The 113,051-nt window shown below is 69.3% G+C and carries 104 protein-coding genes and 1 tRNA gene; 54 read left to right on the top strand and 51 right to left on the bottom strand.

The window, feature by feature from the left end; translation table 11 throughout:
• Positions 1-80: 80 nt before the first annotated feature.
• Positions 81-926: an alpha/beta hydrolase gene (locus tag ACGFJ2_RS12825; protein WP_357956162.1), complete on the top strand. Its 846-nt coding sequence runs from the start codon at positions 81-83 to the stop codon at positions 924-926.
• Positions 927-1,041: 115 nt separating this feature from the next.
• On the opposite strand, the gene ACGFJ2_RS12820 is transcribed toward ACGFJ2_RS12825, so the two are convergent.
• From ACGFJ2_RS12820 to ACGFJ2_RS12805, 4 genes are read right to left on the bottom strand one after another with little or no spacing between them, the layout of a single operon-like run.
• Positions 1,042-1,413 carry a hypothetical protein gene (locus tag ACGFJ2_RS12820; RefSeq protein WP_357956160.1) on the bottom strand — a complete coding sequence of 124 codons (372 nt, stop codon included), beginning with the start codon at positions 1,411-1,413 and terminating at the stop codon, positions 1,042-1,044.
• Between the two features lie 18 nt (positions 1,414-1,431).
• Positions 1,432-1,806 (bottom strand): roadblock/LC7 domain-containing protein, encoded by a 375-nt coding sequence (locus ACGFJ2_RS12815; RefSeq protein WP_357956157.1) that lies wholly within the window; start codon positions 1,804-1,806, stop codon positions 1,432-1,434.
• 29 nt (positions 1,807-1,835) lie between these two features.
• The gene (locus ACGFJ2_RS12810) at positions 1,836-2,717 is read right to left on the bottom strand and encodes a hypothetical protein (protein WP_357956155.1); all 882 of its coding nucleotides are present in this window, start codon (positions 2,715-2,717) and stop codon (positions 1,836-1,838) included.
• Between the two features lie 3 nt (positions 2,718-2,720).
• Positions 2,721-3,098, bottom strand: a complete 378-nt coding sequence (locus ACGFJ2_RS12805; protein WP_357956153.1) for a roadblock/LC7 domain-containing protein — start codon at positions 3,096-3,098, stop codon at positions 2,721-2,723.
• Between the two features lie 234 nt (positions 3,099-3,332).
• Between ACGFJ2_RS12805 and ACGFJ2_RS12800 the strand changes: the two genes are divergently transcribed.
• Entirely contained in the window at positions 3,333-3,935 is a 603-nt protein-coding gene (locus ACGFJ2_RS12800; protein WP_357956151.1) for an NAD(P)H-binding protein, read from the top strand.
• A 59-nt stretch (positions 3,936-3,994) separates the two neighbouring features.
• Here the strand turns inward: ACGFJ2_RS12800 and ACGFJ2_RS12795 are convergent, their stop codons facing one another.
• Entirely contained in the window at positions 3,995-5,245 is a 1,251-nt protein-coding gene (locus tag ACGFJ2_RS12795) for a DUF4032 domain-containing protein (RefSeq protein WP_393467586.1), read from the bottom strand.
• A gap of 22 nt (positions 5,246-5,267) precedes the next feature.
• Between ACGFJ2_RS12795 and ACGFJ2_RS12790 the strand changes: the two genes are divergently transcribed.
• Positions 5,268-6,836 carry a DUF885 domain-containing protein gene (locus ACGFJ2_RS12790; protein WP_393467584.1) on the top strand — a complete coding sequence of 523 codons (1,569 nt, stop codon included), beginning with the start codon at positions 5,268-5,270 and terminating at the stop codon, positions 6,834-6,836.
• Positions 6,837-6,840: 4 nt separating this feature from the next.
• On the opposite strand, the gene ACGFJ2_RS12785 is transcribed toward ACGFJ2_RS12790, so the two are convergent.
• Both ACGFJ2_RS12785 and ACGFJ2_RS12780 read right to left on the bottom strand, forming a co-directional pair.
• Positions 6,841-7,479, bottom strand: a complete 639-nt coding sequence (locus ACGFJ2_RS12785; protein WP_393467582.1) for a class II aldolase/adducin family protein — start codon at positions 7,477-7,479, stop codon at positions 6,841-6,843.
• A 57-nt stretch (positions 7,480-7,536) separates the two neighbouring features.
• Positions 7,537-8,121, bottom strand: coding sequence for a TetR/AcrR family transcriptional regulator (locus tag ACGFJ2_RS12780; protein ID WP_393467580.1), 585 nt, complete (start codon positions 8,119-8,121; stop codon positions 7,537-7,539).
• Between the two features lie 72 nt (positions 8,122-8,193).
• On the opposite strand from ACGFJ2_RS12780, the gene ACGFJ2_RS12775 reads away from it, so the two are divergent.
• The 7 genes from ACGFJ2_RS12775 to ACGFJ2_RS12745 all read left to right on the top strand — a co-directional run bounded on the left by ACGFJ2_RS12775 (position 8,194) and on the right by ACGFJ2_RS12745 (position 15,022).
• Positions 8,194-9,156, top strand: coding sequence for a carbohydrate kinase family protein (locus ACGFJ2_RS12775; RefSeq protein ID WP_393467577.1), 963 nt, complete (start codon positions 8,194-8,196; stop codon positions 9,154-9,156).
• A gap of 52 nt (positions 9,157-9,208) precedes the next feature.
• Positions 9,209-10,423: an aminotransferase class III-fold pyridoxal phosphate-dependent enzyme gene (locus tag ACGFJ2_RS12770; RefSeq protein WP_357956127.1), complete on the top strand. Its 1,215-nt coding sequence runs from the start codon at positions 9,209-9,211 to the stop codon at positions 10,421-10,423.
• Positions 10,424-10,615: 192 nt separating this feature from the next.
• Positions 10,616-12,061: an N-acetylglucosamine/diacetylchitobiose ABC transporter substrate-binding protein gene (gene ngcE / locus ACGFJ2_RS12765; protein WP_393467574.1), complete on the top strand. Its 1,446-nt coding sequence runs from the start codon at positions 10,616-10,618 to the stop codon at positions 12,059-12,061.
• Between the two features lie 3 nt (positions 12,062-12,064).
• A complete protein-coding gene (locus tag ACGFJ2_RS12760; RefSeq protein ID WP_357956123.1) occupies positions 12,065-12,979 on the top strand; it encodes a sugar ABC transporter permease in 915 nt (304 codons plus the stop codon).
• Position 12,980: 1 nt separating this feature from the next.
• Complete coding sequence (locus ACGFJ2_RS12755) at positions 12,981-13,856, top strand: carbohydrate ABC transporter permease (protein WP_358178238.1); 876 nt, start codon at positions 12,981-12,983, stop codon at positions 13,854-13,856.
• Between the two features lie 9 nt (positions 13,857-13,865).
• Positions 13,866-14,141 (top strand): 4a-hydroxytetrahydrobiopterin dehydratase, encoded by a 276-nt coding sequence (locus ACGFJ2_RS12750; RefSeq protein WP_358178236.1) that lies wholly within the window; start codon positions 13,866-13,868, stop codon positions 14,139-14,141.
• Between the two features lie 71 nt (positions 14,142-14,212).
• The gene (locus ACGFJ2_RS12745) at positions 14,213-15,022 is read left to right on the top strand and encodes a hypothetical protein (protein WP_393467569.1); all 810 of its coding nucleotides are present in this window, start codon (positions 14,213-14,215) and stop codon (positions 15,020-15,022) included.
• Between the two features lie 322 nt (positions 15,023-15,344).
• On the opposite strand, the gene ACGFJ2_RS12740 is transcribed toward ACGFJ2_RS12745, so the two are convergent.
• Positions 15,345-16,742, bottom strand: coding sequence for a M6 family metalloprotease domain-containing protein (locus tag ACGFJ2_RS12740; RefSeq protein ID WP_357956114.1), 1,398 nt, complete (start codon positions 16,740-16,742; stop codon positions 15,345-15,347).
• A gap of 138 nt (positions 16,743-16,880) precedes the next feature.
• Between ACGFJ2_RS12740 and ACGFJ2_RS12735 the strand changes: the two genes are divergently transcribed.
• Both ACGFJ2_RS12735 and ACGFJ2_RS12730 read left to right on the top strand, forming a co-directional pair.
• Positions 16,881-17,981, top strand: coding sequence for a low temperature requirement protein A (locus tag ACGFJ2_RS12735; protein ID WP_358178230.1), 1,101 nt, complete (start codon positions 16,881-16,883; stop codon positions 17,979-17,981).
• Entirely contained in the window at positions 17,978-18,307 is a 330-nt protein-coding gene (locus ACGFJ2_RS12730; protein WP_358178228.1) for a nuclear transport factor 2 family protein, read from the top strand. The genes ACGFJ2_RS12735 and ACGFJ2_RS12730 overlap by 4 nt, the downstream gene beginning before the upstream one ends.
• Positions 18,308-18,371: 64 nt before the next feature.
• Here ACGFJ2_RS12730 and ACGFJ2_RS12725 read toward each other — a convergent pair whose 3' ends face one another.
• A complete protein-coding gene (locus ACGFJ2_RS12725) occupies positions 18,372-18,743 on the bottom strand; it encodes a hypothetical protein (protein ID WP_358178226.1) in 372 nt (123 codons plus the stop codon).
• Positions 18,740-19,219 (bottom strand): MarR family winged helix-turn-helix transcriptional regulator, encoded by a 480-nt coding sequence (locus ACGFJ2_RS12720; RefSeq protein WP_393467566.1) that lies wholly within the window; start codon positions 19,217-19,219, stop codon positions 18,740-18,742. The genes ACGFJ2_RS12725 and ACGFJ2_RS12720 overlap by 4 nt, the downstream gene beginning before the upstream one ends.
• Before the next feature lie 287 nt (positions 19,220-19,506).
• On the opposite strand from ACGFJ2_RS12720, the gene ACGFJ2_RS12715 reads away from it, so the two are divergent.
• Positions 19,507-19,890, top strand: a complete 384-nt coding sequence (locus ACGFJ2_RS12715; RefSeq protein ID WP_358178222.1) for a hypothetical protein — start codon at positions 19,507-19,509, stop codon at positions 19,888-19,890.
• Positions 19,891-20,042: 152 nt separating this feature from the next.
• Here the strand turns inward: ACGFJ2_RS12715 and ACGFJ2_RS12710 are convergent, their stop codons facing one another.
• The gene (locus ACGFJ2_RS12710; protein ID WP_358178220.1) at positions 20,043-21,002 is read right to left on the bottom strand and encodes a pirin family protein; all 960 of its coding nucleotides are present in this window, start codon (positions 21,000-21,002) and stop codon (positions 20,043-20,045) included.
• Between the two features lie 123 nt (positions 21,003-21,125).
• Positions 21,126-22,667, bottom strand: a complete 1,542-nt coding sequence (locus tag ACGFJ2_RS12705) for a serine hydrolase (protein WP_393467562.1) — start codon at positions 22,665-22,667, stop codon at positions 21,126-21,128.
• Positions 22,668-22,859: 192 nt separating this feature from the next.
• Here ACGFJ2_RS12705 and ACGFJ2_RS12700 point away from each other — a divergent pair, with 192 nt between their 5' ends.
• Both ACGFJ2_RS12700 and ACGFJ2_RS12695 read left to right on the top strand, forming a co-directional pair.
• Positions 22,860-24,602, top strand: a complete 1,743-nt coding sequence (locus tag ACGFJ2_RS12700; RefSeq protein ID WP_393467560.1) for a sensor histidine kinase — start codon at positions 22,860-22,862, stop codon at positions 24,600-24,602.
• Positions 24,595-25,263, top strand: a complete 669-nt coding sequence (locus ACGFJ2_RS12695) for a response regulator transcription factor (protein WP_357956092.1) — start codon at positions 24,595-24,597, stop codon at positions 25,261-25,263. The genes ACGFJ2_RS12700 and ACGFJ2_RS12695 overlap by 8 nt, the downstream gene beginning before the upstream one ends.
• Before the next feature lie 17 nt (positions 25,264-25,280).
• Here ACGFJ2_RS12695 and ACGFJ2_RS12690 read toward each other — a convergent pair whose 3' ends face one another.
• On the bottom strand, positions 25,281-26,126 hold the full coding sequence (locus ACGFJ2_RS12690; RefSeq protein WP_357956090.1) for a fused MFS/spermidine synthase: 846 nt from the start codon (positions 26,124-26,126) through the stop codon (positions 25,281-25,283).
• Positions 26,127-26,227: 101 nt separating this feature from the next.
• Between ACGFJ2_RS12690 and ACGFJ2_RS12685 the strand changes: the two genes are divergently transcribed.
• The 4 genes from ACGFJ2_RS12685 (at position 26,228) to lat (ending at position 30,419) form a co-directional block, all read left to right on the top strand.
• A complete protein-coding gene (locus ACGFJ2_RS12685; protein WP_393467557.1) occupies positions 26,228-27,688 on the top strand; it encodes a penicillin-binding transpeptidase domain-containing protein in 1,461 nt (486 codons plus the stop codon).
• 85 nt (positions 27,689-27,773) lie between these two features.
• Positions 27,774-28,421 (top strand): hemolysin III family protein, encoded by a 648-nt coding sequence (locus ACGFJ2_RS12680; RefSeq protein ID WP_393467555.1) that lies wholly within the window; start codon positions 27,774-27,776, stop codon positions 28,419-28,421.
• Positions 28,422-28,522: 101 nt separating this feature from the next.
• Positions 28,523-29,056: an HdeD family acid-resistance protein gene (locus tag ACGFJ2_RS12675; RefSeq protein WP_357956083.1), complete on the top strand. Its 534-nt coding sequence runs from the start codon at positions 28,523-28,525 to the stop codon at positions 29,054-29,056.
• A 76-nt stretch (positions 29,057-29,132) separates the two neighbouring features.
• On the top strand, positions 29,133-30,419 hold the full coding sequence (gene lat / locus ACGFJ2_RS12670) for an L-lysine 6-transaminase (protein WP_393467552.1): 1,287 nt from the start codon (positions 29,133-29,135) through the stop codon (positions 30,417-30,419).
• A 392-nt stretch (positions 30,420-30,811) separates the two neighbouring features.
• Here the strand turns inward: lat and ACGFJ2_RS12665 are convergent, their stop codons facing one another.
• Positions 30,812-31,549 (bottom strand): TetR/AcrR family transcriptional regulator, encoded by a 738-nt coding sequence (locus ACGFJ2_RS12665; RefSeq protein WP_393467549.1) that lies wholly within the window; start codon positions 31,547-31,549, stop codon positions 30,812-30,814.
• A 269-nt stretch (positions 31,550-31,818) separates the two neighbouring features.
• On the opposite strand from ACGFJ2_RS12665, the gene ACGFJ2_RS12660 reads away from it, so the two are divergent.
• Entirely contained in the window at positions 31,819-33,282 is a 1,464-nt protein-coding gene (locus ACGFJ2_RS12660; RefSeq protein WP_393467546.1) for a serine hydrolase domain-containing protein, read from the top strand.
• A 258-nt stretch (positions 33,283-33,540) separates the two neighbouring features.
• On the opposite strand, the gene ACGFJ2_RS12655 is transcribed toward ACGFJ2_RS12660, so the two are convergent.
• The 9 genes from ACGFJ2_RS12655 to ACGFJ2_RS12615 all read right to left on the bottom strand — a co-directional run bounded on the left by ACGFJ2_RS12655 (position 33,541) and on the right by ACGFJ2_RS12615 (position 43,396).
• Positions 33,541-34,311 carry a helix-turn-helix transcriptional regulator gene (locus ACGFJ2_RS12655; protein WP_357956075.1) on the bottom strand — a complete coding sequence of 257 codons (771 nt, stop codon included), beginning with the start codon at positions 34,309-34,311 and terminating at the stop codon, positions 33,541-33,543.
• 387 nt (positions 34,312-34,698) lie between these two features.
• Entirely contained in the window at positions 34,699-34,926 is a 228-nt protein-coding gene (locus ACGFJ2_RS12650; RefSeq protein ID WP_357956073.1) for a response regulator transcription factor, read from the bottom strand.
• 156 nt (positions 34,927-35,082) lie between these two features.
• Positions 35,083-35,158: transfer RNA gene (locus ACGFJ2_RS12645), tRNA-His, on the bottom strand.
• Between the two features lie 66 nt (positions 35,159-35,224).
• On the bottom strand, positions 35,225-35,818 hold the full coding sequence (orn, locus tag ACGFJ2_RS12640; protein WP_358178208.1) for an oligoribonuclease: 594 nt from the start codon (positions 35,816-35,818) through the stop codon (positions 35,225-35,227).
• A gap of 70 nt (positions 35,819-35,888) precedes the next feature.
• Positions 35,889-37,007: a DUF2510 domain-containing protein gene (locus ACGFJ2_RS12635; RefSeq protein WP_393467543.1), complete on the bottom strand. Its 1,119-nt coding sequence runs from the start codon at positions 37,005-37,007 to the stop codon at positions 35,889-35,891.
• Between the two features lie 89 nt (positions 37,008-37,096).
• Complete coding sequence (locus ACGFJ2_RS12630) at positions 37,097-38,452, bottom strand: hypothetical protein (RefSeq protein ID WP_393467541.1); 1,356 nt, start codon at positions 38,450-38,452, stop codon at positions 37,097-37,099.
• A 23-nt stretch (positions 38,453-38,475) separates the two neighbouring features.
• Positions 38,476-40,104 carry a serine/threonine-protein kinase gene (locus tag ACGFJ2_RS12625; RefSeq protein ID WP_393467539.1) on the bottom strand — a complete coding sequence of 543 codons (1,629 nt, stop codon included), beginning with the start codon at positions 40,102-40,104 and terminating at the stop codon, positions 38,476-38,478.
• Between the two features lie 113 nt (positions 40,105-40,217).
• Entirely contained in the window at positions 40,218-42,671 is a 2,454-nt protein-coding gene (locus ACGFJ2_RS12620) for a serine/threonine-protein kinase (protein ID WP_393467536.1), read from the bottom strand.
• Positions 42,672-42,757: 86 nt separating this feature from the next.
• The gene (locus ACGFJ2_RS12615; RefSeq protein ID WP_357956063.1) at positions 42,758-43,396 is read right to left on the bottom strand and encodes a pyridoxamine 5'-phosphate oxidase family protein; all 639 of its coding nucleotides are present in this window, start codon (positions 43,394-43,396) and stop codon (positions 42,758-42,760) included.
• A 71-nt stretch (positions 43,397-43,467) separates the two neighbouring features.
• Between ACGFJ2_RS12615 and ACGFJ2_RS12610 the strand changes: the two genes are divergently transcribed.
• The gene (locus ACGFJ2_RS12610) at positions 43,468-44,853 is read left to right on the top strand and encodes a PLP-dependent aminotransferase family protein (RefSeq protein WP_393467533.1); all 1,386 of its coding nucleotides are present in this window, start codon (positions 43,468-43,470) and stop codon (positions 44,851-44,853) included.
• Between the two features lie 45 nt (positions 44,854-44,898).
• On the opposite strand, the gene ACGFJ2_RS12605 is transcribed toward ACGFJ2_RS12610, so the two are convergent.
• Entirely contained in the window at positions 44,899-46,005 is a 1,107-nt protein-coding gene (locus ACGFJ2_RS12605; RefSeq protein WP_358178196.1) for a DegT/DnrJ/EryC1/StrS family aminotransferase, read from the bottom strand.
• Complete coding sequence (locus ACGFJ2_RS12600) at positions 46,002-47,084, bottom strand: GNAT family N-acetyltransferase (protein WP_357956056.1); 1,083 nt, start codon at positions 47,082-47,084, stop codon at positions 46,002-46,004. The genes ACGFJ2_RS12605 and ACGFJ2_RS12600 overlap by 4 nt, the downstream gene beginning before the upstream one ends.
• A gap of 153 nt (positions 47,085-47,237) precedes the next feature.
• Between ACGFJ2_RS12600 and ACGFJ2_RS12595 the strand changes: the two genes are divergently transcribed.
• The 9 genes from ACGFJ2_RS12595 (at position 47,238) to ACGFJ2_RS12555 (ending at position 57,282) form a co-directional block, all read left to right on the top strand.
• Entirely contained in the window at positions 47,238-48,278 is a 1,041-nt protein-coding gene (locus ACGFJ2_RS12595; RefSeq protein WP_358178194.1) for a phosphotransferase family protein, read from the top strand.
• A gap of 53 nt (positions 48,279-48,331) precedes the next feature.
• Positions 48,332-49,081, top strand: coding sequence for an SDR family oxidoreductase (locus ACGFJ2_RS12590; RefSeq protein WP_358178192.1), 750 nt, complete (start codon positions 48,332-48,334; stop codon positions 49,079-49,081).
• 94 nt (positions 49,082-49,175) lie between these two features.
• Positions 49,176-50,561, top strand: coding sequence for a xylan 1,4-beta-xylosidase (locus ACGFJ2_RS12585; RefSeq protein WP_393467529.1), 1,386 nt, complete (start codon positions 49,176-49,178; stop codon positions 50,559-50,561).
• 428 nt (positions 50,562-50,989) lie between these two features.
• The gene (locus tag ACGFJ2_RS12580) at positions 50,990-52,867 is read left to right on the top strand and encodes an ABC transporter ATP-binding protein (RefSeq protein WP_357956332.1); all 1,878 of its coding nucleotides are present in this window, start codon (positions 50,990-50,992) and stop codon (positions 52,865-52,867) included.
• Between the two features lie 394 nt (positions 52,868-53,261).
• Complete coding sequence (locus ACGFJ2_RS12575) at positions 53,262-54,626, top strand: ATP-binding protein (RefSeq protein WP_393467527.1); 1,365 nt, start codon at positions 53,262-53,264, stop codon at positions 54,624-54,626.
• 65 nt (positions 54,627-54,691) lie between these two features.
• Positions 54,692-55,111: a roadblock/LC7 domain-containing protein gene (locus ACGFJ2_RS12570; RefSeq protein ID WP_357956044.1), complete on the top strand. Its 420-nt coding sequence runs from the start codon at positions 54,692-54,694 to the stop codon at positions 55,109-55,111.
• Positions 55,108-55,467, top strand: a complete 360-nt coding sequence (locus tag ACGFJ2_RS12565; protein ID WP_357956041.1) for a DUF742 domain-containing protein — start codon at positions 55,108-55,110, stop codon at positions 55,465-55,467. The genes ACGFJ2_RS12570 and ACGFJ2_RS12565 overlap by 4 nt, the downstream gene beginning before the upstream one ends.
• A gap of 31 nt (positions 55,468-55,498) precedes the next feature.
• Complete coding sequence (locus ACGFJ2_RS12560) at positions 55,499-56,056, top strand: ATP/GTP-binding protein (protein ID WP_357956039.1); 558 nt, start codon at positions 55,499-55,501, stop codon at positions 56,054-56,056.
• Positions 56,053-57,282: a cytochrome P450 gene (locus tag ACGFJ2_RS12555; protein WP_357956036.1), complete on the top strand. Its 1,230-nt coding sequence runs from the start codon at positions 56,053-56,055 to the stop codon at positions 57,280-57,282. The genes ACGFJ2_RS12560 and ACGFJ2_RS12555 overlap by 4 nt, the downstream gene beginning before the upstream one ends.
• A gap of 60 nt (positions 57,283-57,342) precedes the next feature.
• Here the strand turns inward: ACGFJ2_RS12555 and ACGFJ2_RS12550 are convergent, their stop codons facing one another.
• The 3 genes from ACGFJ2_RS12550 to ACGFJ2_RS12540 form a co-directional block, all read right to left on the bottom strand.
• Complete coding sequence (locus ACGFJ2_RS12550) at positions 57,343-58,935, bottom strand: alpha/beta hydrolase (protein WP_393467524.1); 1,593 nt, start codon at positions 58,933-58,935, stop codon at positions 57,343-57,345.
• A 121-nt stretch (positions 58,936-59,056) separates the two neighbouring features.
• Positions 59,057-59,482, bottom strand: a complete 426-nt coding sequence (locus ACGFJ2_RS12545) for a nucleoside deaminase (RefSeq protein WP_358178182.1) — start codon at positions 59,480-59,482, stop codon at positions 59,057-59,059.
• A gap of 11 nt (positions 59,483-59,493) precedes the next feature.
• On the bottom strand, positions 59,494-60,348 hold the full coding sequence (locus ACGFJ2_RS12540) for an LLM class flavin-dependent oxidoreductase (protein ID WP_357956028.1): 855 nt from the start codon (positions 60,346-60,348) through the stop codon (positions 59,494-59,496).
• A 93-nt stretch (positions 60,349-60,441) separates the two neighbouring features.
• On the opposite strand from ACGFJ2_RS12540, the gene ACGFJ2_RS12535 reads away from it, so the two are divergent.
• Entirely contained in the window at positions 60,442-60,897 is a 456-nt protein-coding gene (locus ACGFJ2_RS12535) for an Lrp/AsnC family transcriptional regulator (protein ID WP_363996319.1), read from the top strand.
• Here the strand turns inward: ACGFJ2_RS12535 and ACGFJ2_RS12530 are convergent.
• The 11 genes from ACGFJ2_RS12530 to ACGFJ2_RS12480 all read right to left on the bottom strand — a co-directional run bounded on the left by ACGFJ2_RS12530 (position 60,876) and on the right by ACGFJ2_RS12480 (position 75,071).
• A complete protein-coding gene (locus tag ACGFJ2_RS12530) occupies positions 60,876-62,057 on the bottom strand; it encodes a DUF418 domain-containing protein (RefSeq protein WP_357956024.1) in 1,182 nt (393 codons plus the stop codon). The two genes, ACGFJ2_RS12535 and ACGFJ2_RS12530, sit on opposite strands and share 22 nt — an antisense overlap.
• Positions 62,058-62,135: 78 nt before the next feature.
• Positions 62,136-64,943, bottom strand: a complete 2,808-nt coding sequence (locus ACGFJ2_RS12525) for a hypothetical protein (RefSeq protein ID WP_393467519.1) — start codon at positions 64,941-64,943, stop codon at positions 62,136-62,138.
• 8 nt (positions 64,944-64,951) lie between these two features.
• Positions 64,952-66,268: a hypothetical protein gene (locus ACGFJ2_RS12520; RefSeq protein ID WP_357956019.1), complete on the bottom strand. Its 1,317-nt coding sequence runs from the start codon at positions 66,266-66,268 to the stop codon at positions 64,952-64,954.
• Positions 66,261-67,064: a polysaccharide deacetylase family protein gene (locus ACGFJ2_RS12515; protein ID WP_357956016.1), complete on the bottom strand. Its 804-nt coding sequence runs from the start codon at positions 67,062-67,064 to the stop codon at positions 66,261-66,263. Before ACGFJ2_RS12515 ends, ACGFJ2_RS12520 begins: the two co-directional genes overlap by 8 nt.
• Entirely contained in the window at positions 67,064-68,002 is a 939-nt protein-coding gene (locus ACGFJ2_RS12510) for a glycosyltransferase family 2 protein (protein WP_357956014.1), read from the bottom strand. The genes ACGFJ2_RS12515 and ACGFJ2_RS12510 overlap by 1 nt, the downstream gene beginning before the upstream one ends.
• A gap of 11 nt (positions 68,003-68,013) precedes the next feature.
• A complete protein-coding gene (locus tag ACGFJ2_RS12505) occupies positions 68,014-68,847 on the bottom strand; it encodes a glycosyltransferase family 2 protein (RefSeq protein ID WP_357956012.1) in 834 nt (277 codons plus the stop codon).
• A 150-nt stretch (positions 68,848-68,997) separates the two neighbouring features.
• Positions 68,998-70,128, bottom strand: a complete 1,131-nt coding sequence (locus ACGFJ2_RS12500; protein WP_393467515.1) for a GNAT family N-acetyltransferase — start codon at positions 70,126-70,128, stop codon at positions 68,998-69,000.
• Positions 70,125-70,493, bottom strand: a complete 369-nt coding sequence (locus tag ACGFJ2_RS12495; protein ID WP_357956007.1) for a hypothetical protein — start codon at positions 70,491-70,493, stop codon at positions 70,125-70,127. Before ACGFJ2_RS12495 ends, ACGFJ2_RS12500 begins: the two co-directional genes overlap by 4 nt.
• Positions 70,494-70,861: 368 nt before the next feature.
• The gene (locus ACGFJ2_RS12490; RefSeq protein WP_393467513.1) at positions 70,862-72,406 is read right to left on the bottom strand and encodes an RNA polymerase sigma factor; all 1,545 of its coding nucleotides are present in this window, start codon (positions 72,404-72,406) and stop codon (positions 70,862-70,864) included.
• Positions 72,407-72,588: 182 nt separating this feature from the next.
• Positions 72,589-74,364, bottom strand: coding sequence for a substrate-binding domain-containing protein (locus ACGFJ2_RS12485; protein WP_357956003.1), 1,776 nt, complete (start codon positions 74,362-74,364; stop codon positions 72,589-72,591).
• A gap of 134 nt (positions 74,365-74,498) precedes the next feature.
• Positions 74,499-75,071 (bottom strand): cation transporter, encoded by a 573-nt coding sequence (locus ACGFJ2_RS12480; RefSeq protein WP_393467511.1) that lies wholly within the window; start codon positions 75,069-75,071, stop codon positions 74,499-74,501.
• A 211-nt stretch (positions 75,072-75,282) separates the two neighbouring features.
• On the opposite strand from ACGFJ2_RS12480, the gene ACGFJ2_RS12475 reads away from it, so the two are divergent.
• The 3 genes from ACGFJ2_RS12475 (at position 75,283) to ACGFJ2_RS12465 (ending at position 79,669) form a co-directional block, all read left to right on the top strand.
• Complete coding sequence (locus ACGFJ2_RS12475) at positions 75,283-76,056, top strand: DUF4184 family protein (RefSeq protein ID WP_393467509.1); 774 nt, start codon at positions 75,283-75,285, stop codon at positions 76,054-76,056.
• Positions 76,049-76,864 carry a TrmH family RNA methyltransferase gene (locus ACGFJ2_RS12470; RefSeq protein WP_393467506.1) on the top strand — a complete coding sequence of 272 codons (816 nt, stop codon included), beginning with the start codon at positions 76,049-76,051 and terminating at the stop codon, positions 76,862-76,864. Before ACGFJ2_RS12475 ends, ACGFJ2_RS12470 begins: the two co-directional genes overlap by 8 nt.
• Positions 76,865-77,122: 258 nt before the next feature.
• Positions 77,123-79,669 (top strand): M4 family metallopeptidase, encoded by a 2,547-nt coding sequence (locus tag ACGFJ2_RS12465; RefSeq protein WP_393467503.1) that lies wholly within the window; start codon positions 77,123-77,125, stop codon positions 79,667-79,669.
• A gap of 46 nt (positions 79,670-79,715) precedes the next feature.
• Here the strand turns inward: ACGFJ2_RS12465 and ACGFJ2_RS12460 are convergent, their stop codons facing one another.
• A complete protein-coding gene (locus tag ACGFJ2_RS12460; protein ID WP_393467500.1) occupies positions 79,716-82,628 on the bottom strand; it encodes an ATP-binding protein in 2,913 nt (970 codons plus the stop codon).
• A gap of 476 nt (positions 82,629-83,104) precedes the next feature.
• Here ACGFJ2_RS12460 and ACGFJ2_RS12455 point away from each other — a divergent pair, with 476 nt between their 5' ends.
• From ACGFJ2_RS12455 to ACGFJ2_RS12440, 4 genes are all read left to right on the top strand, one after another.
• Positions 83,105-83,602 (top strand): hypothetical protein, encoded by a 498-nt coding sequence (locus ACGFJ2_RS12455; protein WP_393467497.1) that lies wholly within the window; start codon positions 83,105-83,107, stop codon positions 83,600-83,602.
• 220 nt (positions 83,603-83,822) lie between these two features.
• Positions 83,823-84,047, top strand: coding sequence for a hypothetical protein (locus tag ACGFJ2_RS12450; protein ID WP_393467494.1), 225 nt, complete (start codon positions 83,823-83,825; stop codon positions 84,045-84,047).
• Positions 84,048-84,161: 114 nt separating this feature from the next.
• Entirely contained in the window at positions 84,162-84,863 is a 702-nt protein-coding gene (locus ACGFJ2_RS12445) for a hypothetical protein (RefSeq protein ID WP_357955986.1), read from the top strand.
• 686 nt (positions 84,864-85,549) lie between these two features.
• Positions 85,550-87,133, top strand: coding sequence for an NAD(P)/FAD-dependent oxidoreductase (locus ACGFJ2_RS12440; RefSeq protein WP_358178166.1), 1,584 nt, complete (start codon positions 85,550-85,552; stop codon positions 87,131-87,133).
• Positions 87,134-87,339: 206 nt separating this feature from the next.
• On the opposite strand, the gene ACGFJ2_RS12435 is transcribed toward ACGFJ2_RS12440, so the two are convergent.
• Entirely contained in the window at positions 87,340-88,185 is an 846-nt protein-coding gene (locus tag ACGFJ2_RS12435) for a D-alanyl-D-alanine carboxypeptidase family protein (RefSeq protein ID WP_393467490.1), read from the bottom strand.
• Between the two features lie 62 nt (positions 88,186-88,247).
• Positions 88,248-88,742 carry a VTT domain-containing protein gene (locus ACGFJ2_RS12430; RefSeq protein ID WP_357956329.1) on the bottom strand — a complete coding sequence of 165 codons (495 nt, stop codon included), beginning with the start codon at positions 88,740-88,742 and terminating at the stop codon, positions 88,248-88,250.
• A 148-nt stretch (positions 88,743-88,890) separates the two neighbouring features.
• Between ACGFJ2_RS12430 and ACGFJ2_RS12425 the strand changes: the two genes are divergently transcribed.
• Entirely contained in the window at positions 88,891-89,409 is a 519-nt protein-coding gene (locus ACGFJ2_RS12425; RefSeq protein ID WP_393467488.1) for a hypothetical protein, read from the top strand.
• Here ACGFJ2_RS12425 and ACGFJ2_RS12420 read toward each other — a convergent pair.
• The 3 genes from ACGFJ2_RS12420 to ACGFJ2_RS12410 form a co-directional block, all read right to left on the bottom strand.
• On the bottom strand, positions 89,378-92,746 hold the full coding sequence (locus tag ACGFJ2_RS12420) for a BTAD domain-containing putative transcriptional regulator (protein ID WP_357955976.1): 3,369 nt from the start codon (positions 92,744-92,746) through the stop codon (positions 89,378-89,380). The two genes, ACGFJ2_RS12425 and ACGFJ2_RS12420, sit on opposite strands and share 32 nt — an antisense overlap.
• 81 nt (positions 92,747-92,827) lie before the next feature.
• Positions 92,828-93,883 (bottom strand): lysylphosphatidylglycerol synthase domain-containing protein, encoded by a 1,056-nt coding sequence (locus tag ACGFJ2_RS12415; protein ID WP_357955974.1) that lies wholly within the window; start codon positions 93,881-93,883, stop codon positions 92,828-92,830.
• A gap of 49 nt (positions 93,884-93,932) precedes the next feature.
• Positions 93,933-94,751 (bottom strand): PIG-L family deacetylase, encoded by an 819-nt coding sequence (locus ACGFJ2_RS12410; RefSeq protein WP_357955972.1) that lies wholly within the window; start codon positions 94,749-94,751, stop codon positions 93,933-93,935.
• A gap of 39 nt (positions 94,752-94,790) precedes the next feature.
• On the opposite strand from ACGFJ2_RS12410, the gene ACGFJ2_RS12405 reads away from it, so the two are divergent.
• Positions 94,791-95,873, top strand: a complete 1,083-nt coding sequence (locus ACGFJ2_RS12405; RefSeq protein ID WP_358178158.1) for a glycosyltransferase family 4 protein — start codon at positions 94,791-94,793, stop codon at positions 95,871-95,873.
• Positions 95,874-95,883: 10 nt separating this feature from the next.
• Here ACGFJ2_RS12405 and ACGFJ2_RS12400 read toward each other — a convergent pair whose 3' ends face one another.
• Both ACGFJ2_RS12400 and ACGFJ2_RS12395 read right to left on the bottom strand, forming a co-directional pair.
• Positions 95,884-97,341: a DUF2079 domain-containing protein gene (locus ACGFJ2_RS12400; protein ID WP_393467483.1), complete on the bottom strand. Its 1,458-nt coding sequence runs from the start codon at positions 97,339-97,341 to the stop codon at positions 95,884-95,886.
• Positions 97,342-97,467: 126 nt separating this feature from the next.
• Complete coding sequence (locus tag ACGFJ2_RS12395) at positions 97,468-97,848, bottom strand: hypothetical protein (protein WP_357955966.1); 381 nt, start codon at positions 97,846-97,848, stop codon at positions 97,468-97,470.
• A gap of 194 nt (positions 97,849-98,042) precedes the next feature.
• On the opposite strand from ACGFJ2_RS12395, the gene ACGFJ2_RS12390 reads away from it, so the two are divergent.
• A complete protein-coding gene (locus ACGFJ2_RS12390) occupies positions 98,043-99,152 on the top strand; it encodes an SRPBCC family protein (RefSeq protein WP_393467480.1) in 1,110 nt (369 codons plus the stop codon).
• Here the strand turns inward: ACGFJ2_RS12390 and ACGFJ2_RS12385 are convergent.
• On the bottom strand, positions 99,122-99,676 hold the full coding sequence (locus ACGFJ2_RS12385) for a DUF1707 domain-containing protein (protein ID WP_357956327.1): 555 nt from the start codon (positions 99,674-99,676) through the stop codon (positions 99,122-99,124). The genes ACGFJ2_RS12390 and ACGFJ2_RS12385 overlap by 31 nt on opposite strands.
• Positions 99,677-99,871: 195 nt before the next feature.
• Here ACGFJ2_RS12385 and ACGFJ2_RS12380 point away from each other — a divergent pair, with 195 nt between their 5' ends.
• Positions 99,872-100,801, top strand: coding sequence for an anti-sigma factor RsbA family regulatory protein (locus tag ACGFJ2_RS12380; RefSeq protein WP_357955962.1), 930 nt, complete (start codon positions 99,872-99,874; stop codon positions 100,799-100,801).
• Between the two features lie 166 nt (positions 100,802-100,967).
• Positions 100,968-101,597, top strand: a complete 630-nt coding sequence (locus ACGFJ2_RS12375) for a DUF998 domain-containing protein (protein WP_357955961.1) — start codon at positions 100,968-100,970, stop codon at positions 101,595-101,597.
• On the opposite strand, the gene ACGFJ2_RS12370 is transcribed toward ACGFJ2_RS12375, so the two are convergent.
• Entirely contained in the window at positions 101,558-101,923 is a 366-nt protein-coding gene (locus ACGFJ2_RS12370) for a hypothetical protein (protein WP_357955959.1), read from the bottom strand. The genes ACGFJ2_RS12375 and ACGFJ2_RS12370 overlap by 40 nt on opposite strands.
• 58 nt (positions 101,924-101,981) lie before the next feature.
• On the opposite strand from ACGFJ2_RS12370, the gene ACGFJ2_RS12365 reads away from it, so the two are divergent.
• The 6 genes from ACGFJ2_RS12365 (at position 101,982) to ACGFJ2_RS12340 (ending at position 105,696) form a co-directional block, all read left to right on the top strand.
• Complete coding sequence (locus ACGFJ2_RS12365; RefSeq protein WP_357955957.1) at positions 101,982-102,446, top strand: universal stress protein; 465 nt, start codon at positions 101,982-101,984, stop codon at positions 102,444-102,446.
• Between the two features lie 69 nt (positions 102,447-102,515).
• Positions 102,516-102,692 carry a class I tRNA ligase family protein gene (locus tag ACGFJ2_RS12360; RefSeq protein WP_357955955.1) on the top strand — a complete coding sequence of 59 codons (177 nt, stop codon included), beginning with the start codon at positions 102,516-102,518 and terminating at the stop codon, positions 102,690-102,692.
• A 47-nt stretch (positions 102,693-102,739) separates the two neighbouring features.
• Positions 102,740-103,717: a phosphotriesterase-related protein gene (locus ACGFJ2_RS12355; protein ID WP_358178149.1), complete on the top strand. Its 978-nt coding sequence runs from the start codon at positions 102,740-102,742 to the stop codon at positions 103,715-103,717.
• Positions 103,718-103,758: 41 nt separating this feature from the next.
• On the top strand, positions 103,759-104,145 hold the full coding sequence (locus tag ACGFJ2_RS12350; protein WP_357955951.1) for an STAS domain-containing protein: 387 nt from the start codon (positions 103,759-103,761) through the stop codon (positions 104,143-104,145).
• Between the two features lie 10 nt (positions 104,146-104,155).
• Complete coding sequence (locus ACGFJ2_RS12345; RefSeq protein ID WP_357955949.1) at positions 104,156-105,049, top strand: sigma-70 family RNA polymerase sigma factor; 894 nt, start codon at positions 104,156-104,158, stop codon at positions 105,047-105,049.
• 134 nt (positions 105,050-105,183) lie between these two features.
• A complete protein-coding gene (locus ACGFJ2_RS12340) occupies positions 105,184-105,696 on the top strand; it encodes a hypothetical protein (protein WP_393467473.1) in 513 nt (170 codons plus the stop codon).
• A gap of 322 nt (positions 105,697-106,018) precedes the next feature.
• Here the strand turns inward: ACGFJ2_RS12340 and ACGFJ2_RS12335 are convergent, their stop codons facing one another.
• The gene (locus ACGFJ2_RS12335) at positions 106,019-106,627 is read right to left on the bottom strand and encodes a hypothetical protein (RefSeq protein ID WP_393467470.1); all 609 of its coding nucleotides are present in this window, start codon (positions 106,625-106,627) and stop codon (positions 106,019-106,021) included.
• A 172-nt stretch (positions 106,628-106,799) separates the two neighbouring features.
• On the opposite strand from ACGFJ2_RS12335, the gene ACGFJ2_RS12330 reads away from it, so the two are divergent.
• Together ACGFJ2_RS12330 and ACGFJ2_RS12325 are read left to right on the top strand one after the other, a co-directional pair.
• Positions 106,800-107,552, top strand: coding sequence for a DUF6879 family protein (locus ACGFJ2_RS12330; RefSeq protein ID WP_393467467.1), 753 nt, complete (start codon positions 106,800-106,802; stop codon positions 107,550-107,552).
• An 11-nt stretch (positions 107,553-107,563) separates the two neighbouring features.
• Positions 107,564-108,415 carry a helix-turn-helix domain-containing protein gene (locus ACGFJ2_RS12325; RefSeq protein WP_393467464.1) on the top strand — a complete coding sequence of 284 codons (852 nt, stop codon included), beginning with the start codon at positions 107,564-107,566 and terminating at the stop codon, positions 108,413-108,415.
• A 91-nt stretch (positions 108,416-108,506) separates the two neighbouring features.
• On the opposite strand, the gene ACGFJ2_RS12320 is transcribed toward ACGFJ2_RS12325, so the two are convergent.
• Positions 108,507-109,586 carry a hypothetical protein gene (locus ACGFJ2_RS12320; protein ID WP_358178134.1) on the bottom strand — a complete coding sequence of 360 codons (1,080 nt, stop codon included), beginning with the start codon at positions 109,584-109,586 and terminating at the stop codon, positions 108,507-108,509.
• A 201-nt stretch (positions 109,587-109,787) separates the two neighbouring features.
• On the opposite strand from ACGFJ2_RS12320, the gene ACGFJ2_RS12315 reads away from it, so the two are divergent.
• The 3 genes from ACGFJ2_RS12315 to ACGFJ2_RS12305 are packed head-to-tail and all read left to right on the top strand — an operon-like array spanning position 109,788 to position 112,815.
• Positions 109,788-110,258 (top strand): MarR family transcriptional regulator, encoded by a 471-nt coding sequence (locus tag ACGFJ2_RS12315; protein ID WP_358178131.1) that lies wholly within the window; start codon positions 109,788-109,790, stop codon positions 110,256-110,258.
• Positions 110,255-111,178, top strand: coding sequence for an ATP-binding cassette domain-containing protein (locus ACGFJ2_RS12310; RefSeq protein WP_393467460.1), 924 nt, complete (start codon positions 110,255-110,257; stop codon positions 111,176-111,178). The genes ACGFJ2_RS12315 and ACGFJ2_RS12310 overlap by 4 nt, the downstream gene beginning before the upstream one ends.
• Positions 111,175-112,815: an ABC transporter permease gene (locus ACGFJ2_RS12305; RefSeq protein WP_393467457.1), complete on the top strand. Its 1,641-nt coding sequence runs from the start codon at positions 111,175-111,177 to the stop codon at positions 112,813-112,815. Before ACGFJ2_RS12310 ends, ACGFJ2_RS12305 begins: the two co-directional genes overlap by 4 nt.
• Positions 112,816-113,051 lie beyond the last annotated feature (236 nt).

Below are 113,051 nucleotides of genomic sequence, written 5' to 3'. Positions count from 1 at the left end.
GGAGCCGACGGCCTTGATGGTCGTCGGTTTCGGAGCCGGCGGTCTTTGCGTCGCGGGAAACAGAATGTCATTCTGACCTCGTGACCACGCTTGCAGCCGCGAACGGCATCGAGATCGCGTACGAGACCTTCGGCTCACCCGGCGGACGTCCCCTGCTCCTCATCATGGGGCTCGGCGCCCAGCTCATCCACTGGGACGACGAGCTCTGCGAGCTCCTGGCGGAGCAGGGCCATCACGTTGTCAGATTCGACAACCGTGACTCCGGACTCTCCACACACCTGCACGACGAGGGCGTTCCCACACTGGGGACGTCCTCTTCGTATCTGCTGGACGACATGGCCGACGACGCGGCCGGGCTGATGGACGTCCTCGGCTGGCCCGCCGCCCACGTCGTGGGCGCCTCGATGGGCGGCATGATCGCCCAGACGCTCGCCATCCGGCACCCCGAACGGGTCCTGACCCTTACCTCGATCATGTCGACGCCCGGCCCGGACGTGGCCCCGCCCACGCCGGAGGCCAGCGCGGTGCTGCTCGCCGCGCCCCCGACCGATCGGGACGCCGTGCTCGCCCAGTCCTTGAGGACGTGGGCGGTGATCGGCTCGCCCGGCTTCGACATGGACCGGGAACGCATCCTCCGGCTGTCCGGCCAGGCGTACGACCGGTGCTTCGACCCGCCGGGCACGACCCGGCAGCTGGCCGCGATCATGGCCTCCGGCGACCGCACGGAGCAGCTCGGCACGCTGGGGATCCCCGCCCTGGTCATTCACGGCGAGGCCGACCGGCTCGTCCCGGTTGCCGCCGGCCACGCCACGGCGGCGGCGATTCCAGGCGCCACGCTGCTGACGTTCCCCGGCATGGGCCACGACCTGCCCCGGCCGCTCTGGCCGGACATCGTCGGCGCCATCACCAAGCTCACCACGAGCTGACGCACCAGGAATCAGGCCGGTCAGGGATCAGGCTGTTCAGGGACCAGGCTGTTCAGGGATCGGTGGAGGTCGGTGGCTCGTGTCCGCCGCGCCCGGACGCGAGCCACCGGATCTCTCAGACCTCCAGCTTCTCCTCGATCCCGCGGAGCTGGTGCCGGGCCAGGGCCAGGTTGGCCCGCGCCCGGTCCAGGGCGAGATAGAGGAAGAGCCCCTTGCCGCCGCGGCCGGTGATCGGCCGGATGATGTGGTACTGGCCGCCGAGCGTGATCAGGATGTCCTCGATGGAGTCCTTGAGCCCCAGCGAGTCCATCGTGCGCAGCTTGGCCTTGACCACCTCCGTGTTCCCCGCCGCGGCGACCTGGAGATCCAGGTCCTTGGAGCCGCCGAGCGCCCCCAGCGCCATGCCGCTGCCGTGATCGACGATCACCGCGCCGAGCGAGCCGTCGATCGTCATCATCTCCTTGAGAGAGACGTCCATGCTGGCCATGCCTTCCTCCGTTCAAGCTCAGTGAATCCGTGCTGAGATGGCGGCCACGCTGGCCGCCGTCTTGCGCCCCTCCAGCCGGAGCAGCCCGAGATTGGTGCCGGGCTCAGCCAGGACTGCGAGGACGATGGTGGGGCCCGCCGCGTAGAAGGCGGCGAAGCCGGCGGTGCCGGAGATGAGCGTCTCCTCCAGTACGCCCTGGCCGGTCATGATCGTCATTCGCCTGCTCAGCGCGAGCAGCGCCGCGGACAGCGCGGCGACCTGCTCGCCACTGTCGTCGGCGTTGTCGCAGGCGATGCTCATGCCGTCAACCGTGCAGGCGACGCTCCCGCTGATGTCCGGAGTGCGCTCGCGCAGGAGAACCATCTCCCTGAGCACCTCTTCACGCAGCTCCACCGGTGGCCTCCTTTGCGGGCGGGGGAACCTCATGTCAGCTCCTCCAGCGCCTTCTTCAGGCGCATCAGCAGGGCCAGGTCCGTGGGGTCCGCCGTGACCGGCGGGCCGAGCGGCAGGCCCGGGGTGCGGGGATCGTGCGGCGGTCGTTGGCCGGCGGCCACGCGCCCCCGCTGCGGCAGCGCCCCCTGCCCGTCTCCGGCGGTCTTCGCCCTGTGCTCACCGGTCTTCGTCGCGCTCTCTTCCGGGGCGCGCGTGGTGGTGGTCGGCTCCACGGGCGGTGCCAGCAGCCCGGCCGCCGCCATCCTCCGTACGGCCAGCAGCACCGAATAGCCGGACCTGCCGATCCGCTTGGCCAGGTCGAGCGGTGTCGCCTCGGCCCCGGCCCCGGTGAGGACCTCCCACTGGACCGAGTCCAGAGTCACCCCGCTGCCCGGCAGCCACTGCGCCGGCCGTACCGGAGCCGTGTCCAGCTGCGCGGACGGCCAGATCTGCGCGAGATAGGCGCGGCGGCGCGCGCACTCCCGCAGCAGGCCCGCCACGTCGAAGAACCACTGCCCGCCCAGCCAGTGCTGCTCGCCCGGCCGGAATTTCGGCCGCGACCCGCCGGCCGGCAGCAGGAAGAACGCGGCGTCCAGGACGGCCCCGAGCACGCAGTACTGCAGCTCGCCCAGCGTGACGGGCCCCTCCTCCAGCAGGCGCGCGCAGCCCCCGTCGGCCTGCAGCCTGCGCAGCGCCGTCTCCGGCAGCCGCCCGCGCGCCGCCAGCAGCCGCTCGACGCCGGGGGTCTGGGCGCACTCCATGTACGTGACCCGGCCCTCGCTGAGGAAGATCGTCCCGGCCCGGCCCACGCGGAGGGCGCCCGTGGCCCGTTCACGGGCTAGACCGGTCAGAAGCGTGTCCAGCGGTGCCATGGCTCAGGTGAGCAATTGGCGGGAGATGTTCAGCAGGCGGTATCGCGCCAGGGCGAGATTCGACCGTTCCAGGTCGAGGCGCAGGTAAATGACGAGCGGCCCCTCGAATACCGTTTCGAGGAATCTCAGTAAATGATGGCCTTTGTCGGTAGTGACCAGCATGTCGTCGATCCGGACAGTTTCGCCGGGGCAGGAGCGGGCCAGGCCGTCCATGGTCGCGCGCAGTGTCTCGGTCAGGGCGGCGGCGGAGCTCTCGGCGTCCACGCCCTGCGGCGGTCCGCTGATGGCCACGGCCATGCCGCTCGTCTGGTCCACCAGCATCGCGTCCAACGCCCCTGGTATCGCCATGACCTCGGTCAGGCAGTCATCCAGTCCCAGCACGTGACCCTCCCACGCCGTCATGAGGACTGGGACAGCGTAGGAGCGGCGGATGACGGCCGGGTGATCGGATAAAGCGAGATATGTATGAGGTTAAAGATGTCTACGGCCAAGGTGGAGAAAAACCTAACCGCGACGGAGATTTCCTGATTAGGGGTATTGCTTGCGACATTTAAGAGTATTGCTCACATTATTCTCGGCCCAGCTCGCCAGTATCCAATGGATACTCTGGAGAATATGAAAATTCTTCTCTTTGGCGCGACCGGCATGGTCGGTCAGCGCATCGCCGCCGAGCTGGCGGCCCGCGGCCACGAGGTGACCGGTGTCAGCAGGTCGGGACCGGTTAAGGGAGATGTGCGCGACGCCGCCACGCTGGGCCGCGGCCATGACGCCGTGATCTGCGCGATCGCTCCGCCCCGCGACGGGAGCGAGCCCGAGGGGCCGTTCCTCGACGCTCATCGCGCCCTCATCGACGGCGTCCGCGCCGCCGGGGTCGGGCGGCTCGTCGTCGTCGGCGGCGCCGGCGGCCTGGAGGTGGCGCCCGGTGTCGACCTGGTCGACACGCCCGGCTTCCCGGACATGTACAAGAAGGAAGCGCTGGCCCAGCGGAGCGCTCTCGGCCTCTACCGCGAGGTCGACGACCTCGACTGGACCTACGTCTCCCCGGCCGCGGAGATCGCGCCCGGAGAGCGCACCGGACACTTCCGTGTCGGCGGCGACCAGCTTCTCACGGACGCCGAGGGCAACAGCCGCATCTCCGCCGAGGACTACGCGATCGCGATCGCCGACGAGGTGGAGAAGGGCGAGCACCCGCGCCGGCGCATCACGGTCGCCTACTGAACTCCGTCCGACTCCTTAAGGTCCGACTCCTTAAGGTCCGACTCCTAAAGGTCCGACTCCTAAAGGTCCGACTCCTCAAGCAGGTCGTCCGCCTCCTCCATGAGGCCGCCCGGCTCCTCGGGCAGGAGGGCCTTCTCGTCGGGCTTGTGGACGAGCACCTTGTCCACGTACGACTTCACGGCGGCCGCGATGCCCACGTCGGCCCCGGCCGCCTCCGACAGGTACCACCGGTGGTCCAGCACCTCGTGGAACAGCTGCGCGGGCTCCAGCTTCCCGCGCAGCCGGGCCGGAATGCCCTCGACCGTCGGCTGGAACACCTCGGCCAGCCACCGGTGCGCCACGATCGCCTCGTCCTCGTGCCGCAGGCCCTTGGCGACCCGGAACCCGTCGAGGTCGTTCAGCAGCCGCCTGGCCTGGTTCTCCTCGACGTCGAGCCCGGTCAGCCGGAGCAGCCGCCGCTGGTGGTGCCCGGCGTCGACCACCTTGGGCCGGACGATGAGCCGCCCGGTGCCGACCTTGCGCCGCACCATCATCTCGGCCACGTCGAAGCCCAGCAGGTTGAGCCGCCTGATCCGCTGCTCCACCCGGTGCCAGTCGACCTCCTCGATGATCTCGTCCTGGGTGATCTCGTTCCACAGCCGGTGGTAGCGGGTCACGATGTCCTCGGCGGTGTCCATGGGGTCGATCGACGGGTGCAGCAGCCCGCCCGCCTCCAGGTCGAGCATCTCGCCGAAGATGTTCATGTGCGCGGTCTCGATGTCGCCGAGCCGCTGGCCCTCGCTGATCATCGGATGCATCTCGCCGGTCTCCGCGTCCACGAGGTAGGCGGCGAAGGCGCCCGCGTCCCTGCGGAACAGCGTGTTCGACAGCGAGCAGTCGCCCCAGTAGAAGCCGATCAGGTGCAGCCGCACCAGCAGCACGGCCAGCGCGTCCAGCAGCCGGGTGAGCGTGTCGGGCCGCAGCGTGCCCGACATGACCGCGCGGTAGGGGAGCGAGAACTGCAGGTGCCGGGTGATCAGCGCCGCGTCGAGCCCCTCGTCCCGGCCGGTGACGAAGGCGATCGGCTCGACCGACGGCGCGTCGAGCCTGGCCAGGTCCCACAGCAGCTGGTACTCCCGCCTGGCGTACCGCTCGCTGATCTCCTTGATCGCGTACACGTTGCCGGACAGCCGCACGAACCGCACCACGTGCCGCGAGATACCGCGCGGCAGGTCGACCATGTGATGCGTCGGCCAGTCGGCGAGAGGGACCTCCCAAGGCAGGCGGATCAGGTCGGGGTTGCCGAGCGCGCCGGTGATCTGTAGGGGCATATGCCCAGGATATTGTGCGGACGTGGACGAGTTTCTCAAGTGGTACTTTTCCGGTCGTCCCGTCGTCGCCAGCACCCTGGGAGCCGACGGCTACGATCACACGCTCGGTGACTTCACCGCCGCCGCCTTCGCCGCCCGTGAGCGGGAAGAGGTCGTCTGGCTGGACCGGCTCTCCAGACTGGAGACGCCGGCACCGGACGACGCGATCGACAGGGATCTCGTCCTGTCTCAGCTGAGGGGCTCCATCGCCCTCGCCTCCTGGCCGGACTGGCGGCGCGACCCGGCCGTCTACCTGTCGGCGATCTTCACCTCCATGTTCACGCCGTTCCAGCGGCGGCTCAAGCCCGAGCCCGAGCTGGTGGCCGCCGCCCTCTCCCGGCTGGCCGAGGTGCCGGACGTGCTGGCCGCCTGCCGGGCCAACCTCGACGCCGAGCTCGCGGCGCCGCTGCTCGTCCAGCGCGGCCTCGGGCAGGCGCGCACCGGGCGCAACTTCCTCACCAAGACCATCCCGTCGATGGTGACGGACCCGGAGCTGCGCGCGCGGCTCGCGTCCGCCGCCGAGCCGGCCGCCGCCGCTTTCGATGCGTTCGTCACCTTCCTCGAAGAGTTCAAGTGCGGCGGCACCTGGCGGATGGGCGAGCGGCTCTACTCGACGCTGCTGCGCGAGCGCGAACTGCTCGGGTACGGCGCCGCCGAGCTGCACGAAAAGGGTGAGGCGGCCTGGGCGTCGCTGGACGCGCGGATGCGCGAGGTCACCAGGCGGCTCAACGGCACCGAGGACTGGCGCGCCGCGATGGAGTCCTTGATGGACGACCATCCCGCCACACTGGCCGACATGCGGGCCGAGTACGAGGCCGAGACCCACCGGGCCCGCGAGTTCGTCAGGGAACGCGACCTGGTGACCTTCCCCGAAGGGGAGGAGTGCCTGGTGCTGCCCTCGGCCGAATACACCAGGCCGGTCCTGGCCGTGGCCCACTACCTGTCGCCGCCGCCGCTGAGCAGCTCGCGTACCGGCGTGTTCTTCGTGCCGTACACGCCTGACGGCTTCACCGAGGAGCAGGTACGGCAGCGCCTGCGGACGAACTCGCGGGCCCAGATGCCGTCGATCGCCGTCCACGAGGCCTATCCCGGCCACCACTGGCACCTGTCGCACATGGCGAGCAACACCCGGACCGTGCGCAACGTGTTCCGCACCCCGTACTTCACCGAGGGCTGGGCCCTCTACGTCGAGAAGGTGCTGCACGAGCAGGGCTACTTCGACACGCTCGCCACCGAGCTGGCGCACCTGGACTGCCGCATCTTCCGCGCGGCCCGCATCGTGGTGGACACGGCGCTGCACTGCGAGGACATGTCGATCGAGGAGGCGGAGACGTTCATGGCGACGAAGGCGTCACTGTCGCCCGGAACAGCGCAGGGGGAGGTCAACCGCTACTGCGCCTGGCCCACGCAGGCGCCGTCCTACCTGACGGGCGCGATCGAGATCGACCGGATCAGGGAGTCGTACGACGGGTCGCTGAAGTCGTTCCACGACAAGATCGCGGGCTCGGGCGGCCTGCCACTGGGACTGGCCGAACAGGCGGCCCACCTGTAGCCCCTCAGGTGGCGCGGCGGGGGAAGGCCGGGGGGTTGAGGGAGCGGTCGATCACGGCCGCGAGCTGCTCGTCGGTCAGGATCGTGGGCTTGCCGACGCTCAGCCCCCGCACGTACACCTCACACAGCCATTCGAGTAACCGGGTGGCCTCGAAGGCCTGCTCGAGCGTGGCGCCGATGGTGACGCCGCCGTGGTTGGCCATGAGCGCCGCCTGCTTGCCGTCGAGCGCCGCCCGGACGTTGGCCGCCAGCTCCGGCGTCCCGTACGTCGCGTACTCGGCCACCCGCACCACCCCGCCCAGCAACAGCGCGTTGTAGTGGACCGGTGGCAGCTCGGTCATCGTGGTGGCCACGACGGTCCCGAACACCGAGTGCGTGTGGACGATGGCCTGCGCGCCGGTGGTCTCATAGACGGCCAGGTGCATCGGGGTCTCCGAGGACGGCTGCAGGTCGCCTTCGACCAGGTAACCCTCGATGTCCACGATTGGGCACATCTCCGGCGTCAGCCGGTCGAGCGCGACCCCCGACGGGGTGACCGCGACCAGGTCGCCCTGGCGCATGCTCAGGTTGCCCGACGTGCCGATGACCAGGCCCTGCTCGACGGCTCTCTGTCCGTACTCGCACAGCTGCTCGCGGAGGCTCATGGCGGAGCAATGTAGTCGGTCGTCCGAAATGCGGCAATGCCCGCATGCCCCGGTCGATCAGAGGTGGTCGAGGGTGGACAGCATCAGGCGCTCCAGGTCCACGCGGGCCAGGCGGCCGGGATAGAGCAGCAGGTGCAGGCTGAGCCCGTCGACCAGCGCCAGGAGGCGCTCCGTGATGTCGTCGAGGTTCTCGTCGGTGGTGAGTTCGCCCGCCGCCCGAGCCTCGCCGAGCAGCGTCCGTACAACGCCGCGGAGCTCGGCGGCCTCGGTCCGCTGAACCTCGGCGAGCCGCTCCGAGGCCAGGCTGCGGCTCCAGAAGCTGACCTCCAGACGCGTCTCCTGGGTACGCTCCGCGTCGAGGGGCAGGTTGTCCAGCAGCAGCTCACGCAGGGCGGCCAGGCCGGTGGCGCCCTCGATCTTGCGTGTCAGGCGCTCGCGGATGCGCTGGTGGGACTGCCGCAGCGCCGACAGCAGGATCTCGTCCTTGTCGGCGAAATAGTGCGCCAGCACGCCGTTGGAGTAGCCCGCCTCCTTGGCGATGGCTCGGGTCGTGGCGGCGTCGATGCCGTCCCTGACGATCACCCGGCGGGCGGCTGAGAGCACCTCGCGCCTGCGCTCGTCATGGTCAACGATCTTCGGCATCCGGTGGCCCCCTTCTTCGGCGCTGTCCTGAGCATATTGACTTTTTATTCGGACGTCTGTCTATTTAGACCCATGACCGTCGCCACGATCGGCGTGCACATCGTCGACATCCTCGCCAGGCCCGTCTCGTACATCCCGGAAGGGCAGGACACCGCCCTGGTGGACCAGATCCGGCTGACCGCCGCGGGATCCGCGGCCGGGACGGCGGTCGACCTGGTCAAACTGGGCAACGAGGTCGTCTCCATGGGCGCGATCGGGGACGACGAGCTCGGGGACTTCCTGGTGGCGGTGATGGCCAAGCGCGGCGTGGACGTCTCCCTGCTCACTCGCAAGGCCGGCGAGCAGACGGCGGCGTCGATCCTGCCGATCAGACCCGACGGCGGGCGCCCCAGCTTCCACGTCCCCGGGGCGAACCTCGGGGTCACGCCGGCGGACCTGGACGAGGCGCGGCTGCGTGGTGTGCGGGCCGTCCATCTGGGCGGGATGGACGTGACGTTCGGGCTGGGGGATCCGGCGTTCTTCGCGATGCTGGACTCGCTCCGGGCGGCCGGGGTGATCGTGACGATGGACCTGCTGTCGGAAATGCCGGACTTGTTGGGCATGGCACGGGCATTCCTCCCGCACGTGGACTACGTCCTCCCGAACGACTCCCAGGCGCTCCTCATGGCAGCCGGCCTCACCGCCGACTCCGGCTCCGACTCGGCTTCGTCGCCTTCCGTGGCGGAGGTGTCGGCGGCGGCCAGGGCGTTGCTGGGGGAAGGGCCGCGCGGGGTGCTCGTCACCATGGGGGCCGAGGGAAGCCTGGTGGTGACCGAGGCGGGGATCGAGCAGGTGCCCGCGCTCAAGGTCGAGGTCAGCGACACGACCGGCTGCGGGGACGCGTACTGCGCCGGGTTCATCACCGGGCTGCTGCACGGACAGGACGTGGTGGGCGCCGCCCGCTGGGGCACGGCCGCCGCCGCCCAGGTCGCCACCGGACTCGGCTCGGACGCGGGCCTCACCGACCTCGAATCCACCCTCGCCCTCCTGGCATGACCCTGCCGCCGGCTGCTGTGTTCGACTCGTGGAACTTGGAGAGGGATTTCAGATGACAGACGCTGAGCTTCGTCAGCGGGCGTTGAAGGTCGTGCCCGGCGGCATGTACGGGCACCTCAACGCCGCGATCTTCGCCCCCGGATACCCGCAGTTCTTCGAGCGCGGCGAAGGGTGCCGCCAGTGGGACGTGGACGGCCGCGAGTACATCGACTTCATGTGCAGCTGGGGCCCGGTGGTGCTCGGGCATCGGCACCCGCGCGTGGAGGAGGCGGCCGCCCGGCAGCTGGCTCTCGGTGACTGCCTCAACGGGCCGGGACCGATCATGGTCGAGCTGGCCGAGCTGCTGGTCGACACCGTGCCCAGCGCCGACTGGGCGATGTTCTCCAAGAACGGCACCGACGCCACCACCCAGGCCCTCATGGTCGCCAGAGCGGCCACCGGCCGGACGAAGGTGCTGATGGCCCACGGCGCCTACCACGGGGCCGACCCCTGGTGCACGCCGTCGCTCGCCGGGACGACGCCGAACGAGCGGGCCGACCTGGTGGAGTTCGACTACAACTCGATCGAGTCGCTGGAGGCCGCGGCCGCCACGGTCGAGGGGGAGGTCGCGGCGATCATCGTGACGCCGTTCAAGCACGACTCCTTCGAGGACCAGGAGCTGGTGGAGCCCGCTTTCGCACGGGCCGCGCGGGCGCTGGCCGACCGGATCGGGGCCGCGCTGGTGATCGACGACGTCCGTGCGGGGTTCCGGATCGACCTGCGGGGGTCGTGGGAGCCCTATGGCGTACGGCCGGACCTGACGGCGTGGTCCAAGGCCATGGCGAACGGCTACGCCATAGCCGCCGTGACCGGCACGGACGCGCTGCGCGGACCGGCTCAGACGCTGTATTCGACGGGCTCGTTCTGGTTCTCGGCCGTGGCGATGGCGGCGGCGAAGGCGACGATCGAGACGCTGCGCGACACCGACGGCATCGCGGCCATGGAGCGGGCCGGGACGCAGCTGCGTGACGGGCTGTACGGGCAGGCCAAGGCGCACGGGTTCGTGGTGAATCAGACCGGACCTGTGACGATCCCGTGGCTGAGCTTCGACGGCGACGCAGACCTGTCGACCGCCATGTACTGGAGCGACGCCTGCCTGCGGCACGGCGTGTACATCCACCCGTGGCACAACTGGTTCATGTCGGCGGCGCACACGGAGGAGGACGTGGCCCGCGCCCTGGAGGGCACCGACCTGGCCTTCGCCGAGACCCGGGCGCACTTCGGCTGACGGGACCCCGAGCGCGCTTCGGGCCGGCGGTGGGTGGCCGTTTGGGCGGCAGGCATCTAATGTCCTTTCTGCGGAGGATCGCGGCAAAGGTGTTACGGCTCGATTGCGCCCCTTGACGAGTGCGCCCGGCCGTTCGTACCTTCGGGCAAACGGTTAGGAAACTTTCCTAATTCGTCCTCTTCAGGAGCCCCCATGACCCACCCGGGAGAGATCACTCGGCGTCAGCTGCTGCGCCGAATCGGCATGACCGCGTTCGTCGCCGGCCCCGGCGCGGGCCTGCTGAGCGCCTGCGCCACCAGCGGTGCCGGCGATGAGCCCACCGCGACGCCGACCGGCTCGATCGCCGTCTCCGCCGACCCGAAGAACCCGTTCGGCGTCGACGCCAAGAAGCCGCTGGAGGTCACGATCTTCAGCGGTGGCTACGGCGACGCGTACGCCAAGGACCTGCACGAGAAGATGTACGAGAAGAGGTTCCCCGGCGCGACGGTCAAGCACAACGCGACCCAGCAGATCGGCACCCAGCTGCGCCCGCGCTTCGCCAGCGGCGACGTGCCCGACGTGGTCAACAACTCGGGCCCCGAGGCGCTCGACCTGGCCGCCATGGCCGGTGAGGGCCAGCTGGCCGACCTGACCGCGCTGTTCGACGCGCCGTCCTTGGACGACCCGTCCAAGAAGGTCCGCGACACCGTGACGCCGGCCGTACTGGACAACGCGAAGATCGACGACAAGGACCTGGTCCTCAACTACACCGTCTCCCACCGCGCGCTCTGGTACAACGCCAAGCTCTTCGCGGACAAGGGGTGGACGCTTCCTAAGACGTGGGCGGAGTTCAAGGCGCTCGGCGACACGGCGAAGAAGGAAGGCATCCTGCTGTTCGCCTATCCCGGGCAGAAGGGCCCGTACTACCAGCTCTGGAACGCCCTCTACACGGCCGCCAAGATCGGCGGCAACCAGGTCCTCATCGACATCGACAACCTGGTCGACAACGCCTGGAACGCCGAGCCGGTGAAGCAGTCGGTGACCGCCTGGGTGGAGATCCAGACGCTTTATGGCGATAAGGCGTACTTCGGCCTCGACCACACCCAGACCCAGGTCAAGCAGCTCCAGAACAAGCTGCTCTTCTACCCGGTCGGCTCGTGGATCGAGAACGAGATGGCCAAGGACAAGCCCAAGGACTTCGAGTACGCCATCGCGCCGATCCCCGATGTCACCGCCGCCGACAAGATGCCGTACGGGGCCATCCAGGTGGGGGTCGGCGAGAACTTCTTCGTCTCCGCCAAAGGCAAGAACCCGCAGGGCGGCCTGGAGTATCTCCGCATCATGCTGTCGAAGGAAGGGGCCAAGGGCTTCACCGAGAAGACGCTGAACCTCACCGTGGTCAACGGCGCGGCCGAGGGGCTGGATCTCACCCCCGGCCTCAAGAGCGCGGCCAAGGCACAGGACGCCGCCGGCCAGAACATCATCACCGACGCCCGTTTCGAGGGCTGGTACAAGGAGTTGTTCGACTACGGCACCCAGCAGATAAACGTGGTCATGGCCGGGCGCATCACGCCCGAGAAGTTCTGCCAGAACATGCAGAAGAAGGCGGACGCCATCAAGAAGGACTCGTCCGTCGTCAAGCAGACGCGGAGCAACTAGCCCATGGAGCGGTTGCGCAAGTACGGGTTCGTCGCCGCGTTTCTCGCCGTTCCTGTCGCTCTCTACTCGGTGTTCGTGATCAGCCCCTACATCCAGGCGTTCCAGATCTCCCTGACGGACTGGAACGGCTACAAGTCGCGGCTGCACTACATCGGGCTGGACAACTTCACCCGGTTATTCGGGGACGAGGTCTTCTGGCGGGCCCTGCGCAATCACGGAATCCTGCTGCTCGTGCTGCCGCTCGTGACGGTCGCCATCGCGTTGTTCTTCGCGTTCCTACTGAACCTGGGCGGGGGAACGCGCGGCGCGGGAATGAAGGGGATCTGGGGGTCGAGGTTCTATCGGGTGGTGTTCTTCTTCCCCCAGGTGCTCGCCGTGGCCGTGGTCGGGGTGCTGTTCAAGGCGGTCTACCGGCCCGACGAGAGCGGCGTGATCAACGGACTCCTGGTCAAGCTGGGCCTCGATCCCGTCGGCTGGCTGATCGAGCCGAACCTGGCCCTCTGGGCGATTCTGGCGGTGATGATCTGGCAGGCCGTCGGATTCTACGTGGTGCTCTTCTCGGCGGGAATGGCCGCCATTCCGAAGGACTATTTCGAGGCGGCGGCGCTCGACGGGGCCGGGCGGGCGCGGCTGTTCTTCTCGATAACGCTGCCACTGCTGCGCGACACCATCCAGGTGGGCTGGGTGTATTTGGGGATCGCGGCGTTCGACGGGTTCGCGCTGATCCTCGTACTCGCCGGGGACAAAGGAGAGCCCGACGGGGCGACGACCGTGCTGCCCGTGGAGATATGGAAGACCGCGTTCACCTATTCCAAGGTCGGCTACGCCTCGGCGATGGGGGTCGTGCTGTTCTTTCTCACCGTGACGTTCGCGGTGCTGACCTTGCGCACCACGCGGCGCGAGAGGATCGAGCTCTGACATGGCATCGACTTCCTCCGACATGGCCACGCCTCGTCCGGCCAGACCCCGGCTCGGGGTCCTTGGCGGCCTTTCGCATCTGGCGCTCTTCATCTGGGCGCTGCTGATCATCCTGCCGCTGCTCTGGACGTTCCTCGCGTCGTTCAAGAACAACACGGAGATCTTCGGGGACGCGCTTCAGCTGCCCGGTCAGTTGCGGCTCGACGCCTGGGGGAGGGCCTGGGACAAGGCCCACGTGGGGCAGTACATGCTCAACACCGTTGTCGTCGTATTTTTCAGCACTTTGGGGACGATGCTGTTCGGCTCGATGGCGGCGTATGTGCTGGCCCGCTACCAGTTTTTCGGCAACAGGGTGATTTATTACTTCTTTGTGGCGGGGATGGCGTTCCCGATCTTCCTGGCGCTGGGGCCGCTGTTCTTCGTCGTCCTCCAGCTCGGGCTGCTGAACTCCCACATCGGGCTCATCCTGGTCTACATCGCGTACTCGCTGCCGTTCACGGTCTTCTTCTTGGCCGCATTTTTCCGTACATTGCCGGACACCGTGGCCGAAGCGGCGGCGATCGACGGCGCCTCCCACACCCGCACGTTCTTCCAGATCATGCTCCCCATGGCCAAGCCCGGCCTGATCAGCATCACCATCTTCAACGTGCTCGGCCAATGGAACCAATACCTGCTGCCCCTGGTCCTGCTCACGGACGACAAGGACAAGTGGGTCATCACCCAGGGCATCGCCGACATCTCCACCATCGCCGGGTACGAGGCGGACTGGCCGAGCCTGTTCGCCGCCCTCAGCATGGCGATCATCCCGGTGATGATCGTCTACATCATCTTCCAACGCCAGATCCAGTCCGGCCTCGGCGCGGGGGCGCTGAAGTAACGTGAGCTTATGGACGTCGACAGCAAGCTCAACGACCTGCCCGAATGGCGCAGGGAGGGCGAGGAGATCCGGCGTACGATCACCGCGCCCGACTTCCCCACGGCCATCCGGATCGTCGACGAGATCGCGGTCCAGGCAGAAGAGATGAACCACCATCCCGACATCGACATCCGGTGGCGCAAACTGCACCTCTCGCTGACCACCCACGACAAGGGGCGGCTCACGGAGAACGACTTCACCCTGGCCGGACTCATCGACGGGATCGCCGCCAAACACGGTGCGTAGTGGGTCGGTTACTGGTTAGAGTGGTGGCCCCGTGAGCCTGGCCAGGGCTCGTCACCGCTTTGGGGGTTCCCATGCGCCTGCCCACGCCTGCCATCGCACAGCGGATGCCCGCGTCCGTCCGGTCACTGAGGGCGCGCGCCCGCAAGCCTCGCGCGCAGCTGAGCCCCGGCTACCCCGACTTCGTCATCGTGGAGCAGTCCGCCGCCTCACTCGACCCAGACTGCGCGACTGCCCGCGACACCGTCGGCGGGACCGCCCGATCGGGCGGCACCGCCCGTGACACCGCCCGGCCTGGTGTCACGGCCCGTGCGGTCGCTCGCCCGCTGAGGGCACGTTCGGCCGCGTTGCTGCTCGCCCTGGCGGTCGCGGGCTGTGCGCAGAGCCCGGCCGATCCCGAGGCCGACGCGCCCGTGGGAAACGCCGTCCACAGCTCCGACGCCGCCGCGGCGCCCACCACGCTCACGGGCGCCGGAGTGTTCAAGCCGCGCACCACGATGGCCATCGTCTACAACCGCAAGCTGGTGCCCAAGGGGGCTCAGGCGAGCGTGACCGCCGAGTCCACGGGCGGCAAGACGGTGACCTCGCTGGTGGTGGAGGGCCTGGTGCCCAACCATCGATACGGCGCCCACCTCCATGTCGCGCCCTGCGGAAAGGGCCCCGCCGACGCGGGGGCGCACTTCCAGCACATAGCCGGCCGAGCCGACGCCACCAGCGAGGTGTGGCTGGACCTGAAGACGGACGGCTCCGGCGCCGGGCGCGCCACCGCCCGCCACGACTGGCCGCTGACGGGCGAGGTGCCCCACTCCTTGGTCCTCCACGCCAGGCCGACCACCCCCTCCGAGCAGCCCGCCCCGCGCATCGCCTGCCTCACGCTCAACTGATCTTTTGGCCGACCATCTTTTACGGCCGGCCACACCCACCCCACCCACCGTCCCACCTGGGCTCCGTCCAGGGGCACGCTCCTGCGGTTCACGGGGCTGGGCGCCGTGACGTGCGCACTCTTGGCCGCTCGCGGGGCCATTCGTAGGCCAGTGTGGGCACGTATGGCGAGAGGTTCGTGGACCGCTGTCAGCGCAAGTGCGACAGGAGTCTCGTCGACCGCGGTCGGTGCGTGCGACGAGATAGAGCCGGTCACGGCAGATGCTGGGCGGTCGCGGCACTCGCCCAGCATCTGCCGTACCCGGCCTCCGTCATGGACCGCCCTTACGAGCTGACCACGACGTCGATCGTCATCTCGTCATCGCCCGGCGTGCCGGAGACCTCGATGGTCACGCCGGTCCATCCGCCCCCGGGCAGATCGAGCGGGGGCCTGGTGTCCCGGCCGATGCTCGTGTTGCCCAGTGAGGGATACAGGTCGTTGGCGTCACCCCTGTTCCCCAGGCTGCCGATCTGGGCGAGCTGGCGCAGGCCGTCGGCCTGCATCAGCTCGATCGCCAGGCGCCGCTCGTCGTCGACGTTGGGAATGGCCTCGTCCACGACGTAGGCCGCGATGCCCTGGTCGGGCAGGAACTCGTCCTGGCCCCGCTTGCGGCGGTATTCGACGACGATGTACTGCGAGTCCTTCATCGTCCGATCGTTACGGATGACGATGAAGTCACCGCCCTCGGCCACCGGCCGGAGCGTGATGCGGTGGGTGGTCTCGGTGACCAGCCGTGGGGTGACCCAGTCGTGGAACATGCGCAGCATGCTGGTCGGGTACACGGGCGTGACGCCGCGGTTGCCCCACGAGCCGGCCGCCATCAGGCAGAAGTTGCCCAGCCCGTGTGACTTGGCGCCGGTCTGCGCCCGGTCGGTGTCGTAGTAGTCGGCCCAGCGCGCCGCCAGGTGCCCCCACTCGTGGGCGCAGACGCCGACGTTGCAGTCCTCGGGCACGGTCAGGAAGGTGCTCACCTCCAGGTCGGGCCCGACCGAGATGGGCTCGTCGCCGACGGTCCACTTCAGGCTCCAGATGTACTGGAGCCCCTCGGCGTCGGCGAAGGTCTCGGCGCCCGGGCCGGCGTGCACGACGAACAGCGCGGTGACCTGGTGCTCGTCGAGTACGTCGTAGGAGGGGTCGATCTCGACGCCCGCCGCCAGAGCGGCCTGCACGGCGTCCCGCGCCATACCCTGGGCGTTGCGCGGGAAGTGGTCCTCGTCCAGCCCCGACTTGTTGTTGGCGTAGAAGGCCAGCGTCTGCGGCAGCCGGAACCAGCCGAACACCTCGCCCTGCACGTCGATGCCGTGGTCGTCGCTGAAGCCGCTGACCTTCCGGTAGAAGTCGCGCATGCTGCCCGGCTGGGTGCCGAACAGCAGCCGCCTGAAGTGCTCCGCGTCATGAGCCGGATCGTGCGGTCGGTCATCGAAGTCGACCAGCAGCACCAGCGTCTTGATGACACCCTTGAGCTTCTTCGGCGGCCGGTTGATCAGGCTCACGTCGGGAGCCTGCGGGGTGAGGTTGCCGTCATCCAGGCCCACCGAGCGCGGCCCACGCCGCTCGGAACGCCACATCGCGTAGTAGTCCTCGAACGTCAGGTGCTCGGGCAGCAGCCCGGCCGCCTTCAGTTCGTAGAAGCGGGTCTCCAGCTTGGCCAGCGCATCCGGCGCTAATGGAACGAAGTGCATGGTGTCCCCCCATCGTCCGTCCTTCCGCGAAGGTAGGCCGGATAATGGGGTCTGTCCTGAGTACCCCATACTCAGCCGGTGCCGTGCACACCAGACCTCCAGGGCGACATAATTACACGATTACATGCGGAGGTACGGGTGAGCAGGAGTTGGCAGCCGCCTAGGTTACGGCTGTTCGAGGGAGTGCAGCGACGGGCCACCTGGCTGGAGCTGCTCTATGACCTGGTGTTCGTGGTGGCCGTGGCCGAGTTGGCCGATGTGCTGGCCGAGGGGACCGAACCAGGGCGGATTCTGGCGTTCATAGGGCTGTTCGTGCCCATCTGGTGGGCCTGGGCGGGCTACGTGTTCTACGCGAACAGGTTCGACACCGATGACGTGAGCCATCGCCTGCTCGTATTACCCCAAATCCTGGCCGTTGGCACGATGGCCGCGAGCTTGGGCGACATCGAGCAGCGTTCCGCGTTGTTCGCCCTCTCCTACGTGGCCGTGCGGATCCTGCTCATCGTGGCCTACCTGCGCGCCGGGCGGCATGTGCCCGAAGGGCGGTCGCTGACCAGCAGCTATGTGGCCGGGTTCACGGTGTCGGTGGTCATCTGGACGGCGTCGCCGGCCGTCGAGCCGCCGCTGCGCTATGTCCTGTGGGCCATCGCCATGGTCATCGATCTGGCCACGCCGCTCCTGGCGCGACGGTACCAGGGCGCGCTGCCGCCGCAGAGTGAGCACCTGCCCGAGCGGTTCGGGCTGTTCGTGGTGATCGTGCTGGGCGAGGTCGTCGCCGCGGTGGTGGTCGGGCTGAAGAGCCACGCGGTCACGCCCGGCACACTGCTGATCGCCCTCGCGGGCATCGCGATCGCCATGGCGTTCTGGTGGCTGTATTTCGGGCACATAGACGAGTCGGTGGTGCTGCGTACCCAGCTGGCCGGACAGGTCTGGGTCTACTCCCATCTGCCGCTGTCGCTGGGCCTTGTCGCGTTCGGCATCGGTGTCGAGCACGCGATCACCCACCCGGGGACGGGCTGGGCCGTCGGGGTGCCCGCCGCGGTGGTGTTCGTCACCCTCGGCCTCCAGCACCTGTGCTCCGGCGACCGGCTCGCGACCGGCATCCGCATGGCGGCCGCCGTGCTCACGCTCGTCACCTCCGCGCTCCCGGCCGCGCTGGCGTTCCCTTTGATTCTCTTGTACGGCGGAGCGCAGGTCGCCTACGATCTTCGCCGTCCCCTGCCCGGAGGAGAGGCATGACCGTGATGGAGCTGTTCGACCGCCAACTGGCCGCTATCGCGGATCGGGACCTGGAGGCCCTGCTGGCGCAGTACCACGAGGAGGCCATGGTCGTCCGCTTCGACCGCGTGGCCAGGGGAGCGGCGGAGATCCGGGAGCTGTTCGGCGCCTATCTGGCCGCCGAGCCGCAGGTCGTCGAGGTCATGTCCATCCAGGCGGTGGACGACGTCATCTTCTACAACGCCCTCATGACCATCGCCGGCAACAAGGTCACCACGTTCGGCACGCTAGTGATCAAGGACGGCAGGATCTGGCGCCAGACCGCCGCCGCCCTGCCGTCCCCCTGACCGCGCCCAGCCCGTCAGCTGAGCCCAGCTCGTCGGCCCAGTTCGCCTGTCAGCTCAGCTGGGCTCAGCCCATCACTTGTCTCATCGGCTGCCACGGCGTGGCGTCGAAGATCAGCATGATGGAGACGATCCGGCCGTCGACGAGCTGGAAGTGCTCGGCGGTGCGCTGGGTGCCCACCGGCGTGGCGGTGTGCACGTCGTACACGAGCGTGGCCTCCGACTCGCCGTAAAGCTCGCTGATCAGATCGACGCCGGTGACCACCTGGACGAAGCCGGTGATCCCGGCCAGGTGGCCGGCGGCGTCGTCGGAGCTCATGAGCGGGCTCCGGAAGCTGAACCCGTCACCGATGAGCGCGGCGGCCGTGGCCACATCGCCACGGAAGCGCGCCTCGTGGTAGCCGCGTACGACCTCACGCGTCCGGTTCTCGCCGCTCATGAGGCACCTTCCAGATACTGCGCGAGCCGGCGCTGATTGTCGGCCACCCGCAGGCACAGGTCCCGGAACCGGGTCAGGTCGTCGGCCGTGAAGTCCCTGAACATCGCCGTCATCGCCCGCTGCGACGGCTCGCTGAACGCCTTGATCCAATCCTGTCCCTCTGCCGTGATCTGGGCCAGGACCGAGCGCCGATCCCGCTGGTCGGGGACCCGCCGCACCAGACCCTCACGCTCCAGCGTGTCGACCAGCCCGGTCACGTTACGGGAGCTGACACCCGCGGACTGGGCCAGCTCCCCGATGCTCACTCCGTCTCCTTCGGCGGCGCCGAGCCGCATCAGCAGGTCCATCGCGCCGGAGCTCAACCCTCTGCCCTGGCTGCCGTGGGCGCGCATGCGCTCGATGGCGTGGAAGGCGGTGCGAACGGCGGCCGCGGCCTCCAGCGCGGCGGTGTCGCCTCCGCCGGTGAACTGCCGCATGGCGGTCCTGGTCGCGGGATCGAAGAGGCTTCCATCGGGGTCAGTGTGGAAATCTGATTTATGTACTTCATTCATGATGAAGCAGCACATTAGTACGTACTTCACTACTTGTCGACCGGCCGGAGCCGGGTTCGCAGGGCTCCCGGACGGGCCTCCTCGCGACCGGCGGGGCCGTCCGGCCATGGGCCGCCCTCGACGAGCGCGCCGAAATCGGCTCGCACTTTTTATGAACTTTGCCGCCGATGCCGTCGTCTTTCCTACGGAAATGCAAAACGACAGGGGGCATTGTGAAAAAGCTGCTACTCGTCACCGCCATCGCCGGACTGGCGCTCGCCACCGTGGGCACCACCGCCGCTTCGGCAACCGCACGGGCGATTCCCCGCGCATCCCTGAGTGACGGGCACGGGGGCGTGCTCGCCGAAGCTCAATTGGAGAGCGACACGAGAATCATCGTCTGCGACCGGAACGCCGACCACCGCTACGCGATGGCCAAAGTCAGATACCAGGGGCACACCTACCAGTACGCCAACTACTACAAGAACCAGGACTGCCTTGAGCAGCGGACCAGGCGCATGTCGCACGGCAAGATCGAGCTCTGGGCCTGTGTGAGCAAGCCGTACAAGGTGAAATTCGACCACTGCGGGCCGAAGAAGACAGTGGTCCGTCCGTAGCCGCCGCGTCGCCCTTTGAACACAATGGGCCGCCGTGAATAACGGCGGCCCAGTTCCAATGACTTGGCGGCGCGCTCAATAGCGCCCGGTCAATAGCGACCTACTCGATAGCGACCCGCTTAATAGCGGGCCGCTCAATGCGATTCTCGTAATCAGGCGGCGGGAATGGAGCCCAGACGCCCCGCCTGATAGTCCTCGAAAGCCTGGGCCAGCTCGGCGCGGGTGTTCATGACGAACGGGCCGTAATGGGCCACCGGCTCGCCGATCGGCTGACCGCCGAGGATGATGACCTCCATCGTGTCCTTCGCCGACAGCGTGATCGTCTCACCCGACGTGGTCAGCCCCGGACGGTCGCCGAAGCCGTCGAACACGGCCAGCTGGCCGCTGACCAGCGGGCGCCGCTCGCTCCCGACCGTGCCGCGTCCCGACAGGACGTAGGCGAGGGCGTTGAAGTCCTTGCGCCACGGCATCGTCAGCCGCGCACCCGGGCTGATCGTGGCGTGCAGCAGGGTGATCGGCGTCTGGGTGCTGCCGGGCCCGGTGTTCCCGGCCAGGTCGCCCGCGATGAGGCGGATCAGGGCGCCGCCGTCATGGCTGCTGAGCAGCGCGACGCTGGAGCTTCCGATGTCCTGATATTTCGGGGCGATCATCTTCTTGGCGCCCGGCAGGTTCACCCACAGCTGGATGCCGTGGAACAGCCCGCCCTGCTGCACCAGCCACTCCGGCGGCGCCTCCTTGTGCAGGATGCCGGCGCCGGCGGTCATCCACTGGGTGTCGCCGTTCGTGATCGTGCCGCCGCCTCCGTTGGAGTCGAGGTGCTCCATCACGCCGTCGATCATGTACGTGACGGTCTCGAAGCCGCGGTGCGGGTGCCACGGAGTGCCCTTGGGCTCGCCCGCCGCGTAGTCGACCTCTCCCATCTGGTCCATCATCACGAACGGGTCGAGGTACTCAGGCTTGATGGCGGCCAGGGCCCGGCGTACCGGGAAGCCCTCGCCCTCGAAGCCGCTCGGCGCGGTCTCGACGGCGAGCACCTTGCGGCCCTGCGCCTCGGTCAGCGGCTCCGGCAGGCGGGGCAGGCTGAGCGGGTTCTCTACGGTGACGGCGGGCATGTCGGGCTCCCTTCGGCGGAATCTGCTGTTCTCAACCAAGTTGAGAATTCAACTATTCCAGGCGAGCGGTCCCGGCCGCCAGGAGCCCGGGCTCAGGCGGCCAGGAGGCCGAAGGGCCCAGGGTCAGGACGACTTGAGCAAGGCGAAGGCGCCCCGCGAGAGTGCGACGAGCTCCTCGTACACCTGGTCCTCCTTGAGGGCGGCGGACGGGTCGGAGGCCATGGCCGTGACCACGAAGGTGCGCCCGGACGGCGTGCGGGCCAGGTAGCTCAGGTCGAGCACGCCCTGCTCGGAGCCGCCCTTGTACCAGACGGTGGGCCACTCCTTGGCCGGCAGCTGGATCCCGTCGGGGTTCTGCGACATGATCTCGCCGACCCGCTTGTCGCGGCTCTTCGCCAGCCCCGCGTAGGCGCGGCAGATGTCGGCCGGGGAGCCGAACCACTCCAAGGTGTCCAGCTCGCGCGGCTCGGCCCACGCCCTGATGCCGGACCGCGGGAGCTTGTCGACGACCGCCGACAGGTAGTCCCGCCGCCCGGCCGTGTCGCGCGACAGGAACTCCTTGGAGTATCGCGGGTAGTCGGCGCCCTTGAGCGCGAACAGCTCCCTGGTGGTCAGGAACGGCGTGTTCCGCTTCACCTGGCCGTGCCAGGCCCGTACGCGGTCCTCGACCGCCGTCCGGCCGGCCTGGTGGAGCAGCAGGTCCGCCCCCGTGTTGTCGCTGATGGCGATCATCATCCTGGCCGCCTCCAGCACCTGCACCTGGCTGTTGTCGGGGCGGTCCTGGAGCTCGCCGCTGGGCAGGCTCTTCAGCTCGGGCTTGATCGTCATCGCGGTGTCCCACGAGAACCCGCCCTGCTCGATCTTCTTGGCGACGGCCCCGAGGACGTACAGCTTGAACATCGAGCCGAGCGGGCGCGCCTGCCGGCCGGCGATGGCGTGGACCGGTCGGCAGGTGCCATCGCGCTTGACCTCGGCGGCGAGGAACCCCACGCGGGCCGCCGCCTTGCGCGCCCGCCGATCCAGCTCGTCCCAGCTCGTGGGGGAAGGCTGAGGCGTGGCCGGTTCGGTGAACCGCACGCCGTTGATCTTGCCCGTGGCGTCCACCGAGAGCGTCAGCTTGAGCGTCTGGGCGCCGACCACCACATGCGCGATCAAAGCGGCGGGCGTGGCTCCGATGATCTTCTGCAGCTGGATCCCGCGCAGCCCGGCCAGGGTCTCGTTGACCTTGTCCGCCGGGACCTGCTCCAGGAACGCCGGGGCGAAGTGCTCGGCCAGCTCGGCCTGCCCGATCGGCGCCCTGGCGGGGGCGTCGAGCAGCCAGCGCAACTGCTGCCCGACGGGCGTGCTGGGGATCTCCACGGGCGGCGCGGTGGCCGCCGAGGGGGTGCTTGGAACGTTCCTACCAGCGGCGGAGAACGTGAGCGGGCGCACAGCGGTCACGGGCGAGCTCGTGTCGCCCGTAGGCCGGTACGCGGCGACCCCGGACAGGCTCGTCACGCCCTCAGACCGGTTCGCGGCGACCCCGGGCAGGCTGGTGACGGCGTCAGGCCGGTTCGCGGCGACCCCGGGCGGGCTGCTGGTGGGAGTCCCTGTCGCGCAGGCGGTCAGTGACACGGCCACGGCGGTGACCGCGACAACAAGGGCGGGCTTCGACGGGGAGTGCATGGTGGCTCCTTCGACTTCGCGTTCGACTTCGATTTCGACTCAGACCCAGGTGGAACACGCGCCTCCCACTCAACAGACCCCGTCCTGCATACCCCACCCGGTGAGCCGCCGTCTTGAGACTGCGGATAACCGCATCGAGTGTGCGGTTATCCGCATAGACGCAGCCCACCGCCCCCGCGACGATGGGGCCTTATGAGTTCCAGGTTGGTGGCCGGGCTGCTCGCGGCGACCGCGGCCGCGGGTCTGATCGCGGGCGCGTTGCTGGACAGCGGCCTGCCCGCCCCTGCGACGCAGTGGGCGTACATCGTCATCGGCCTGGTCTTGCCGGCACTCGGCTGGCTGCTGGCAGTGCGCCGGCCGCACATCCGCTATGTCTGGCTGCTCCTGGCCACGGCGGTCTGCCTGGGTGTGAGCACTTTCGGCGTCGGGCTGAGCAAGCTCGACGTGGCACCGGTGGTCGTCCGCGTGCTGGTCGCGGTCTTCGCCGTCTACTACGGCCTGTTGTGGATCTTCGTCCCGCTGCTGTTCCCCGAGGGCCGGTTGCCGTCGCGCCGCTGGCGGCCCGTCGCATGGATCGGGGGCGTGGCGATCGCCGTCCACTTCACGGGCAACCTCCTGATCGGCCCCATCTCCTCCGCCACGCCCGGCCAGCTGGTGCTGGCCGGCTCGGCGGACCTGGTCGCCGCGCTCGTGTCCGCGGTCGGCCAGCTCGTCACCTGGATCATCACGTTCGTCGTGTTCGGCGGGCTGGTGATCCGCTGGCGGCGGAGCGGGAGCGGCGAGCGCGGCCAGTACGCCTGGATGGTCGCCGGAATGACCGTCAACCTCGCCGGGTTCCTGCTGCTCTCCTTCTTCCTCTTCGGGCTCGCCGCGCCGATGGCCGGGGCGGTCGGCGTGCTGGCCGTGCTGGGGTCCCTGCCCGTGGCGATCGCGGTCGCGGTCGTCAGGCACCGGCTGCTCGACCTCAGGATCGGCATCAGGGGCTCGCGGCTCCTCGTGGTGTTCGACGTCCGGCCGACCGTGGGCGAGATGCTGACGAGCCTGGGCACGGCGTTAGAGGAGACGCCGGAGCCCGTGGAGCAGCTCGGCAGGCTCGCGGCGGCCGTACGCGATGGGTTGGCGGTCAGGTGGGCGGCGGTCACGCTGGCCGACGGCACCCGCGTGGTCGCCGGGCGGGAGGAAGGCGCCGCGGCGCTGACGCTGCCCGTGCGGGGCGGTTTGGGGCGGATCGAGTGCGGGCCCAGGGACGGCGACCGCCTCACCGTCGGCGACCGGCGGCTCCTGGAGGCGCTGGCCGTGCCCGCGGGGCTCGCCATCCAGAGCGCCGGGCTGGCCGGACGCCTGGTCAACGCCCAGGAGGCCGAACGCCGGCGCATCGAGCGCAACATCCACGACGGCGTGCAACAGCAACTCGTCGCGCTCATCGCCGGGCTGGAGCTGGCTCGCGCCACCGGTGGCGGCCCCGACATGCTCGCCGAGCTGCGCGAGCAGGCCCGCCAGACGCTCAACGACCTGCGGGAGCTGGCCGCCGGCATCCATCCCAGCTCGCTCAGCCAGGGCGGCCTGGTGGAGGCCGTGGAGGAGCGCTGCGCCCGGCTGCCGGTGCCGACCACGGTCGTCGCGAGCAGGGAGCTGCGCGCCCAGCGCTTCCCCGACGAGGTGGAGGGCGCGATGTACTTCACCGTGAGCGAGGCGGTGGCCAACGCGCTCAAACACGCGGGCGCCACCAAGATAGAGGTACGCCTGGCGCGGGCGGACGGCCGCCTGCGTGCGACCGTCACGGACGACGGGCGGGGCTTCGATCCGCCGGCCGTCGGCCGCCGGGGGCTGGCCACGCTCGCCGACCGGCTCGACGCGCTCGGCGGCGGACTTGATCTTGACAGCGGACATGGAGAAGGGACACGGATGAACGCCTGGGTGCCGGTCGATGCCTGAGCGGATCCGCACGATCGTGGCCGACGATCACTACCTGGTACGCGAGGGCACCCGGCGGCTGCTGGAGACCTCGGGCGAGGTCCTGGTCGTCGGCGCGGTGGGCAACGCCGACGAACTGGTCGACGCCACGCGCAGGCTCGGCCCCGACGTGGTGATCACCGACATCCGGATGCCGGGAGGGGACTGGCGCCAGGGGTTCGAGGGGATCGACGCCGCCCACCGCGTCCACGCCGATCATCCGGGCGTCGGGGTCGTGGTGCTGTCGCAGTTCTCGGATGCGCTGTTCGCCTTCGAGCTGTTCAAGCACGGCACCGAGGGGTTCGCCTACCTGCTCAAGGACAGGGTGGGTGATCTCGACGAGCTGCTCGGCGCCATCAAGGCGGTTGCCTCTGGTGGCTCGGTCATCGACCCCAAGGTGGTGGAAGGGCTGCTGGCCAGGCGCGACGTGCGGGGCGAGCAGGAGGCGCTGACGTCGCGCGAGCGCGATGTGCTGCGTGAGATGGCACATGGCCGCTCCAACGGCGCCATCGCCAGGGCGCTGCACCTGTCGGTCTCGTCGGTGGAGAAGAACGTCAACTCCATCTTCGCCAAGCTCGGCCTGGAGAACAGCGGCGACGTCCACCGCCGGGTCGCCGCCGTCCTGGCCTACCTGGGGCCCTGAGCCCGGTTATCAGCTTCTCAGCCGAAGACGGCCGGGGGTGGCACCGGGGCCAGCACCGCGTCGCCGTCCTTGATCGGGTGGGCACCCGCGACGAAGTTCGTCAGCGCCTCCCCGTACACACACCTGGCCTGGGTGAGGCCGCCGGCCGCGCGGCGGGTCAGCAGGTCGATCGGCAGCTCCGCCCGCGAGGCGGCGACGATGAGGTTGCCGAAGCGGCGCCCGCGCATGACGCCCGGCTCGGCCAGCAGCGCGACATGCCGGAACGTCCCCTGGACCGTCGCCACGAGCCGCCTGGCGAAGGCCAGGCCCTTGCCGTCCGCCATGTTGATCAGCAGCGTGCCCGACGGGCGCAGCACCCTGGAGATGTCGCCCATGTACTCCGTCGTGGCCAGCTCGACCGGCATGGTGGCGCCGGAGAAGGCGTCGAGGACCAGCAGGTCGGCCGAGTCGTCCCAGACCTTGGCGGTGCCCTCGCGCCCACCCTGCACGATCACCTTCAGCCGTGGCACGGACCGCAGGTCGAGCTGCTCGCGGATCAGGTTGACCAGGAGCCCGTCGGGTTCGAGGACGATGTGCCGGGACCCTGGCCGGGTGGCCGCGACATAGCGCGGGATCGTGCACGCCCCGCCGCCCACGTGGACGCAGGCGAGTGCGCCTTCCGGAAGAAGGTCGATCACGTCCGCCATAAGCCGTACGTACTCGAATTCCAGATATGTAGGGTCTTGTAAGTCAACGTACGACTGAGGTACGCCATCCTTGGACAGTACCCAGCCGTCCTGCCTGTCCAGGTCCCGGAGCAGTTCGATCTCGCCGAACGTCACCGGGTAAAGGCCGGGCATCGGCTCCCGCTGTCCTCGTGCCACGATGATCCCCTCCTGGGAGTAACCGTATGCGACGACGAAGGCTGATTGTGCTGGTTATCGCCGTTGTTGCGGTAGTAAGTGCAGGTGTCTTCGCGACAGTGGTGTCCAAGCGGGTCAAGGGCAGCGCCGCGCAGACCTCGGCCGCCTACTTCACGGCATGGCAGCGGGGGGACCTGCGGGCCATGGCCGCCCTGGTCTATCAGCCGCCGGCGGACTTCGTCACCCGGCACCGGTCGTTCTCGGACGACCTGCATGTTCAGGACATCCAGTTGCGGCCCGGGGCCGTGAAGAGCACGGGGGAGGCCTCGGCCGAGGTGCCGTTCACCGGGTTCAGGACGCTGAGCGAGTTCGGGGCGTGGCCGTTCAGCGGTACGTTGCGGCTGGCCGTGCGCGACCGGACCTGGAAGGTGCTCTGGGCGCCGGAGACGCTGGATCCCCGGCTCAAGGACGGGGGCACGGTGCGGCTGGCCGAGTTCGACCGGCCCGCGGTCGAACTGGTGACCAGCGAGGGTGACAAGATCCCCAACGACAGCTACGCCGAGTCCTATCTCGCCGAGCTCAAGCCCGAGTTCGACGAGGTGGCGCAGGGGTGGGCGCTGGAGTCCGCCCTGCCGGGACAGCAGGCGCGGCGGCTCATGACCGTCGAGCCCAAGGTGAACCTGGAGCGTACGACGCTGTCGCGGTCGGTGCAGGCGGCGGCCGCGCGGGCGCTCGACGGGGTACGGGACGCGTCGATCATCGCGATCCGGCCCAGCACCGGTGAGGTGCTCGCGGTGGCCGATCGGCTGGAGGGCAACTACAGCGCGTTCCGCGACTTCTTCCCGCCCGGGTCCACGTTCAAGACGGTTACGGCGGCGGCGCTGATGGAGGCGGGCCTGGATCCGGCGGCGGAGGTGGACTGCCCGGCCACGTACACGATCCCGCACTTCAGGACGGTCAAGAACGCGGGCGAGCAGGCGCACGGCCAGGTGACGTTCGCCGACGCGTTCGCGTACTCCTGCAACACCACATTCGTGCGCGAGGCCGTCGCCCGATTATCGGGTGACGATCTTGTCGAGACCGCCGCGAAGTGGGGGTTCGGCGGTGCCAAGCTGGCCACGGGCCTGGGCGGCAACTGCGGGCGGATGGACCCGCCGGACGGCATGGACGAGTTGGCGGCCGACTCCTTCGGCCAGGGCACGGTGGAGGCGACCCCGCTGTGCATGGCGATGGTCGCGGCGGCGGTCGAGAGCGGCACACTGCGCGTGCCGCGCATCCTGTCCAAGGCCGCCGCCGAGCGGATCGACGGCCCGGCCGCCAAACCGGTCGAACTCGACGAGGGGACGATCGCGGCGCTGCGGGAGATGATGGCCGCCGTCGTCGACCACGGTACGGCCGCCGCCGCCGGGCTGCCCGCGGGCGTGTCCGGCAAGACGGGCACGGCCGAGGCCACTGGCGGGCGGGAGCACGGCTGGTTCATCGGCTACCGCGACGACCTGGCCTTCAGCGTCTTCGTACGCAACGGCGGCTCGGGCCGGAGCGCCGCGCTGCCGGTCGCGGCCCGCTTCCTCAACGGGATATGACTGTCTTCCTCAGCGGGATATGACCTTCGTCTCGTCGAGGGCCCACACCCTCAACGTGGCCATAACCTACGGTACCGTAGGTTATATGACGACCATCACCGCGAAGCCGAGGCTACGAGGCTGGTTGCACACTGGAGCGTTGCCCGTGACGCTGGTCGCCGGGTTCGCGCTCGTGGCGCTCGGCCCCACCCTGCAGGCCCGTCTCGCGTCCGCGATCTACGCGATCACCTCGGGTCTGCTCTTCGGCATCTCGGCCACCTACCACCGCGGCACGCTGGGCCCCCGCCTGGCGGAGGCGCTGCGGCGCTTCGACCACGCCAACATCTACCTGATCATCGCGGGCACCTACACGCCCTTCGCGCTCCTCGCGCTCGACGGGGCCGCCCGCGTGGCCGTCCTAGCGGTCGTCTGGGGCGGCGCGCTGTCCGGGGTGCTCTTCCGGGTGTTCTGGATGAGCGCGCCGCGCTGGCTGTACACGGTCCTCTACCTGGCGCTCGGCTGGACCGCGATCTTCGTGCTGCCGCAGCTGCTCGCGGGCGCGGGCGTGGCCGCCGTCGTGCTGGTCGCCGTCGGCGGCGTCTTCTACAGCGCCGGAGCCATCGTGTACGGTCTGCGCCGCCCGGACCCGGCGCCCGGCTGGTTCGGCTACCACGAGGTGTTCCACGCGTTCACGATCGCCGCCTACCTGGTGCAGTACATCGCGGTGTCGATCGTGGTTTACTCCCACGCCTAAGGGCCTGCGCGGTTAGGTGCTTTCGCCCTGACAGTGGCGGGTTACCGAGTTTTGACCGTGCTGTGGGCTGCTTGCGCGATCGATCGGGAGATCACACCAGTATGGAGCAAATCGCACGCAACTGGTGGCTCGTCCTGATCCGCGGCATTTTGGCGGTGATCTTCGGCATCCTGGCGCTGATCTGGCCCGCGATCACGCTGCTCGTGCTCGTGATCTTCTTCGGCTCGTACGCCATCGTCAGCGGGCTCGTCTCGGTGTTCTCCGCCTTCCGGCATGGAACGGACTCCCGCGTCTGGCTCATCATCTCCGGGATTCTCGGGATCCTGGCGGGGATCATAGCTTTCGTCTGGCCGGGCAAGACCGCGCTGGTCCTGCTCTTCGTGATCGCGTTCTGGGCGATCCTCAGCGGAGCATCGGAGATCGTCGCGGGCGTGCAGATGCGCAAGGTGATCGAGAACGAGTGGATGCTCATCATCGGCGGGATCCTGTCCATCGTCTTCGGCGTCCTGCTGCTCATCTGGCCCGGCGCGGGACTGCTGACGTTGGTCTGGCTGGTCGGGATCTTCGCCATCCTGTACGGCATCGCGATGATCGTGCTGTCGTTCGAGGTAAAGAAGTTCGCCCATGCCGCCTGAATTCCGGAGATTTTCCGCATAGACCTAGGTTCGGCCGGGAAACGTATGCCATGTCTGGTTTCAACGTGGAGGTGACATGGACGTACACGACCGCCTTGCCCGCCATCTGCTCGTCGACGGTTACCGGCTCGTGCTCGATCTGGAGCACAGCCAAGGCTCCTGGCTCGTCGATGCCGGCAACGGCCGCCGATACCTTGACTTCTACACGTTTTTCGCCAGCGCGCCGCTCGGCGTGAACCCGCCCTTCGACCCGGAGTTCGTCCGGCTTCTCGGCGAGGTGGCCCGTAGCAAGCCCGCCAACTCCGACATGTACACCGCCCACCTGGCGGACTTCGTCGAGACCTTCTCCCGTGTCCTCGGTGACCCCGAGCTGCCCCACCTGTTCTTCGTCGAAGGCGGTGCGCTGGCCGTCGAGAACGCCCTGAAGACCGCCTTCGACTGGAAGAGCCGGCGCAACGAGGCGGCGGGCCGCTCCCGCGACCTCGGCACCCAGGTCATGCACCTGACGAAGGCGTTTCACGGCCGCAGCGGCTACACCTTGAGCCTGACCAATACCGAACCAGGTAAGACCGACCGTTTTCCCCAGTTCCGCTGGCCGCGCATCGACGTACCCGCCGTACACCTCGGAGATGTGGAGGCCGCCGAGGAGCACGCGCTCGCCCAGGCGCGCGCCGCCTTCGAGGCGCACCCGCACGACATCGCCTGCTTCATCGCCGAGCCCATCCAGGGCGAGGGCGGCGACAACCACATGCGCCCGCAGTTCCTGCAGGCGATGCAGCGGCTGTGTCACGAGTACGACGCGCTGTTCATCATGGACGAGGTGCAGACGGGCGGCGGCACCACGGGCACCCCCTGGGCCTACCAGCAGCTCGGCCTGGCGCCGGACATCGTGGCCTTCGCGAAGAAGGTCCAGGTGGGCGGCATCATGGCGGGCCGCCGCGTGGACCTGGTCCCCGACAACGTCTTCCAGGTCAGCGGCCGGATCAACTCGACCTGGGGCGGCGGGCTGGTGGACATGGTCCGCTCGCGCGGCCTCCTGGAGATCATCGAACGCGACAACCTCATCCCGCGCGCCGCCACCCTCGGCACCGTCCTCGTCGAACGCCTCGTCAAGCTGCAGGCCGAACACCCGGACCTGGTCTCCAACGCCCGGGGGCGCGGCCTGATGTGCGCGTTCGACCTGCCCGACGGGGCCACGCGCGACGCGCTGGTCACGCGGTTGCGGGACGAGGCGGGCGTGCTGCTCCTGGCGTGCGGGCCGCGGTCGGTACGGCTCAGGCCCGCGCTCAACATCCCCGAATCCGACCTGGAACACGGCCTCACGGCCATCTCGGCGGCCCTCCCACTGATGGCGCGGACCTAGGCCGCCTGGCCTCTGGCACGCGTCCACGGGGCGTCGTCCACGTGATGTCGTCCACGTGATGTCGTCCATGCGGCGTCGTCCACGCCCCGCGGGCCAGCGACACGGCACTGGCTCGGGGGGCGATTTATCCGGCGTTGACGGTGTTCCCGCTGATCAGCGAGCCGAGCGTTTCCCTGCCGCAAAACGCGGCCCGCGCCACCAGCCCCGACGCCCCGCCCCAGCCAGAACCGCGCCCGTGTCCTGCTCGACACCTACGCCGGACTCGACCCGCATCGTTCGGCTCGACGAAGCCGAACACCATGGCCGGCTCGGAGCCGGCCGCGAAAGCGCTCCGCATCGGCCGCCTGCAGAAGTGGGCTATCGGTTCCGCTCCGTCGTCCTCCGGCCGTGTCTCAACGGGTGGGGGTGCGGCCGAGCCTGGTCTCCAAGCCATCCAGGATGCGCTCGACGCCGTAGACGAAGGACTCTGCGCGGATCTGCTCCGGATCCTTGGTCTGCTCCGCGGCGCGCCCGTCGCGCAGGAGCGGGTAGTCCTGCAGGGCCTGTTCGGTGGTCGGTCGCAGGCTCTCAAGCCAGTCCTGCTCGTTCTGGCCACTGCGGGCTAGCACCGACAGGTAGGCGGCCTCGCTGGTGGTCATTCCGATGACGTAGGCGATGAGCAGATTCATGGCCTGATCGGCCTCGTCAACGGCAATGCCCGCCGCCTTGAACAGGGCGAGCATGCGCTCCGACTGCCGCATCAGGTTGGGCCCGAGGTAGGCGAGCCCGATCTGGCCGAGCACGGAGACGACCCAGGGATGACGCAGCACCATCGAGCGCAGGCTGTGGGCGGATTCGGTGACGGCCACCCGCCAGCGTGCGGGGTCGGCGGCGGGCACCCGTACCTCGCCGTAGATCTCGTCCACGACCAGCTCGATCAGCTCGTCCTTGTTGGCCACGTGTCGATAGAGAGACGTGGCTCCGGCGCCGAGCCGGGCGCCGAGGCTGCGCATGCTCAGGGCGTCGATGCCCTCGGTGTCCAGGAGGTGGATGGCCTCGGACACGATCCGGTCGCGACTCAGCGACGGCTGCTCCCGTTTGGGACGCGGGCGGGCCCATACCGAGGGGATGGGCTGCTTCTCGGCTGGCATCAGGTCTCCTCGTTGCGGGACCCCCATGGTAGCGTACGGCGTTCGCAGCATGCGTACAGTGATCCCACCCTGTGACCAACGAAGGCCCGCCAAGCTGCACGGCCGCACGGCTGGAGCGCCGCACCGCTGCGGCTGCTGCACGGCCGCCCCGCCGCTGGGCGGGGCCCCATGTCTGCTGACCGCCTCGACCGTTTCACCGTGCGCTGTTGCGTACACCGATCCACTATGCGTACAGTGTGCGCATCAGGGAACGGCGTACAGGAGGAAGCATGGCGACGAACGTGCAGTGGACCGAGCAAGGTGGCTGGACGGCCAGCGGCGACTGGGGGAGTGCCGGCTCGCAGGGACAGACCTTTGACCTGGCCCGCTGGCAGGCGCGCTTCGACGAGCTGCGCCGGCGGCATCACGTGCCGGGCGCGTCGCTGGCGGTGCTGGTCAACGGGCGGGTGCACGAGCTGGCGAGCGGCGTGCTGCACCGGGGCACCGGCGTGGAGGTGACGACCGACTCGGTGTTCCTGTCCGGCTCGATCGCCAAGGTCTACACGGCCACTCTGGTGATGCGGCTGATCGACGAGGGCCGGCTGACGCTGGACACCCGGGTGGCCGACGTCCTGCCCGAGTTCGCTACCCCCGACCCCGTGGCCACCCGGACGATCACCGTCCGCCAACTCCTGTCGCACACCGGCGGCGTCACCAACGACTTCAATTACGACGGCGGGCGCGGCGACGACTGCCTGGCCCGCTACGTCGAGGCCGCCCGGGGCGTGCCGCTGGACTGCCCGCCCGGCACTGCGATCTCCTACGGCGGGCTCGGCTACATCGTGCTGGGCCGCCTCATCGAGGTCCTCACCGGCCGCACCTGGGACCAGGCTCTCAAAGACCTGCTGTTCACCCCGCTCGGCCTGGAGCGCTCGATGACGCTGCCGGAGGAGGCGCTGCGCTTCTCGGCCGCGATGAGCCACCTGGGCGAGCCCGGCGCCGACCCCGACCCGGCCCCCGCCTGGGACCTCATGCCGCGCTCGGCCGGCCCCGCCGGCCGCGTCATCACCTCCGCCGGCGACATGGCCCGCCTGGCCGCCATGCACCTGGCCGGCGGCGGCCCGGTGCTGTCGGCCGAGGCGGTCGCCGCCATGCAGCGCCGCGAGACCGACGTGCCCGACAAGTGGACCGTCTCCGCCGACGGCTGGGGCCTCGGCTGGACCCTCTACGACTGGAACGGCGTTCCCGGCTACGGCCACGACGGCGCCGCCATCGGCCAGTACGCCTACCTGCGCGTCGTCCCGCACGCCGGTCTCGCCCTGGTCCTGCTGACCAACGGCGGCAGCGCCCGGCTCCTGTACGCCGACCTGTTCCGCGACCTGCTCGCCGAACTCGCAGGCGTCACCATGCCCGCCCCCTTCGGCCCGCCCGCCGAACCCTCCACCGTGGACGTCACCCCGTTGCTCGGCACCTACCGGCGCGCCGGCGTCGTCATCACCGTCAGCCAGGACAGCGGAGGCGCCGGTGATGACGACGGTGACAGCCTGCGCATGCGTTACGAGTTCGTGGACGACATGAAGGACATGTCCCCGCCCCTGGACATGGAGCTGCTCCCGGTGACCCAGACCGTCTTCGCGGCCACGGGGGCGGGCCCGTCCTTCAGCGAGGACTACATGCCCGTCGTCTTCTCCACCCTGGCCGACGGCACGGCCTGCGTGTACGTCGGCATGCGCGCCACCCCCAAGATCGCCTGACGCCGGCGAGCAGGCATACGACCTGGCGGAGGTGATGCGGGCCACCGGACAGCCCGCTCACCCTCCACGCCGGACTCTCACTCGCTACCTGGAGCAGGCAGGGGCAGAGTGCCGGTGGAAGCTCCGGTCAGGCGGCGACGCCGCGTGAAGTCCGCGACGCCTGCTTGCGTGGGAGGCCGGGAGGGGGTTAGTGGCGGGGGAGCGGGCGGGTCGAGCCCAGGCCGACAGCGGTCATGGGCGGGGTCGGCCAAGTCGGGGTCAGTGGCGGTGGCGGGACCGCAGGAAGGCCGCTGTGGCGGCGTCGGCGGGCAGGAACGCCTCCAGCTTGAGCTCGGCCAGCGTGACGTCCACCGCGGTGGCGAAGGACGTGAGCGTAGTCAGCAGCCGCAGCTCGGCGTCGCCGGTACGCAACCGCAGCGGCACCGCGAACCCGAGATGATCGCTCCCCGGCACCGCGTCGGGCACATAGGACTCCAGCTCGGCGATGAACGCGTCAAGCCGCGGATCCGGGCTGCGGAGGAGCTCGGCCCGCAGGCTCTCGATGATGTGCCGGCCCCAGTCCGCGAGGTTGACCACCCGAGGGGCCATGCCCTTGGGATGCAGGGCGAGCCGCAGCACGTTGACCGGCGGCTTCAGCAGCTCGGGCGCCGCCCCCTCGGTGAGGACGCCGAAGGCCGCGTTGGCCGCCAGCAACTCGCCGTAGGGCCGAACGACGACCGCCGGATACGGCAGGTGCCCGTCGAGGATGCTGTCCAGAGCCTCGCGTACGGGGCGCAGCATGGCGTCGTCCAGACCCGACTCGGGGAACACGGGAGCGTAGCCGGCCGCCAGCAGCAGGCCGTTGCGTTCGCGCAGCGACAGCTCGAGTGACTCGGCCAGGCGTACGACGATGGCCCGCCCGGGGCGGGAACGGCCTTGCTCGATGAAGCTGAGGTGACGCTGGGTGGTGCCGGCCCGGTTGGCGAGCTCCAGCTGGCTCACCCGCCGACTGCTACGCCATCGCCGCAGCTCGCTCGCGAATCGTTCCACGCCCCCTTTCTAGCCCACCCGGGTGACGGAGCACGATTCCCCGCAGGGAATCGCCGGGCCTCCCCGCAGGGCGTCATCAGAGGGTGGGCTCGGGCTCACAAATGGCCCTTAGACGGTCTCACCGTCTCGTAACGGCGGCTGACCACCTCCACCGGAGGAGCGTCCCCCTGGACAGAGCTCAGCCACGTGTGGCGGGTGGGGGTGCCCCATGCCGGCCGTAAAAAGACATGCGGACCGTAAGACAAAGGCCCCGCAACTCCCGCGCGGGGATCTGCCACGCGCGGGGATCTGCCACGCGCGGGGGTTCGCCACGTGAGGTGGCCCGCCACCTGAGAAGGGCCGTCACGCGAGACAGCCCGACACGGCGAGACGCGCGAGATCGCCGGGTCAGGGCAGGGGACGAGACTGCCAGAGGCCGATCGCGGTGACGCGTGAGTCCACGCCGAGCTTGGCGTAGATGCGGTTGACATGGTTCTTGACCGTTTTCTCGCTGAGAAACAGCCGCTGCGCGATCTGCCCATTCGACTGCCCAGTGGCGATCAGGTCCATGACCTCGGTTTCGCGCTTGCTCAGGGACGTGAACACGCTATCGAACGCTGCGTCTTCGACTCTCATCCGGCCTCCGGGGGCGCGCGCAGACGGTCAGATCGCCGAGGCCCCCGCGCATCCGGCGTAAGCGGTAGACAGCGAGCATAACTCGCAATGTCATGTTTTGGGGACGTTGCCGTAGAAAAACGACAACGGCCGGTCCCGAAGGACCGGCCGCGTGCATGGGGTGAGTGAAGGGACTTGAACCCTCGACATCCAGGACCACAACCTGGCGCTCTACCAGCTGAGCTACACCCACCATTGGCCGCCGACGTGGCGGCACAGGAAAAGTGTAGCGTTCTTCGGGAGTCTTTACGCCACTCGATTAGCCGCTGACGCGCTCGGCGACCGCTCTGGCGGTGGCAGAATCGGGGCCGGGCTGGCCGACGAAGATGGCCGCCCGGTAGTAGCGGAGCTCCCTGATGCTCTCCGTGATGTCGGCCAAAGCGCGGTGTCCGCCCTGCTTTTCCGGGGCGGCGAAGTAGACCCGGGGGTACCAGCGGCGGACCAGCTCCTTGATCGACGACACGTCGATCATCCGGTAGTGCAGATAGCCATCGACCACGGGCATGTCGCGCGCGATGAACGTGCGGTCGGTGCCGATGGAGTTGCCGCAGAGCGGCGCCTTCTTCGGCTCGGGGATGTGGCGGCGGATGTAGTCGAGCACGAGCGACTCCGCCTCCGCCAGCGTCACCCCGCCCGCCATCTCGGGCAGCAGCCCCGAGGCGGTGTGCATCTCGCGGACCACCTGCGACATCTGCTCCAGCGACTCGGGCGGCGGCTTGATGACCACGTCGACGCCTTCGTCCAGCTGGTTGAGCTCGCTGTCGGTGATGATGCACGCCACCTCGACGAGCGCATCGCGACCCAGGTCGAGCCCGGTCATCTCGCAGTCGATCCAGACCAGCAAGTCACTCATTCGATCTCCTCGCCCAAGCGGCTCGGAGTCATCCGCCCGCCTGAATACCCCACCAGCCTAGTGCCACCGGTTACGCGGGCTTGAGCGAGCTGAGAACCTTCTCGACCACGTCGGTGCCCAGATTGTCCGGAACTGACACGTATACGAGGGCTGGGCTCTGGCCCGCGCCGCGATCCATCACCACGATCGCGCCGTTTTCCTTGTTCCACTTGTAACCTTTGGCCTTCGACTCCTTCGAGAAGTCGAGCTGGAACTGGAGCACCCAGGCGGACTTGTCGCCGATTTTGAGTGCTTTGTCCTGAATGATCTTGTTGGTGTGGGTAACTGGGTAGTACTGGGCGAAGTCCACGAACACCGCCTTGGCCGTGTCCTCCAGCCCGTCCGTCCCCGTGTAGGGGTATCTCTTGCTGAGCAGTCCCGTGTAGACGTTGCCGCTCCAGTCGTCCTTGCCGTTGTACTTCTCCTGCGAGGTCGCCCCCACGCCGCTCGACCAGGCCTGCTGGGACGGGTCGCTGCCGTTCAGGGAACTGGCGGCCGGCACCTTCCAGCCCTCGGGCACCTGGTATGACAGGTTGGCCTGCGGGTCGGTGATGCGGCCGTCCTGGGGCTGTGGCAGCTCTGTGATGCTCGGTGGCGGCTCGGTGGTCTCCTGTTGCTGCGGCAGCTGCTCCGTCTCGCTGGGCGTCGGCGACGAGGCGAGGGTGCCGTCGGTGTTGCGGTTGACGAAGAAGATCCCGGCCACCACGATCAGGCCGACCACCACCAGCGCCGCCAGGCCGCCGAACACCCAGGGCAGCGGATTGCTCTCCTTCGGCGGCGTACCGTAGCCGGGTCCGGGCAGCGGCGTGTTACCCCACTGACCCTGCCCGTAGGGGGCCGAGCCCTGACCAGGTTGCCCATAAGAGGGCTGGCCCTGGGTGGATTGCCCGTACGCGGGCTGTTCCTGCGTCGGTTGCCCGTACGCGGCCTGTCCGTATGTCGGCTGCCCGAACTGCCGCGTCGGGTTCGCCGGCGTGGCGGACCAGTCGGGGCTCGACTGCTGCTGCGGTCCGGACGGCGGTTGCTGTTGCGGTGACGCCCCCTGCTCCAGCGGGTGGGTGGCGTCCGTCCACTGGCCGCCGTCCCACCAACGGAGTTGGGGCGATCCGTACGGGTCGGGGTACCAGCCCGCGGGGGTCTGCGTGGTCATGTTCGTCAGCGTAGTAACAACAGCTTTGATATGCATTGCTGGCTCGGCACCAACACTCAAGATCAGCGCCCAAGATCAGCGCTCAGGGATCAGCACTTGTACGTGAAGCTCGCCTTGTCCGTCCTGAGCGGACCGGGAGACAGCACCCGCAACGTGGCCGTGGCCTTGACGGTGCTCTTGCCCTTGAGCGTCCACCGGAGCGGCACGGTGTAGGAGGTCTGGTCGGCGGTCGTCTGGAGTGTCTGCTTGACGACCTCCTTGTCCAGGTTCTTGCGCCACTCGTAGCTGATCTCGCCCGCCTCGCCATTCGTGACGATCTTGCCCGTGACCACGACGGCGCTGTCGCAGCCCTGCGTCTTCTTCGGGGCCACGACGTCGATCGACTTGATCGCCAGCTCCGGCGCGCCGCTCAGCTTGAGCCAGGCCAGGATCGCGCCGCCCATGATGACCGCGAACAGTATCGCCGAGAGGATGGTCCGGCGCCGCCGCGCCCGTGCCGCCTTACTTGGCTTGCCGCCGCGCTGGACCGTTCCGACCTGCTCCCGGCCCTCGCGCCAGATCCGTTCGGCCGTGGTGGCGGCCTGCGGCGACTCCGTGCTCACTCCAGAGCTCACGCCGGGCCCGAAGTGCACCGGCGTCTGATGCGGGCTGGGAACGGCGAGCAGCGTGACGATGTCGCCCTCGTCGAGCGGCGGCTGCGCCTCCACGGGAGGATGCGCGAACGCCGACCTGCCCCGGGCCGCCTGGGCCAGCTGATCGTGCCTGATCGCCCCGCCCGGCAGCGCAGCGGGTTCGGAGAGCACGACGGACCTGGCGGTGCCCAGGCCGTGCGTCGTCGTGGTGACCGCGGCCCGCTCGAACAGGGCCGCCGCGCGCGGGGCGCTCCGCGTGACCGAGGCGGCCAGCGCCCGCGCCAGGGACGCCCACGCCGCCACGTCCCGCTCCGGTGGGGAGGCCTGGCCGCGGATGGCGTCGGATAAGCCGCGTTCCGACAGCAGCGCCGCGCCTTCGGCGGTGATGACCACCGAGCCGGGATGCACCGAACCGTGGGTGACCCCGGCCGCGTGCAGCGCGAGGAGGGTCTGGGCCGTCTCCGCCAGTACGGCCGCCGCGCCGCTCGCTTCGATCGCCCCCGAGGCCAGCAGGTCCGACAGCGTCGGGCTCACGGCCTGCGCGGTGAGCAGCCAGACCTGCTCGCCCGCCGCGACGACGTCGGCGACGGGGATCAGCCCGGCCAGCCCGCCCAGGACCAGCCGCTGGTCGGTCAGAACCGTCGCCACGACGCGCTCGCGCACCCCGGGCAGCCCGATGATCTTCGGGTCGAACAGCAGGGCCCCTGCCCGGCGCCCGTCGGGCGAGATCGCGTCGATCCAGTTGCCCAGTTCGGTGTTCCAGGTGTGCTCGGTGAGCCGGAAGCCGGCGATACCGTTCCTCGGGTTGTCCATCGCCGTAGCCCCCCGACGCCTTTCTAGCGCTTTCTCCGATGTCGTCCCGCCATACGGCGCTTAACCGCAAGTGTGACCGGAAGCGCGCCAGACGTCACCAGCACGAGCCCCAGGAGGGCGCCGTCCTGCGGTGACGGAGTCCGCGTGGATCCTTCCCCGCTGCCGCTGCCTTCCCCGCTGCCGGGGCTGCTCGGCGGGTTGGAGGAGGGCTCCGGGCTGCTGAGGGTACGCGTCGGACGCACGGTCGGGGGCGCGGTCGTGGGCGCCTTCGTGGCGGCGGCCGTGGCCCCCAACGGCGGGCTGTCGACCGTGCCGGTGAACTCGGGCTCGGCCGACTCGACCGGCGGCGGAGTCTTGATGACGGTCTTCGACGGCCTGGGCTTCACGGTCCTGATGGGCTTGCGAGTCGGCGTGGGCGTCGGCGTCCGCTTCGGCGTCGCGCTGGTGACGGGCGGTGGCGCGGTGCTCGCCGGGGTCGTCGGCTCCGGCGTCGTCTCCTTCGCCGTCGGCGTGGGTTCCTCGGAGGGCTCCTCTTCCTCCTCGGCCGCGGCGGACGGTTCCGGCGCCGTCGTGGTGGGCGTCACCTGCGTGGTCTGCGCCTGCAGGGCGGGCTCGCTGGACATGGTCTTCACCAGGACGACCGCCACGCCGATCAGCAGGCCCGTGCAGGCGGTGCCGACCAGGATCTTCGTGGAGAGCCTGCTCAGCAGCCCGCGCGGCTCGGTGAAACGGGTTTCGGCGAGCGAGGTCTGCGTCTCGGCCGGCACCTCGGGCGGGCTGGGGAACAGCATGAGCAGCAGGCCGGACAGCCGGGCCAGGCGGCGCCTGCCGCGCTCCTCCCAGTCGGACCCGTACGCCCTGGCCGCGACCGCTTCGAGCTCGATCAGGAAGGCGTCGGCGGACGGCGGGCGGTCGAGGGCGTTCTTGGCCAGGCCGCGCTCGACCAGGTTCCGCAGCGGGCCGGGCACCTCCTCGATGGGCGGTGGCGAGCCTTGGTGCTGGCGGGCCAGCGCCGCGAGGTTGGGCGAGCGAAAGGGGCGGGTGCCGGTCAGGCACTCGAAGAACACGATGGTGGCGGCGTACACGTCGGTGGCCGGTGCGGCGGAGGCGCCGGACCACTGCTCGGGCGCCATGTACGGCGGGGTGCCGGCGGCGCTCGCGTCCTCGCCGGTCCTGACCGCGATGCCGAAGTCGACCAGCTTGCTGGAGCCGTCGCCCTGGACCATGACGTTCTCGGGCTTGAAGTCGCGGTGCACGACGCCGATCGCGTGGGCCGCGGCCAGGCCCTGTAACGAGCCCTTGAGCACGAGCAGCGCGGCCTCCGGGCCCGTGGGACCCTCCGACCTCAGCAGCTCCCGTAAGGAGACCCCGTTGACGAGCTCCATGACGATGGCCGCGCCCCCGCCGGCCTCGACATAGTCGATCAGGCGGGCGTTGTGCGGGCTGCGCATGGTGCCCAGCAGCCGGGCCTCGTGCCGGAACCGGGCCACGAAGCCGACATCGGACCGGAGCTCGTCGGACAGGTACTTGACGGCCACTTCCACGCCGTCGTGATCCCGCCGGGCCAGCACGACCCGCCCGGCGGATCCCGCGCCGAGTTGGCGAATCTCGGTGTAGCCCGGGACCCCCCACTGACCATGGTCGTCGTACATGCGGTCTCCCTCTGCGGTCCTCTGGGCCCCCACCCTCATCAGACGGACCGTAGCTTAACCAGAGGCGACCGCTTTCCCACAGTTAATGTCCGGACACAGTATGAATCCGGAGGTCAACCGATGGTGCCCGAATCGTCGTCCGACGGGGTGTCGGGGGCCGGGGTCTTCGGTCCGTCCTTCGTGGGGTCGTCCTTCGGCGGGTCGTCCTTGGGTGGGTCGTCGTCCGTGGGCGGGTCCTCCTGGCAGGCCGCGGTCCTGCCGCCCGAGCTGTCGCCGCCGTTGTCCGCCGTGGGCCGGGTGGCGGCCGTCACGAGCCAGGACGTGCCGCACGGCACCTTGTCGAAGGTGTAGCTCACGGTCCTGGTGTAGGAGGTGTCGCCGGACAGGGTCAGGGTCTCGGTGTGCGCGATCCGGCCGCCGAGGGAGAAGGCGACGCTGAGCCGTACGGGCTGGTCGTTGTCCGTGGTGACGGCGACGACCGCGGTGGCCGGGCCGCGCGGGCTGAGCGAGGCCCGCACGATCGACACCTTCCGCACGCTCGGCGGGCAGGTCACCCTGGTCCGGGCGGTGGCCGTCCGGTCGCCCGCGCGGACCACGACGGAGACGGTGGTGTCGCACGGGCGGGACCTGAAGGTGTAGGTGAACGTCCGCGAGTAGGCCGTCCGGCCGGACAGGGTGGCCGAGCGGGTGGCGACCTGGTCGCCGTTCAGCGCGAACGCGGCCTCGACGGGCACTTCGGCGGTGCCGCTGGTGGTCATCCTGACCCGGGCCTGAGCCGTACGGCCCGGCGAGGCGGCCAGATCGAGCGAGACCCGCAGGCCCGTCACCCGCGTGGGACACGGCGGTACGTTCACCGTGGCCGTCCGTGCCCCGCCGGGAGCGGCGGGGAAGGTGGTGACGGTCAGCGTGACGGTCTTGCCGCACGGGCGCTCGTCCGCGGTGTAGCTGAGCGCGCGGTCATAGGACCGGTCGCCGCTCAGCCGCAGGGTCTGGCTGCGGACGCCGACGCCGCCCACGGACCAGGCGGCGGTCGCCGTGACCGGTCCCGTGCCGGTGGTGCGGATGGACGCTGTGGTGCGGATGGACAGCGAGGAGCCGGCCACGTTGTCGTCGTTGAACGTCAGCCCGCCGAGCGTGAGGCCCGCGACCGAGGTCACCGGGACCGGCGTCGGCGTCACCGTCGGCGTGGTCACGGTGACGATGGGCGTCGGCGTGATGGTCTTGGGCGGCTTAGGCGTCTTGGTCGGCGTGGGCTTGCCGGGTTTGGTGACTGTGGGCGTGGGTTTAACAGGCTTGGTGACAGTGACCTTGGGAGTAGGCGTGGGCGCGGGCTTGGTGGTCGGTGGCGTGGTGGCCACCACGGGCTCGGCGGTGTGCGGCTTGGGACTGGGGGAGGCTACGGCCAGTGCCGTCGGCTGGTCGCGGGGCAGGCCGACCGGGGACTCCTCGGGCGGCTGGCTCAACGTGACCGGCGTGGCCGGCGGTGAGCCCTCCTCGGCCGGTCCCTGCGACTGCGAGGGCCTCGCCAGGGCCACTTCCACGGCCTGGTCGCGGCTCGACAGCACGACGATCACGGCGATGGTCGCGACCGCGGCCACCCCCACGCCCATGGCCAGCCGGGCCGCGTTGTGCTTGGCCGTACGCAGCGTCGTACGGAAGACGGTCTGCGCCAGCGAGGTCGTGACCTCGGCGGGAGGCGTCTGGGGCACGGGCAGGAGCAGGGCGAGCAGGGCCACCAGCCCGGCCAGCCGCCGCCTGCCGCGCTCCTCCCAGTCCTCGCCGTACGCGGCCCGCGCCGCCGCCTCCAGCTCGATAACGAACGCGGCGGCGCTGACGGGCCGCGCGGCCGGGTCCTTGGCCATTCCGCGGGTGATCAGCTCGCGCACCGGCTCGGGCGCGTCGTGGACCGGGATCGGCGCGTGCATGTGCTGGTAGCCGAGCACGCTCGGCTCGGTCGACCGGTACGGCCGGTGCCCGGTCAGGCACTCGAAGAACACCGCCGTCGCCGCGTACACGTCGGTGGCGGGCGAGGCGGGCATGTTCTCCCACAGCTCGGGCGCCATGTACGGGGGCGTGCCCTCGGCCCGCGAGGCGGTCCCCTGCCGCACCGCGATGCCGAAGTCGACCAGCTTGCTGGCCCCGTCGTCGCGGACGATCACGTTCTCGGGCTTGTAGTCCTTGTGCACCAGTCCGTGCGAGTGGGCTCGGGCCAGGCCGAGCAGCGAGCCCTTGAGCACGGCCAGGGCCGCCTCCGGCCCCGTCGTCCCGTGCTCGCGCAGCAGCGCCCGCAGGGACACGCCGTTGACCAGCTCCATCACGATGGCCGCGCCGTAGCCGTCCTGGATGTACTCCCACAGCGTGGCGATGTTCTGGTCCCGCAGCGTGGTCAGCAGCCGCGCCTCCGACTGGAACCTGGACAGGGCCACCGGGTCGCTGAGTAACCGCTGCGAGAGGTACTTGATCGCGACCTTGACGCCGGTCTCATCGTGCACCGCGAGCACGACTCGGCCGCTGCCGCCCGCCCCGAGCTGCTTGATCTCCGTATAACCAGGAGCGTTCCACTCCATCGCCATCCCCCATCAGGAGTTGGGCCCACCTGATGAGACGTGTGATCAAGGAGAGAAGTTTGCCAGGTGGTTCCTGAATTATGGAACTACCTCCGGCCGCGGATGTGAACAGGTACATCGATACCTTCTGGGAGTGCCGTGTCCGGCAGGGGCTCTCCCCAGGACGTCACGAGCGGCAGAACCCCGGCCCAGATGGGCAGCTCGTAGTCCTCCTCCTCGTCCAGCGGACCGCCGCGCCGCATCTTCACCGACGCCTCTTCGAGCGACAGGGCCAGTACGGCCGTCGCGGCCAGCTCCTTGGGCGAGGGCTCCCTGACGTAGTCCCACTGGCCCGGCGCGAGCTGCTCGGACACGGCGCGGAGCCCGGCCAGCCGCTCTTCCGGGTCCGTCAGCAGCCGGGCGCGGCCGTAGATGATCGCGGAGCGGTAGTTGACGGAGTGGTGGAAGATCGACCGGGCCAGCACGATGCCGTCGAGGTGGGTGACGGTGACGCACACGTCCGTGCCCTCGCTCGCGCGCAGCGACCGCGCGCCGGTGGAGCCGTGCAGGTAGAGGGTCTCGCCCAGGCGCCCGTATCCGGTGGGCACCACCATGGGGTGGCCGTCGACCACCACACCCAGGTGGCAGATCAGCCCGGCGTCGAGCACCTCGTACAGGTCGTTCCTGTCGCTGCTGCCCCGGTCCTTCGAGCGGCCGAGCGTGGTGCGGGGTGTGGTGGAGAGCATGGGGCCACGGTAATGAGAAAGTGGACATAGCCTGTAGGGCCACTAATGACCGCTTCCCGGAGACCACTTTCGTGCGCACCCTCGTCGACCTGCCCGTATCCCTGTCCAGGGAGTCGGGTGTCCCGCTCTCGGCACAGCTCACCGGCTGGCTGCGCCAGGCCATGCTCGCCGGGACGCTCGCGCCGGGGGAGCGCCTGCCGTCCTCGCGCGGGCTCGCGGAGCAGCTCGGTGTGAGCAGGACCGTGGTCACGGAGGCGTACCAGCAGCTGTACGCGGAGGGGTGGCTGGAGGGGCGGCACGGCTCCGGCACGTTCGTGGCCGCGCTGGAGGCGTCACACCTGGCCGTCGAGCCGCCGGCCGCGCCGCAGCCGCCGCCGCGTCCATCGGCCGAGCGGATGATCGACCTGACTCCCGGCACTCCCTGGGTGCGCGACTACGACCACGCGGCCTGGAAGCGGGCCTGGCGCCGGGCCGCCGACCTGCCCCCTGGCGCACACCCGGACCCGTACGGCCTGCCGTACCTGCGCGAACTGCTCGCCGACCACCTGCGGCGGGCCAGGGCCGTGACGGTCGGCCCCGAGAACGTCCTGGTCACCAGGGGCACCGGCAACGGCCTCGACCTGTGCGCGCTCGCGCTGCTGCGTGAGGGCGGCCGGGCAGGCGTCGAGGATCCCGGCTATCACGTGGCGCGTACGGTGTTCGGGGCCAGGGGCGCGAAGGTCGTGCCGTGCCCCGTCGACGAGGAGGGCGTGATCGTCGAGGCGCTCCCCGACGACCTCCGCGTCCTCTACACCACGCCAGCCCACCAGTACCCGCTCGGCGGGCGCCTGCCGATCCCGCGCAGGGAACGGCTGCTCGCCTGGGCCAGGAGCACCGGCGCGATCATCGTGGAGGACGACTACGACGCCGAGTTCCGCTACGACGTCGCGCCGCTGCCCGCCCTCTACGGCCTCGACCCGTCGCGCGTCGTCCTGCTCGGCACGCTCTCGAAGACGCTCGCCCCCGACATCGGCGTCGGCTGGCTGGTGGGCTCGCCCGAGCTGCTCGACCGGATCGCCGCCATCCGTGTCTCGATGTCCGACCGCACCAGCGGCCCGGTCCAGCAGGCCGTCGCGACCCTCCTGGAGCGCGGCGACCTCGACCGCCACCTGCGCAGGATGCGCCTGGAGTACGCCCGCAGGCGCGGCGCGATCGTCGAGATCCTGGGCCCGGTGTGCCGCCTGCGCGGCGACACGGCCGGCCTGCACCTGGTGGCGGAGCTGCCGATAGAAACGGTCCCCGGGCTGGTCGCTTCCGCGCGGCGGCAAGGCGTGCTGCTCGACTCCACCGCCCGCCACCACTACGGCACCGAGCGCCTGCACGGCCTGGTGATCGGGTACGGTTCGGCCACGCTGGCCGAGGTCAGGCGCGGCTGCCGGACGGTGGCCGAGCTGATCCGCTCGGCCACCGGCGCGTAGCTCAGCCATCCGCGCGGAGCTCAGCTACCGGCGCGCGCGGCCGTCTCAGGCGGGCTCGAGCTCGCGCAGGATCGGCAGGGAGCGGGCGGCGTAGAGCGGGTCGACGGGCAGGGCGTGGCGGGCCCACCAGCGGGCCGGGGCCGGATCGGGGGAGGGGTCGGTGAAGGCGGGCGCGTAGTCGTCGTACGGCGGGTCGTAGAGGTAGCCCGTCACCACCCCACGCCGCTCCAGCGCGGCGATCGCCGCGTCCCGGTCGCGCACCAGCAGCGGCACCCGGAACAACGGCTGGCCGACCTGATCCTTTACGCCCGCCGCCACCGACGGCAGCTCCGCCAGCGAGCGCACCCCCGCCAACCGGCGGGCCCGCTCCCCGGGCACCTTGGCCAGCCGCCTCGACTGGTACCAGCGGGCGAGCGCCCCTCTCCGGGCGCGGTAGTCGTGCAGGTCGGCACGGACCCACGGATCGAACGGCGGCAGCGACGGCACCTGCTTCATGGCCGCCGCGAGCTCGTCGGCCCGTAGCGGGATGCGGTAGCCCTCGCGCGACTCCTCCATGCCCAGCAGGCGCGAGAGCCGGAGCGCGGGCCGGACCAGGTCGAGCCGGAGGGCGGCCTGGCGGGCCATCGAGGTGGTCACGGCCAGCAGTTCGGCGCGGAAGGCGCCCGGCTCCAGCAGCGCGTCGCGGGCCCGTTCGAGCGCGCGCAGGTCCGCCTGGCTCTCCACCGCGAGAACCCCACCCGAGCCCGCGCCCGGGTGCTTGGACAGGCTGAAGACTCCGGCCTGGCCGAACGTGCCGAGGGGGCGGCCGGCGACGCTGGTCTCCATGGCGTGGGCGACATCCTCGATCAGGATTTTTCCCGTGAAGGCGGACACGGTGTCCGGCAGGCCGTACAGGTTGGTGGTCAGGACGGCGTCCACCTGGCCGAGGTTGACACGGGTGGCGTCGATGTTGCCGTCACGGCGCGACAGCGGCGCGATCACCGGGCGCAGGCCCGCCGCCAGCACCAGGAAGAGGATCTCGTCGGCGGAGATCGGCGACATGAGCAGCCGCTGGCCCGGCGTGCACCAGTGACGCAGCGCGAGGTAGAGGCCGAGGCGGTTCGAGGGGAGCAGCAGGCAGTGACGCCCGGTGCGCTCGGCGATCCCCCTCACGACTGCAGGGCCGTGCGCAGTCGCCCGAACGTCTTCAGCGCCCGGTCGGCCGTCCTGTGCAGCAGCGGGTTGGCCAGCACGGTGGCCCGGGTCTTGCGCGCGGGCACCCGCAGCAGCCAGTGGACGGCCGAGGCGGCGCCGACCGTGGCGACCCGCCCCTCGGCCACCTGGAACTCGCCGTTCTTGAGCTTCTCCTTGTACTCCTTCTCGCCCCGGCCCATGTCGATCACCTGGATGCCGGAACCGGCGGCCTGCTCGGCCATCGCCAGGTGATGGATGAGGCCGGGGGAGTATTTGGCGTAGTGGGTGTCGTAGGCCGGGAACCAGCCCGCGAGCGTGGTGCGGGTGCGGAGACCGAAATGCCCGGCCATCGGCAGGTCGTTCACGTAGATCATGTCGAGCACCCCGGCGAAGCCCTCGGTCTGCGTGGCCAGCAGCCGCTCGACCAGCTCGACGATCCACTGCTGCGCGAACCGGTCGGTGCGCCCCGTGCGCCGGTATTGGTCGGTCTTCCAGCCGAGCAGCGTGTGCAGCGGCGCCGGGTCGGTGGTCGCGTAGTCGTGCCGGATCGGCCCGACGTCGCGCTGGAGCTTGCGCGACTTGGCCAGGGTCGTCTTGTACGTCTTGCCGGAGTGCAGGCGCAGGAACTCGGTGTAGGGGCCGTGCCCCTCACGCAGGTCGATGATCGGCGACGGGTGACGCTCGTGCCGCCCGGAGATCAGCGGCTGTCCCGCGACCAGGTGGTCGAACTCGTAGACCGACAGCCCGCACTGTTTGATCAACCGGCGTGGGTCGATCTCCAGGTCCTTGGCGTGGACCAGGCCCTGCGCGTCGGTGAGCCCGGCGGCCACCGGCTTGCCGATGCCCATCGGATGGCGCTCGAAGGGGAAGAACCCCACGATGTCGGGCCCGTCGTAGAGCACCGCGACGCGCACCATGTCGCGCAGCTCGCCGACCGTGATCGTGAACTCGGGAGACAGGAACGGATTGTCGAAGGCCGCGTGCCCCTCCTGGAGAGCCCGCCATCGGCTCAGCTCAGGTGCTCCCAGCTCGCTAGGGTGAGCAAGTGTGACGCGCATGGGCTCCTACGTTCGGCATACCTTCAGTTAGTTTGGAGGTAGCTGTGTATACCCAGGGTAAATGGTCTCGCATGATGGTCGTCTCCGCAGCTCCGGAACGTTACACAACTCTCAGCTAGCGTTCAGGACAGAGTGACGTTCTAATGTGTGTGCATGACCGTACCTGGGATTGACCGGCCCCGGCTGTTCGGCTGGATGGGCGCGAACGTGCCCGAGGCGGGCGAACCCCTGTCCGTCTCCCTGATCTCCGGCGGCAGGTCGAACCTCACGTACCTCATCGAGACCCGCGAACGCCGGGTGGTGCTGCGTCGCCCGCCCCTCGGTCACGTGCTGCCCACCGCGCACGACATGCGGCGCGAATGGCGGGTCATCTCCGCGCTCGCGGGAACGCCGGTCCCGGTGCCGGAGCCGGTCGCGTTCTGCGCCGACGAGGAGGTCATCGGAGCGCCGTTCTACCTGATGGGGTACGTGGACGGCCTGGCCGCCAGGACCCGCGAGCAGCTCGGCGAGCCCGCGCCCGCCGAGACGCGGCGGCTGGCGGAGCGACTGGCCGAGGTGCTGGCCGCCATCCACGCCGTCGACTACCAGGAGGTCGGGCTCGGCGACTTCGGCCGCCCGGACGGCTACCTGGCCAGACAGCTCGGCCGGTGGTGCCAGCAGTGGGACCGCTCGAAGACGGCCGACCTGCCGGAGTACGACCGTCTGGTCACGCGGTTGCGCGCGGGCATGCCGGCCCACTCGGCCAGCACGCTCGTGCACGGTGACTACCGCCTCGACAACACGCTCGTACGGCTGGCGCCCGGTCCGCCCGAGATCCTGGCCGTGGTCGACTGGGAGATGTCCACCCTCGGCGACCCGCTGGCCGACCTGGGGCTCACGCTCACCTACTGGCAGGACTCCGGTGACGAGGAGCGGGCGGGGATCCCGGTGGCCGGAGATGTGACGCTCACCCCCGGGTTCCTCAACGCCGCCGAGTTCGCCGCCCACTACACGAAGGTCTCCGGCCGTGACATCTCCGACCTTCCGTTCTACGTGGCGTTCGGGAACTTCAAGCTCGCGGTCATAGTCGAAGGTATCCACGCCCGTTTCCGGCAGGGTAAGACCGTGGGTGAGGGCTTCGAGAACATCGGCTCCGCCGTACCCGCGCTCATCGCCCGCGCGCACCGCATGCTGGACCAGCCCGTGAACCCCTGAGCGTGAACGCCGGACCCGTGAACCGCCCGAGCATGAGCCCCTGAGGAGCGCACATGAGCACTGTGGCACTGATCACCGGAGCGGCGAGCGGCATCGGCGCCGCGGTGGCACGGCGGCTGTCGGCGGGCGGGGCCAAGTGCGTCCTCCTCGACCTCGACGCCGAAGGGGCCGAGCGCCTGGCGAAGGAGGTCGGCGGCGTCTGGCTGGCCGGTGACGTCGGCACCGAGGAGGCTTCGCGGCAGGCCGTCGCGCTCGCCGAGGAGACCTACGGCCGGCTCGACCTGGTGCACCTCAACGCGGGGATCTCGGGCGGGGTGGACCTCGCGGCGTTCGACGTCGAGCGGTATCGCCAGGTCGTCGGAGTGAACATCGACGGGGTGGTCTTCGGCGTCGCCGCCTGCCTGCCGTCGCTCAAGCGCTCGGGCGGTGGCGCGATCGTGGTCACCTCGTCGCTGGCCGGGCTCGTCGGCTTCGCCGGTGACCCTGTGTACACGATGACCAAGCACGCCGTGGTGGGGCTCGTCAGGGCGCTGGCCGCGCCGCTGGCCAAGGAGCGGATCCGGATCGGCGCGGTCTGCCCGGGGTTCACGGACACGCCGCTGGTGGCGGGAGCGCGCGAGATGTTCGTCAACGCGGGGTTCCCGTTGCTGAGCGCCGCCGACGTCGCCGCGGCCGTCGAAAGCGCCTTCTACGCCGACGAACCCGGCACGCTCCTCATCGTGCAACCGGGGAGACAGCCAGTGCCGTACCGTTATGCGGGAGTCCCCGGACCGGCTGGAGGGCAGCGCCCGCCAGCCCCTTGATCGACCGCAAGTCCCTTGCAAGTACTGATATATACCGTGGGAAGGGCTGGGAGAGGCGTCCCGGCCCTTGTCTACGCGCGAGGGTGGAGGCACCATGATTCCCACCGATGGTAAACACGCACGCAGACGGCCGCCATGGCCGATCGCGCTGGGCGTCGGCATCCTCGCGGTCGCGCTCGTCGCGGCGATCATGGTGTACGCGGGCACACGAGGCGGCCCCCGCGACGAGTACAAGGGCGGCGAGATCGCCCAGACCCAGCCGAGTGAGCCGCCGCCCACACTGGAGCAGCCGCCGGCCCTGGACGACTGGCCGCGCTGGGGCGTCACCCACACCCAGTACAGCGCCGACAACGTGCCCCGCGAGATCACCGAGCGGGCCAAGAACATCCTCGGCCGCGTCCCCATGGTGCAGAACCAGCACATCATGGGCTGGGGCGTGGGCAACCCGGAGCCGAGCCCGGACCAGTACAACTTACGGGACCTCGACCGGCGGCTGAAGCTCATGGCCTCCTCGCGGGCCGTCCCGGTCATCACGCTGTGCTGCGCGCCCGACTGGATGAAGGGCGGTCAGGCCGGTCGTACGGACTGGTCCAAGAACCACACGGTCGCCCCCAAGCGTGAGCATTTCGACGATTACGCCAAGCTCGCCGCGCGGATCGCCAGGCAGTATCCGACGGTGAAGTACTTCATGGTGTGGAACGAGTTCAAGGGCTTCTGGAACGCCTCCACGAACCGCTGGGACGCCGAGGGCTATACCGAGCTGTACAACAAGGTCTACGCGGCGCTGAAGAAGGTGAACGGCGACATCCAGGTCGGCGGCCCGTACATCCCGGTCGAGACCAACTCCGGCAGCGGCCCCTCCGAGCTCAGCGGCCCCTGGGGCACGGTCGACCAGCGCGCGCTCGACGCGATCGAATACTGGATCGAGCACAAGAAGGGCGCCGACTTCATCGTGGTCGACGGCGCCTCGATGACCAACGACAAGGCCAACGTCCCGGACGACTTCGCGGCCCAGGCCAAGTTCGGCGCGGTCACCGCCTGGCTCAGGCAGAAGAGCAACGACATGCCGGTGTGGTGGGCCGAGTGGTACGTCGAGCCCACCAACTCCGGCTGGAGCGAGGACAAGCGCACCGCCGTACAGGCCACGACGCTGATGGAGTTCGCCAAGAGCGGTGTGACGACGGCGCTCTACTGGAACCCGGAGCAGAAGGACGGGACGGAGTGCCCCGGCTGCCTCTGGTCGTCCGGCACGGGCCAGGAGCTGCCGATGGCGGGGCTGCTGAGCGGGTTCGCGAAGTGGTTCCCCGCCGGGGTGAAACTGGATGCCGTCACCACCTCCGACCAGCGCATCAAGACGCTGGGGCAGGAGCGGCAGATGGTCATGGTCAACACGGCCGACACGAGCGTCACCGCCACCGTGGACGGCAAGCGGGTGACCTTGAAACCGTACGAGATCCAGTGGGCGGGACGCGGCGCCTGAGGCCGGTCAAGGGCTCTGTTCGTCTGCTCGGACGGACGGGCGGAGCCCTTCTCTCACCATTCTTCGGAACAATCATTGCCGTCCCCCGGAATTCCATTGCCCAGGGCGACTTGCGGTGGACGGAAAAACGTCAAACCGCTTTTCCACTTCTGTGGTGATCGAGGCGTCGGCTTGGGTTTGGCCAGGTCCCAGCGGGGTTCTGGTATGGGGCGGGATGTGCGCGCTTTAGCGGTGATTTACATATCACACACGCGCAGATCTTTTCCATGAGCACCGGTCAAATCCGATCAAAGAACGCCCCCAAGCCCTGATTTTTCACCATTTGGGTGCTAGCGTCCTATTTTGAAAGCCGAAATAGTGCTACTGGCACAGGGGGGAATCATGACTCTCGGTAAGCTCTTCCCGGCTCACCGTAGCGACTGGTGGGGATGGGGCCGTCGCGGTTGTGGTCGACGTCGCTGGTGGGGTGGATGCGGCGGCGGCTGCGGTGGCGGCTGGCGCAGGCGGTGGTGGTGGTAGAAGAGGTGCCACCTGAGAGCCGTCGGGTTACCCAACGGCTCTCACTCTCCGCTCAGCCCCTGGCGCCGACGGTGTCCATCCGGAACACCTTCCGGGAGTTCTGGCCGGACACTCGTGGCGTCAGGGCGCTGTTCGCGGCCGGGGTCGTTTTCGCGATCTTGGCCGCTCTGTGTGAGGTCGCCGCGATCGCCCTGTTCGGCTACATCACCGACAAGGTCCTCAGCGAACGGGACCTGGGCGCCTTCTGGGCCCCCGCGGCCGCCTGGCTCGGCCTGGCGGTTCTGGCCGGTCTCGTCTCCTTCGCCGGCGCGTACATCACCGCCGCGGGCGCGGAACGCTTCCTCCTCAAGCTCCGCGACCGCGTCTTCGGCCACGTCCAGACCCTCACACCCGACTTCTTCGAGAACCGCCGCACGGGCGACCTGATGGCCCGGCTCACCGACGACATCGAGGCCATCGAGGAGCTCGTCGGCTCCGGCCTGGTCAAGATGTTCACCACCGTGGCCAGCGTGATCTTCTTCGCCGGCGCGGCGTTCATTATCAGATGGGACCTGGCGCTGGTCACGTTCGCGCTGATCCCGGCGTTCCTGGTGGTCTCCAAGGTCTTCGCGTCCCGGTTCAGGAACGCGGCGGCCCGCGAGCGGACCAGCAACGGCTCCATGAACAGCGTCATCGAGGAGAGCCTGTCCAACCAGTCGCTCGTCCAGGCCTACAACCAGCAGGAGACCGAGGCCAGGCACCTGCACCGCGAAGGTCGCACCTGGTTGCGCGCGAACCTGTCCCAGGCGTGGCTCTCCGGCCTCTACGGCCCCGCCGTACAGGTGCTGGAGACCATCTGCCTGATCGTCATCCTGGGCTTCGGCGCCTGGGAGATCACCCAAGACCGCCTCACGCTCGGTGGCCTGCTCGCCTTCGCGGCCTACCTCGCCTATCTCTATCCCGCCGTCCAGGGTCTGGGCCAGCTGGCCCTCACCGTCTCGGAGGCCGCCGCCGGTTCGGACCGCGTCATGGAGGTCCTCTCCGTACGCCCGTCCGTCGTCGACCGTCCTACCGCCGTGCCGGTGGTCGGGCGCAGCAAGGGGCGGATCGAGTTCTCGCGGGTCGGCTTCACCTATCCCAAGCGGATCAGGGCGACGCTGCGCGAGCTGTCGTTCGTGATCGAACCGGGGGAACTCGTCGTCTGCACCGGAGCCAGCGGTGCGGGCAAGTCCACGCTCGCCAAGCTGCTCCTGCGTTTCTACGACCCGAACACCGGCCGCATCCTCCTGGACGGGGTGGACCTGCGCGACCTGACCCGATCGTCACTGCGCGACACCATCACGCTCCTGCACCAGGAGAACCTCCTGTTCTCCGGCACGGTGCGTGACAACATCGCCTACGGCTCTCCGGGCGCCGACGACGCCGCCGTGATTCTGGCGGCCGAGCTGGCCGACGTACACGATTTCATCCAGACCTTGCCCCAGAAGTACGACACGCCCATCGGTCAGCGGGGCCGCCTCATGTCAGGCGGCCAGCGCCAGCGCCTCGCCATCGCCCGCGCGATCCTGCGTGACACGCCGGTGCTGGTGCTGGACGAGCCGATGACCGGGCTGGACGTGGTCACGGCCGAGCGGGTGATGGTGCCGTTGCGCCGGTTGATGGAGGGGCGGACGACGCTGCTCATCACCCACGACCTGCGGCATGTGCCGGAAGGGGTGCGGCGGATCGACCTGGAACCGGTACGACGTTCGGATCGGATCCGGCTCCGGCCGAAACGAAGTGACCTCGGGGTGCATGGCGCGTACTGACCTGACAATTCACCGGCCTGGGCGGGGAACCGCCCAGGCCCTGTCATGTGAACGCCACCCTCATCCCGGCCAACTGTGCCATGATCAACAACGCTGCGGATGTCGAAGCGCGACCGCCACTCAGTAGCCGGGAGCCTACTGATCCGGCATACTCCACACCCAGCAAGATCTGTTGTCAGATCCGGCGCCCATGCTCAAGGAGTTCGACTATTGGGCAGGGCAGGCGACAATGGCCGCAATTGGTGACCAAGTGCCCACGTAAAGCGAAGATTCCCCTACAATCCGATCAAGACTTCCAGGCCGTATGTTTCTGACCTCCGACGAGGACTTGATGTCAGCAACTCACATACCTGTTCACCGTCGGGCCCTGCTCGTACCGCTTGGCGTCGCCGTCGTGGCCGGCGTCGCGTGCGTATGGGCCGTGGCCGAGGCGCCGGTCGAGGGGCGGACGCTCGTGGCCTGGTGCCTGGGCATAGCCGCCCTGCTGCTGTGCGCCGCCATCACCTATGGCTTGTACGGCCGGCAGCAGGCGAGCCTGCTGCGTGACCGGCTCGCCATGAGGGAGGCGGACCTCGCCCAACTGGCCGACCACACACTGCCCGCGCTGGTGAAGAGGTTGCGTGACGGGGCATCGGTCGACACCGCGCTCGCCGAGGTGCCCAGGCCCGCCGACCTGGCTCAGCAGCGCATCCTGTGGACGCTGGCGCAGGAGGTCGGCAGAGGAGACCGGATGCGCGCGGCCGCGATGTCGGCCTGCGCCAACGCCGCCGGCCGGGTGCAGGCACTGGCCACCAGCATGCTGGCCGATCTGCGGGAGATGGAGGACCGGCATGATGAGAAGGTCCTCGGGGACCTGCTGAGGCTGGACCACAGCACCGCCCAGGCGGGCCGGCTGGCCGACAGCATCGCCGTGCTGACCGGTTCGCGTTCCGGGCGGCGCTGGACCAAGCCGATCGTGATGGAGAGCATCATGCGCGGCGCGGTGGGCCGGATCAGCGCCTACCAGCGGGTTCGGGTGCACTCGGCCAGCACCGTCGCGATCGCCGGGCACGCCGCCGAGGGCGTCATGCACGCCCTCGCGGAGCTGATGGACAACGCCACCAGCTTCTCGCCTCCCTCCGAGGAGGTGCACGTGTACGTCGAAGAGGTGAGCACCGGCATCGTGATCACCATCGAGGACTGCGGTCTGGTCATGAGCCCCGTCGCGCTGGCCCGCGCGCGGCAGGCCGTCTCGTCCGAGCCCCTGGACCTGACGACGCTCTCCGGTACGCGCCTGGGCCTGGCGGTCGTGGGCTGCCTGGCCCGCAAGCACGGTCTGACCGTCTCCTTCAGGCCGTCCTCACGCGGGGGCACCGGAGTGGTGGTCATGATCCCGCAGAAACTGGTCACCCAGCCCGCGCCGGCTCCCCAGGTGGAGGCCCCGCGTAGGCCGAGCGTCCCGGCCGCCCGCCGGGCCACCTCGGCCCCCGTCCCCGCGCCGGCCGACCCCGCGAAGGCCGACCCCGTCGCGGATGGCGAGCTGCCCAGGCGACGGCGCGGTCAGACGCTCGCGGCGGCGACGTCCGCGGCTCCCGTGCCCGAGCAGGCTCCGGCGCGGCCCAGGCCGTCCCTCTCCGAGGCCGGAGCGAGATTCAGCGCTTTCCGCCAGGCCAGCCGTGGGGCCGGCGCCGGCGCCGGCGCCGCCGCGGCGGGCCAGGAAGTGGAACACCCGCAAGCAGAGGGCCCGGCAGCAGAAGGCCCGAAAGACGACACCCGGTGACCAACTTACAGATTGGAGGGAGGGCTGCTCGTCCGGCGACGCCGGATGACCGTCCCAGACTCTCGATGAGAACCTCAGACCGCGACCTCGCCTGGCTGCTGGAGAACCTCCTGGAGAGGACACCGCAGACCCGGCACGTCTTGGTGCTGTCGAAGGACGGCCTCAAGCTCTCCCACACCCACGGGTTGTCGGTGGACCGGGCCGATCAACTGGCCGCCATCGCCTCGGGCATCCAGAGCCTGGCCCACGGGGCGTCGATGGAGTTCGGCGACGGTTCCGGCGGGCTGCGGCAGTCCATGACGGAGTTCCACGGCGGGCTGCTGTTCATCGTGGAAGCGGGAGAAGGTGCCCATCTCGCCGTCATAGCGAGCGACGACGCCGACCCCGGCATCATCGGCCACAACATGAACGAACTGGTCGAGCAGCTCGGGGAGTATCTGACCGCCCCGCCGCGCGAACCTCAGCAGAGCAGCCGCTCGCTATGATCTCGCGGCGAGTGGCCAGCGAGAACCCGGATCGGCTGTACACGGTCACCGGGGGGCGCAGTCGCGCGGACGAGAGTGCCATGGACGTGGTCACGCTGATCGTGAGCGAATGCGATCCGACCCCCGGCATGCAGTCCGAGCACGTCAAGATCCTCCAGATGTGCCGCCAGCCGATGGCGGTCGTGGAGATCTCCTCGGAGCTGAGACTGCCCGTCAGCGTCGTACGGATCCTGCTGTGCGACCTGCTGGACACCGGACGCATCACCGCCCGCCATCCGCCCAAGGCTCCCGCCAAGGCGCAACTGCCCGATCCCGAAATCCTGGAGCAGGTGCTTGTTGGACTTCAGAACCTCTGACCCACCCGGCCGTACACCGCTACAGAGCACGATGACCACCGGTCTCAAGATCGTGGTCGTCGGCGGGTTCGGCGTGGGCAAGACGACCATGGTCCGCTCGGTCAGCGAGATCCGGCCGCTGAGCACCGAAGAGACGATGACCCAGGCAGGCATGGGGATCGACGACGCGAGCGGCGTACAGACCAAGACCACGACCACGGTGGCCTTCGACTTCGGCCGCATCAGCCTGAACGAGCAGATGGTGCTCTACCTGTTCGGGGCGCCCGGCCAGGACCGGTTCTGGTTCCTGTGGGACCGGCTGTTCTCCGGAACGCTGGGAGCGGTCGTCCTGGTGGACGCCCGCCGCCTGGCCGACTCGTGGTACGCCATCGACCGGCTCGAACACCACGGAATGCCGTTCATCGTCGCGCGCAACAACTTCGACGAGCCGACGCACCCCCTGGAGAAGATCCGGGAGGCGCTGGACCTGTCCGAAGAGGTTCCGCTGATCGACTGTGACGCCCGTCAACGTGACTCGAGCAAGGCCGTGCTGATCGCCCTCGTCAACCACCTCCACGCGATGTCCTCCGCCCAGGGGGTTACCCGATGACCGATACCCACTACACACCCGAGCCCATCCGGATGTACGGGCCCCAGTTCCAGGAGGATCCGGAGCAGCTGTACCGGGACATGCGCAAGCTGCACGGGCCCGTCGTCCCGGTCCTGATGGAGGGCGATATTCCCGCCTGGCTGGTGGTCGGCTACCGCGAGCTGCGCTACGTCCTGAGCAATCCGCAGCTCTTCGGCCGAGACTCCCGCCGGTGGAACGCCTGGGACCGCATCCCGCCGGACTGGCCGCTGATGGCGTTCGTCGGCTACCAGCCGTCCATTCTGTTCACCGAAGGCGCCGAGCATCAGCGGCGGGCCGGCGCCCTCAGCGACGCCCTCGCCTCCGTCGACCAGTTCGAGCTGAGATCGCAGTGCGAGAAGGTCGCCGACAGCCTGATCGACGCGTTCACCGGCCACGGCCGGGCCGACCTGATCGCGCAGTACTCTCAGCCGATGCCGCTGCTGTCCATGGTCACGATGTTCGGGTTGCCGGAGGCGGAGACGCCCCGCATCGTGGCCGACGTGACCATGGTGCTGAACGTCGGCCCGGAAAGCGCGGAGGCGTACGGGCGAGTCACGACCGCGATGCAGCGGCTGATCGCCACCAAACGCGAGCGCCCCGGCCCGGACCTGCCCTCACGCCTGCTGGCCCATCCCGCGGGGCTCAGTGATGAGGAGATCGTCCAGGACCTGGTCGTGCTGTTGAGCGGGGGCCAGGAACCGACCGCCAACTGGATCGGTAACACCCTGCGGTTGATGCTGACCGACGAACGGTTCGCCGTGACCCTGTCGGGCGGCCGCCGCAGCGCCAGCCAGGCCCTGAACGAGGTCATGTGGGAGGACTCGCCCGCCCAGAACAGCCTGGGCCGCTGGGCGGCGCACGACACGCAGCTGGGCGGGCAGCGCATCCGAGCCGGGGACGCGCTCATCATCGGTCTCGCCGCCGCGAACGCCGACCCGCAGGTGCGGCCCGACTCCTACGGCGGCTCCGCCGGCAACCACGCGCACATGTCCTTCGGCCACGGCGAGCACGGCTGCCCGCACCCGGCGCCGGAGCTCGCCGAGGTCATCGCCTACACGGCCGTCGAGGTGCTGCTGGACCGGCTCCCGGACATGGGGCTGGCGGTGCCCGCCGACCAGCTCGTCTGGCGGCCGTCCTTCCGGCTGCGCGCCCTGACCACCCTGCCGGTCGAGTTCACGCCCGGCTACCTCAGGGGACCCGGCTAGGACCGCTGAAGTGGTGTGTCCCCTGACACGTCAGGGGACACACGACCGGTCAGCTCGCCGTCAGTGGACCGGGCGGCCCGTGATGGACCGCGGGGAGTCCTGCGGGGCCAGCGTCGTCGCGGGTGGTTCCGTCGGGAACTGCGTGGCGCAGTGCGTTCCCGGCGCGGGCAGGGTGCGGTTGATCAGGTACTTCTCGATGTAGTCGCGCGCACAGGTGCTGTTGCGGAACTGGCCGTGGCCGACGCCGTCGTACTCCAGTACGACCGAGCGCGGGATCTGCCGTGCGGCGGCGTAATTCCAGGCCGCGGGGGTGGCCACGTCATCCTTCGCCTTGATGACCAGGATCGGCGGAGTGCCGCTGATCTTGAGGCGATGCTGCGGGTTGGACGTCTTGCCCTGCCAGTTGAGGCAGCTCATGACGTCGGTCCAGAACGGGGAGAGCTCCGTGTGCGGGGCGATGGCCTTGAGACGGCGCTTGTAGGCGTCGAGTTCGGCGAAGCTTCTGATGTTCCACTTCCAGTCGGAGCACCAGATGACCGGGTAGGCGTAGTTGACGCCCTCGGCGGTCGACGTCGAAGCCTCTGCCGAGGCCCTGGCCGTCGATTTCGCCTCCGCCGATTCCGCGGCCACCGGCTTGTCCGCGACCTGCTGCTCCGCCTGGCCGACCGCCAGCGCCTTCAGCCGCTCGGCCAGCGGGAAGAAGCCCGTCGACGGCTTGTACATCGGCTCGAACACCTCGATCCGAAGCTCCTCGTCCGAGATCACGGCGCCGGTCTCCGGGTCCTTCAGGGTGCCGGCCCTGGCCTTGGCCAGCAGGCCGTCCAGGACCGCCGTGGCGTCCTGGCCGTGCAGCGCGCAGGCCGCCGTCTCGCCGCACCACTTCGCGAACGCCAGGTAGGAGCCTTCGAGGTCCTCGGTGGCGGTCTTCATGTACTGGTAGGCCGAGGTGATGCTGTGGTCCATGTTGGAGTCGATGGCCATCGCGCGCAGGTTCTTCGGGAACATCTCGGCATACCCCTGGCCGACCTGCGTGCCGTAGGAGATCGCGAAGAAGCTGATCTGGCGCTCGCCGAGCGCCGCGCGGATCGAGTCCACGTCGCGCACCACGTTGGTGGTGCCGACGTGGTCGAACAGCGGGCCCGTGCGCTCGCGGCAGTCCTTCGACAGCTTGGCGTTGAAGGCCAGCCAGTTCTGATACTCCGCCTCGTTGGCCGGATAGGTGAGCGGGGTCTCGTTGACCACGTCCTCGCCGCACAGAATGGGCGTGCTGCGGCCGACGCCGCGGGGGTCCACGCTGACGATGTCGAAGTACTGGCGCAGCGGGCTGTCGTCGGGGATGCCGCGGCCCATGATGTACGCGTTGAGGCCGGATCCACCGGGACCGCCCGGATGCACGAACAACACGCCCTGCCGCTTGGCCGGGTCGAGCGCCTTCAACCGGCCGATGGCCAGGTCGATCTTCGCGCCATCGGGCTTCGCGTAGTCCATCGGCACCTTGATGGTCGCGCACTCGCCCTTGTACGTGGTGCCACATTCCGCCCAATCGATCGCGGTCGATGGGGCTGCCTGCGCTGTCTGGGCTGATGCCGCTCCGGCGAGCTGGGTCATCAGCGCGGCACCGGCCAGTGCCGCGGTGAACAGTCGTAACCTCACTGTCTATCCTTCCCCATGCATCAAGCGGGCACATCGGCGCCGATGTGCCCGCTTTGATCATCCTGGCGGACGACAGTGTGGTTTGCGGGGCTTTACTGGGCTTGTTGATGAAATATGAGCACTAGACGTAGTAGCCCTCGACCGGGGCCCGAGCCTCCTCGTACAGTGCCGGTCCGTCGAGTCGCGCCCCGGTGTTCCCGGCGGGTGGCTTGAGGCCGCCGAGCTGTTCGGTGGACAGCGCGAACACCACCCGCCCGAGCCCCGACCGCTCGATGGCGCCCGTGCACATGCCGCAGGGCTGGCAGCTGGTGTACATGACGGTGGTCGCCGCGGCCTCGGGGCTGAGCTCACGGGCCGCCCAGCGGGCCAGCTTCAGCTCGGGGTGCGCGGTGATGTCACCATCGCTGATGGAGGTGTTGACGTCCTCGGCGAGCACGCTGCCGTCCGGCCCCACCAGGAGCGATCCGAAGGGCGGGTTGCCCGCCGCCCGCGCCTTGGCGGCCAGCCCGATGGCCCGGCGCAGGAACTGCTCGTCGTCGTGTGTCATGGTCGCTCCGTTCATAGGTGGTTCGCGTGAAGGTCCCAGGAGGCGGCTACGGCCGCGAGGGCGTGCCAGGCCACCTCGGGGTGGCACGTCTCCTGCGGGTCGCCGTCGAAGGGGTCGAGGACGACGGTGTCCGCGCCCAGGAGGCGTAGCTGTTCGAGGTCGTCCACGATCTGTTCGATCGTGCCCTCACCGGCGCGCCGCTCGGGATCGGTGATCGGTGACGTGGTGAGCCTGAGGATGATGCGGGGTGCCTGGGCGGGCATCGGGCGGCCCTGCTCGTCGGCGAGGGACTTGAGCCGGCCGAAGGCCTCGCGCAGCCAGGGCAGGGTGCTGCGCAGCGGGTGCCAGGTCTCGCCGAGGCGCACCGCGCGGCGCAGGCCGGCGTCGCTGTTGCCGCCGATCCAGATCGGCACCGGCCCGCCGCGGTAGTCCGCGCCGTCCGCCCAGGCGGCGCGCAGCGCGTCGAGGTATTCGTCGGTCAGCGCCCCGCGCCGGTGGAACGGCATGCCGAGCGCCTCGAACTCCTGCCGCGCCCACCCCACGCCCACGCCGAGGACCAGCCGCCCGCCGCTGAGGTCGTTGAGGTTGGCGGCCATCCGGGCGACGAGCAGCGGATGCCGGTACGGCATGATCAGCACCGTGGTCCCGAGCCTGATCCGCTCGGTGATGCCCGCCAGCCAGGCCAGCGTGGTGAAGGGCTCGTAGAACGGGGCCGGATACTGCTGGGCCACGTCCGGTGTCACTACCACGTGGTCCGACAGCATCAGCAGGTCGTAGCCGAGGCCTTCCACCGTCCGCGCCCAACGGCGCAGCACGTCGGGGTTGGTGCCTGGTCCGAAGTTCGGGACGTTCACGCCTATTCGCACCCGTGCAGGCTAGCTAATGGGTCATAGCGGTAGGAAGGGAGTTCTCCCTGCGCACGGGACGATTGGCCGGGGAATTGCCGGTATTTTGGGCCGATGACCGAGAGCCTTGACGCGACGGACTGGGCGATCATCGCTGAGCTCCAGAGAGACGGGCGCGTCGCGCTCACCGAGCTGGGGCGGCGGGTCAACCTCAGCTCCTCCGCGACGACCGAGCGGGTCAAGCGGCTGGAGGCGGCCGGCGTCATCACCGGCTATCGAGCCGAGGTCGATCTGGAGAAGGTCGGCTACGCCGTGCTCGCCGTGGTGCGGCTCAAGTATCCAGGCAGTCGGCACGAGCCACTGCATCGGCTGCTCGGTGAGCGCTCCGAGATCCTCGAATGCCTGCGGACCACCGGCGACGACTGCTACCTGCTGAAGGTGGCCGCGGCCTCCATGGCCCATCTCGAACGGGTCGTCGACGAGCTCGCCCAGTTCGGCAGCACCACCACCAACCTGGTCTACAGCCGGACGCTGCCCTATCGGGGGCCTCAGGCGCGCGCCGACTTCTGATGAGCGCCCCGCTGGCCCGGCCGGCTCCAGTACGTCACGGCGCGGAGCAGCCATTCCACCGGCCCGTACCGGTGCCCACGCAGCCACCAATGGCTGAGGAAGACCTGCGCGACGAAGACGACCAGCGCGATCACCACCTCCACCGGTGGGCTGACGCGGTCCACGAGCGCCAGGCCGTACCCCGTGAAAATCAGTGAGCAGATGAGGGACTGCCCCAGATAGTTGGACAGCGCCATCCGGCCCGGCGCCGCCAGCGCCCGTCCGATGCGCGGCAGGTGGGGCAGGAGTCGCAGGAACGTCGCCGCGTAGGCGGCGGCGAGCAGGGGAGCCGTGACCAGGTCCACGGCCTCGCCGAGGAACTTGTTCACGCTGCCGTGCCAGGCCGACAGCGTGTAGACGAACGCGCCACCCAGCCCGACGGTGAACCCGAGCCACTGCAGCCGGCGGAGCGTGGCCGTGTGCGCGGACACGTCGCGCAGCACGCCCAGCTTGCCGACCGCCAGACCGATCAGGCAGGCGGCCAGTACGGCCGGACCCTGGAAGAGCACGCGCAGCACGACGATGAGGGAGAGCTTGCGCAGGTGCTCGCCGATGATCTGGAAGCCCGAGCCGCGCAGGGCCGTGTCGGAGTGCACCGCCTCCGCCACCCCGTGCGAGACCGTCCCGGCCGTGTCCAGACCGACCATCGCGAGGACGGCCAGCAGCACGAAGCCCAGGGCCAGCATGGAGGTCAAGGCGATGGCGAGCATGACCGCGGTCTTGGGCGAGACCTTGCGGAGCAGCAGCAGGGCCAGGCCGACCGCGGCGTAGGTGGTGAGGATGTCACCCGGGAACAGCAGCACCGCGTGGGCCAGCCCGATCAGGAACAGCCCGGCCAGGCGGCGCAGGAACATCGGCACGAACGCCTTGCCCCGCCGTACGGCCGAGTCGACCTGCAGCGTGAAGCTGTAGCCGAACAGGAAGGAGAACAATAAGTAGAACTTGTTCTCCATGAACAAGGTCACGGTCCACCGCACCGCCCAGTCGAGCGGTGAGATGAACGCGGGCTCCGCCATCCCGGCCATCCGGTAGCCGGACGCCAGAAAAGCGATGTTCACGACGAGGATGCCGAGCAGCGAGAAGCCGCGCAGGGCATCGACCGAAGTGATGCGTGTAACCATGGATCGCCCAGGGGAAATGGCGGGGTGTGTCCTCATCAGCGAACATCATTCCGCAAAACCTGTGGGTTTCCTGTGAATCTAGGTATTTGATGCGATATAGATAAATCGCTCGATGATCACGCCCACGGCCACGGCGAATGCCGGGATGGCCACCCACAGCAACCGCCGGCGCGCCTTGACCGCCCGGTTCGGCCCGTTGAGCCGGATCACCTCGTAGCCGAACAGAGTTACCCAGGTCACGGCCAGTGCCGCGAGGCCGACCGGCGTCCAGGGCGAGGTGGGGTCGCCGCGTCCTGTGTACGGGAGGGGTTCCGGGATCTCGGTGCCCTTGACGAACTTCTTCCAGGTGTACAGAGCGGCGTCTTTGTTGGCGTAGACCCTCTTGACATCCGGCGAGGCGTCCAGCGCGGCCCTGAACCTGGGACCCCAGTCTGCCGGGAAGCCCTCGTTGAGCTGCAGGTAGGCGATCTGACCGGTGCTGACGGCGAGATAGGTGTTGCGCGGGCTCGCCTTGAGCGTCGCGACCGCCTTGGCGATATTCGTCGGATCCTGGTAGACGAGCGCCTGGCCGTTGAAGTTGACCAGTTCGATGTCCTTCTCGCCCCACGGCAGCGTCGGCGTGACCTCGGGACCCTCCTTGGCCGTCAGGTAGAGGACCTTGGCGCTCGGCTTGTCGTGCGCGTAGATGTAGTGCATCGCGGCGACCTCGCCGGTCGTCACCCGCTCGAACTTCTCGTTGCCATAGCGGGCGATCAGGAACGCCCCCGCGAACACCACCGCGAAGCAGGCCGCGAGCACGACCGACAGCTTCCTGGTCAGCTCGGGGTTGAAGCGGACATTCCGCTTGCGCATGGGCACGGTCTCTTCGCGCACGTCCGCGCTGTCGGCGGGCAGGTTCGGGAAGAACGCGTACGCGGCCAGGAGGCAGGCGCCGGGCAGCGCGAACATGTAGATGCGCAGCCCGATCTCGCCGCCGTAGCTCTGCAGCCCCAGCGCCAGCACCGGCACACAGAGCAGGATCAGCGCCGCCCGGTCGACCACCCCGCGCCGCAGCCGCCTGAACAGGCCGGTCGCCGCCAGGGCGAGGATCACGACCAGGATGCCCAGCCGCGCCTGCAGCACCATCGCGTGCGCCGGGTCGCTGCCCGCGATGCGGTCGCCGGTGTTGCGCTGCAGGTTCGTCAGAATCCGGCCCAGGCCGCCGAAGATCGCGTCGATCTGGCCCGCCCAGAAGCCCACGGTCTCGTAGCTGATCCAGGCCAGCACGGCCAGGCCGAGGAAGAACGGCAGCGCCCAGGTCAGCTTGGTCCGCTTGAAGATGAGGAAGGCCGTCACCACGCCGAGCATCATGAACGGCGTGATCTGGTGCGAGGCCGTCGCCGCGAAGAACAGCGCGAGCAGCATCAGCAGCATCAGCAGCCGGTCGGCCCGGAACGTGCCGGTGTTGGCGATCTCGCCCGGCGTCATCGCGTCGAGACGGCCGAGCAGCTTGCGCAGCCCCTTCGGCGCGATCGGCTTGGTGCGCGGCTCCACCCGCCCGAACCAGCGCAACAGGATCGCGACAAAGGCCAGATAGAGCGCGAAGGTAAAGCCCTGCGGCGAGAAGTAGTCCTGCCCGATCCACTGCACCAGCACGAACAGCAGCGCCGCGTACCAGCGCGCCCGCGTGGTGGCCACCACCTGGCGCAGGATCAGCACGAACGGCAGCAGGTAGAGCAGGTTCGTCAGCAGCGGCGTCCACTGGAGGATCGTGGTCATGTCGCTGATGCCGGCGGCCTTGGTCACGAAGGCGAACAGCGCGAAGTAGCCCGGCCAGCCCATGCGGGCGTCGATGCTGATCGCGGTCTCGCCGGTCCGGCCGATGAAGTCGACGAAGCCCGCGTGGATGTACGCCGTGGGGAACCTGGGCTCGCTGGCCACCAGCGAACCGGCGCCGTGCAGGGCGAAGGTGATGACGGCGATCTGGAACAGCAGGAGGAACTTACGGTCGGTGCTCTGGGCGACGGTGACGAAGAACGACACCAGCATGATCAGGATCGCGGCGAACGCGCTGGCCGGGAGGGCGGCGATCAGGCCGAGACCGTTGATGTCGGCCGGGTCCACGCCGCGCAGCGGGCCCGGGGCCACGCGCAGGGCGAGGACGTACATGATCAGGCCCTCGACCGTGAGCAGCGCGGGGAGCCACATGGGCGCGCTGCGCCCCAACTGCCGCAGCCGCTCGCCCAGGCCCCTCGCCTTGGCGGGGGCGGGTTCGGTAGCGGCGGGTGTCTTGGTCGGAGGCTTGGCCGGGGTCTTGGTGGCGGTTGAGGCGGGGGGTGTGGCGGGGGGCTCGACGGGCGTTTTCGCGGGAGCCGGGGGAGCTTCCACGGCCAGACTCGCGACCGGGGCGGCCGCCACCTTCGTCGGCACGGTCCCCGCGGCATCGTCATCCGCGGCGGACACCGCCTCGTCCGCGGCCGGACCCCTGGCGCCCTTCGGCTCCTTCGCGGCCTTGGGCGCCTGCGGGCCCTCAGCCTCCTTCGGGTCCTTGGCGGCCTTGGGCTCCTGCGGGTCTTCGGGCCGCTGCGGGTCCTCCGACTCCTTCGCATCCTTGGTGTCCTCAGGGGCTCTTGGCGGCGAGCCGATGTGGAGGGTGGCGGGCAGGCGGATGGCGGGCAGGGTGCCCGTCTCCGCCTCGTCATCACCGTCGTCGTCACCGTCGGCGACGTCCGTGGCGGGGCCGGTCGGGCCCTTCGGGACCGGCGGCCGGGGGATGACGCCCGTGGCGTCCGGATCGAAGGGCACGCCCGTTTCCCCCTCTGCCTCGGTGCCGTCCGTGGAGTCGCCCACGTGCTCGGAGGAGCCCGTGATCCCCGTTGTCATGCCATCGCCGTCGCGTTGCCTCACGTTGACCATCATGCGGCCCCGGACGACCCCTGAGTGACGGGAGTCCGCCGTGTATCGCCAAGAATGAGTATTTTGCGAAGAGATTTGAAGATCAAAAGTGCCATCAAAGTCTCGCTGAGCAACAAGCCGTACCCAACGGCGTTGACTCCGGCGAACGGGAACAGCGCCAGGATCGACACGAGAACGAGCACCGCGAGCCCGATCTGCACGAAGGCCAGCTGCCGCGCGTCACTCCGCGCCCGCAGCACGCTCAGATAGACCTCGATCAGCACCCGTGGCAGCACGGCCAGCGCCATGAGCCGCAGCAACGTCGTACCCACCGCCGCGAAGCCGTCGCCGAAAACGCTCAGGATGAGCGGCGCGCCCGCGAGCACCACGACGATGATCGGTACGATGATCATGAAGGCTCGCTGCAGCGCCCGGCGGCAGTTCTCGGCCAGCTGCGACCGGTCGAAGGAGCCCTCTACGGTCAGCGACACGGCCATGTTCATGGCCAGCAGTTCGATCATGCTGGCCAGCGTGTGCGCCATCGAGAAGCGGCCGAACGTGGCCTCGTCCACCCGGGTCGCGACGACGGTGGGCACGAGGTAGACGATGGCCAGGATCGACAGCGTGCCGGGGAAGTCGCCGGCCAGGAACCGGCCGATCTCGCGCAGCCGCGGCGGCTGCTGGACGGTCTCGGTCCGCTTCATGTGCCGGGGGACGATGACGCCGAAGATCAGCCAGTTGACCGGGATCAGCGCCAGCGCCGTCGGCACCATCCAGGAAGTGAAGATGCCGCCGTCGGGCAGCGCGCCGGCCATCGCGATCAGCAACCCCATCTTGGCCAGGCCGAAGACCAGGTTGTTGAGCGGCACCCAGGTGGCGTTGCGCAGTCCGGTCAGCACCACGTCCTGCAACGTGAACACCGACCAGACCAGCACCGAGCCGAGGAAGAACAGGCCGGGCCCGAACGCGCCGAGCACCGAGTAAGTGCGTCCCCACAGCGGCAGGGTCAGCAGGAAGCCGAGTGCCGCCACGCCGCCGGTCGCCGCCGCCAGGCCGTACCCTCGCAGGATGAGCTCGGGGATGCGGCGGCCCGCCAGCGGGAGGAAGCGGGAGAGCGCGCCCACCAGGCCCAGCGCGGTCAGCGACGCGAACAGCCGCATCGCGGTGATCATCGCCTGGCCCCGGCCGAACTCCTCGGGCGTGTAGAAGTGGGCGGCCAGCAGCCAGTAGCCCATGCCGAGCGTCGCGGTGATCGCCGTGTTGGCCATCAGCGCGTAGCCGTTGCGGAACAGGGGGTTACGAAGGTCGCGCAGGACCCTCCCCCAGAGGCTAGACATTTCCACGCACCCGCTGCAGGCCGTACCTCGTGCGCCTGACGATCGCGTAGCCCTTGGTGAGGACCCGTTCCTTCAGGTAGATCAGGGGCACACCAGTGCCTTCGACGGCGCGCTTGAACATGCTGATGGACGTGTGCCGGGCCACGGTCAGCCGGGGGATGGCCAGCATGTCGTGACGGTCGGCGGCGATCGAGTTGTTCACCGCGCAGGCGGCGAAGTAGCCGGCCTTGCGCACCTCGCGGCGTACGCGGGCGCTGGAGTAGCCATAGGGGTAGGCCATGGTGGCGACCGGCGCGCCGATCTTCTCCTCCAGCAGGCCTTTGTTCTTACGCAGCTCCTGGCGCAGCTCGTCGATGTGGAGCTGGTCGAGCTGCGGGTGGCTGTGGCTGTGGCCGCCGATCTCCATGCCGGCCTGGGCGGTCTCGCGGGCCTGGCCCCAGGTGAGCATGTCGTCGAGCGGCCGGCCCGCGGCGTCGTCGCCGGCGTCCGCCACCCAGCCACTGGTCAGGAAGACCGTGGCCGGGAACTTGTAGCGGTCGAGCAGCGGCAGCGCGCGGCTGTGGAAGTCGGCGTAGCCGTCGTCGAAGGTCAGGACGATGGGTTTGTCCGGCATGCACCTGCCGTTGTTCTTGTTCAGTGAGGCCACCAGATCGCCCAGCGTGAGCGGGGTGAACCCGCTCTCCGACAGGTAGGCGAGCTGCTCGTCCAGGTCCGACGGCCGTACCGAGTGAGGGAGTGTCTCCTCGTTCGGGTCGTCGGCGACAGAGTGGTACATCAATATCGGTACGCGGATCATCAGCGCACTGCCTTCAGTCGTGCCGAGCCGATCAGGTAACCCCAGGTGGTCCAGGCCAGGCCGACCACGATCGCGGCGGCCCGGCCGAGCCCGCCGACGTCGCCCCGGAACGCCTCGCCGACGCCCCGCAGCGCGCCGAGCGGCAGCGTCTTCAGCGCGTGCGCCCGCTCGCTGGCCAGTCCGTCCTGGGTGCCCACCTCCTGCGTGACCAGGGCCTTGGACAGTCCCTCCGCGTAGCACCTGGATCTGAAGTAGGCGAATCGCTCGCGCTGGCGCGACACCTTGTGCCCGATCAGCGCGCGCGGCTCGAACAGCATGACCGAGCCGGGCTTGCGCTGGCTCAGCCTGATGCAGAACTCGGTCTCCTCGCAGCCCAGCGGCCGGCTCTTGCGACCCTGCACGCTGCGCCCGATGCCGCTGTGGAAACCGCCCACCTCGGAGACGACCTCGCGCAGGAAGGCGGCGTTGCCGCCCATCACATTGCGGATCGGCGCTCTCACCGCGGGCATGCCGCGATAAGAGCAGCCGACCGTCCAGTCGAACTCGTAGGGGAACCAGCGCGGCCTGCGCTGGGACGCCCACAGTGGCTCGGTGCGACCGCCCACGCCGACGACACCCGGTTCCTGGAAGCCCTCCTCCAAAGCCTCCAGCCAGCCGGGATCGGCGACGGCGTCGTCGTCGAGGTACGCGACGATGTCACCGGTGGCCGTGGCCACGCCGGTGTTCTTGCCGCCGGACAGCCCCTTCTCGTGCGTGTTCTCCACCACAATGGCCTGTGGGTAAGCACGCTTGAGTTTCAGGTGCAGGTCCGGGTTGTAGTCGACGACCAGGATCAGCTCGTACGGTCGTCGCCGCTGATTCTCGACCGACTCGACGGCTTGCCTGATGTCCTCCCACCGCTCGTCGGTGTATACGCAGATGACAACAGACGTCTTCACAACGGACCTTCTTACGCGACACCCCGGTCCGCGGCCGGAGCAGTGGCGGGCTTGGGCTGCGGAGGGGCGGGCTGGCGGCGCCACTCTCGCAGGATGGTCTTCAGCACACGCATGCCGTCACGCACGACGCGCAGGTTGCTCTCGCCGTGGATCCGGTTGCGCTCGTGGCTCGGCACCTCGTGCACCTTCAGTCCGGCCTTGGCGGCGCGGACGTTCAGCAGCGTCTCCACCTCGAAACCGTCGCAATCGAGGTCGAGCACCTCGAGGTGGCGGGCCCAGAAGGCGTTGTAGCCATAGCACAAGTCGGTGTACTGGGTGCCGTACATCATATTGACGATGCTGGTGAGGACCTTGTTGCCCAACCGGCGGCCGAAGGTCAGGTCGTCGCTGCCGCCACCGGCGGCGTAGCGCGATCCCTTGACGAAGTCGGCGCCGGTCACCAGCGCACCGACGAACGTGATGATCTCGTGGCCGTCGGTGGAGCCGTCGGCGTCGATCATCACGATGATGTCGCCGCTGGCGGCGGCGAAGCCGGCGGCCAAGGCGTCACCCTTGCCCTTGCCGGTCTGGGTGACCACCTTCAGGTTGGGCCGCAGGCGTCTGGCCACCGCCACGGTGTCGTCGACGGAGTTGCCGTCGACCAGGATGATCTCATCGATCCACTGGGGCAGCGTGGCGAAGACATGGGGCAGGTTGTCCGCCTCGTTCATGGCCGGGACCACGACGCTCACCGTGGGAGAGATGGCCAGGTGAGGCGTGACCGGGGTGAAACGCTCAATAGGTGGCATCGATCGCAGCGGCGCGATCTGCACTTTGCCGTTGTGCTTGGTGATGTCGGGACTCATGGTGAGGGAATTCCTTCCGAGACCCAGCACACTGGCCGGACGCAGCCACTCCCGGGTGCAGGAGGAATGGCGGTGCTGCGAACGGTGCATGAAGGGTCCACTGGGAGCGAGGGTTGCGCGGGGATTGCTAGGGCTGTACGGGTGGGAGCGCTAGCGCGCTCCCGTTGGTTCCTTGACGACTGCGTTGGATGACTCCTGGTGCTGCAAAGTGCTGCGCACCCGACCGAAACCCTTCAGGACTCTGTCGGCTGCCCTATAGAGAGACGGCCGGTCCATGACAATTGTTCGGGCTTTGTTGAAAGGAGTTCTGCCCATCCAGTGCACCGCCGCCGACGCGGAGGGTCTGGAGACCCGGCCCTCGGCGACGTACAGCACCCCACTCTTGAGCCAGTCCTTGTATTCCTTGCCGCCCTTGCCCATGTCCACCATGTGCAACCCGGCCGCCGCGGCGGCCTCTGCCATTTGCAGATGGTGCACGATGCCCGGTGAGTACCGGGCGAACTCGGTGTCGTAAGCGGGGAACCACCCGACGAGCGTGGTGGCCGTGCGCAGTCCAAAATGGCCGGCGACTGGCACGTCTCCCGCGTACAGCATGGTCAGGACACCCGAGAAGTCAGCCGACTTCTCGGCGAACATCAGGTCGATCAGCTCGACGATCCAGGGCTGGGCGAACCGGTCGACCCGGCCCGTCCGTCTGTACTGGTCGGACTTCCACGCGAGCAGGGTGCGCAGCACCTCCGGATCGGCCGAGGCCCATTCGAAGCGCAGCCCACCGTGCTCCCTGCCGAACTTGCGCTCCTTGTAGCGCACGGTCTTCAGGTTCTTGGGGGAGTTGGTCTTCACCTGCTGGAGCCAGGCGTCGAAGCCCTGGGTGAAGTCCATGACCGGCGCCGGGCGCACGTCGCTCTCATAAGGAGCGAACGTCGGCTGCCCCGCGACCAGGTGGTCGAAGTCGAAGACGCTGAGCTTGCAGGCCCTCAGCAGCGCGCGGGCCTCTAACTTCAGGTCCGGCTCGGAGATCAGGCCATGGCAGGTGGTGAGGAAGCCGCCGAGCGGCTTGCCGATGCCGAAGCTGTGGCGCTCGTACGGGAAGAAGCCGGCGATGCCGGTCTCGTCCTGGATGACCGCGACCCGGACCCGATCCCGCAGGCGGTCCATCGCCAAGGCGAATTCGACGGAGAGGAATGGGTTGTCCAGGCTCGGGTCCGCCTTCTGAAGCGCCCGCCACCTGGCCCGCTCGGACTCGCCGAGGTCTCCGGGGCGAACCACTGTGATGTTCACCTTGGCCTGGCCCCCTGTTCGGTCTGCATGTTCTTCCCCCGGTACAACACGCGAAGCACGTACATGAAGCCTCCGAGCACGGCGACCGTTGCCACACCGGCCCGAGGCGACCATGCGTTGAACTGCAGCATGGCTTGGGCGAGAAGCACGTTAAGCACGAGACTTGCCGCAGCTCCTACTGATAGTGCGGCAAGCGGGTCACGATCACGCAACAGTCCTACGACTGCGGCTCCTGGCACCACCAGAAGGAAAAGAGAGATGAGGAGCGGGCGCAGCGGTGTCTGGATGTCGAACAGCGCGATCACCGCTCCCGCGATGCAGGCGAGCGCGAGGAGCCACGTCAGCGCTCTGCGGTGCTTGAGCATCTACTTGTCTTCTCTCCTGGGGCCTAGCTGGGTAAAGGCGCGATTGATCGCATTTCATGGGACCAATGCACCCGTGGACACGTCAATGCCGACGCTTGGCGACGCGCTCCGGTTTACCGGCAGGCAGATATTCTTCGTGTGTTTTTGAACACACGGTCATACTCCGGCCTCCGTTGCGGTCCCCAAACCACAAGGATGCCCTACTTGCGGCAAGATCTTCGAGCTATGGTCCGTTTTATCCCCACTTGTCACGTAAGTGTACTCCGGGCTCAGCAGTCACTGGCGTGGGGGCGGGCCATTTGACGACCGGGAGTCAGAATTTCCTGCCTTATCAGGCGGAATATCATCCCGAGTAACCATGTCACACATCAGGAGTCGTGGGGCGGGTCTACCTGGACGTTGTCCACGGACGTGCTCTGCGTCGGCCCGCTGGGCGTCTCGCTCGGCTCGGGACCGCTCGTCGGCTGGTCCGTGGGCGGCTCCGGGGTCTGCTCCGTGCCGCCGTGCCACGACAGCGAGCATTTCGCGCCGCCGCCGTTGGAGCTGAAGGACACCGAGCCGCTGCCACCGGTGCCGGGGTCGTCGACCGTGACCCAGATCGCCATCGAGCCGCCCGCCTTGATCGACCCGCTCGCGGGATACACCTGCAGCCCCGCGGACGCGGTCGCGCGCCAGGCGACGGTGGCGTTGCGCGCGGTCAGCCCGATCTTCGCGGCGTCCTCGACACCGTCCGGGCAGGAGGTGGCGAACCGGGCGCCGCGCACGGTCTGCCGGTGGGTGGCCGTCGGGGCGGCCGCGGGCTTGGTGGTGGCGGGTCTCGTGCTCGGCACCCCGCTGCGGGACGCCGTGGGCGACGGATCAGGCGTGGGCGTGGTGTCGTCCTCCGACTCGGGCTCCGGCGTGGTGCCGGTCAGGTCGTCAGGAGAGCCGGTCAGGTCGTCAGGAGAGGCAGCGGGGGAGGCCGAGGGGGCGGGGGCCACGCGCAGCGCGGTCTTGGCGGGGTCGCCGCTGTTCATCGCGACCATGGCGCCGGTCGCCGCGAGCACCGCCGCGCCGGCCAGCAGCACGGGCCCGAGGCGGCGCGGCCGGCGGCGGCGCGAGCGCCGCTCGACCGCCACCGGAAATCCCGTGCGGTCGAAGCTGTCGCCCCGGTCGGTGATCAGCGTCCGGGTCTGGTCCCGCTCCGGGTTGACGCAGGTGTCGACCACCCTGCGGCGCAGCGAAATGGGGGGATAGGCCACCGGCACCATGTCGAGCAGCCGGGTGGCCGCCACCTGCCGGTGCCGCCCCTCCGTACACACCTCGCACCCTGAGATGTGTCCCGACAACCGCCGCCGCAGCAACGAGGTGAGCGGCCCTTCCCACGAGTCCAGCATCGCCGACAGGTCAGGACAGTGCGCCCGCCCGGTCCTGGCCAGGATCACGGCGGCGGCGGCGTTCTCCAGATGATCGCGGGCCCGGCCGAGCCGGGCGGTGGCCTGGCGAGAGGTCAGCCCGAGCACAGCGCCGACCTCCGCCGGGGTGAGCCCGTGACGCAGTGACAGCTCCAGGACCTCGCGCTCGTTCCTGCTCAGCTCCCCGAGCGCCTCGTGCACCAGCGCGGCGAGCTCGGGATCCTCCGGCTCGTCGAAGACCGGCAACGGAACGCTGTCGGTCTTGGCCGAGCCGCTCCTGTGGGCCAGCCGGGCGGCGGCCTGGAACCTGGTCAGCGCGTACAGCCAGGCTCTCAGCCGGCCGGTCTCCTTCAGCCGCGAGACGCACCCGTGCGCGGTGACGAGCGCGTCATGTACGGAGTCGGCCGCGGCGTCGCGCTCCCCGGTAAGAGAGCACGCGTAGTCGTGCAACCGCTCGGCATAAGCGTCATAGAGCTTGGCCGCGCCTTCGACGGCACCCATCCGAAGCGCGTCGACCACCTGCTGATCGTCACCGCGGTCAACAGCCGGCCATCCAGACACGTTTCCTCCCCCGCTGGTCGAGGGCGGAAGCCCTCACGGCGGGTAGGACGCCTCCCCGCGCGAGCGGGGTTACCACAGCGTGTCAGTCCATGCCCAACTGGCATGAGCTGGGAAAACGGTGCCAGATGTGACTAATGGGGTTAGCCATCGCAGCGCGGCGCGCAGAGGCGGCGCTGCATGCCCTGGAGGAAGAAGTCGCGCACCTGCAGCACGTTCTTGGCGATGTAAGCCTCGCCACCGGTCGCCTGCGCGAGCGCGTCCATCTGCTGCTTGCCCTTGGGCGCGTCCGGGCCGAAGGCGATGAGGAGGATGCTGACCGGGCGCTTGGGGTTATACGTCTTCTTGAGATAGTTCAGGATCTGCTTGTTGCTGAGCCCGCCGTCCGGATCGTCGTTGCCGGCGCCGTCGGTGAGGATCACGATCGTGTTGATCTTGTCTTCCTGGTACGACTTCGTCATTTCCGCGTACGCGGCCTTGAGCGTGTCGTTCAGTCCTGTGTCACCCGTGGCCTTGGCCTGGGCGGCCCCCAGTTGCCGGCCCAAGGCGTCCTTGCGGAGCACGCCGTTGACGCTCTCGCTGAGCGGCCCGACCGAGACCACCTCGCGCCAGTCCTTGCCCTGTCCGTCGAGGTGGGTGGAGAACGCCCACACCCCGATCTCCGCGTCGGCGGGGAACAGCCCGAGCCCCTCGACGGCGATCTTGCCGATGGCCTGCATGCGGGTCATCTTCGTGCCGGGGACGGGCAGTGCCATCGTGCCCGAGACGTCGAGCAGGGTGAGCAGGCGGGTGCCGAGGTTCAGCCGGGACCAGGTCTGCGCCATGCTCACCACGGTCTTGTCGTCCGGGGTGGGCAGCGGTGTCGGCGGGGCCGGGGTGAAACCCTTGTCCTTGGACAGGGCGTCGCCGGCCTTGCCGTCGGGCGTACGGAAGCCCTGCTCGCGCAGCGTCCGGTGGGCCGACTCGGTGCCGAGCTCCTGCTTGAACGCCGCGGCCGCCTTCTGCGCCGCCGCGTCCTTGGTGACGATCACGAGCGGGTAGTCGAGGCTGAGCGTGCCTTCGGCCGGGTAGAGCGGCACCACCGGGGTGTCAGGCTTTTTCGTGTTGTGGAGGTAGATGGTCTGCTCGGACGTGACGCCGATCGGGACCTTGCTCCCGGACTTCACGGTCAGGCTGGCCAGCAGCGCGGCCGGGTCGGCGACGAGCTGGCCCGACAGCTCCTTGAGCGCGCCCACCAGCGCCTTGCTCTGACCGGCCTGCTGGGCCGAGCCGGCGGCGGCCAGTAGCGCGGCCATCCCGGCCGAGTTCTTCTGCGGGTCGAGGGCCAGTACACGGACCTTCTTGCCGGGTCCGTCGGGATTGGCGACGTTCGCCGCCGCGATGACGCCCGCCCAGCTCGGCTGGAGGCTGCTGGCCAGCTTGGCCGCCGCGGCCTTGGCGGCCACCAGCACGACCGGCGAGGTGGCGATCGAGCCGCTGGACTCCGGCAGGGCGGCGCCCGCGGCCTGGCCGCGGAGCCTGGAGACGACGAGGCTGGAGTCGGCCACCCACAGGTCGGCGTTGATCTTGCCGGCGGCCAGCGCGTTCGCGGTCCGCGCCGCGGCCTCCTTGGCGACCGTCACCTCGACGCAGCGGCTGTCGATCGAGTGCATGGCCTTGTTGTAGTTGCCGGCGATCTTGTTGAGCGCGGGCTGGATGTCCGGGCTCGCGACGACGCGCAGCGGCAGCTTGCCGTTCGAGCAGTCGTGGTCGCGGTTGAAGATGACGAACGCCGCGACGCCCAGCAGCACAGCGAGTGCGACCGCCCCGGCGAGCGGGACGAACACCTTGCCGCGGCCACCACCGTTCCCACGCTTTCGGGGAGTCGGTTCCTGAGCTTGGTAGCCGCCGTCGAGCTCGTCTGTGCGGTGTCGCCCCACGATGTCCTCTTCGGTGTGTCGGGACCTTTCGGAGACCCTAGCGGGAGATGCTCCGCAATACTTCCGGAACGATACTCGGTGCGCTTACTGTGGCAAAACAGCCCGTTTGGTGCGACGATTACCTGGTGTGACGGTCAATGGCAGCATGAGTGACCGCGCCAGGCCCGAGTTCCCTCCCTCGTGGCGACCGCCGCCAGAGCCAACGCCACCACCGGATCGACCCACCACCAGCCGAGCGTGTTCAGCCACAATCCCGTCAGGACGCCCGCGGCCATCGCGGCGCAGATGAGGTTCTGGGTGCCTTCCCCCGAGGTCGCGGGGGACCCGAGCCGCCGGCCGAGCCGCCGCTTGACCAACCCCAGCACCGGCATGCTGGCCAGGCTGACCGCGGTCACCACGATGCCGAGCGCGGTCGGCACGGCCCGGTGGCCGGCGTCGAGATCGTGGGCGACGTGGATGACCAGATAGGGCGCCAGCAGCCAGAAGCTCACCGCGACCGCCCGCCCCGCCCGGCGCTCCGCGCTCGGCGACAGCGTGCGCGAGCCGGTGAACCGCCACACCACGATCAGGCTCGCCGCCGCCTCCACGAGAGCCGACAGTCCCCAGCCGATCAGCGCCACCGAATGCGCCCCCAGCCCCGCGGCCAGCCCGAGCGTGCTCTCCACCGCCAGCCACACGAGGGTGAGCACCGAAAGGGAGCGAGCCACGCGCGCAGCGCGCAGCCAGGCGGCTGACGCGGCCGGATGAGCGTGAACTCGCTGTTCAGGCACCTTGAACCCCCGAATCCCGACTCCGGCCGTCGACAGCGATAAGTAAGCTACCCATTACTAATGGTGACCTTAGGGTCTACGAGCAAAGCTTGTTCAAGGTTCGCGAGGTAATCTTCGAAGATCAGCTACGGGGGAGGAGTTGGGGCCGGTGCCGTTCACGCCCAGTCACATCGCGGCGGTGCTTCCCCTGGTGTCGTCGCCCCGATTCCGCAGGCTGGCCAACCCATGGGCGCTGGCGATCGGCGCGATGGTCCCCGACCTGCCGATCTTCCTGCCGTTCCTGCCCGACTACACCGACTGGCACTCCTGGCGCGGCGTCGTCACCATCGACCTGGCCGCCGTACTCATCCTGCTGGCCCTGTTCCATCTCTTCTTCCGCGAGCCGCTGATCTCCCTGCTCCCACCCGCCCTCGCGGGCCGCGCCGCGACCCTGCTCCCGCCGCGCCTCCGCGACCTGCCGGCCATCCTGGCCGGCGCCCTGATCGGCGCCGCCTCCCACGTCCTGTGGGACTCCTTCACCCACTCCACCGGCCCCGGCGAGTGGGGTCCGTGGCTGGGGGTGTCGGTGTTCGGGGTGATCAGGCTGTTCCGCCTGCTCCAGTACACCTCCTCAGTGGTGGGCCTGGCCATCGTGGTGTGGTGGGCCTGGCGCGGCCTCACCCGGATGGGCGCCGCGAGCGTCCCCGACCGGCTGCGGCTCCACGCGGGCGTACGACGGGCGGTCCTGGCCCTGTGCATGGTAGGCACCGTCGCGGGCGCCTTCCTGTGGCCCATGGTCGACGAGCCCGTCCCCCAGCTCGGCATCGCCAGCGTCATCACCAAGGTGGGCGCGGGCACGCTCGTGGGCCTCTGCCTGGTGCTCAGCTGCTATGCGGCGGTCTGGCAGGTCATGCGCCTCATGGCAGTATCTGAAGGTGCCTGACTACGTAACGGACCCCGCCGACCCACGCCTGACCGACTACACCCGGCTCAGGGACGTGGACCTGCGCAAGAGCCTGGAGGCGGAGCGCGGCCTGTTCGTGGCCGAGGGCGAGAAGGTGATCAGACGCGCGATCGGCGCCGGCTACCCGATCCGATCGGTCCTGACGACCCCGCGCTGGCTGGAACCGCTGGCGGACGTGCTCGGGGACGCGACGGTGTACGTGGTGAGCGACGAGACCATGCTGGGCGTCGCCGGGTTCCAGGTGCACCGGGGAGCGCTGGCGTCGATGGAGCGCCTGCCGCTGCCGTCGGTGGAGCGGGTGCTGGCGGGCACCTCACGCGTGGTGGTCCTGGAGGACCTCGTGGACCACTCGAACGTCGGCGCGATCTTCAGGTGCGCCGCCGCGCTGGGGGTGGACGGGATCGTCCTGTCGCCTCGGTGCGCTGATCCGCTGTATCGGCGGTCGGTGAAGGTCTCGATGGGCGCGGTGTTCTCCATCCCGTACGCGCGCATGGACGACTGGTACAACGGGCTGGAGCAGATGCGTGACGCGGGCTATCAGCTGCTCGCGCTGACCCCTGATCAGAGCGCCACACCGCTGGACGCGGTCAAGATGACGGATCGGGTGGCGCTGCTGCTGGGCTCCGAAGGAGACGGGCTCTCCTCGCGGTGGTCGCAGGAGGCCGATGAGCCCGTGTGCATTCCCATGAGCCCGGCGGCCATGGCGGCCGGTGTGGACTCGCTCAACGTGGTGGCGGCGGCTGCGATCGCTTGCCATGGCCTCATGCGGGGCAGCGCCGGGCTCTAGGGTTCGTCTCTCTCGGAGGCTCTGACCAGGGCGGATCGAAAGATCGGTAGGGCTACCGATAAACATACGTATTTGCACACCCGATCGCAGCGCTTAGCGTCTGGCGGCAGCAAGGTCAACGGTTCGGCGCTCAAACCGCTCCCTCACCCACCCCCCCTTTCCCGGTCGGTTCCGCGGCCCAGGCGATCCCTGAGGCGGCGTGGTCGGCGTGCGCGCGCACGCCGCGGCGTCCGGGAAACGCCGAAAGGAGCACCACGCGTGAAACGCACTGCCTTAGCCGCCGCGGCTGTGGGACTCGCCACTGCCGCGTCGATGGTTCTCGCCGTCCCCACCGCGTACGCCGCCCCTCCCGGAGCCGGCAAGCAGGACTCCGGCGCGCAGGCACGAGCGGCGGCCGACCCGGCCTCCCTCGCCGCGGCGGTCGCCGACAAGGCCGTCTCCAGCGGGCTCGACAAGCTGGCCAAGGGGCCGGACGAGGCGTACAGCCGCGTGGCGGTCACCCGCGGCACCAGCGACATGTACTTCGTCGGCTACGAGCGCACCTACAAGGGGCTGCCGGTGGTCGGCGGGGACGCGGTCGTCGTCACCGACTCGGCGGGGCACGTCCGCGACACCGTCGCGGCCGGGCCGAGCGCCCAAGACGTGCGGACCACGGCCGCGATCAGCGCGGAGAAGGCCACGGAGGTGGCGAAGACCCGGCTCTCGCGCGTCGACGACTCCGCCGCCCCGCGCCTGGTGGTGCTCACCTGGAGCGGTACGCCCACGCTGAGCTGGGAGGCCGTCGTCAGCGGCCTGGTCAAGGGCCGGCCGAGCATCCAGCACGTGTTCGTGGACGCCCGCACCGGCAAGATCGCCGACTCCTACGACCTCGTACGTGAGGGCAGCGGCAACGGCTACTACTACGGCCAGGTCACCATCAACACGAGCGGCTCCGGCAGCTCGTACTCGATGACCGACACGACCAGGCCCGGCATCCAGTGCGGTGGGCAGGGCGGCACCGCCTACACCGGCACCGACGACGCGTGGGGCAACGGCAGCGGCACCAACCTGGAGACCGGCTGCGTCGACGCGCTCTACTCCGTCCAGCGCGAGTGGGACATGCTGGGTGCCTGGCTCGGCCGCAACGGCATCAACGGCAGCGGCAGGGGCTTCCCCGCCCGCGTCGGCCTGGCCGACGTCAACGCCTACTGGAACGGCAGCTACACCAACTTCGGCCACAGCCAGGACAACGCCCGGCAGGCCACCAACATCGACGTGGTGGCGCACGAGTTCGGGCACGCCATCTTCCAGACCACGCCCGGCGGGGCCGGTTCCGGAAACGAGAACGGCGGCATCAACGAGGGCAACGGTGACATCTTCGGCGCTCTCACCGAGGCCTACGCCAACAACCCCAACGACCCGCCGGACTACCTGGTCGGCGAAGAGGTGGACCTCGTCGGTGACGGGCCGATCCGCAACATGTACAACCCGAGCGCGCTCGGCGACCCGAACTGCTACTCCTCCTCGATCCCCAGCACCGAGGTGCACGCGGCGGCCGGCCCGCTGAACCACTGGTTCTACCTGCTGGCCGAGGGCAACAACCCCGGCGGCGGCAAGCCGACCAGCCCCATCTGCTCCGGCGGCCCGTCGTCGGTGACCGGTGTCGGCGTGCAGAAGGCCGGCCAGATCTACATGGGCGCCCTGAACCGCAAGACCTCGAGCTGGCGCTACACCAACGTCCGCGCGGCCTCGGTCGCGGCCGCGATCGAGCTGTTCGGCGCCAACAGCGCCGAGTGCAACACCACCAAGGCGGCGTGGAGCGCGGTGAGCGTGGCGGCGGCGACGGGCGAGCCCGCCTGCGGCACGTCCACCAACGACTTCTCGCTCTCGCTCAACCCGTCGACCGGTAGCGCGCAGCCCGGCCAGCAGGTGACCACCACGGTCAACACGCAGACCACATCCGGCAGCGCCCAGACGGTCACCCTGACCGCGTCCGGGCAGCCCACCGGTGTCACGGCGAGCTTCAGCCCGTCGTCGGTCACCTCCGGCAACTCCTCGACGCTGACCCTGTCCGTCGGCTCCTCGGTGGCGCAGGGCTCCTACCCGATCACCGTCACCGGTGCGGGGTCGGCCACGCACACCGCCGTCTACACCCTCCAGGTCGGCACCGCGACCCGCGACTTCTCGATCTCGGCCAACCCGACGTCCGGCACGGTGCAGGCCGGCTCCGCGGCCACCACCACGATCGGCACCACCACGACGGCGGGCACCGCGCAGACCGTGAACCTGGCCGCGACCAGCGGTCTCCCCACGGGCGCCACGGCCGCCTTCAACCCGGCCTCGGTGACCTCGGGCGGTTCGTCCACCCTGACGATCTCGACCGCGCCGACCACGCCCGCCGGCTCGTACACGGTGACCGTGACCGGCACCGGCGTGACGGCGACGCACACCACGACCTACGCGCTCACGGTGCAGAGCACCTCGGGCGGCAGGACGTTCACCAACGGCACCGACTACACCATCAACGACTTCAGCACCATACAGAGCCCGATCACCTCCACAGCGACGGGTACGGCGGTCTCGCCGGTCAAGCTGTCGGTCACCATCGCGCACACCTGCGCGGAGGATCTCGACATCCGGCTCCGCGGGCCGAACGGCACGTGGTACTCGGTCGACAGTTCCGGCGGCACCAGCTGCACCTCGTACGGCACCAGGACGTACTCGGTCCCGGTGAGCCAGCAGGCGGCGGGCACCTGGGTGCTCGAAGTCACCGACGACTACTTCCTTGACACCGGGCGCCTGGACACCTGGAGCATCACCCTCTGACACACGACACCGAAGCCCTGGCCGGTCATCCGGCCAGGGCTTCGGCTCATGGAGGGAGAGCCACTTCGTTACGGGTGCGGACGCCGAGTTTCTGCAGCACCCGCGCCACATGGGTGTCGACCGTGCGGCGCGACAGGAACAGCACCTCGGCGATCTCCCTGTTGGTCCGGCCGAGCACGACCAGCCTGGCGACCTCGCTCTCCCTGGGCGACAGCACGCCGCCGGCCGGCTTCCGCCCCCGGCGCGGCCGGCCGCCCGCGCCGATCTCCCGCAGCAGATGGCGGCAGCGTGCCGCGTCGTGGGTGGCGCCGAGCGCGGTGAAGCGCTCGTCCGCGTGAGTGAGGATCTCCGCGGCGGCCGCCCGGTCGCCGAGCGCGAGCCGCGCGCCCGCCTCGGCCTCCGCCGCCCGAGCCGCCCCGTACGGCCTGGGCATCGCCTCGTAGGCGGCCCGCGCCCGGCCGTAGTAGCGGGCGGCCTCCTCGAACCGGCCGCCCGCTCCGGCCAGCGCGCCGCGCGCCGACTCCAGCGCCGCCTCGGCCGCCGGCGCGGTCGTGCCCGCGACGCCCGCCGCGAACTCGGCCACCAGCTCGGCGGCCTGGGCGCAGTGCTCGGCCCTGAGCAGCGCGGTGACGGTCGCCGGCACCACCTGCTCGCCCCACACCCACACGCCCTTGCGCCGCAGCCTGGACACCGCGCTGTCGGCCTCCGACAGCGCGTCCTCCACCGAGTCGCGGGTCAGGTGCAGCTCGACCAGCCCGCCGGAGGCGGCGGCCGCGACCGGGAGGAAGGCCGAGTCCGGCTCACGCGGGCCGGCCGCCTCCAGGTGCTCGCCGGCCTCCTGCCACTCGCCCCTGGCCAGCGCCAGCATGCCCAGGACCAGCCGGGCGTCCACGCTGAGCAGCGGCGTCTCGGGGGTCATCTCGACCGCGGCGAGTGCCCGCTCCCGCAGGCCGTCCCAGCGTCCGGTCAGCCAGTCGAGCTTGATCGACGACACCTCGACCAGGTAGGCGGGGTACAGGGCGCCGGTCTCCCCGGCGATCCGCCTGCCCTCGCGCGCGAACCGGCCGGCCGGGCCGTAGTGGCCGAGCGCGGTCGCCGCGTCGCACAGGTTGGAGTAGCCGCGCGCGGCCTGCCTGCGTATCGCCGCCGACGGATCGCTCACGGGCAGCGTGTCGGCCAGCGCGAAGGCGTCGGGCGCGCCCACGAGCATGGCGAAGGTGACCTTGTTGACGTACACCGTCGCCGTCAGTTCGGGGTCCTCGTCGGCGACGGTGACGAGGAGGCTCTCGGCCTGGTCCATCCACTTCTTGTGGGTGGCGATCGGCTCGCCGCCCCAGGCAGGCATGGCCAGCAGCGCCAGCCCTCTCGCGGCGATGCCGGGCCGGCCGGTCAGGTCGGGGAGCGCGGCGAGGACCTCCTGACGTCCCGCCGCGATGTCGCCCGCCTGGTTGGCCAGCAGTACGCCCAGGTTCAGCCTGGCCTCGCCGCGGACGTCCCCGGTCAGGAAGTCGTCCGACAGCAGGCGGCGGAGCATCCGCACGGCGCGCCGATGCGAGAGCCCGATCGTCGCGAGCCGGCTGAGCCGGAGGACCAGCGGGCCGCGGGCCTCGCGTGGCAGCTTGGGGTCGGCCAGCATGCCCTCCAGCAGCTCGACCACGAGCGGGACGTCGCCGAGCGCCGCCGCCTGGTCCGCGGCGGCGACGCCATGCCTGCGCCACGCCTCGTACTCGCCCGCGCGCCTGGCATGGTAGGCCAGCTGTACGAGCGGCGGCGGGTCCAGCGCGGCCAGTGCCGCCATGGCCCGTCTGTGGGTGAGCTGCCTGTCGGGGCCGGGGATCGCGTCGTAGACGGCCTGCTGGGCGAGCGCGTGACGGAAGCCGTACTGGCCGTCGGGGTGCTCCAGCAGGACACCGGCCTTGAGCGCCTCGCGCAGGGCGGCCCCGGCGGGGGCGATCGTCGGTTCGTCGGTGGTGCTGGAGATGGCGGCGATCGGCGGTCCGTGGGCGGTGTTGGAGACGGCGGCGATCAGTGATTCGTCGGCGGGGAGCTTGAGCACGGCGGCGGCGTGCACCGCGCGCAGCGCGGGCGGCGACAGGTCCGCGAGGCGCTCCGCCATCGCCTCGCGGAGCAGCAGCGGCACCGCGACGCGGTCGAGCGCCTCCGGCTCCTCCACGCCGCCGGGGAACTGGCCGTCGCCGTCGAGCAGCGAGCGGACGACCTCCTCGATGAGGAACGGTACGCCGGCGGTCCGTTCGCGCAGTCTGGCGGCGAAGCCCGCCGTCACCTGGGGGCGGCCGAGCAGCGTGCTGGTCAGGGTCCTGACGGCCTCGACGTCCAGCGGCTTGAGCGAGATCACCACGCTGTTGGCGCCCGGCGGATGCCGGTAGGCGTGGCCCAGCGGCAGCCCGGTCACGGGCAGGTCCTCCCGCCGGAAGGTCACCACCAGCGCCAGGCCCTCGGGCGGTTGCTGGGTGAGGAACCGCAGCAGGTCCCGGCTGCCGTCGTCGGCCCAGTGCAGGTCCTCCACCACCAGGACGACCGGCGCCGCGGCGTCCAGCAGCGCGTGGACCGCGCGGAACAGGCGGTGCCGCTCGGCTCGCGGGTCGTCGACCGGCGGGAGCGAGGGCGGCAGGTGCCCGGCCAGCTCGGGGAGGTAGCCGCGCAGTGCCCCGGTCACCGGGTTGAGCGCCTCGGTCCCGGGCAGGGCGGCGGCGACGTGGCGCAGCGCGTCGAACACCGGGCCGTACGGGAAGGGCTCCCTGAGCTGGTGGCAGTGGCCGAGCAGCACGGTGCGACCGCCGTCGCGCAGGACGTCGATGGCCGCCCGCGCCAGCCGAGTCTTGCCGATCCCCGCCTCGCCCTCCACCAGGGCCACGGCGGGCGGTCGGGTGATCGCGCCGAGGAGTGCTCGCAACGGCGCTTCGCGTCCGACCATCGCGGGACTGGCGACACTCGTCATCGGCGTCTCCGAGGGTCCGGGTTTGGTGCCCGTGCCGGAATACCGTTATCTACTACCAGTCATCTACGGTCAACCCTCGCTTTACTGACATATCATCCTTTAACGCTATAAAGCGGACGGGCGGGAGGGGTATCGGCGCTCGGCTCAGCGGGCGCGCTGAGGAGGCTGTGCGCGTCCCGATGGGCCCGGGCCACTGATCGCTCCGTCGGCCGAGCCTCGCCGAAGATATGACCCAGGCTTCTGCCGCTGTCCCGGACTGTTCGGGTGGCCGATAAAGGGCTTGGGCGATTTCAGCGACATAGAGCGCTTGATGGCTGCATGGCTCTTCTGCGCGACGCCTCATAATGCAGCGCCAATCGGAATCATAGTGTCCGGCGTGATGTCGCGGCCATCCCTAAGCCTGGGTATGTGGGCTCGGCCGAATCCCTCCTAACTTTAAGGAGTCAGGAGCTCGCCACCCTAAAAGGGGAACAGAAATGCGCGGTAAAGTCACCACCAGGCGCGGGATGCGCAGGCTCGGCAGTGCCCTCATCGCCACGGGGCTGTTGTCGGCCGGCCTGATCGCGTCCGCGGCCGGAGCGAGTGCGAGCACCGCCTCCGCTCGCTCGTTCTTCAGCTTCGAGGTCTTCCTGAGCAACAACACGGGTTGCGACCTGGTGCTCGTCACGGCACGGCTCGACCACGGCGAATGGAGCAGACGGCCGCCGGCCCGGATCAAGTCGGGCAGGCTCGTCAGCTGGGAATCCGAGTCGAACGGGGTCGCCACTGGAACCGAAGGAGAGGCCGACTACATCACCGAGAACTGCGATCCCTTGAGCAACAACACCAAGAGGATCCATGCGCACTGGGACAACCCGGCCTTTGGTAGCAATTCCGGCGACGCTGCCGGAACGGACCCCGCCTTCCGTACCAACGTCGTGATCGGCGGCGGTCACCACGCGGGCGGGCAGTTCACCTACTTCCTGCCTGAGTGATCCAGCCCGGTAGCAGAAGTACCAGCGGATTCACCGAGCGGTGGGCGCGGGGTTCCCCGCGCCCACCGCTTACCACCGATGGGCCCTGTCGGCTGTGGCCGGCGCGACCTCGACGGCGGCCGTACGGTCGGCGGGTACTTCGACGGCCTGGGTGTCACCGGAGGATGGAAATCCGAATTCAGCGAGATTTTCGCGGGGACCAATGGGTCTGCCGTGGCCCATGACTGCATGGACGGGCGGGCGGTTGACCTCACGAAGTGTGCGCGTTAACTGGTTCACCTCGTTCCTCGCCGCCATTTCCTATGATGCCGACAGCACCGAGCCGGCCTTCCGGGTCGATATCAACGGCGATTCAGAAGAGCACGCGACCGTGCGGTTCACGCTGCGGGCGGCATGGCTTCAGGTCGGCAAGTTATTCGGAAACGATGGTCAAGGTACGCCTTGACGGCTTCCTGGGCCGAAGTTATTTTGTGCGCATGATCAAGAGGAAAAAGCGGAAGCGTACGTTATGAGAGGGCCGTTCCGCAGTTGGCGGCACGTGCTCACCACCCTCTTACTCGTGGCGGCGACCCTGGCCATAGGTCAGGGCGCCGCGTACGCCGACTACCCCGGCGACGTGTGCAACGAGGCGGCGCAGGACGACATCGTCACCGTCAGCGGCGAGACCTGGGAATGCGCCTACGACGGGGACATCGACGACTACATCTGGAAGCCCACGTTCGAGGAGCTGGGACCGCCCGACTACTGGATCTTCAGCTACGGCTGGGCCACGTCCACCACGGGCGGCTATGAGCACGGCACCCGGTCACGGGTGGAGTTCCTGCGGGACGGCGTTCACACCGGGGCCGACGGCTTCTCCTACCGCGATGGCAGCCGGCGGCGCACCACGCAGGTCAGCGAGAGCCTCCTCTACTACTGGGACGGCGGCACCTGGGTGCAGTGCGGCGGCACCGGGCAGGTGTCGGGCTCGTCCTCCTTCACGTTCGCCCCGACCTGGGGCTGGGGCGGCGCCTGCGGCGAGGACCGCTACTACGCGACGACCGCCTGGTCGTGGCAGTGGACGGGCTCGGCGTGGAACGGCTCCTCGGCTTGGTCCGGCTTCCTCTGGGCGCCGTGCCGGGGGTGCCTTGCGGCGACGGACCCGCCACCGCCACCTACGGGACGGCCCTCGGTCGACCCGCCCGCACCGCCGATCGGGCCACCTGGACGCCTGAAGCTGCGCCCGCCGACGGGCACGACCCCGAAATCGGTACGGATGTGAGAAGCCCGGCTCGGGCCTGACTCCGGCTCGGGCCCCGCCCCGGGGCCTGGCCTGCCCCCGGCTCGGGCTTGTCCGGCCTGCCCCCGGCTCGGGGACAGGCCCGTGCCTGGAGGCGCCTGGAGGTGCCAGGAGGCGCTTGGCCCGTCATGCAGAACGCCGCCACCCGGCGGGTGGCGGCGACCTCTTGGGCGAACCGGGCTCTGGCCTTCGCCCTTTCCATCCGGTCGAGCCTGAGCGGCTTGCCGGCCGCCCCGGGTGCCGTCCTTTTCGAAGACCTCGCAGACGGCTCCCTGTCCGCCGGAGCCGAGCCGTCCGCAGAGCCGGTGATCGCCCACCTGCCGGTCAGCTCCTCGGGCGAATGGCGCTTGAACCATCGAGCCCCCCGCTTTCGATGGAGGAAGCCACCACGCGCGCCTCGGGCCGCAGGTGGGATCCAGCGTAGATCGGGTGACGAGCCGGGCACCTCAGGGCCCGGCCAGGGGATAGCCCTAAGGCCGCACCGCATCAGGACGGTCTTTCGAGCCCTGGGCGGTCGGCAACCGCTGTCCGGCGGGCCGTGTTCTCCTGTGCGGGTCGTGTTCTCCCATACGGGTCGGTCGGCAACCGCTGTTCGCCGGGCCGTGCTCCCCCGTACGGACCGTGTTCTTCTAGAGGGGAGGTCAATCTCGATCGCCGATGGAGGCGCGATGCCCGCAGGATCGACCGACCACGACGTGATCATCATTGGTGCCGGATTCGCCGGCCTGTACATGCTCCACCGCCTGCGCGGCCTAGGCATGGCCGCCCGGGTCCTGGAGGCGGGCAGTGGCGTCGGCGGCACCTGGTACTGGAACCGCTACCCCGGAGCCCGCTGCGACGTCGAGAGCCTGCAGTACTCCTACTCCTTCGCCGAGGACCTTCAGCGTGAGTGGACCTGGACCGAGCGGTACGCCGCCCAGCCCGAGATCCTCCGCTACCTCGATTACGTCGCCGACCGCTTCGACCTGCGCCCCGACATCCAACTGGACACCCGCGTCACGGCCGCCTCCTGGCAGGCGCCCGGAGTCTGGAGCGTCGAGACCGGCGACGGCGAGCGTCTGTCGGCCCGCTACTTCGTCACCGCGGTCGGCTGCCTGTCTGTGGCCAACCTGCCCGCTCTGCCCGGTTCCTTCGAGGGGCCGAGCTATCACACCGGACGGTGGCCGGCCGAGGGCGTGGACCTGTCCGGGCGGCGGGTGGCGGTGATCGGCACCGGCTCGTCGGCCATCCAGTCCATTCCGGTCATCGCGGAGAGCGCCGAGCACGTGACGGTGTTCCAGCGGACGCCCAACTTCAGCGTCCCCGCGCACAACGGGCCGCTGTCGCCGGAGTACGACCAGTGGTTCAAGGCCAACCACCAGGACCTCCGCCGTCAGCTGCGTACCTCCCACAGCGGTCTCCTGACCAGCCCCAACCCCGATTCCGCCCTGGCGGTGACGGACGAGGCGCGGCGGCACGAGTTCGAGGCGCGCTGGGAGCGGGGCGGCCTGGGCTTCCTCGGCTCGTTCTCCGACCTGCTGACCAACGAGGAGGCGAACAGGACGGCCGCCGGCTTCGTCCACGGCAAGATTTGGGCCACGGTCCAGGACCCGGCCGTGGCCGAGCTGCTCCTTCCCGGCGGCCACCCCATAGGAAGCAAGCGGCTCTGCGTGGACACGGGCTACTACGCCACGTACAACCGCCCGAACGTCACCCTCGCCGACCTCAGGACCGCGCCCATCCGGGAGCTCACCCCCGGCGGCGTGCGTACGGCCGAGCGCGAGCATCCGGTGGACGTGATCGTGTACGCGACCGGGTTCGACGCGATGACCGGGCCGCTGCTGGCCATCGACATCCGGGGCGAGGGCGGGCTGTCGCTGCGGGACAAATGGCGGGCGGGGCCCAGGAGCTATCTCGGGCTGATGAGCGCCGGTTTCCCCAACCTGTTCACGATCACCGGGCCGGGGAGTCCGTCGGTGCTGAGCAACATGATCGTCTCGATCGAGCAGCACGTGGACTGGATCGCCGAGTGCCTGGAGCGGCTGGACGGGCAGGTCATCGACGCGGATCCGCAGGCCGAGGACACGTGGGTGGGGCAGGTGAACGAGATCGCGGCGCTGACGCTGTTTCCGCGGGCGAACTCCTGGTACATGGGGGCGAACATCCCCGGAAAGCCTCGGGTCTTCATGCCTTACGTCGGCGGTGTCGGCGTATATCGGGATAAATGCAGTGAAGTGGCTGCCAAGGACTATCAGGGGTTCCTCCGCGGCTGAGGCGCCGCCCCACGGCCCCACGGCCCCGCGGTCCCGGCCGCCTCGCCGAGAGCGGGGGCCGCCCGGTCGTACGCGAGGTCGGGTCAGACAGCGGGCGCGGCGGTCGAGCCGCGGACGATCAGCTCGTGCGCGAACAGCAATCGCCCGTCCTCGGCGAGCGGTCGCGGCCCGGCGATGACCGGGCAGGTCGTCGCCGGGCCGTGGGATCAGCTGCCGGCGATCTGCTCGCCCGCGTAGTCGAGCAGCTTCTCGGCCGTGCTGAAGCGGCGCGCGTCCTGGTCCCCGAGGAGCACGCCCACCACCTGCCTGCCGCCGCGCTCCGCCGCGAACAGCAGGCAGTAGCCCGCCGCGTTCGTGTAGCCGGTCTTGACCCCCAGCACCCCGTCAGCCTGCGTGAGCAGTTTGTTGGAGTTGCGCCAGGTGTGCGCCCGGTGCGCGGATGTCTTGGCCACCTTGTGCACCTCGCGCCCGACGACCGTCTTGAACGTCGTGTCGCGGAGCGCCGCCTGCGCCAGCTTGGTCTGGTCGACGGCCGTGGAGTAACCGCCGTTGCTGGGTACGGGCAGGCCGTCGGCGTTGGTGTAGCGGGTGTCGGCCAGGCGCAGCTGCTTGGCCGCGGCGTTCATCTTGGCGACGAATGCCGCGTTGCCCGGCCCGTACGTCCTGGCCAGCGCGTTGGCGGCGTCGGCCCCCGACGGGAGCATGAGCCCGTACAGCAGGTCCCTGACCGTGAGCCGCTCGCCCTTCTTCAGCGAGGCGGTGGTGCCGCCGTACTTGGTCGCGTGCTTGACGTCAGCCGCGGTGATGGTGATGGTGTCGCCCAGTTTGGCCTCGCGGAGCACCACGTACGCCGTCATCACCTTGACGAGGCTGGCGACTGGGACGCGGCTCGTCTCCCGCTTGTTGAAGTGGATCGTTCCCGCTGAATCGACCACATACGCTGATTTTGCCGCCACAACGGGCGGGTCCGCCGCCTGCGCGGCCGCTGCGGGCGACGAGATCCCCACGACCACGGCGAGTGCGGCGCCGCCGATGAAACCCCCAATATGCATGCCGACATGGTCGCAGGTGATCAACGCTTAATATGCCGAACTCTGTCCCAAGTTGAGGACACTCAGGCGGCCAGCACCTTGTCCGCCCGCTTCTTCCGGCGCCACACGACGAACCCGACCACTCCGCCGACGAACAGCACCGCCAGGACCGCCGCCGTGATCGGCGACCGCGCGGCGACCTGGAGCCAGGCCCAGACCAGCGCGCTCAGGCCGAACCACCAGATGGGCGCCCAGGTCAGGCAGCCCAGCGCGCTGGCCACGAGGTACCAGGGGTAGGAGACGCGCAGGGCCCCGGCGACCCACGGCAGCGTGTGCCGGAGCATGGGCACCCAGAAGCACCCGTAGACCGCGAACGCGCCCCACTTCTCCACGACCCGCTCGACCTTCGCGATCCGCTCGCGACCGAGCCGGACGCCGATGCGCGAGTCGTAGAGCTTCTCGCCGAGCCTGCGGCCGATCCAGTAGTACGCCTGGAACGCGCCGAACAGGGCGATGATCAGCACGACTCCCAGCCAGATCGGCCCCACGGGTTCGATGGTGATCGCCAGCTGTCGCATCAAGGACCCCACCCCCCGTCGCGTGCTTTAGGTCAGCCTTACCTTAGTTCAAGGGGCAAGTCGTCGCCACAGCAGGGTGCAACTCGTCGACAACCAGGGTTCAACCACCTTCGCGTACCACTGTAGTGAGCAAGAAGGAGTGTTGATCATGGCAACGAGAAGCACCGCGGTTCTGGCCTCCGGCACGGCCAGCACGGCCAAGCTCTTCGTGGCGGCCCTCGCCTTCACCGGAGCCTATGTCGGCTTCTCGGCCTACGACACCGCCAACTCCGCGCCGCACCCGGCGCAGACGGTCACCCTGTCGGCCCGCGAGCTGCCCATCATCTCCCCGACCACCGCCCGGACGCCCCAGGCCGCCAAGCCGGGCAAGATCAGCGTCAGCGCGCTGCCGGGCGACGCCGGGTGCGTCAAGACGTTCGTGGCCCGCAGTGTGGTGATCAACGCCGAGCCCGACCACACCGTCCTGTACGGCTGGGAGCTGTCCCGCTGGAGCCCCGGCACCAACACCTGGCACTCCTACTTCGTCAACTACGACGGCTTCGCCGGTAACACGAAGACCGTGCGCTGGAACCCCAGCATCACGAACAACCCCGGCTGGTATCGCATCGAGCTCACCGTCGAGGGCGCCAAGACCATCAAGAGCGACCGCTTCCAGGTGAGTTGCTGACCGACCGCCGCGCCGCCTCCACCCAGCGCGGCACGCCGACCCGCTCGGCCACCTCCAGCGCCTTCTCGTAGTGGGCCCGCGACGCGTCCGGCTGGCCCAGCCGCACCGCCAGGTCGCCGAGCGTCAGGGCCACCGGCCAGAGCGCCACGACCCCGGTGCCGGCGCCCGCGATGCGGTCGGCGAACGGCTTGAGCTTGTCGTAGCAGTCGATCATCCGTTCGCGGTCGTCGAGCAGCATCCCGGCCAGCGCCCGCCAGGTCATGGCCAGCTCGTACAGGAAGTCGGGCCGCACCGGCGGGCGTACGGCGGCCACGGCCTTGGCGTCGGCCACCCGGCCCGCGGAGGCGAGCGCCAGCGCGTAGGCGTCGAGGGTCCACTTCGCGCCGCGCTGGTGGGCCGCCGCGATCTGCCCGACCGTCTCGGCCGCCCGGCCGTCGACCAGGTGCAGGCAGAACGTGGTGATCAGCGGCAGGTCCTGGCGGCCCTCCAGCATGCCCGCCCGCTCGGTCATCCTGGCCGCGTCGGCGTAGGCCCGCTCGGCGCCGCGGTAGTCGCCGGCGATCATCAGTCGCTGGCCGGAATACCAGGCGCAGACGGCCGCCGGCGCCGACAGGTCGTACTGTCTGGCCAGCCGGTCGGCCGCGGCGGCGTGCTCGTCGGCGATGGCGAACTCACCGCGGGCCGCCGCGCATTCGAGCAGCACCAGGTGGGCCAGCGCCTGCGTGGCCATCTGCCCGGAGCGCTGGGCGACCTCCAGCAGCTCGCGGCCGATGCTCTCGCGGGTGTCGACCGCCGGGATGTCGTAGGACTGCCGCAGCCGCCCGCTGAGGGCCGCCGCGAGCAGCGTCGGGTCGCCGCTCTGCCTGGCCAGCTCCAGCGCCTCCAGCGACGCCTGCCGCCCCCGCTCGGGCGAGGAGGAGCCCTCCAGCTCCAGCGCCAGCGTGGTGAGCAGGCTCGCGCGCAGCGTCTGCTCCCCTTCGGGGAGCTCCATCAGCGCCTTCTCGGTGACGTCGACGATCTCCCACGCGGTGCGGGTGAAGTCGCGGGCCATCCCCTTGTGCGGTACGGCGAGCGAGGCCGCCACCCGTGCGGTGATCTCCAGGTCGCCCAGCGGCAGCGCGGAGTCCATGGCCTGGCGGCGCAGCAGCCGCGCCGCGGTCATGTCGCCGCACAGCGCCAGGGCCCTGATCTGGCGGAGCATGAGCTGCAGCCGGTCCTTGGTGTCGCCGCCGGTGCGGTCGAAGGCCGCGATGGCCTGCTCCCACAGCGTGGCGGCCTCGCGGTGGGCGAATCTGCGCTCGGCCTGCTCGGCGGCCAGTCCGGCGTAGTGGACGGCCTTCTCGGCGGCGTCGGCGAGGAAGTAGTGGTGCGCCAGCGCCGCCACGTCGGACGGTGTGCGCCGCTCGATGACCGACGCGACCGCCGCGTGCAGACGGGTGCGGCGCAGCCGGGAGGCGTCGGAGTAGATCGTGTCGCGCACCAGGTCGTGATCGAACCTGAGCAGCCCGGGCCCCGGCTCGGTCACCAGCCCGGCCAGCAGCGCCGCCTCGACCGCCTCCACCACGGCGTCCTCGTCGCCCGCCACGTCGACCAGCACGTCGACGTCGACGTCGCGGCCGATCACCGCCGCCTGCAACAGGATCTGCTGGGCTCCGGCGGGCAGCCGGGAGATGCGCCGCCGCAGCACGTCGCGCACCCCTGAGGGCACCCGCGACAGCACCTCGACCGCGCTGGCCCGGTCGGCCGCGCCCTCGGAGTCGAGCAGGCGTACGGTCTCGCGCACGAAGAACGGGTTGCCGCCGGTGCGCTCGACGATGGACTCGACCGCGTCCTCGTCGATCTCGCGCACACAGGTGGCCCTGACCAGCTCGCCCACGGCCTTGGGGTCGAGGCCGGACAGCCCGACCCGCACCGGGCCGAGCCGGGCCAGCGCGGCCAGCACGTCGGACTGGCGGTCGTCGAGCTCGCTCTCCCTGCAGGTGACCACGAGCAGCACCCGGCTGGTGGCCAGCAGGCTGGGCAGCGCGCGCAGTAGCGCCAGCGTCTGGTCGTCGGCCCAGTGGAGGTCTTCGAGCGTGAGCAGCACCGGCGCGCGCCGCGCCACCCCCGCGAGGTAGCCGCCGACCGCCCGGTGCAGCCGGAAGCCGCCGGACACCTCGTCGTCGTCGGGATCGGGGTCGGCGTCGTCGAGCAGCGGCGCCAGCAGCTGGGCGTATTCGCCCGCGCCGGTCATCCCCACCAGGGCGCGCAGAATCTCCACCCACGCCCAGCCCGGCGGTGTCGCGCTGGAGTCGGGGCAGGCGCCGGAGGCGGTGATCCAGCCGTCATTGGTGAGCTTGCCGTCGAGCTGGCGCAGCAGCGTGGTCTTGCCCGCGCCCGCGACGCCCGCGACGATCGCCACCTGGAACCTGCCGGTGCGCGCGGCGGCCGTGGTGAGCCTGGCCAGCTCGGCGTCGCGGCCGACGAACGGCTCGGGCTCCAGTGGCGGCGGCTCGACCGGGGCGGCGGGCCGGGGCGGCCAGGTGTCGGTGGGCGCCTGCACGGGCCTGGACGGCCGTGGCGCGACGCTCAGCTCCAGCTCGGGCGCCTGGGCCAGGATGTCGGACTCCAGCTTGCGCAGCGCCGGCCCCGGGTCGATGCCCAGCTCGTCGGCCAGGATGCCCCTGGCCCGGCGCAGCGCCGCCAGCGCGTCGCCCTGCCGGCCGCAGCGGTAGAGGCCGAGGCCGAGCAGCCGCCAGCCCTCCTCGCGCAGCGGGTGCTCGGTGGTGAGCGCCTCCAGGTCGGGCACGGTCTCGGCGGGCAGGCCGAGGCGCAGCCCGGTGTCGGCGTGCCGCTCGCGCGCCACCAGCCGCAGCTCGGTCAGCCTGTTGACCTCGGCCTCCGCCCACTGCTGGTCGGCGAAGTCGGAGTAGGGGGTGCCCCGCCACAGGCCGAGCGCCTTCTCCAGGCGGGCGCGCGCGGACTGCGGATCGCCCTCTTCGAGGTGTTCGCCCGCCGCCCTGACCAACTGCTCGAACTTGAGCGCGTCGACCTGGTCGGGCGCCACCCGCAGCGCGTAGCCGGAGGCGACGGTCACCAGCAGGCGGTTGGGCCCGCCACGCGGACGGCCCGGCTCCAGCACCCGGCGCAGCCGGGAGATGTAAACCTGGAGCCCCGACTGGGCTCCCTTGGCCGTGTCGTCATCCCACAAGTCGTAAAGGAGCGTGTCAACCGGCACGACCTGACCTCTGGCCACGAGAAGTCGGGCGAGGACGGCCCGCTGCCGCAACCCGCCGAGGTCGAGTTCGTCGTCGTGTTCGTACGCCTCGACTGGCCCCAGAACTCGGAACGCCACCATGTCAGCCGCCACGCTATGCGGGCTTCCGAATCAGGCACAAGGGCCGTGATTGATTAACGCCTGTTCGGTTTGGGATTGTCACTAGGGGGCCTTCGAGATCGCGGACGGGGGCTCCGCGTCGGCGTTCCTGGCGTTGCGCCTGCGCAGTAGCGCCCACGCGCCTAGAGCGAGGCCGCCGAACGGGATCTCGATAGTGTAAGTCCAGAAGCCGAAAAGCAGTGCGGTCGCCGTCGCCGGGGCGGGTGCCACGCCGAAGGCGTAGAGCAGCGCGGCCACGCCGCTTTCCATGATCCCCGCGCCGCTCGGGGTGACCAGTGCGCTGGTCAGCACGCGTGACAGGGCGAAGACGGCGATCGACTGGGCCAGCCCCGGATAGGCGCCGGTGGCGTGCATGCAGACGACCATGATCGCCCACTGGAAGCCCAGGAAGAAGACCATGGCCAGCGACAGGCCGATCGAGCGCGACTTCACGATCTCGGCGGTGTCCTTGCGCAGCCGCTCAAGCGCCTCGGAAGCGTGGAACTTCAGCCTGAGCAGGCGTACGAGGAAGTCGAGGCCCTTGCCCAGGAGGGCGGCGGCGCGGTCCCAGTAGAGGGCGGCGGCCACGACCAGGCAGAGCGCCAGGATCGACACCGCGCCCACCCAGCCGGCCTTGGCCACCGTCGGGTTGGGCGCCTTGCCGGCCGCCAGCAGCGCGATGATGCCGACGGCGGGCAGGATGAATCTGAACAGAGTGTTCCAGATGCCGCTGACCAGGGTCATCACCACGATCGAGCGGTTGGCGAACCCCCAGCCCCTGGTCATCGCGAACGTCAGCGCCACCCCGGCCGCGCCGCCGAACGGCAGCAGGTTGCTCACCGCGCTGCCCGCCGCGTTGAGCGAGAGCGCCTGCAGGTTGTTGAGACCCGGCAGCGAGTTGGTGAGCACGAAGGTGTAGGCCAGCAGGCTCAGCAGCCAGACCACGGTCATCAGGGCGATGGTGCCGAAGCTGAGGCTGTGGAAGAGCGCGCCGATCTCGCGCCAGGACACGGGCTTGCCGGTCAGCGAGTGGACGATCTGCGGCAGGTAGACCACGAGGGCCAGGGCCAGCGCCAGGGAGAGCGCCGACAGCGTGATCTGGAGCCATCTGTTCTTCATCGGGGTATAGTCTGCCGCTCGCGGGGGCGGCCCGGATCATACTGGGGACTTATTTCGGCCATTGGTCCAGAGGATGATTGAGGCGGGTGCCGGGTGGGAGATCACGCCGTACGTACCACTCGGTGCCGAAGACGAGCCGGTAGAGCGGGCCGGGCACCTTGAGCATCACGGCCAGCGTGCGGTCGCTGTCGCCGCCGGTCGCCTGGGAGGCGTGCGCGGACATGGACGCCCGCTTCTGTTTCGCATATTTCCGGACATTTACCCGGTGGGTGATCGTCTCACTCGCCGAGTAGGCGCTCTCGAAGGTCCGTACGTCGAACTCGGGCGGGAACCGGTAGAACTTCCCCGCCAGCTTCAGCAGCCTGACCAGCGGGTCGCGGTTGACCGTCGCCTCCAGCACGACCGCCGTGCCCGCGATCTCCGCCGCCCGCCGCCCCACCCGGTGCACCTGGACGTGGTCGGGATGGCCGTAGCCGCCCGCCGGATCGTAGATCGACAGCAGGTCCGCCTGCTCTTCCTCCAGGATGGCGGCCAGCTTTCCGGCGGCCTTCTCGGAGTCTGCGTCGATGAAGGCGTCGTCGGGCCGCTCTTCGGCGCTGCCGCCCTGCGGGCTCAGGCCCGAGTCGCCGTAGCCGAGGCACTCGACGCGGGCGCAGCCGAGCAGGGCCGCCGACTCGTACAGCTCCTTCAGGCGGGTCGCGCGCAACTCCTCGCCCGGGCCCATCTCGGCCAGGCCGCGCTCGCCGGCGGTCGCCACCACGAGGACCACGCGGTGTCCCTCGGCCGCGAGCATCGCCATCGTGCCGGCCGTCAGCAGGGCCTCGTCGTCGGGATGGGCGTGGAAGAACACAGCGGTACGTGGAGGCACAACGCCCAGATTAGTCTGGGAGGGGTGCGGATCTTTCACGTGAGTGACTGTTACCTGCCGCGACTCGGGGGGATCGAGGTTCAGGTCGCCGACCTCGTGCGTACGCAGCGCGAGGCCGGCCACGCCGTCGATGTGGCGACCGCGACCAAAGGAGAGGCGCTGCCCGGTGTACACAGGATCGTCGCCAAAATGCCCTTCGACCTGCCGGTCCACCCGTTCGGAGTGGGACATCTCACGCGGCGGCTGACCTCCTCGCGGCCCGACGTGGTGCACGTCCACATGGGCGCGGTCTCGCCGTTCGCCTGGATGGGGGTGCGGGCCGCGAAACGGGCCGCGATTCCCTGCGTCGTGACCGTGCACAGCATGTGGGATCCCGTCACGCGCGGCGTCTACCGGTTGCTGCGCCTGGTCTACGGCTGGCAGAGCTGGGGGCTGGTGGCCACCACGGTCAGCAACGCGGCGGCGGCCCCGATCCGGTCGGTCGCGGGGGAGGGGGTGCCCGTGCACGTGGTGTCCAACGGCCTCGACCTGTCGGGCTGGCGGTTGTTCTCCGGGTCGCCGCCGGAGCCGCGCGAGGAGGTGCACATCGTGGCCGTGGGCCGTCTGGCGCCGCGCAAGCAGCCGGTCCGGCTGCTCAAGCTGCTCGACATGGTCCGTTCCCGGGTCCCCGCGGGCATTCCGCTGCGCGCCACGGTGATCGGCGACGGCCCGGCGCGCGCCCAGATGGAGCGTTACCTGGCCAGGCACGGCATGACGGGCTGGGTCTCGCTGCCGGGACGCTACACCCGCGAGCAGATCGCCAAGGTGCTGGAGTCGGCCGACGTGTTCGTGGCGCCGGCGCCACGCGAGTCGTTCGGGATCGCCGCGCTGGAGGCCCGCGCCGCCGGGCTTCCCGTGGTGGCGCGGGCGCAGAGCGGGGTGGCCGACTTCGTCCGGCACGGCACGGAGGGGCTGCTCGGCCGCAGTCTGGGCGACCTGGCCGCCGCCGTGGCCCGCCTGGCCACGGATCCCGAGCTGCGGCAGCGCATGATCGCTCACAACCGCGCCGTCCCTCCGTCGGCGGGCACCTGGCCGACCGTCCTGGCGGGCTTCGACCGGGCGTACGCGGAGGCCATCGGATAAGCCGACCGGGTCATGTACGGCGTAGCACCACATAACCATCGCGGTCGAACACCTTCGTGTATCCCTCGGTCACCAGCCGGTCCACCTGGGCGCGCTGATCGTCAGGGGAGCCGAACGGGTACTGCCAGCGGGCCGTGTCGGCCGCCACCCACGCGGCGCCGCGCGGCTGCCCGGTCCAGAGGAGGACGGTGGTGCGGGAGGTCAGGGCCGGGCCGAGCGAGTTGGCGGCCTCCACGGTGACGCCCGTGGGCACCGCGGCCACCGCCGCGGCGGCCGATTCGGTCCTGATCTCCTCCGCCTTGTAGAAGGCCGGATGGTAGAGCTGGTCCAGGGCGAACTTCGGCACCAGGGTGAGCGCGACCACGAGCGCGCCCGCCGACCAGGCCAGCTTGAGCGAGCGGTCGTCGGCGCGCTTGACCCGGTGCAGCAGCCTGGACAGCCCGTCGACCCCCGCGAGGAGCAGGATCACCACGGTGAAGGCGTTGTACTGGAAGTCGGCCCGCCACCACGGCTCGCGGTCCGACAGCATGCGTTCGAGCACGTGCGGCAGCGCGACCAGCGACAGCGGCGACAGCAGGCAGAGCAGCAGCGTCGGCCAGGCCAGCAGGAACAGCGTGTCGACCTTGGTCTCCTCGCTGAACGGCAGCAGCAGGGCGTTCAGCGGGTCGCGCAGCAGCGTCAGGATCGCGCTCGGCGCGTCGGGCCCCAGGTGGCCGTAGGCCCAGAAGTCCTGGCTCTGGCCGCCGAGCAGCGAAATGAGCGCGCCCCGGGTGAGCATGACCCCGCCGAGGCCGATCGCCGCGCAGCACATCCCACGGAACCTGTCGCCGGTGAGGAAGAGGTAGAGGCCGAAGCCGATCACCGTGAGGCCCATGTCCTCCTTGACCAGGAGGAGCGCGCCCATCGCCGCGAAGGCGGGCAGCAGCCGCCCCGCGTGGTAGCGCTCGATCATGATCGCGGTGAGCAGCGGGACGAACATCACCTCGTGCGCGTCGAACGCGATCGCCTGCGCGACGGGCCACGACAGCGCGTAGGCCACGGCGACCAGGTAGGCCGGGGCGGTGCCCAGCATCCGCCTGGTGAACAGCCAGATGAACGGGATCGCGGCGGCGAACAGCAGCGCCTGCGCCACGATCAGCGAGGCCGGGCCGTCATGGATCCAGTAGAAGGGCGCCAGCAGCGCGTAGATGGGCGAGAAGTGGTCGGCGAGCTGGAGGTAGTCCAGCCCCCGGTCGTGGAAGGCGCCGACCATCGGGATGTACGGCGGCCGGAAGTGCGCGTAGTTGCGCACGGCCTGGTCCACGATCACCAGATCGAACGTGCTGGCGCGATAGGTGGCCAGCTTGACCAGGCCGAGTACGACGTAGACGGCGGCCGAGACCACGGCGATCAGCCCGACGCGCAGGCGGTTCGGCGTGATCCGGGCCGTCCAACGGGCAGCGCCCGCTGCCAGAGCTTCCCCCGTCACGGGCAGCAAGCGTAGACCGATTCCCCCTGATCGCGTTCGCGGAAAAGTTCCCCCTGGACCGCGAACGCGACAAGGCCGCCGCGCCGAGCCGCCCCCCGCGGCCGGTGCGGCATGCCGACACAAGCGTCAGGTGCAGGCGCTCTGGATCTTCGTTACGAAGCTCTGCAACTTCTGGACAGAGTCCATCGAGCCGGTGGGATCCTTGGCGTCGATCTTGATGCCGTCGAGCCCGGTGGCAAGGTCATTGAGCGCGGCGGCGAGGTCGCCGTCGTACTTGCCGGCCAGGGTCTTCACCTTGGCGGCGGCCTCATCGCCGGCCTTCTCGAAGGCCTTGGGATCGGTCGCGGCCGAGGTCATGCTTCCGTTGAAGTCAGTCATGATCTTCGTGACTTCGCTGCCCATCTGGTTGCAGTCCACAGCGTTGCCGATGGCACCACAGGCGGTGGTGAGGCCGGCAAGAGAAAGCGTCGCGATCGCGATGGCGATGCGACGACGAGGGGGTGTCATTTCCGTGCCCTTCGTTGCGTTTAGCGACGAATCGACATTATGGAGTAATCCTTGACAGGTGCTTGCACCCCACTAGCACCATCAGTATCAAGTCGTTGTAAAGCGGGCGCCCAACTCTTGACAGCTTCTGAGGCCGACCAGACGATGTCGCATATAGAGCAACTCGGTGCGTAATACGCAACAAGGGGTGCCGGTTGACCACATCGAGCTTGATCTCCACGCTGCCGGGCCACGCCTATACCGACCCCGCGACCTTCGCCGAAGAGCAGGCCAAGATCTTCGAGAGCCTCTGGTTCTGCGCGGTCCGGTCCGGCGAACTGACCCGGCCGGGGACGTTCAGGACGGTCCAGGTCGGAAGAGAGAGCGTGCTCGTGGTCCGCGGCCGCGACGGCGAGCTGCGCGCCTTCCTCAACGTCTGCCGGCACCGCGGCGCCCGCCTCTGCCTGGAGGAGACGGGCGAGGTCAGGCGGACGATCAGGTGCGCCTACCACGCCTGGTCGTACGACCTGGACGGCCGCCTCGCCGCCGCGCCCAACCTGGCGAAGATGCCCGACATCGACCGGGTGGAGTACGGGCTGATCCCGGTGAGCCTGCGTGAGTGGCTCGGCTACGCCTGGGTCTGCCTGGCCGACGAGCCGCCGTCGTTCGAGGAGACGGTGACGAGCGCGGCCACCGAGCGCCTGGGTGATCCGGCGGCGATCGAGCACTACCACGTCGACAAGCTCGACCTCGGGCGCCGCATCGTGTACGACGTCAAGGCCAACTGGAAGCTCATCGTCGAGAACTTCATGGAGTGCTACCACTGCGCCACGATCCACCCGGAGCTGACGGCCGTGCTGCCCGAGTTCGCGGGCGGCTACGCCGCGCAGTATTACGTGGGCCACGGGGCGGAGTTCGCCGAGCGGGCCGAGGGGTTCACCGTGGACGGGAGCCCCGGGTTCGGCAAACTGCCTGACGTGTCGGCCGAGCAGGACCGGCGCTATTACGCGATCACCGTCAAGCCGCAGGTGTTCGTCAACCTGGTGCCCGACCACGTGATCCTGCATCGCATGGTGCCGCTGGCGGCCGACCGGACGATCGTGGAGTGCGACTGGCTCTACCACCCCGACGTGGTCGCCTCCGGCGCCGACCTGTCGCTCTCGGTCGAGCTGTTCCACCGGGTCAACGAGCAGGATTTCGCGGCCTGCGAGCGGACCCAGCCCGGTATGTCGTCACGCGCCTACCGGGCGGGCGGGGTGCTGGTGCCGAGCGAGCACCACATCTCGATCTTCCATCAGTGGGTGAACCAGCGCTTACGCGGATAGCGGATCGCCAGGTTCCCGTACTTCGCCTGGCCGCTCACCACCACATAGAGGGCGCCCGGCTGGGGCCGGCCCGGCACCTCCGACGTCGCGGTGTTGCCCCACTCCGTGCGGAACCTGTCGATGTCGGCCGCGGCACCGTCGGGCAGCACGATCTTGGCCGAACCGTACTTGAGGTCGAGGTCGATCTCGACGACCGGATGGGAGATGACGGCCTCCGACAGGTCGAGTTCGACGCTGCCGTACTTGGAGGCGACCTTGAGCCGGCGGGGGACCGCCCAGTCGCCTGATCGCTTGATGTGGCCGTTCTTGGACTCCAGTTCCACCACCTCGTCGGCCACGGGCCCGTCCACCGCGGGCCCGTCAGCCGGTAGGTCGGCGGTCAGGTCGGCCAGATCGCCGTAGGTTCGCGCGGTGAGGGCCAGTTCGAGCCGGTCCTCAAGCTCCAACTGGGTGAGACGGCCTTCCATGAACGCGTCTTGGAGCTTTCGCGCGCTTCGCTCACGGTCCGCATCTGAGACGCGCATCTGTAAATCCGACATGTTCCGAGCATAGGTTCGCCTGCTTCAGAACGGGAGGCGTCGGCCGGAGGGCGTACGCAGATCGAGAGGGAGCGGCCGGGGGGAGGGCTTCGTCGGCCGGACGATCTGGAGTCTCTTCATAACACATGGATACCCAACGGATTGCCGTAAAGACCTCATGGCGAGGTAGCTTGAAGTGTGATGGCGGCGGATCCCTTCGTACACCCGGCACTCTTCTATCGAGGCGATCGGGAATATGTGGCGGCTACCACGGCTTTCGTCCGCGAAGGGCTAGATTCGGGAGAGCCCGTCGCCGTCGCGGTTCCGCCCAGGAATCTCGCCCTGATCAAGGCCGGTCTGGGGCGCGACGCCGACGAGGTGCTCCTGCTCGACATGACCAGCGCCGGGCGCAATCCCGGACGCATCATCCCCGCCGTGCTCCGCGAGTTCGCGGACCGCCACCCCGTCGGTCACGTACGGATCATCGGCGAGCCCATCTGGCCGGGCCGCACGGTGACGGAATATCCCGCCTGCGCCCAGCACGAAGCCCTGATCAACTACGCCTTCGCCGGGCGCCATGTCACGATCCTGTGCCCCTACGACCTCGACGGGCTCGACCCCGAGGTCATCCGCGAGGCCGAGCAGACCCATCCCGTGCTGCGCGACGGCTCCGGCGAGTGGCACAGCGGCGACTACGCGCCCCAGAAGGTCGTCGACGGGCACAACCAGCCGCTGGACGAGCCCGCCGACTTCCTCTCGCTCCGCTTCGACCACACCAACCTGGCCGCCGCGCGCGGGCTGGCCGCCGGGCGGGCCGCCGAGCTGGGGTTCAGCCGGGCCAGGCTCGACGACATCCGCCTGACGGTCGCCGAGCTGGGCGCCAACAGCCTCGATCACGGCGGCGGCGCCGGGCTGATCAGGGTCTGGGCCGAAGCCGACCGGCTGGTGTGCGAGGTCAGCGACTCGGGCCACATCATCGACCCGCTGGCCGGGCGGATGCCGGTCGATCCGCGCACTCCCGGTTCGCGCGGCCTGCTGATCGTCAACCTGCTCAGCGACCTGGTCCGCGTGCACACGCGAGCGGGCGCCACCGTGATCAGGGTCTACTTCGACCTGCCCGCGGTGGTATAGCTGGCCCTACCTACCCTGAGGCGGCGGGCTAGACCCAGGGGTGGGTTCCCGCAGGTCAGTGGGCCGGTATCCGAAGTGCTACGACCTAGGTATTAAGGGGCGCTTCAGGGCCTGTTCGGGTCGATCTCCGATACTCCGGAAGCCCGTATTCCACGACCTTTGAAGCATGAAGGCATTGCTTGTCAGCGGATTCGCGGCCATCGGAACCGGCGCCGGCGCCATGCTCACCTTGCACGCGGAATCGGGGCTGGACCCCATGCACAGCGTGATCAGTGAGTACGCTTTTCAGCCCTTGGGATGGCTGCTGCCGACCTCGCTGACGCTGTTCGCGGTCGGCTCGGCACTGATCGCCGAGTCGCTGCGCCGGGCGGGCGCGAGCGTCTGGGTCGTGCTGCTGCTGCTGGCGTGGGGCGGGAGCATGTTCCTGATCGGTGCCTTCCCCACGGACCGGCCGGGGGTGCCGCTTTCGCTGTCGGGCGGCATCCATAGATATGCCGCCTTCGCCGCCTTCCTGGTGATGCCGGCCGCGGGAATGCTGCTGGCCAACGCGCGAGTCCGTTACGCCAGGGCCGTACGGGTCCTGAGCGCGGTGGCGCTGGGCGCGCTGCTGCTCGTCGTGGTCCCGTACGTCGTGCGGATGTTCGGCATCGAGTTGTCCAACGACGACATCCCCGCCGGGCTCACCCAGCGGGTCGTGGTCCTCACCGAGATCGGGGTGCTGGCCCTGGCCGGGATGTCGCTGCTCAAGCCTTCGGTTCAGCGCTCCCAGGGTGGCGTGTCGCCCATCTTGGCGTAGTACTTGGCCAGGTTCTTCTTGACCCTCTCGATGTCGCCCTGCGGGATCTTGACCCCGCCCCTGGCGCCGTCCACGACCGCGGCGGCGGCGATCACGGCCCGTGGGACGACTTTCAGCTCACCACCGACGACGTCGGCGATCGGCAGCTTGTAGGCGCCGAACTCGTCGGCGTCGTCGCTGTCGTACCAGAGGAAGGCCTGGCGGTACTTCTCGTCGGGCTTCTTCTCGGCGTCCGCCCACTTACGCACCCGCTTGTCGGCCGCCGCCGCGTCCCATTCGCGGTCGCGGTCGGCGAGAGGCAGGTCCCGGAACTGTGTGACAGTCATACCCGCTGGCTACCCGGATCCAGAGCGTGAAACGGGCTGATCTGGAAAGAGCTCGCCTATGGAAGCAACTGAGCAGACCATTCTGATCGCGTACGACGGCTCCGACGACGCCAAGGCAGCGATCGCCTTCGCGGGCCCGCTGATGCCCGGCGCGCGCGCCGTCGTACTGACCGTGTGGGAACGCCTGGCGCTGGCCTCGGCGCGGGCGTCGGCCGGGCTGATGATGACCATCGACGATTCGCCCGTCGAGGACGAGGCCGTCGGACAGGCCATGAGAGAGCTCGCGTCGCAGGGCGCGGAGCTGGCCAGACAGGCGGGGTTCGACGCTTCGCCGCGGTGTGAGCCGGACGCGTTGTCCGTGTGGTCGTCCATCGTGGACGTGGCGAACGAGATCGAGGCCACGTTGATCGTCACCGGGACGCGGGGGCAGGGCGGGGTGAAGTCACTGCTGCTCGGGAGCACGTCCGACCGCGTGCTGCACCACGCGCGCCGGCCGGTGCTGGTGGTGCCCACGCCGGAGTAAGCGTCTCGCGCGCCGCGGACCGGGCCCGCGGCTGGGGCATACCCGTGCCGGGCGCGCAAGGTCCATCTGATGGGCAAGGGCGTGATCCGCTTTCACGCGGTGTACTGGCCCGCGATGCTGCTCGCGGCGGGCCTGCCGCTGCCCACCGAGATCTTCGTGCACGACTACCTGACCGCCGGCGGCCGCAAGAGCCCGGTGACAGGGAGACCTCGCTGGCGACGCTCGTCCATTGTTGACGGGGGGTAGGGGGCGGCCTAGGTTGGCGGCACCGACCAGCCGGTATGGAGGCGCTCATGCCCACCGTCAACACCGTTCGCGGTCCCGTCGACGTCGATGAGCTCGGTCAGACCCTGATGCACGAGCACATCTTCGTTCTCTCTACCGAGTTTCTCGACAACTACGGCAAAGGCGCTTGGTGGGACGAGGAGTTCCGGGTCACGGACGCCATCGGCAAGCTCAAGGCGGTGGCGGCGAAGGGCGTGCGGACGATCGTGGACCCGACGGTGTGGGGCCTCGGACGGTACATCCCCCGCATCCAGCGCATCGCCGCCGAAGTGCCGGATCTGCACATCATCGCCGCGACCGGCATCTACAGCTTCGAAGAGCTGCCTCACCAGTACGACTACCGCGGCCCCGGCCTGCTCCTGGACATGCCCGATCCGATGATCGACGACTTCGTACGCGACCTCACCGAGGGCATCGCCGACACCGGGGTCAAAGCGGCGTTCCTCAAGTGCGTGGTCGAGCAGAAGGGCCTGACGCCCGGGGTCGAGCGGATCGGCCGGGCCGTCGCGCGGGCGCACGTGCGTACCGGCGCGCCGATCACCGTCCACACGAACTCCTTCACCCAAAGCGGGCTGACCGCGCTCGACCTCTTCGCCAAGGAGGGCGTGGACCTGACGAAGGTCGTGGTCGGGCACGCGGGCGACACCAACGATCTCGACTACCTGATGCGTCTGGCCGACACGGGCGCCACGCTGGGGATGGATAGATTCGGGTTGGATGTCTACAATGCGACGTCCGACCGGGTGGCCACCATCGCCGCCCTCTGCCAGCGGGGATACGCTGATCGGATGGTCCTCAGCCACGACACCGCCTGCTTTATGGACTACTTTGTGGAGTCTTGGGATGACGCACTACGCACGATGGCGCCCAACTGGCGCTACGATCACATCCACGATGAGGTCTTGGCCGCACTGCTGGACTCGGGTGTGACCGGCGATCAGATCGAGCAGATGCTGGTGTCCAACCCAAGACGCTACTTCTCGTAAAGTGGTGGCATCGGGCGAGCAATGCGGGTAGGTGGAACTGGGTGACTTCGGAGCAGGCCTTGTCGATCAGCCTCGGGCTCCAGGGACCGTGTGTCATCGCCAGGCTCACGGGAGACTTCGACTTCGGGTCCGCGGCCGAGGTGCGTGATCGCGTCACCAAGGCGCTCGACCTGACCCAGCCACCCTTACTCGTCATCGACATGCAGGCGGTCAGCGTCTGCGATTCTTCCGGGCTTTCCGTGCTCGTTTATCTGCACAAGGCGGTGACCGCCTCCGGCGGCCGGCTGTTGCTTTCCGGGCTGAATGGCAGGTGTAAGCACCTTTTCGCGATCACCGCCCTCGACAAGTTCTTCGACATCCGCACCACCGCCGAACTCGCCATCGCGGAACTCAATGAACAGGGGAGTTCGCCGCCGTTTACCGGGTAGTCGCATTGGTATGTCGGCCGAAGAGCCCGACCTGCTCGGCATGTATCTGGAGCAGATCGGAAAGACACCATTGCTCTCCGCCGCGGACGAAGTGGACCTGGCACGACGGATCGAGGCGGGGCTCTACTCGGGCTACCTGATCAGCCGTGGCGAGGGCACACCGGAGCTCGAACACGTCCGCCGCGACGGGCAGCGTGCTAAGGACCTGCTCATCAGGTCCAATCTCCGGCTGGTGGTGGCCGCCGCCAGACGCTACGCCTTTCGTGGGCTCCCACTCCTCGACGTCATCCAGGAGGGCAATCTCGGGTTGATCAGGGCCGTGGAGAAGTTCGACTACAAACGTGGCTACAAGTTCTCCACCTATGGGATGTGGTGGATCCGCCAGGCCATCGAGCGCGGCATCCACGACAAGAGCCGCACCGTACGGCTGCCCACGCACGTCGCCGAAGAGCTGGCGCGACTGAGCAGAATCGCCCGGCAACTGGCCGCCGACCTGGGGCGCGAGCCCCGGGAGGCGGAGCTCGCCAAGGCCGCGGAACGCTCGCTCCGCCACGTCGCCGTGCTACGGCGGCTCGCCCAGGAGACGGTCAGCCTGGACGTGCCCGTCGGCGAGAACGGCGAGGGGAGCATCGGCGACATGATCCCCGACGAGGACGGTCTCCAGGTGCAGGAGTTCACGGAGCGCCGCGCGTTCAACGCCGAACTGCACCAGGTGCTCACCTCGCTCCCGCCGCGAGAGGCATTCGTCCTCAGACTCAGGTACGGCCTGGCGGGCAATGAAGCCCGCAGCTATACCGAAATCGCGGATCGTCTCGGGCTCACCAGAGAGCGCATCAGGCAACTGGAGAAACAGGCGCTGAAACGCCTGCGACAGCTGCGTCCATTGCTCGCCTGGGCTTCGTGACGAGAGGTAATACGAGAGGTAATAGGGGTGTGGTCGGAAGGCCGATTGACTCGGTCATTTTCCTGACGGTTAATCGGGACCCTGATGCCGCTTTCAATGGCTTTCGACGGTTTTCGACGGGCGGAAGCGGCGGCATGTTGACGCTATGGGGGCACATGGTCAAGGGTCTCGTCGTCTTCTTCTTAGCGGCCACGGTGGTGGCGGTGCTTGTGGCACCGGCCGCTGGGGACGCCGCTTCTCCGGCACCCGCCTTCACGAGGGTGGCCGCTTTCACGGGGGCTTCCGCTTTTGTCGGGGTGGCCGCGGGTCCGACGGCCACCCTCTCCAGCACCGCCAAGCCGCACCTGGTCAAGTACAAGATCTACTTTGGCCGATGCAAGGACACGTGCCTGGTCAAGGTGCGGATCACCAACATCTCCCGCAAAACCCTCTATGCCGTCAGCCTGAACGCCCGGCTCAAGGTCAACGGCAAGAAGGTCGGGTCCTGCTACGACTACGTCGGCACCATCCGTGCCAAACGCACCCGCTGGGGGTCATGCACCGTCAGAACCCGTACGCTCTCGAACATGTGGAACCGGTGGCTCGACGGCGGGATCCGCTTCGACCGTGACGTCACCACGGTCGTGCACTCCGAGTACTACCGCTGACCAGGACGCCAGGGGTCGCACCCGGTCCGGCCCCTGACCGTCAGGAGGTGACCATCAGAGCGAGGCCGATGAGGACCACGACCGGGACGAGCCAGACCACGGCCTCTGCGGCGAACTCCTTGTACATTACGTTGATCTCCCTTGAGACGCCCGTGCGGGGGCGGCGGTAAAACGTCCAGTGCGCAGCATAGCCGCCCGTACCTACTACTCCAGTTGTAGATGGTGATGTTCGTCGTCACTGCCGCGACTTGCCGCAGGTAGCGGACTTGCTGGGCAGCACCCGTTTGTCTCGCCCTCTGAGAAGGGCGCGGCCCGCATGTGGTTACCGGTCGTTCTGGGCCATCTCGGGCCGCAGGTCCGATACGCGCACGATCAGAGCTCTGGCGAGGGTGTATTCCAGCGTGTGGCGGTCGGTCAGTGGAACGTCGTGGAGAGTCGGCGGACCGGAAGGGGAGACGACGATTCCTTTCACTCCCCATGGTTTGTAGTCGGGCGAGGTGTAGACGTGGGCCTGGTGCTGGAGACGCGGGCACGCGTCCAGCGCCTCGGGGATGCACCGCATGCATGTCGGTGGCTTGCTGAGGCGGCCGGTCGTGGCGTGCGTCTTCTCGTGGAAAACCCAGGACAGGCGCCCGGTACCGGGATCCAGCGCGGGACCTTCGCACACCTGGCACAGTCGGTGCAGCATGCATGCCCGCTGCCGGAGTGTGTGCATCTCCTGGTAGTTGACCTTCCCACGCCGATCGCACTTCTGCCGGGCCCACAGCACGGACAGGTTCCAATCGTCTGCCCGGGGATCGGTGTAGGACAATCGCCGCCCGCTCAGCGCCCACACGTCGTGGATGACGACCAGGTCGAGCGCGACGGTCTCCTTGTTGTAGGCGACGACGTACGGTACCCGGGCGGCAATCGTGGTCCCATGACTGTCCATGCCGGGAACGGTAGGAAGAGCCGCCCGGGAGCCACCATGGAGGTTGCGCGAAGTTGCTTGACGGCTCCGCGAAGTTGAGCGATGTTGTTGACGCAGGACGATGGAAGCTCGGACACGGAGCACCCGCCTCGCGGAACCTTGAGAGATCAGTCTCCGCCGAAAGGAACGGGTCATGGCACGTCGACTGCGCTTCAATGGCTCCGGCTCCGGTGAGGGCGGCTGTCCCGCCGTGCATGAAGACCTCGATACGGGCGAGATCATCGTCCACGGACCGCGACTTACCGACCCCGACGTCATCGCCCAGCTTCAGCACCTCGACGAGGACGAGATCCCCATTGTGGTGCCGCGCAACACGCTGATCGATTTCGGTCCGCGCGACCGGGACACCCAGCCACGCATCCTCGACCCGGAGCGATTCGCCCGTCTCTTCAAGAACTTCCAGCACAGCGCATGGCATCTGGAGGTGCGCGCACGCTACGCCTCCGACGAAGCCACCGAGACCTACGCCCAGTTCGTACGAGGTGAGACGCCCACTTGGGACCTCACCACCCCGTGGAGCACCACCATCCGCGCGAAGACCGAGGACGGCGCGGCCGTCGGCCGGGTGCGCATCGTCGACAACCCGCCCACCATCGGACAGCTGTACCTTCTCGCGCACGCGGCGAAGAACGCTGCCCTGGGCGAGGATGTTCGCAACATGTGGCGCGCGGATGCCGAGCGCGTGTACCTCCCGGACGAAGATTTCTGGATCTTCGACTCCCACATCGTCGCCCTGTGCCTCTTCGACGACGGCGACAACCTCACGGGCGCCGAACTGATCACCGAGCCGGCGGCCGTCAATCAGTACAACCGACTGCGTGACATCGCACAGCACTACGCGGTTCCCTACAAGGAGTTCGCGGCGAGGATGACCGCGAAGGAATAGCGGAAACACCAGTGAGCACCGACTATCAGGTAGCGCGCGAAGCCTTAGGCGCTCGGCTTCGGGAGATCAGGCTCTCAGCTCCTGGAGGTCGGCTCACCGGTGCACAACTCGCCGAGAAGCACGGATGGAACAAGTCCAAGGTCAGTCGGCTGGAGAACGGCAAGCAGACTCCCACCCCCGACGATCTGCGGGTGTGGGTAGACGCGTGTGGACAGCCCGCGACGTATGACGAACTGCTCGCCAAACTACGAGGATTCGAGTCGCATATCAGGTCTTGGCGCCGCCAGCTCTCCGCAGGTCACAGGCCCGTCCAGGACGTACACAACGAGGCACAGGCGAATGCCGCAGTGCTGCGCGCGTGGGAGTCCTCATGGATTGTCGGCATTCTTCAGACGCCCGACTATGCACGCGCCGTGCTCACTCGCTTCGCCGAACTGCACAAATCGCCGCGGGATACCGAGGAAGCCGTCCGGTCTCGGATGAAACGACAAGAGCTTCTCTACAATGGAGGCAGGCGTTATCACATCATCCTCTGGGAACCAGTGCTTCGCGCCCTGATCTGCCCGCCTTCAGTACTCGCCATGCAGCTTGACCGCCTCATGGGTGTCATCGGTATGGACACCGTAGAGCTGGGCATCGTGCCACTGAGTGCCTCGCTGAAGATCCCGCCCGGAGTCGGCTTCTGGATCTACGACGATCGCCAAGTAGTCACCGAAACATGGCATGCCGAACTGTGGCTCGACGATGCGAGCAGCGTCGAGACCTACCTGCGCATCTGGAAGACGCTCCAGGAGTCCGCGGTGTACGGTGCCGACGCGCACAACGTGATCAATGCAGCGCGACGAGCACTCGCCTCGCGTTGAAGCTGCCTGTCCTCCGCGTATTTACGGGCCATTCAGCTAAGCCTGGCCGGCGAAAAGTAGCCAAATGATGAGCCCAGGCCGTAGCCCGGCGTCATCGTTCGCTTTGGGCGATGCGTTTGCGGAGGCCCGCCAGTGACTCGTCGGCCATCAGCGCGGGCAGGCGCGGCGCGTCGGCCTCGATCTGCTGGAGCACCTCCGGCTCGGCGCCGTGGAAGCGGCTCCAGGCGCGGACCACCTCGGGCATGGCGGAGACAGCCGCGTCCGTCAGGATCGCCTCGCGCGGCAACCAGGAGGTGAGGAACCGTGAGACCCGGGCCGGACTCCACCACAGGGGCCGATCGCCCACGAACTCGACCAGTTGCTCGAACGCCTCCTGCGCTCCCGGCAGGTCTGGCAGATCCAGGAACCGGGACAAGGTGTCATCGGGCGCCTGCCGTACCGGATCGGGGACGGTCTGCGCACGGGCGAGCGCCAGTGGGCGGACGGCGGGCAGGCTCTCGGCGATCGGTGCCCCCATGACGAGGTCGGTCATCTCGAACGCGTCCAGCACCCGCCCCGCCACCACCGCCGGATCCGCCGGTCGCAGGTCCAGATCGTCAAGAAACTTCGGCTCCTCGACTGTCGCGTCGACCGCCAGCCCGCCGTTGACCTGGTCGATGCCGACGATCAGGACGTGCGGTTCCTTGTCGTCGGGGTAGCGGAAGCGCAGGGCGGCCAGGGTCTGCTCGCCGTAGCGGTCGGCCTTGCCGTACCACGCCTGCTCGCACTCCACCTGCCCCATTCGCCCGACCCACTCGGGCAGTCCCCGCGCGGCCTCCCTCCCGGCCTCACGCAGCGTCTCCCGAAGCGTCTTATCTCCTACCGGCTCCCGCGCGGCCGTCTGTCCGGCGGCGCTTCGCTCCGCCTCATCGCCCAGAATCGCGGTCTCGACGTCGTCCGGGGCGGTCTCCACTGCTTCCAGAGCCGCGGGCTCCACGGTGGCCAGGGCGGCGAGGGTGAGCCGCGCCTCCGGGCTGCCGTCTTCGGTGAGCTGTCGTACGAGCGGCTGGACCTCCGCCGGGCGCAGCGTGGCCGTGAGCCGGGCCGCCCAGAGCTCGGTGCGCAGTGGTGAGCGCCACCTGAGCAGGTCGCGGGCCTGGGTGATCGCCGTGGTGTACGCAGATGTGCTCACCCTCCGACCGTATCGCCCCAGTGGGTCCGTCTGGTTCGCCAAGGTTGCGCTGGCAGCGGACCCACCCCGACGGCGGGCGACCCCTGGCGACGGGAGCGCACACGCGGGTTCGACACGAGGGCTGGACAGGCGCCGGTTCCACTCTGATATGTTACGTACGTTCAGTATGAACTGAACGTACGAAACTTCCACGGAGGCAGGATGCCGACACAGGATGAGCTCGAGTTCGTGGACCACTTCGGCCTGTTCTTCGAGACCGCCGGCGGCAGCCGTACGGCAGGCCGGATGTTCGGGTGGTTGCTGATCAGCGATCCCCCAGAGCGGTCGATCACCGAACTGGCCACCGTGTTGCAGGCCAGCAAGGCGTCGATCAGCACGGTGGTACGCCAGATGCAGCAGGCCGGCTTCGTCGAGCGGGTGCCCGCTCCGGGATCGCGGCAGCACCACTACCGGCTCAAAGAGGGCGGCTGGCTGCAGATCGCCCAGGCCCGGCTGGGCTTTCTGACCACCGGCAAGGACTTGACCCGGCGTGGCATGAAGCTGGTCTCCGGTGACCCGGCGCGACAGGAACGGCTGCAGGAGTTCGCTGACTTCCTCGGCTTCATGGAGAAGGAGTACGGCGACGAGATGATCCGTCGCTGGGAGGCCTACCGCAGAGGAGAGCGGTCATGACGACGAATGTGATCGCGGTTTCCGGCTTAGTGAAGCGATTCGGCCGGGCAACGGTTCTGGACGGGCTGGAGCTGAATGTCGCGCCTGGCGAGGTGCACGGCTTCCTCGGCCCCAACGGCGCCGGGAAGACCACCACGGTTCGTGTTCTGCTGGGCCTGCTGCGCGCCGACTCCGGCGGCGTTCGCCTGTTCGGCGCCGACCCCTGGGAGAGCGCGGTGGCGTTGCACCGCAATCTGGCCTACGTTCCCGGCGATGTGAACCTGTGGCCGAACCTGACCGGTGGTGAGGTGATCGACCTGTTCGGCCGCCTGCGCGGCGGTGTCGACCAGGCTCGCCGCGCCGAGCTGCTGGATCGGTTCGGCCTCGATCCGAAGAAGAAGAGCCGCACCTACTCCAAGGGCAACAGGCAGAAGGTGGCGCTGATCGCCGCGTTCGCTTCTGACGTGCCGCTCTACATCATGGACGAACCCACATCCGGTCTGGACCCGCTGATGGAGGCGGTGTTCCAGGAGTGCGTGCTGGAGGCCAAGCAGGCGGGCAAAACGGTCCTGCTCTCCAGCCACATCCTGGCCGAGGTGGAGGCCCTGTGCGACCGGGTCAGCATCGTGCGCGCTGGCCGGACCGTCGAACACGGCACCCTGGCCGAACTGCGCCACCTGACCCGGACCAGCATCACCGTTGAGACCGCCACCCCGCTGAGCGGCCTGGCCGACCTTCCCGGTGTGCACGATCCGTCGGTGAACGGAACCAAGGCCACCCTGGCCGTCGACACCGCCGAACTGGACCATGCGATGGGATACCTGCATCGGTTCGGCATTCGCTCCCTCGCCTGCGCGCCTCCGACGCTGGAGGAGCTGTTCATGCGCCACTACGACCGCTCCTCCGGCGGGCCGGCGGATCAGGTTGGAGCGGCACGATGAGCACCGCCCCCCTCCTTGTGCCCCGCCACGCGTCCTTCGCCGAATCCGCGTTCGCCGGGACGTGGTCCGCCGTACGGCTCATCCTGCGCAGGGACCGGATCCTGCTCCCGGTGTGGATTCTCGGTCTCGCCGCGATCACTTCGAGCACCGCGGCCGGTGTCATCGGGTTGTACTCCTCGGCGGCCGACCGGCAGGAGTGGGCCGACGGGGTCGCGGGCAATCCGATGGAACTCGCGCTGGTCGGGCCGATCTTCGGCTCGACCAGCGGCGCGATCATCAGCTGGCAGGTCGGCGTGCGAAGCCTGCTCGGCGCGGCGCTGGCCGGCCTGCTCATGGTCATCAGGCACACCAGGACCGAAGAGGAGACCGGCCGCCGCGAGCTGCTCGGCTCCACGCCGTTCGGCCGCCACGCTCAGCTGGCCGCGGCGCTGCTGGTCACCGTGGCGGCAAGCTGTCTGGCGGGTCTGCTGACGGCGGTGGCGCTGGCCCGGCTCGGTCTTCCGCTCGCCGGAGCGCTCGCGCTGGGAGGGGCCATCGCGAGCATGGGACTGTTCTTCGCCGGGGTCGGCGCGGTCACCGCTCAGCTGTCGGTCGGCGCGGGTTCCGCCCGCGGGATGGCTCTCATCGTGCTGGCCGTCGCGTACGTGTTGCGCGCGGTCGGTGATGCCGGTGGCGGCGACTCCCCTCTGTCCTGGCTGTCGCCGTTCGGCTGGGCGCACCGGGTCCGGCCGTTCGCCGGGGAACGATGGTGGGTCCTGCTGCTCCCCGTGATCGCCACGGCGGTCCTCGCCGGCGTGGCCATCGCGCTGTCAGCGCGCCGGGACATCGGCGGAGGTCTGATCGCGTCCCGCGAGGGCCCGGCTACCGCGTCCGACAGCCTGCGCGGTCCGTTCTCCCTCGCCTGGCGGCAGCATCGGACCGGCCTTGCGGGTTGGGCCGTCGGCTTCTGCTGCGCCGGGTTCGCCCTGGGCGGTATCGCGCTGAGCGTCACGAAGCAAGCGGGCCAGAGCGAGCAGCTCCAGGAACTGATCACCTATCTTGGCGGCGAGGGCCGGCCGGTGGACGGCGTCTTCGCCCTCTTCGTGTACATCCTGGCGCTCGCCGCGGGAGCCTACGGCGTACTGGCGGCGCTTCGGCCACACGCTGAGGAGGCGTCCGGACGGGCTGAACCAATGCTGGCCGCCCCAGTCGGTCGCGTTCGGTGGCTGGGCGGCCATCTGCTCATCGCGGCCATGGGCTCGGCCGCCCTACTCGCCGTCCTGGGCCTGGCCACCGGACTCACCTACGGCCTGGCGAGCGGCGATGTGCCGGGGGAGCTGGCGCGGATGCCGGCCGCCGCGCTGGCTTACGCGCCCGCGGTCTGGGTCATGATCGGGATAACCGGTGTTCTGTACGGCGTGACACCACGGGCCGCCACCGCGGGCGCCTGGACCATTCTCGTGCTCAACGTCCTGGTCTTCTTGATCGCGCAAGTGCCGGGGATGAATCCCTCGATCGCCTACGCCTCGCCATTCATCAACGTCCCGAAGCTGCCCGCCGCCGCGCTGTCCGTCAGCCCTCTCGCAGTGTTGGTGCTGATCGCGGCGGTGCTGGCGGCGGGTGGGCTGTTCGGCTTCACCCGCCGCCGCATCACGTGACGGACCGGACCGGCACGCGGCACCTGATCAGACTCAGTTGGATCCGACAGCTGCGCGACTGAAAGTCACTTCGAGCCGCGGTCGTCTCCGGTCAGGCCGACCTTGCGGAGGGCTTCGGCCATGGCGCCCGAGGGGGCCGGGCGGCGTGCGCCACCGCCGCGCTGTCCGCCCTCTCCACGACCCCGCTGGCCGCCGTCACCGCGCTGCCCGCCGTCACCGCGACCGCCGCCACCTCG

Origin of the sequence: Nonomuraea sp. NPDC049028, from assembly GCF_043197735.1 — a bacterium.
Taxonomy (GTDB): Bacteria; Actinomycetota; Actinomycetes; order Streptosporangiales; family Streptosporangiaceae; genus Nonomuraea.
The sequence above is the reverse complement of the archived record's forward strand: the minus strand, read 5'-3'. Positions and strand labels throughout refer to the sequence as shown.

Bases quoted from the DNA above. Each gene is read 5' to 3' on its own strand.
- ACGFJ2_RS12820 (WP_357956160.1), bottom strand. From the start codon at position 1,413: ATGGCCAGCATGGACGTCTCTCTCAAGGAGATGATGACGATCGACGGC.
- ACGFJ2_RS12810 (WP_357956155.1), bottom strand. From the start codon at position 2,717: ATGGCACCGCTGGACACGCTTCTGACCGGTCTAGCCCGTGAACGGGCC.
- ACGFJ2_RS12800 (WP_357956151.1), top strand. From the start codon at position 3,333: ATGAAAATTCTTCTCTTTGGCGCGACCGGCATGGTCGGTCAGCGCATC.
- ACGFJ2_RS12795 (WP_393467586.1), bottom strand. From the start codon at position 5,245: ATGCCCCTACAGATCACCGGCGCGCTCGGCAACCCCGACCTGATCCGC.
- ACGFJ2_RS12785 (WP_393467582.1), bottom strand. From the start codon at position 7,479: ATGAGCCTCCGCGAGCAGCTGTGCGAGTACGGACAGAGAGCCGTCGAG.
- ACGFJ2_RS12780 (WP_393467580.1), bottom strand. From the start codon at position 8,121: ATGCCGAAGATCGTTGACCATGACGAGCGCAGGCGCGAGGTGCTCTCA.
- ACGFJ2_RS12775 (WP_393467577.1), top strand. From the start codon at position 8,194: ATGACCGTCGCCACGATCGGCGTGCACATCGTCGACATCCTCGCCAGG.
- ACGFJ2_RS12770 (WP_357956127.1), top strand. From the start codon at position 9,209: ATGACAGACGCTGAGCTTCGTCAGCGGGCGTTGAAGGTCGTGCCCGGC.
- ngcE (WP_393467574.1), top strand. From the start codon at position 10,616: ATGACCCACCCGGGAGAGATCACTCGGCGTCAGCTGCTGCGCCGAATC.
- ACGFJ2_RS12760 (WP_357956123.1), top strand. From the start codon at position 12,065: ATGGAGCGGTTGCGCAAGTACGGGTTCGTCGCCGCGTTTCTCGCCGTT.
- ACGFJ2_RS12755 (WP_358178238.1), top strand. From the start codon at position 12,981: ATGGCATCGACTTCCTCCGACATGGCCACGCCTCGTCCGGCCAGACCC.
- ACGFJ2_RS12750 (WP_358178236.1), top strand. From the start codon at position 13,866: ATGGACGTCGACAGCAAGCTCAACGACCTGCCCGAATGGCGCAGGGAG.
- ACGFJ2_RS12745 (WP_393467569.1), top strand. From the start codon at position 14,213: ATGCGCCTGCCCACGCCTGCCATCGCACAGCGGATGCCCGCGTCCGTC.
- ACGFJ2_RS12740 (WP_357956114.1), bottom strand. From the start codon at position 16,742: ATGCACTTCGTTCCATTAGCGCCGGATGCGCTGGCCAAGCTGGAGACC.
- ACGFJ2_RS12730 (WP_358178228.1), top strand. From the start codon at position 17,978: ATGACCGTGATGGAGCTGTTCGACCGCCAACTGGCCGCTATCGCGGAT.
- ACGFJ2_RS12725 (WP_358178226.1), bottom strand. From the start codon at position 18,743: ATGAGCGGCGAGAACCGGACGCGTGAGGTCGTACGCGGCTACCACGAG.
- ACGFJ2_RS12720 (WP_393467566.1), bottom strand. From the start codon at position 19,219: ATGCGGCAGTTCACCGGCGGAGGCGACACCGCCGCGCTGGAGGCCGCG.
- ACGFJ2_RS12710 (WP_358178220.1), bottom strand. From the start codon at position 21,002: ATGCCCGCCGTCACCGTAGAGAACCCGCTCAGCCTGCCCCGCCTGCCG.
- ACGFJ2_RS12705 (WP_393467562.1), bottom strand. From the start codon at position 22,667: ATGCACTCCCCGTCGAAGCCCGCCCTTGTTGTCGCGGTCACCGCCGTG.
- ACGFJ2_RS12700 (WP_393467560.1), top strand. From the start codon at position 22,860: ATGAGTTCCAGGTTGGTGGCCGGGCTGCTCGCGGCGACCGCGGCCGCG.
- ACGFJ2_RS12695 (WP_357956092.1), top strand. From the start codon at position 24,595: ATGCCTGAGCGGATCCGCACGATCGTGGCCGACGATCACTACCTGGTA.
- ACGFJ2_RS12680 (WP_393467555.1), top strand. From the start codon at position 27,774: ATGACGACCATCACCGCGAAGCCGAGGCTACGAGGCTGGTTGCACACT.
- ACGFJ2_RS12675 (WP_357956083.1), top strand. From the start codon at position 28,523: ATGGAGCAAATCGCACGCAACTGGTGGCTCGTCCTGATCCGCGGCATT.
- lat (WP_393467552.1), top strand. From the start codon at position 29,133: ATGGACGTACACGACCGCCTTGCCCGCCATCTGCTCGTCGACGGTTAC.
- ACGFJ2_RS12665 (WP_393467549.1), bottom strand. From the start codon at position 31,549: ATGCCAGCCGAGAAGCAGCCCATCCCCTCGGTATGGGCCCGCCCGCGT.
- ACGFJ2_RS12660 (WP_393467546.1), top strand. From the start codon at position 31,819: ATGGCGACGAACGTGCAGTGGACCGAGCAAGGTGGCTGGACGGCCAGC.
- ACGFJ2_RS12650 (WP_357956073.1), bottom strand. From the start codon at position 34,926: ATGAGAGTCGAAGACGCAGCGTTCGATAGCGTGTTCACGTCCCTGAGC.
- orn (WP_358178208.1), bottom strand. From the start codon at position 35,818: ATGAGTGACTTGCTGGTCTGGATCGACTGCGAGATGACCGGGCTCGAC.
- ACGFJ2_RS12635 (WP_393467543.1), bottom strand. From the start codon at position 37,007: ATGACCACGCAGACCCCCGCGGGCTGGTACCCCGACCCGTACGGATCG.
- ACGFJ2_RS12630 (WP_393467541.1), bottom strand. From the start codon at position 38,452: ATGGACAACCCGAGGAACGGTATCGCCGGCTTCCGGCTCACCGAGCAC.
- ACGFJ2_RS12625 (WP_393467539.1), bottom strand. From the start codon at position 40,104: ATGTACGACGACCATGGTCAGTGGGGGGTCCCGGGCTACACCGAGATT.
- ACGFJ2_RS12620 (WP_393467536.1), bottom strand. From the start codon at position 42,671: ATGGAGTGGAACGCTCCTGGTTATACGGAGATCAAGCAGCTCGGGGCG.
- ACGFJ2_RS12615 (WP_357956063.1), bottom strand. From the start codon at position 43,396: ATGCTCTCCACCACACCCCGCACCACGCTCGGCCGCTCGAAGGACCGG.
- ACGFJ2_RS12600 (WP_357956056.1), bottom strand. From the start codon at position 47,084: ATGCGCGTCACACTTGCTCACCCTAGCGAGCTGGGAGCACCTGAGCTG.
- ACGFJ2_RS12595 (WP_358178194.1), top strand. From the start codon at position 47,238: ATGACCGTACCTGGGATTGACCGGCCCCGGCTGTTCGGCTGGATGGGC.
- ACGFJ2_RS12590 (WP_358178192.1), top strand. From the start codon at position 48,332: ATGAGCACTGTGGCACTGATCACCGGAGCGGCGAGCGGCATCGGCGCC.
- ACGFJ2_RS12585 (WP_393467529.1), top strand. From the start codon at position 49,176: ATGATTCCCACCGATGGTAAACACGCACGCAGACGGCCGCCATGGCCG.
- ACGFJ2_RS12580 (WP_357956332.1), top strand. From the start codon at position 50,990: ATGGGGCCGTCGCGGTTGTGGTCGACGTCGCTGGTGGGGTGGATGCGG.
- ACGFJ2_RS12570 (WP_357956044.1), top strand. From the start codon at position 54,692: ATGAGAACCTCAGACCGCGACCTCGCCTGGCTGCTGGAGAACCTCCTG.
- ACGFJ2_RS12565 (WP_357956041.1), top strand. From the start codon at position 55,108: ATGATCTCGCGGCGAGTGGCCAGCGAGAACCCGGATCGGCTGTACACG.
- ACGFJ2_RS12560 (WP_357956039.1), top strand. From the start codon at position 55,499: ATGACCACCGGTCTCAAGATCGTGGTCGTCGGCGGGTTCGGCGTGGGC.
- ACGFJ2_RS12555 (WP_357956036.1), top strand. From the start codon at position 56,053: ATGACCGATACCCACTACACACCCGAGCCCATCCGGATGTACGGGCCC.
- ACGFJ2_RS12545 (WP_358178182.1), bottom strand. From the start codon at position 59,482: ATGACACACGACGACGAGCAGTTCCTGCGCCGGGCCATCGGGCTGGCC.
- ACGFJ2_RS12535 (WP_363996319.1), top strand. From the start codon at position 60,442: ATGACCGAGAGCCTTGACGCGACGGACTGGGCGATCATCGCTGAGCTC.
- ACGFJ2_RS12530 (WP_357956024.1), bottom strand. From the start codon at position 62,057: ATGGTTACACGCATCACTTCGGTCGATGCCCTGCGCGGCTTCTCGCTG.
- ACGFJ2_RS12520 (WP_357956019.1), bottom strand. From the start codon at position 66,268: ATGTCTAGCCTCTGGGGGAGGGTCCTGCGCGACCTTCGTAACCCCCTG.
- ACGFJ2_RS12515 (WP_357956016.1), bottom strand. From the start codon at position 67,064: ATGATCCGCGTACCGATATTGATGTACCACTCTGTCGCCGACGACCCG.
- ACGFJ2_RS12505 (WP_357956012.1), bottom strand. From the start codon at position 68,847: ATGAGTCCCGACATCACCAAGCACAACGGCAAAGTGCAGATCGCGCCG.
- ACGFJ2_RS12495 (WP_357956007.1), bottom strand. From the start codon at position 70,493: ATGCTCAAGCACCGCAGAGCGCTGACGTGGCTCCTCGCGCTCGCCTGC.
- ACGFJ2_RS12460 (WP_393467500.1), bottom strand. From the start codon at position 82,628: ATGACGAGTGTCGCCAGTCCCGCGATGGTCGGACGCGAAGCGCCGTTG.
- ACGFJ2_RS12455 (WP_393467497.1), top strand. From the start codon at position 83,105: ATGCGCGGTAAAGTCACCACCAGGCGCGGGATGCGCAGGCTCGGCAGT.
- ACGFJ2_RS12450 (WP_393467494.1), top strand. From the start codon at position 83,823: ATGACTGCATGGACGGGCGGGCGGTTGACCTCACGAAGTGTGCGCGTT.
- ACGFJ2_RS12440 (WP_358178166.1), top strand. From the start codon at position 85,550: ATGCCCGCAGGATCGACCGACCACGACGTGATCATCATTGGTGCCGGA.
- ACGFJ2_RS12435 (WP_393467490.1), bottom strand. From the start codon at position 88,185: ATGCATATTGGGGGTTTCATCGGCGGCGCCGCACTCGCCGTGGTCGTG.
- ACGFJ2_RS12430 (WP_357956329.1), bottom strand. From the start codon at position 88,742: ATGCGACAGCTGGCGATCACCATCGAACCCGTGGGGCCGATCTGGCTG.
- ACGFJ2_RS12425 (WP_393467488.1), top strand. From the start codon at position 88,891: ATGGCAACGAGAAGCACCGCGGTTCTGGCCTCCGGCACGGCCAGCACG.
- ACGFJ2_RS12420 (WP_357955976.1), bottom strand. From the start codon at position 92,746: ATGGTGGCGTTCCGAGTTCTGGGGCCAGTCGAGGCGTACGAACACGAC.
- ACGFJ2_RS12415 (WP_357955974.1), bottom strand. From the start codon at position 93,883: ATGAAGAACAGATGGCTCCAGATCACGCTGTCGGCGCTCTCCCTGGCG.
- ACGFJ2_RS12395 (WP_357955966.1), bottom strand. From the start codon at position 97,848: ATGACACCCCCTCGTCGTCGCATCGCCATCGCGATCGCGACGCTTTCT.
- ACGFJ2_RS12385 (WP_357956327.1), bottom strand. From the start codon at position 99,676: ATGCGCGTCTCAGATGCGGACCGTGAGCGAAGCGCGCGAAAGCTCCAA.
- ACGFJ2_RS12380 (WP_357955962.1), top strand. From the start codon at position 99,872: ATGGCGGCGGATCCCTTCGTACACCCGGCACTCTTCTATCGAGGCGAT.
- ACGFJ2_RS12375 (WP_357955961.1), top strand. From the start codon at position 100,968: ATGAAGGCATTGCTTGTCAGCGGATTCGCGGCCATCGGAACCGGCGCC.
- ACGFJ2_RS12370 (WP_357955959.1), bottom strand. From the start codon at position 101,923: ATGACTGTCACACAGTTCCGGGACCTGCCTCTCGCCGACCGCGACCGC.
- ACGFJ2_RS12365 (WP_357955957.1), top strand. From the start codon at position 101,982: ATGGAAGCAACTGAGCAGACCATTCTGATCGCGTACGACGGCTCCGAC.
- ACGFJ2_RS12360 (WP_357955955.1), top strand. From the start codon at position 102,516: ATGGGCAAGGGCGTGATCCGCTTTCACGCGGTGTACTGGCCCGCGATG.
- ACGFJ2_RS12355 (WP_358178149.1), top strand. From the start codon at position 102,740: ATGCCCACCGTCAACACCGTTCGCGGTCCCGTCGACGTCGATGAGCTC.
- ACGFJ2_RS12345 (WP_357955949.1), top strand. From the start codon at position 104,156: ATGTCGGCCGAAGAGCCCGACCTGCTCGGCATGTATCTGGAGCAGATC.
- ACGFJ2_RS12340 (WP_393467473.1), top strand. From the start codon at position 105,184: ATGTTGACGCTATGGGGGCACATGGTCAAGGGTCTCGTCGTCTTCTTC.
- ACGFJ2_RS12335 (WP_393467470.1), bottom strand. From the start codon at position 106,627: ATGGACAGTCATGGGACCACGATTGCCGCCCGGGTACCGTACGTCGTC.
- ACGFJ2_RS12330 (WP_393467467.1), top strand. From the start codon at position 106,800: ATGGCACGTCGACTGCGCTTCAATGGCTCCGGCTCCGGTGAGGGCGGC.
- ACGFJ2_RS12315 (WP_358178131.1), top strand. From the start codon at position 109,788: ATGCCGACACAGGATGAGCTCGAGTTCGTGGACCACTTCGGCCTGTTC.
- ACGFJ2_RS12310 (WP_393467460.1), top strand. From the start codon at position 110,255: ATGACGACGAATGTGATCGCGGTTTCCGGCTTAGTGAAGCGATTCGGC.
- ACGFJ2_RS12305 (WP_393467457.1), top strand. From the start codon at position 111,175: ATGAGCACCGCCCCCCTCCTTGTGCCCCGCCACGCGTCCTTCGCCGAA.